The sequence below is a fragment of the Pseudomonas sp. PL-6 genome, from assembly GCF_054110165.1.
The window spans coordinates 2,854,948-2,946,184 of the sequence record NZ_CM134189.1; the positions used below are offsets into that span (position 1 = coordinate 2,854,948).

Here is a 91,237-nt window from a genome sequence, read left to right on the forward strand (position 1 = left end):
GTTTATAGAGCTGCCACACCGGGTCGCTGACCGGCTTATCGTGGGTGTCGATCAGGTAGCTGCCGTAATCGCTGTGGCCCGCCAGGTGCAGCTGACGGATGCGCTGCTTGGGCAGGCTGCTGATAAAGGTCCAGGCGTCGAACCCGTGGTTGCGTGCGCTGACATAGACATTGTTGACGTCCAGCAGCAGCTCACAGCCGCTGAGCTCGCACAGGGCGCTGAGAAACTGCCACTCGCTGAACTGGTCATCGGCGCAGCGCAGGTAACTAGAGACGTTTTCCAGCACCAGCGGCCGCTCGATCACGTCCTGCACCTGGCGCACCCGTGCCGCTACATGCTGCAGGCTCTCCTCGGTGTAGGGCAGCGGCAGCAGGTCATGCAGCTGGTGGGCATTGCCCCGGCTCCAACACAGGTGATCGGAGATCCACGCCGGCCGCACCCGCGCGGCAAGGTGCTTGAGCTGGCGCAGGTAGTCGCGGTCGAGTTCATGCGGGCCGCCAATCGACAGCGACACGCCGTGCATCACCAGCGGGTACTGCTCGCCGATGGCATCGAGAAAGTAGAGAGCCTTGCCACCCGCTACCAGGTAGTTTTCCGAGACGATCTCGAACCAGTCGATGGCCGGCTGTTGCTCAAGAATGGCTTGGTAATAGGTACTGCGCAGGCCCAAGCCAAAACCCAGATTGCCGCGTTGAGCATTCATCGCTGACTCCTTGCCTGGTGATGCGGGGCCACCGCACAGCGGTCGCCCCAGCTCACTTACTCGCCGACAGTACCGCCTGCCGCATCGCACTCGGCCTTGGTCATGACCTTGAAGCCGTGGCCCTTGCAAGCGCCCTGGCCTTTACAGCTATTTTCGGCGGTCTTGCAGTCGTTCTGGCCTTTGCAGGATGTGACGCCGTAGCAATGCACCTTGGCCTCTTCAGCCGCCGCAACAGTGCCGGACATGCCTGCAAACATGGCCGCAGCAGCGAAAGCGATAGCAGCACCAGTAGCTGCGGTGGATTTCATGGTCATGTGCGTATCCTCGGGTGATCTGGGTTAGCCGGGCAAAGGTGTTTTGCGTGCCGGCATTCAACTAGATCGACGAGACGAGCTGGCGTTACAGCGAAGTTGAAAAATCACAGCTCTGAATCGCTCCGTCCACCGTCAGTGATTTGAAACGCCATGATCTGATCATGAAAACCACTCGCGGCTGTGAATCGCCCCGGTTTTCCTAGACACTCTCCAAGCTCTGGAAATAGCGCTTTTCAAACTCCACTGGCAATAGCTGCATAGCGCTGCTGTGCCGGCGTTTGGGGTTATAAAACATCACGATGTAATCGAACACATCACTGCGGGCTTCTTCGCGGGTGCCGTAGGTTTTCCGTCGGATGCGTTCCCGCTTCAGCAACTGGAAAAAGCTTTCCGCGACCGAGTTGTCGTGGCAGTTACCGCGTCGACTCATGCTGCCGATCAGGTTGCTGGCCTTGAGGAAGCTCTGCCAGTCCGAGCGGCTGAACTGGCTGCCCCGGTCGGAGTGGATCATCACCTCCTGCCTGGGCTTGCGCCGCCAGACCGCTACCAGCAAGGCATCGATGGCCAGGTCGCTGCACATCCGTGGCTTCATCGACCAGCCGATCACCTGGCGCGAAAACAGATCCAGCACCACCGCCAAGTACAACCAGCCCTCATAGGTGCGGATGTAGGTGATATCGGTGACCCAGACCTTGTTCGGCTCGCTGACGAGGGTCTGGCAGAGACGCCGTACCAGGTACTCCACCGACAGCTTGCTGATGACGGCGTACTTCAGCCGGACTCCTTGGCAAAGTACGCGGCGGCCTTTTTTTGAATGTCTCGCTCTTCGGTCACCTGCTTGAGTTCCGCGCGCAAGCGACGCAGCTCGGCCTGCTGATCATCTACCTGCTGCCGCTGTGCCTGGGGTTGCTGTAACGCTTTACCCAGGCGTACAGGCTGCGCGCGGACACGCCTAGACGCTCCGCCACATCGGCAACGCGCAAACCGAGCTCGGTGACTTGCTTGACCGCTTCGATCTTGAATTTTTCGAGGTAACGCTGGCTGCTCATGGCACCTCCTGATGGGCCTCAGTATGAGGCTTGGAGGTGTCTACGAAACTAGGGGCGATTCAGTCTGCCCCTCCTAGCTGGTGGTACAAGAAGTTTTCCAGATGGTAAATTTTACCGCCTGCTTTAGAAAAAGCCCTGCCCCCCCCCTGAAAATTCATCGAGAACGCGACACGCGAAATGCCTCTAGAATCAGCCTCAAAGCCAGAAAAAACGCGCCCTGTGCTGTCCCGTCGCTTCAGCGTCGCGCCGATGATGGACTGGACCGATCGCCATTGCCGCTTCTTTCTGCGCCAGCTGTCGCGTCACGCCCTGCTGTATACCGAGATGGTCACCAGCGGCGCGCTGATCCATGGCGATCGCGAGCGCTTCCTGCGTTACAGCGAGTGCGAGCATCCGCTGGCGTTGCAGCTGGGCGGCAGCAACCCGCAGGACCTCGCCGCCTGCGCCAAGATGGCCGAGCAGCATGGTTACGACGAGGTCAACCTCAACGTCGGCTGCCCCAGCGACCGGGTGCAGAACAATATGATCGGCGCCTGCCTGATGGGCCACCCGGCGCTGGTGGCCGACTGCGTCAAGGCCATGCAGGACGCGGTGAGCATCCCGGTGACGGTCAAGCACCGCATCGGCATCAACGGCCGCGACAGCTATGCCGAGCTGTGCGATTTCGTCGGCCAGGTGCGTGATGCCGGCTGTCGCAGCTTCACCGTGCACGCGCGCATCGCCATTCTCGAAGGCCTGTCGCCGAAGGAGAACCGCGAGGTGCCGCCGCTGCGCTACGAAGTCGCCGCCCAGCTCAAGCAGGATTTCCCCGACCTGGAGATCATCCTCAACGGTGGCATCAAGACCCTGGAAGAATGCGAGGCGCACCTGAGGACCTTCGACGGCGTGATGCTCGGCCGCGAGGCCTACCACAATCCCTTCCTGCTGGCGCAGGTGGACAGCCGCCTATTCGGCGCCGCGGACAGCGGCATCACCCGCATGGACGCCCTGCTCGCGCTGCGCCCCTATGTCGAGCAGCACCTGCGCGAAGGCGGCACCCTGCATCACATCACCCGCCATGTGCTCGGCCTGGCCCAGGGTTTCCCCGGCGCACGGCGTTTCCGCCAGTTGCTGTCGGTGGACATCCACAAGGTCAAGGACCCGCTGGCGCTGCTCGATCAGGCCGCCGAGCTGCTGCGCGGGCACTGAGCCAGCGGCAGCGGTTCGCCGGCTTTGCTCAGCTGGCGGTGCAACTCGCGGCTGGGGATACCCCGCTCGTCATCGGCGCCGTACAGCGCCTCGACCACCTTCAGCTGCGACATGCAGCAGCGCAGCCCGCACGCGCAAACATTGTCAGCGTGACAGCCCTCGCTGCCCGTTGAGCCGCCCAGGCACCTCGGGTAAGGTCGTGACATCCGCAACGACAAGGCTCCGTCATGACCTCCAAGCTGGAACAACTCAAGCAGTTCACCACCGTGGTTGCCGACACCGGCGACCTCGACGCCATCGCCCGCCTGCAACCGGTGGATGCCACCACCAACCCCTCGCTGCTGCTCAAGGCCGCCGCGCTGCCGCGTTACGCCGAGCTGCTGGGGCGCGCCGTGACAGCCGGCCGGGGCGACCTCGGCCTGGCCTGCGACCACTTCGCCGTGGCCGTCGGCCAGGAGATCCTCAAGGTGATTCCCGGGCGTATCTCCACCGAGGTGGATGCCCGCCTGTCCTTCGATACCAACGCCACCCTGCGCCGCGCCGAACGCCTGATCGGCCTCTACGAGCAGGCCGGTATCGGCCGTGAGCGGGTGCTGATCAAGATCGCCTCGACCTGGGAAGGCATCCGCGCCGCCGAGCAGCTGGAAAAAGCCGGCGTGCAGACCAACTTGACCCTGTTGTTCGCCTTCGCCCAGGCCCAGGCCTGCGCCGATGCCGGGGTGTTCCTCATCTCGCCCTTCGTCGGGCGCATCTACGACTGGTACAAGAAGGCCGAGGGCCGCGACTTCGTCGGCGCCGAGGACCCCGGCGTGCAGTCGGTGGCGCGCATCTACGACTACTACAAGGCTAACGGCTACCAGACCGTGGTGATGGGGGCGAGCTTCCGCAACCTGGGCCAGATCGAACAACTGGCCGGCTGCGACCGCCTGACCATCAGCCCGGAGCTGCTGCAGCAACTGGCCGACGACCAGGGCCAACTGAGCCGCCGACTGGCCCCCGGCGCCGCCGGCGAAACCCGCCGCAGCCTGGATGAAAGCGCCTTCCGCTGGGCGCTCAACGAAGACGCCATGGCCACCGAGAAACTCGCCGAAGGCATCCGCCTGTTCGCCCGCGATCAGGAAAAGCTCGAAGCGCTGCTCGCCGCCAGGGCCTGAAACGCAAAAAGGGGCGCCCGCACGCGGGCGCCCCTTTGCATTGTTCGCCTGTCAGTGCCGTTCGAGGGCGCTGACCAGATCGTGGAAGGCCTCTCGGTTGGAGTCGTTGAGCCCCATGAGGATGCGGTGGGCCTCCAGCACCTTGGCCTTGACCACCTCTTCGGACTGATCCTGCGACGGCAGATCGTCCAGCGCCTCCGGGCAGGGCACCGGCCGGTCGACGATATTGAACACCTGATCGAAGCCCATCGACTGCAGCAGGCGGGTGATGTCGTCGTGGGTGGTGACCACGGTGGGCAACAGACCGACCTTCTGCCGCGACAGGATCGACAGCTTGGCCAGCAGGCCGAGGGTGGTGCTGTCGATGCTGCGGGTTTCGGTCAGGTCGATGACGATGGCCGAGAAATTCAGCGCGGTGAAGATCTTTTCAATCGTGGCATCCAGCGCCGAACAGAGCGTCAGGCGCACTTCGCCGACGAATTTGAGGACGAAGGTCCCGTCCTGCTCGGCGAATTGGATACGACCGGGGCTTATCCCAGGATTCATGCAAGGTTCCTGCTTAACACCAGCAAGGCGATATCATCCGGCATCTCGCCCAGATTGGCCAGACCGAGAACTTGACGCAAACCGTCTAGACTGCCGCCAGCCTGGCTAACCAGTTGTGGCAGCGCCAATTCCTTGTCCTTCAGCGTCTCGCCCGGCAACAGGTCGAGAATGCCGTCCGACAACAGCGTCAGGCTGAACGACTCGGGCAGCGGCATGACGTGATCGGCGTATTCGGCCTCCTCGAACAGCCCCACCGGCAGCCCGCGGCCTTCCAGGTAACGGGCCTCGCCTTTCTCGAACAGCACCGGCAACGGCAGGTGGCCGCCGATGCTGTAGGTCAGTTGTCCGCTCTGCTCGTCGATCACCCCGCCGAGCATGGTCACGTGCTTGCCCAGCTTGCAATTGATCAGCCCGCGGTTGATGTGGCCGAGCACTTCCGAGGGTTTGAACTCCGGCAGCAGGCCGCCGCGGCGCGACTCGTAGAGCAGCCGGGTGGTCATGAACTTGAGCAGCACGGTGACGAAGGCCGAGGACGCGCCGTGGCCGGACACGTCGGCCAGGTAGAAGGCGATGCGTCGCTCGTCGACGCGGAAGTAGTCGACGAAGTCGCCGGACAGGTACAGCGAAGGGATGATCTGGTGGGCGAAGGTCAGGCTGTCGACCTGCCAGGGCGTCACCGGCAGCATGTTCATCTGCACCTGGCGCCCGGCGTTCTGGTCTTCCTGCAACAGGTGCAGGCTGGCCTGCAGCTCGCGGTTGGCGGTTTCCAGCTTCTCGCGGTAGCGCTGGTTCTCCAGACGCAGGCGCGAGCGATCGAGGGCGCGGCGCACCGAGTGCTCGAGCACCGCCAGGTCTTCCAGGGGCTTGATCAGGTAGTCGGCGGCGCCCAGGCGCAAGGCCTCCACCGCATCGTTCATGACGCCGGCGCCGGACACCACGATCACCGGCACCTCGACGCCGAGGGCGTTGATCCGGCGGATCAGTTCGAGGCCATCGACCTGCGGCATGCGCAGGTCGCAGATCATCAGGTCGGGCTTGGCCTGCTGGAACACTTCCAGCCCCTGCAGGCCGTTGCTGGCCTGCAGCACCTTGAAGCCGCTGTCCTCGAGGTAGGCCGCGAGGCTGGCACGCACGACTTCGTCGTCATCGATGATCAGCAGAGTGGCACTGGTTTTGTGCATGGGGTATCCAGGCAAACTGCGCCGGGGCAATTGGGTGACGGCCCGTGGCGCGGCGCCGCGTAGGTGGCGTCAGGGCGAATTCAAGGGGCAGACGGTACTCCCATCCGTCGACCGATTCAAGCCGGCGCCAGTCGTCGTTCGGCGACTTTACAGGGCAAATCGGCGAGGGTTATAAGAGCCGCAGGAGAACCTTATAACAAGAGGACAGCGTCCATGAGTCAGAGCGATCGAGCGTACAGCGAGAAACGTGACTACATCCGCATGCGACTGGAAGCGCCAGTAACCCTGCACCATGGCGGGCGGGAAATTTCCGCGCTGTGTCTGGATCTGTCCAGTACCGGCATGCAACTCGAGGCCGAAGTCGCGCTGAGCATGGGCGACCGGGTCAAGGTCCACATCCCCTCCGAGCACAGTGAGCTGGCCGGCCTCGACGCCCAGGCCGAGGTGGTGCGCATCGCCGACCTGGGCGACGGTCGCCAGTCGCTGGGCCTGGCCATCCTGTCGATGAGCTGACATCTGCACTTACGAAAAAGGCGGCCAAGGGCCGCCTTTTTCATGCCCGCCAAACTCAGAAGTCGTCTTCGACCTGGCCGTCCTGCACCTTGAACTCGCGGTTCTGCAGGTAGGCGTTGCGGATGAAGATGTACTTGTCGCCGCTGATCAGCTTCTCCGCCGACAGCAGGCTGGCGCGGGTGTCGACCACATCCACGGCGCGGGTGACGTTGCGCGTCGGCACATGGCCCATGTAGGGATAGGGCTCGAGGAAGCTGTCCGGCAGCTTGCCGGTGGCGTCGCGCACGCTGCTCGGGCCGAGGAACGGAATCACCAGGTAGGGGCCGCTGCCCAGGCCCCAGGCGCCGAGGGTCTGGCCGAAGTCCTCGTCGTTCTTCTGCAGGCCCATCGGCGTGGCCACATCGAAGAAGCCGAGCAGGCCGAAGGTGGTGTTGAAGATCAGGCGCCCGGTATCCACTCCGGCGTCGTGCATCTTGCCCTGCAGCAGGTTGTTGGCCAGGTTGCCGACATCGCCCAGGTTGCCGAAGACGTTGTGCACGCCGTCTTCCAGAAACTGCGGGGTGACTGCCTGATAACCCTGCGCCACGGGCTTCAGCGCGTAGGTGTCGAGGGTGTCGTTGAAGCGGAACATGGCGCGGTTGAAGCCTTCCCAGGGGTCGTCCTCCGAGGCGGCCTGCGCCATCGCAGGCAGCAGACTCAGACCGACGAGCGCCATCAGGCCGCCGAGGCGCACGATCCAGCGAGCACCGTTCACATGCATTGCAGTCTCTCCTTGAGAAAAGTAGTGTGGCGACCCGCCAGCGGCCACCGAGGCCGCGCAGTATATAGCCTGAGCCCCCTGATGGCAGCATAGCGGACAACCCCGATGATCGAGAAAATGCTTCTGCACACCGCCCATATCCCCGTGCGCTGGGGCGACATGGACAGCTACGGGCACGTCAACAACATCCTCTATATGCAGTACCTGGAAGAAGCGCGGATCGCCTGGTTCGAACGCGTCGGCGTGGCGATGAACGACGCCCCGCAGGGCCCGGTGGTGCTGCAGACCCAGCACACCTACCTGAAACCCGTGGTTCACCCCGCCACCGTGGTGGTGCAGCTGTATGCCGGCGCCCTGGGCCGCAGCAGCCTGGTGCTCGAACACCGCCTGTCGACCCTGGAAGATCCGCAGCGCTGCTATGGCGAGGGCTACTGCAAGCTGGTCTGGATCGAGCATGCCAGCGAACGCTCGGTGCCCCTGCCCGAGCACCTGCGCGCCCTGCTCGGCGGAGGCTGAGCGGCGTCATCGCCCGGTCATCCTGTGGTCATCTGCGCGCCCTAGAGTGGCCTAGACCATCGCAGGGATGACCCTATGCCTCACACCGCCCCCACCGCCCTTCTATTCGAGCTTTCCGGCTGCCTAGTCGACTTCGGCGCCCGCACCCTGCCGGTCGCCCTGCAGCGTCTGCATCCCGATACCGAACTCCCCGCTGGCGCTCACTGCCCCGAGCAGGCCCTGGCCGAACTGCTCGGTCGTCCGCCGCAGGCCCAGGAACGGCAGGCGCTGCAGCAGATGCTGGCGACCGTCGCCGACGAGCATGCCGAACTCACTCCCGGTGCCGCGCCGTTGCTGCAACAGCTGCAGGCTCAGGGCACGCCCTGGGCCTGGCTGGACAGCCTGCCCGCGGACGCCAGTGCGCGCCTGGCCGAGGCCCTGCCTGCGCCGCTGGCGGCCGGCGCCGGGCGCAACGCCCGGCCCTGGCCGGCGCCGGACGCCTGCTGGCAGGCACTCAGCCAGTTGCAGGTCGAACGCGTGGACGGCTGCATCCTGGTCAGCGGCAACCCGCTGCTGCTGCGCGCCGGGCTCAATGCCGGCTGCTGGACCATAGGCCTGGCCGCCTGCGGCCCGCTGTGCGGCCTGGCGCCGGCCGACTGGCAAGCCCTGAGCGGCAGCGAGCGCGAACGCCTGCGGGCGCAGGCCACGCTGCAGCTGTATCGCCTGGGCAGCCACTCGGTGATCGACCACCTCGGCGAAATCGGCCCGAGCCTGGCCGATATCGGCATGCGGCGCAGCAAGGGGGAAAAGCCCTGAGGCGGTTTGATCGAGATCAGGCAAAGCCGGCAGGCTTGGAGTACCCTTGAACACAGGTAGAAACCTTGGACCGCAGTTCGAGGTCAATGCCTATGTCTTCAGACAAGGGAGAACCCCATGCCAGCACGCGACCTGCAGCAGCAACTGGAAACCCTGCGCGATCAACTGGCCCAGGATCCGCCGCTCAGCGAGGAAGAACGGGCATCGCTCTACGTCCTGACCCAGGAGATCGAACTGCAACTGGCGCGCCAGGCGGCGGCCGCCCCCGACGCCACCCTGGTGGACGGCGTCAACCTCGCGGTGGAGCGCTTCGAAGCCAGCCACCCGACCCTCGCCGGCACCCTGCGCAACATCATGCAGAGCCTGGCCAACATGGGCATCTGAACCGGCCAGCGGGCTCGCTGCACGCCAGGAGCATCGCACAGACCGCAACCCGGATTGCATCCGGGCTACGACGCCGAATGCCGCTCGCCCGCTGCCGGGGCAGCGGCATTTTTCATCACTGGGTTTTACCGGACACCCAGGCCGCAGCATGCGCTGCAGCCGTTCCTGCCATCGACTACTGGCGCACCAGGCGGGCATTGTCCGCGGCGAGCGCCTCGGTACTGCGGTAGGGATTGATATCCAGCCCGCCGCGGCGCACGTAGCGCGCGTAGACCGTCAGCGCCTGCGGCTGCAGCAGGCGCTGCAGGTCGAGGAAGATGCGCTCGACGCACTGCTCATGGAAATCGGCATGCTGGCGAAAGCTCACCAGATAGGCCAGCAGGCTGGCGTGATCCAGCGCCGCGCCGCGGTACTGCACCACCAGGCTGCCCCAGTCCGGTTGGCCGGTGACCGGGCAGTTGGACTTCAGCAGGTGGCTATGCAGGCTCTCCTCCACCACGCGCTCCGGGTCGCAACGCAGCAGTTCGGGTTGCGGCTGGTCGTAGCGGCTGACGCTGATGTCCAGCTCGTCGATACAAACGCCGGGCAAGACCGCCACGCCCTCGCCGGCCACCTCGGCCAGGCTGCGCAGGCGCACCGCCACCGGCTTGCCGGCCACCGCCGAGAGGTCGCGCACCAGGGTCGCCTGCACCTCGTCCCAGGTCGCGTAGGACGTCTGGTTCAACGAGTTGAGGTAGAGCTTGAAGGATTTCGACTCGATGATGTGCGGCGAGTCGGCCGGGATGGCGAACTCGCCGATGGCCACCACTGGCTTGCCCGAGGGCAGCAACCAGGACAGCTCGTAGCAGTTCCAGTAGTCCACGCCCCGGTACGGCAAGTGCTCGCCATCCAGGCCCAGCTCGGCCCATTTCGCCGCGCGCGGGATGGGAAACAGCAGCGCAGGGCTGTACTCGGCGATGTACTGGCTGGACTTGCCCAGCGGGGAGTGTTCGGCGGGGTGCTGCATGGCGGGGGATCCGGGTCGGCAAAAACCCGGGGAGTTTAATCGCTTTGCCGCCAGCTTGTCGTTGCCGTGCGATGGCCGCCAGGGCTGCCGGCCCCGCATGAGCGCGCTGGAGATCACCCCGAGCCGGTCCAAGGGCCGCGCGCGCCCTGACATTCCCGGACGTTGCCGCTCGCCAGCCGGCCGTTCGGCGCAATTGCCCGACAGAGTGAACGCCCGTACACTGCGCGGCCTTTTTCCCTGACGGTCGTACCAATAATGCTCTTCGTTCTGCGCATGCTGCTGATGGGCGTGCATTTCATCCTCGCCGGGCTGGTCGGCCTGCTGATTGGCCTGTGCCGACCGTTCAACCCGGACAACAGCCGCCTCTGCGCCCGCCTCTATTCCCTGCCGGCCCTGTGCCTGCTGCGCCTTAAGCTTAAAACCGAGGTACGCCCGCTGCTGGAGCATCGGCGCGCCTGCGTGATCATCGCCAACCACCAGTCCAACTACGACCTCTACGTGCTCGGCCGCGTGGTGCCGCGGCGCACCGTGAGCATCGGCAAACAGAGCCTGAAGTGGCTGCCCTTCTTCGGTCAACTGTACTGGCTGGCCGGCAACGTGCTGATCGACCGCAGCAACCCGGCCGCCGCCAAGCGCGCCATGCTGACCACCACCGAAACCCTGCGTCAGCGCGACACCTCGATCTGGGTGTTCCCCGAAGGCACGCGCAACCTGGGGCGCGGCCTGCTGCCGTTCAAGAAAGGCGCATTCCAGATGGCCATCGCCGCCGGCGTGCCGATCATCCCGGTGTGCGTCAGCAACTATGCCAAGGCCATGCGCCTGAACCGCTGGGACAGCGGCCGCATCCTGATCCGTTCGCTGCCGGCGATCCCCACTGCCGGCCTCAGCCTGGACGACATGCCCGCCCTGATCGAACGCTGCGAGCAGGCGATGAGCGACTGCATCGCCGCCATGGATCGCGAGCTGGCGCAGGCCTGACGCGATAAAGCATCAGCCTGATCGATAGTTACTCTTAAGATCATCCATTATTCGTTCGAAATGACTTGAGCGACTCTGTGCCCACGCGATCCCATCGACGTGGAGCACAGAAATGTCCAACCTCGCTCAAGCCGCCCGCAACGGCGCCCTCGCCGCCATCGGCCTGTACCTGATCATCACCTCCATTGTGCTGGCGCTGAGCTACGCCAGCCTGCAGCAGAACGCCCCCAGCATCGACCAACCGGGGCCGCTGCACAGCCTGGCCAGCCGCTTGCCGCCGCTGCTCGGCGCCCTGTCGCGCAGCTGAAGCCGGAGCCCGTCACCATGAGAAGGCAACGCGGCCGCCTGCTACTGCTCGCCAGCCTGGCCCTGCTGACCACCCTGTTTGCCCTGCTCGGCATCGGCAAAGGTTCGGCCGGCGCCATCGCGCGTAATATCGAATGCAGCCACAAGCTGGCGCACCAACTCGATCTGGCCGAGAGCCTCAAGCTGCAGCCCGGGAATCCGCCGCCAGCGAGGAGCAGAAGGCTGTCGCCGCACTTCGTCCTGCAACATCCGCTACAAGCATGAAAAAGCCCGGCATGCCGGGCTTTTTCAGGTTGCTGGGGCGAGGACTCAGGCCTTGGCCTGCTTGCCCTGGGCGACGAAGCGCATCATCCACTCGGCCACCGTACTGCCCTGCTGGTGATGCTTCAGGCTCTCCACTCCCTGCTGGTAGACCTGCTCGCCGAGATGCTGTTGACGCAGGTCGAGCAGCGCCTTGGAGTAGTCGTGGACGAACTCGGGGTGGCCCTGGAAACACAGCACCTGATCCTCGATGTGGTAGGCGCCGATCGGGCAGAAGTCGCTGGTGGCCAGCAGCGTGGCCTTCTCCGGTAGGCGGGTGACCTGGTCCTGGTGGCTGATCAGCAGTTGCAGCTCGTCCAGCGCCGGGCTCATCCAGGCCGGCTGGTTCTCCAGACGGTAGCTGTGCACGCCGACGCCCCAGCCCTGCTCCGCACGCTCGGCCTTACCGCCGAGCAGCAGCGCCAGCAACTGATGACCGAAGCAGATACCGAGCAGCTTGTCGCCGCGCTGATAGCGCTCCAGCAGGTAGGTCTTGAGGGTCTGAATCCAGGGTTCGGCGCCGAAGGAGTCGGCCTTGCTGCCGGTCACCAGGTAGGCGTCGAACTGCTCGCTGTCCGGCGGGTAATGCCCCTCCACCACGTTATAGACACTGAACTCCGCCGCAACCGGCTGCTGGGCGAACAACTGCTCGAACATGCGGCCATAGCCCTGATACTGGTCGACCAGTTCGGGGCGGAGGATGTCAGTTTCCAGGATGCAAATACGCAGTGACATGAGGTTTCCTGAGGTGAACGCCGAGGGAGGGTGATTCGTGCGTTTTTCTTAACATATGAACCTGCCCAAGGAAATAGCGTTGCCGCTCAAGGGATGGGTTATCGCCGCCGCCCGCGACGACCGGAATCGCCGCGCCCATCGTCAAGAAAATTTGACGAACCGTTCAAGGCCCAGCCGGGAACGATACCGCCCGTCGCGCCGACTCAACGGCGCCGGGAAAGCGGCGGACGCAACCAGAATGGGCTTTCTGGTCAAAAAATGCTCAACCGATCACAGAGCCGGGGGCCAAAGTCGACGAACGGCTGCTCAAAAATTGAACTATGGCCCTTAACATTGCTCCTACAGTCGTGGGCCCCTCCCCCGGCTTGGGCATGCGGCCCACCCCCGAGCTCCACACTCCCCCCTGAATCTGGAAGATTCCTTGACCGCAAGAGATTGCGTCGGTGGTTGGTTATTGCCCAGACAAAGGAGAACTTCTGCAACTCATAATTAGCAGAACCGTGACAAGCAACATTTATTAATTGAATAAATTCGAGTCGGCGCCAACTTAGCAAGTTCAGGTGCACGTACATCTTTTACTTATTAATTGCAGAACACGAGGTACCCCATGGATCTTTACACCTTTCTGATTTCGGCACTACAGCAAAAGGAAACCATGGAGCTGATGCGTCTAGGGATAGTCTACGTTCACCTGATCGCCTGCTGCGTGGCAGTCGGCCTGGTGCTCACCAGCGACATCGCCATGGTCAAGCAACTGCTCAAGGGCGAAGGCGCCAAGCAGTGCAGCGAACACCTGGAACATCTGAAGAACGTGGTGGGCCTCTCGCTCCTCGTGCTCTGGATCAGCGGCCTCGCCATCATCGCTCTGGACTCCTCCAGCGCCGGCATGCAGTACTTCCTCAACCCCAAGCTGCAGGCCAAGATCAGCATTGTCGTGCTGCTGACCATCAACGGCGTGGTGCTGCACAGCCTGGTGCTGCCGGCCCTGCAGAAGACCGGCTCGCTGCTCAAGCTGCCGGTGAGCATGCGCAACCTGGCGATCTTCTCCGGCGCGCTGTCCGGTGTGTCCTGGTTCTACGCAGCCCTGCTCGGCGTTGGCCGCCCGCTGGCCTGGAAATACTCGCTGGTCGAGCTGATGGCCGCCTACCCGCTAATGATCGTCGGCGGCGCCCTGGCCATGCTGGCCCTGACCAAGTGGTCGATGAGCCGCAGCGATGAGCATCATCAGAACTGGATGCAGAGCAACTACGCCCTGGCCACCCGCTGACCGAAAAGGGCGAACAGGGATGTTCGCCTTCACTTATAAAGTTGCCACTCGCGGCAACTTTACTTTTATATATAGCCCGCGCCTTCGTATAACTTTCCCGCGCAACTTATAACCCCCACCTTCTTCGTCTGCGGCTCTTATCAGCGCGCTCGATAGTCACCATAAATGCCTTCGACTTCTGTCGTCCCCGCGCCTGTCGGATGATCGCGGCATCGGGCCCCTGCCCACTCGCCCAGAAGGACAATGCCATGAGCCGTTACGCCGCCCTCGCCAGTCTGTTCGCCGCCACCGCCTACCACGGCAGCAGCGCCCCACGCCCCGCTCCGGCGGACAAATCCAGCGTTAAGTGAGGCCGTCATCATGCACAGCCAGCTCAGCCTGGACGCCTACGGCGTCACCTATGCCCAATTCGACGGGCACCGCCTGCAGTTCGAAAGCGAAGCCGCCCTGCAACTGGAAGACGGCAGCATGCTGACCCTGCGCATGCCGACCCGCCACAGCGAAATACTGGCGATCCACGAAGCGGTCCGGAGTTGGCGCCAGGCCGCCTGATGCTGGCGGTCTGCTGCTGGCCGGCAACGCCCTGGCGGATCGTCCCGGCAGCGACTGGATCAGCATCGAAGATGCCCTGAGCAAGGCCCGCGCGGCCGGCTACACCGAGCTGCACAAGTTCGAGGCCGACGACGAGGGCTACTGGGAAGGCGAAGGCCTGAAGCAGGATGGCCAGCTCTACGAGTTCCGCATCGACGGCAAGAGCGGCCAGGTCACCCGCGACCAGCTGGAGAACTGATCCAGCCAATGAAAACGGCCCTTGCGGGCCGTTTTTTATCGGGCCTGCTCAGCCTCAGAAGCTCTCGCCCCTGGCGGCCTTCTCCAGCAACAGCGCCGGCGGCAGGAAGCGCTCGCCATACTGCTCGGCCAGGTACTGGGCGCGGGCGACGAAGTCCTTCACCCCGTACTGGTTGATGAACTGCAGCGCGCCGCCGGTCCAGGCGGCGAAGCCGATGCCGAAGATCGAACCGATATTGGCGTCGGCTACCGACTTCAGCACGCCCTCCTCCACGCAGCGTACGGTCTCGATGGCCTGGATGAACAGGATGCGGTCGCGCACGTCCTCCTGGGAGATCTGCGCATCAGCCTTCTCGAAGCGTGCCTTGAGCTGCGGCCACAGGTGCTTCTTGCCGCCTTCCGGGTAGTCGTAGAAGCCACCACCGGCCGCCTTGCCCGGGCGCTTGTACTCCTTGAGCATCAGGTCGATCACGGCGAACGCCGGGTGCTCGGGAATGCTCTTGCCCTCGGCGGCCAGATCCGCCACGGTCTGCTGGCGGATATGGTCCATCAGGCTCATCGACACTTCGTCGCTGATCGCCAGCGGGCCCACCGGCATGCCAGCTTTGCGCGCCTCGGCCTCGATCATCGCAGCGTTCACGCCCTCGCCGAGCATGGCGATGCCCTCGTTGGTGAAGGTGCCGAACACCCGCGAGGTGAAGAAGCCACGGCTGTCCTCGACCACGATCGGGGTCTTCTTGATCTGCAGCACGTAGTCGAAGCCACGGGCCAGGGTCTCGTCGCTGGTCCTGGCGCCCTTGATGATCTCCACCAGCGGCATCTTGTCGACCGGGCTGAAGAAGTGCAGGCCGATAAATTTGTCCGGACGCTGAACTGCAGTCGCCAGGCCGGTGATCGGCAGGGTCGAGGTGTTGGAGGCGATCACCGCATCGGCTAGCGCGGCGGCCTCGGCGGCAGCAGTCACCTTGGCCTTGAGCTCACGGTCCTCGAACACCGCCTCGATGATCAGGTCGCAGCCGGCGAAGTCGGCCTCGCTGACGGTCGGCGTGATGCGGGCGAGGAAGGCATCGCGCTTCTCCGCCGTCATCTGGCCGCGACTGACCTTCTTGTCGAGCAGCTTGGCCGAGTAGGCCTTGCCCTTCTCCGCCGCCTCGATGGACAGGTCTTTCAGCACCACCTCGATGCCGGCGGCCGCCGACACATAGGCGATGCCCGCGCCCATCATGCCGGCGCCGAGTACGCCGACCTTCTTCGTCACGTAGGGCGGGAAGCCCTGCGGGCGCGAGCTGCCGGCGTTGATCTCGTTGAGCTGGAACCAGAAGGTGCCGATCATGTTCTTCGCCACCTGGCCGCAGGTCAGCTCGGTGAAGTAGCGCGCCTCGATGATCTGCGCGGTGTCGAAGTCGACCTGGGCGCCCTCCACGGCGGCGCACATGATCTTCTCCGGCGCCGGGAAGCAGCCCTTGGTCTTGTCGCGCAGCACGCTCGGCGCGATGGCCAGCATCTGCGCGACGTTCGGCGAGCTCGGCGTGCCGCCAGGAATCTTGTAGCCCTGCACGTCCCAGGGCTGCTTGGCGCTCGGATTTGCGGCAATCCAGGCGCGGGCCTTGGCCAGCATCTCCTCCGGGGTGGCGGCGATGTCGTGGATCAGGCCGGCCTTGAGCGCGGCGTCCGGGCGTACCTTCTTGCCTTCGGCCAGGTACGGCAGCGCCTTCTCCAGGCCGAGCAGGCGCACCATGCGCACCACGCCGCCACCGCCCGGCAGCAGGCCGAGGGTCACTTCCGGCAGGCCCAGCTGCACGCTGGCGTTGTCCAGGGCGATGCGGTGGTGGCAGGCCAGGCAGATTTCCCAGCCGCCGCCCAGGGCGGCGCCGTTGATCGCGGCCACCACCGGCTTGCCCAGGGTCTCCAGGCGGCGCAGCTGGCCCTTGATGCCCAGGACCATGTCGTAGAACGGCTTGGCGTCGGCCTTGGTGACCTTGATCAGCTCGCCCAAGTCGCCGCCGGCGAAGAAGGTCTTCTTCGCCGAGGTGATGATCACCCCGGCGATGGCGTCCTTCTCGGCCTCCAGGCGCGCGACGGTCTGGCCCATGGCCTCGCGGTACACCGCGTTCATGGTGTTGGCGCTCTGGCCGGGCATGTCGATGGTCAGGACGACGATATTGTCCTGACCCTTTTCGTAACGGATGGCGTCAGTCATTTTTCTTATCTCCGCCTCAAACTCGTTCGATGATGGTGGCGATACCCATGCCGCCGCCCACGCAGAGGGTGGCCAGGCCGTAGCGCAGCTCGCGCTTCTCCAGCTCGTCGAGCAGGGTGCCGAGGATGGCGCAGCCGGTGGCGCCCAGCGGGTGGCCCATGGCGATGGAGCCGCCGTTGACGTTGACCTTGCTCTCCGGCACGCCCATGTCCTTCATGAACTTCATCACCACCGAGGCGAAGGCCTCGTTGACCTCGAACAGGTCGATGTCGTCGATGGCCAGCCCGGCCTTGGCCAGGGCCTTGCGCGTGGCCGGGGCCGGGCCGGTGAGCATGATGGTCGGGTCGGTGCTGGTCACCGCGGTGGCAACGATGCGCGCACGGGGCTTGAGGCCCAGCTCCTTGCCCTTGGCCGCGGAGCCGATCAGCATCAGCGCCGCGCCATCGACGATGCCGGAGCTGTTGCCCGGCGTGTGCACGTGCTCGATGCGCTCGACATGGCTGTAGACGCGCAACGCGGTGGCGTCGAAGCCCATCTGGCCCATCATCTCGAAGCTCGGCTTGAGTTTGCCCAGGCCTTCGAGGGTGGAATCGCCGCGGATAAATTCGTCGTGGTCGAGCAGCACGATGCCGTTCTGGTCGGTGACCGGGATCAGCGACTTGGCGAACGAGCCATCGGTACTGGCGCGCGCGGCCTTGTGCTGCGAGCGCAGGGCGAAGGCGTCGACATCGGCGCGACTGAAGCCTTCCAGGGTGGCGATCAGGTCGGCGCCGATACCCTGCGGCACGAAATTGGTGTGGATATTGGTTTCCGGGTCCATCACCCAGGCACCGCCGTCCGAGCCCATGGGAATGCGCGACATGGACTCCACGCCGCCGACCACCACCAGGTCCTCGAAGCCCGAGCGCACCTTCATCGCGCCCAGGTTCACCGCCTCCAGGCCCGAGGCGCAGAAGCGGTTGAGCTGCACGCCGGCGACGCTGACGTCCCAGTCGGCGACCATCGCCGCGGTCTTGGCGATGTCGGCGCCCTGGTCGCCCACCGGGGTCACGCAACCAAGGACGATGTCGTCGACCTGGCTGGTGTCCAGCTCGTTGCGCGCTTGCAGGGCGCCCAGCAGGCCGGCGATAAGGTTGACGGGCTTGACGCTGTACAGCGCGCCGTCCTTCTTGCCCTTGCCGCGGGGCGTGCGCACCGCGTCGAAAATATATGCTTCGGTCATGGCGTCCTCAAGGGTCGTGCGGCGCTCGGCAGCGCCTGTTCTTATTGAGCCTCCCTACCATAGCGCCAGGCGCCAAGCGCTCAATGACCGAAGCGCTCAGGCCCATTGACCGCTGAGCTCAGACGAACGGTCGTTTAGTCCGAGCACGCCGGCGAAGCCCAGGCGAGGCGTCTGCCTCCGGGCTCGCTGGTGGATGGCCAGAGGCCATGCATAGCCCGAAATTCCTAGCAGCTCGCTGCTAGCAACCAAGTTATCTAAAGGATCTGTGACGCCAGCCCTAGAGTTACTCCTGCACCCGTCGCGAAACGGGCGCAGGGAACCGCCGCCGGGTCATGCCGGGGCGGTGAGTCAGACCACGCTAAGGCGTGACGCTGCAGCCCGCAGTGCGCTATCGCGGGCATCCGACGCCACACCAATAACAACAAAAGGCATGCGGCCATGTTCAAACAGCCGAAATACCGCCAAGCCGGCGTAATTCTTTTCGCCACGGCGGTCGTCCTGATCCTTCCCAACCTGACCCGTCTGGTCAGCTGAACTCGTCAACCACCCCGCACGCGCGCTGTCGCCGTGGCGCGCTCAGCGCAGTGCGGGCATCCACCACGCCAACAGCAGCGGAATCAGCGCGAACGCCAGCAGGGTCGAGCACAGCACCAGGCTGGCCACCTGCTCGGGCGAGCGTCCGGCGCGCACGGCGAACAGGTAGTTGAACACCGCCACCGGCATCGACGACTGCAGCACCAACACCGCATGCACCAGCGGCGGCAGCGCCAGCAGCCAGCCGATGGCCCAGGCCAGCGCGGCGCCGCAGAGGATGCGCAGCAGCCCCAGCAGCAGGCCGCTGCCGATATGCTGCACGCGGATGCTGGCCAGCGACACGCCGAGGGTGATCAGCATCAGCGGGATGGTCATGCCGCCGAGCAGGTCGACGGTATTGGCCAGCCAGCGCGGCAATTGCAGGTCGAGCAGCAACACCGGCAGCACCAGCGCCAGGCTGATCATGATCGGGTTGACCAGCAGGCCCTTGAGCGAGCGCTCGGCGCCGGACAGCAGCATGCCCAGGCTGAAATGCCCCACCGAGAGCACCAGGAAGAACGCAACCGCCAGCGCCAGGCCCGGCTCGCCGAAGGCGAACAGCGCCATCGGCAGGCCCATGTTGCCGGAGTTGGGGAACAGGTAGGCCGGCACCAGCACCTTCCAGTCGATGGCGAACAGGCGGCTCAGCAGCAGGCCGATCAGGCCCATGCCCAGAGTCACCAGCACGCAGGCCTGGGCCATCTCGGCGAAGGCGGCGCTGTCCAGCTCGGCGCGGCTGAGGGTCGACAGCACCAGACAGGGCGTGCCGATATTGAGCACCATGCGCGCGACGAAATCGGTCGGGTAGGCATGCCCCTTGCGCGCCCAGCCATAACCGATGCCAGCGGCGATCAGCACCGGGGCCAGAACAGCGAACAACTCGGCCAGCATGGGGCTCTCCCGCCAATCAAAAGGACGCATGCTAGACCGCCGAGGCGGCGCGGGCAATTGTGCTAGGGTGGCATCGACACGACGCCTCAACCCATGACGGAGCCCCAGGTTTGAACGCACTCGCGCCCCTGCTCGCCCTCTTTCTGCTCGGCACCGCCCAGGCTGCCGAACTGCATATCCAGCTCGGCAGCGGCGAGCGCACCTGGCAAACCGCCGAACTGCTCGCTCACCCGCAGGCGCAGAGCGTGGAGATCGCCGAGGACGTCAGCTACAAACGCGGCATGCGCTACCGCGCCGTGCCGCTGAGCGCACTGCTCGATGGCATCGCGCCGGGCGACCACCTGCAGGCCGTGGCCCTGGACGGTTTCGCCGCCGAGCTGCCGGCCGCCAGCCTGCTCGCCAGCCAGGGCGCCAAAGCCTGGTTGGCGGTGGAAGACCCGGCCCAGCCGTGGCCGGCGCTGGGCCAAGGCAAACCCAGCGCCGGCCCCTTCTACCTGGTCTGGACCGACCCGGCCGCCAGCCAGATCGGCCCGGAGCAATGGCCGTTCCAGGTATCGCGCATCCGCCAACTGGCGCCGGTGGCGCAACGCTTCCCCGCCCTGCTGCCGACCGCCGACGCCAGCGCCGAGGTGCAGGCCGGCTTCGCCCAGTTCCAGAAACACTGCCTGGCCTGCCACCGCCTCAACGGCGCCGGCGACTCCGCCTTCGGCCCCGACCTGAATATCCCGCACAACCCCACCGAATACCTCGGCGAGGCGTTCCTGCGCCTGTACATCCGCGACCCGCAGAGCCTGCGCAAGTGGCCGCAGGGAAGGATGCCGGGGTTCAGCGAAGCGGTGCTGAGCGAGCGGGAGCTGAGCGAGTTGCTTGGCTATCTGCAGCACATGGCCAAGCACAGGCGCTGAACCCTCGCCGGCGGGCCGAATCAGACCGCGCTCCCCGACCGCTGCAGGAGCGGCTTCAGCCGCGAGCATCGCGGGCAACTACGCGCCTAGCCTGCGACTCCGCGTGGGCGCAGCCCTGGCCACCAGGCTGCGCCGCTTATCGCTAGGCACCGCTGGCGCTGGGCTCGGGCTGCGCGACGGGCTGCGCCACGCCCTTGCCCGAGAGCAAAAAGTGCGACAGCGCCGGGATCAGAATCAACGCCCCCAGCATGTTCCACAGGAACATGAAGGCCAGCAGGATGCCCATGTCGGCCTGGAACTTGATCGGCGACCAGGCCCAGGTAATCACCCCGGCAGCCAGGGTGATGCCGACCAGCCCCACCACCCGGCCGGTGAAGGCCACGGCGTTCTGGTAGGCATCGGCCAGCGACATGCCCTGGCGCTGGTAATGCAGCTGCACGCTGAGCAGGTACAGCGCGTAGTCCACGCCGATGCCCACGCCGAGGGCGATCACCGGCAGGGTCGCCACTTTCACGCCTATGCCCATGGCCACCATCAGCGCCTCGCAGAGGATCGAGGTGAGCATCAGCGGCAGCAGCGCCACCAGGGTCGCGCGCCAGCTGCGGAAGGTGAACAGGCAGAACAGCGCCACCGCCAGGTAGACGTACAGCAGCATGGTGCGGTTGGCCTCGCGCACCACGATGTTGGTCGCCGCCTCGATGCCGGCGCTGCCCGCGGCGAGCAGGAACTGGCGCTCGGGCGTGCTGTTGTCGCGGGCGAACTGGTCGGCGATGGCCACCACCTCGTCCAGGGTCTCGGCCTTGTGGTCCTTGAGGAAGGCGATCACCGGCATCAGCGAGCAGTCGGTGTTGAACAGCTCCGGGGCATTGACCGAGGCCTGCTGCGCCGCGTAGTTGAGCATGTCCTGGTTGCGCTGGATGCTGGCCAGCTTGGGGTTGCCCTCGAAGCTGCCGGCGGTGATCTGGCGCACCGCATTGACCAGCGACACCGTGGTCTGCACCGACGGGTGCTGCTGCAGCTCCCAGGCCAGGCGGTCGGCCAGGACCAGGGTCTGGTAGTTCAGGCAGCCTTCCGGCGCGGTCTTGATCATCACCGCGAACAGGTCGCTGGACAGCGCGTAGTGGCTGGTGATGTAGGCGTTGTCGCGGTTGTAGCGCGAGTCCTGGTGCAGCTCCGGGGCACCGCTGTCGAGATCGCCGATCTTCAGCTGCAGGCTGACCATAAAGCCGCCGATACCCAGCAGGGCCGCCGCCAGCACCGCACCGGTGGCCCACTTGCGGGTGGTGAAACGGTCGAGCAGGTCCCACAGGCGGCCGAAGCCGCGGTGCTGGGAGGCGCGGGTATCGATGCGCAGGGCCCGCGCGGCGGCCTTCTCGCCGACGCCGACGTAGGACAGCGCCACCGGCATCAGCAGCAGCGCGCTGAAGATCAGCACGGCCACGCCGATGCTGGCGGTGATCGCCAGGTCCTGGATCACCGGGATGTCGATCAGCATCAGCACGGCGAAGCCCACCGCATCGGAGAGCAGCGCGGCGACCCCGGCGACGAACAGGCGGCGGAAGGTGTAGCGCGCCGCCACCAGCTTGTGGGTGCCGCGGGCGATGTCCTGCATGATGCCGTTCATTTTCTGCGAGGCATGCGACACGCCGATGGCGAACACCAGGAAGGGCACCAGCACGGTGTAGGGGTCGATGGCATAGCCCAGCCAGGCGATGATGCCCAGCAGCCAGACCACCGCCACCAGTGAGGACAGGATCACCAGCAGGGTGCTGCGGATGCAGCGGGTGTAGAGCAGGATGATGAGCAGCGAGCTGACCACCGCCAGGGCGAAGAACAGCATCACCTGGATCAGGCCGTCGATCAGATCGCCCACCAGCTTGGCGAAGCCGATCACGCGGACCTTGTACTTGCCGCTGCCCTCCTCGCCGGCCTGGCGCGCGGCACTGTCGCCGGCGAACTCGATCTGGTCGCGCAGTTGCTCCTCGAGCACCTTGGAGAACTGGTGGTAGTCGATGCCCTGGCCGGTGGCGGTGTCGCGGTCGAGCAGCGGCACCACGATCATGCTCGACTTGAAGTCGTTGGCCACCAGGCTGCCGACTATGCCGGCACGCACGATGTTCTGCCGCAGCTGCTCGATGTCCTCGGGCTTGCCGGCGTAGTTGTCGGGCATCACCGGGCCGCCCTGGAAGCCTTCCTCGGTGACCTCGGTCCAGCGCACCGCCGGGCTCCACAGCGATTTCATCCAGGCGCGGTCGACGCCCGGGGTGAGGAACAGCTTGTCGCCGACCTGCTTGAGCGTCTCCAGGTATTCGGGGTCGAAGATGTCGCCTTCGCTGCTCTCCACCACTACCCGCACCGAGTTGCCCAGGCCGCGCAGCGAGGCGCGGTTCTCCAGGAAGTTCTGGATGTAGGGCTGGCTCTGCGGAATCATCTTCTCGAAGCTGGGGCGCAGCTCCAGGCGGGTCACCGCCATGTAGCCCAGCACCAGGGTGACCAGCGCCATGAGCAGGATGAACGGCACGCGATGGTTGAACACCATGCGTTCCAGCAGGTTGCCAGTGTTCGTGTCGAAATCGCGAACATCGCGGATCACCGGCATGGTGTCTTGCTTGATATTGCCCATGACAGGGTACTCGCTCGGATTGGGGGTTATTCGCCGGACAGGCTGCGCACGCCGCGGCTGCCCACCAGGACCAGATCGTCGGCGGCGGACAGCGTGGCGCCGGCCACCGGCGACTGGCTCTGCTGCGGGATCAGGCGCAGCGTGCTGCCCTCCTCGGCCTGCAGGCGATGCCCGGCCTGGGTGAACAGCTGGTAGCGCCCGGCGCGGTCGCGGGCGGCGGCGGTGATGCTGACTTGCAGGCCGCTGTCGAGCTCGCGCCAGTTCTGGCCGCCGTCGCGGCTGCGGAACACGTGGCCACGCAGGCCGTAGACCAGCACCTCGCCGGGCTTGCCGATGACGCCGAAGTAGGTGCCCGCGTAGGGGCTGTCCAGGGCGACGAAACGCTGGCCGGCGGCGTCCCAGCGGCGCAGCAGGCCCTGCTCGCCGACCAGGTACAGCGCATCGCCGGTGTAACCCAGGGCGGTCAGATGCAGGCCCATGGGGTTGTCGCTGCGATCCTGCAGCGGCAGCCAGGTCTGGCCGCCGTCGCGGGTGGCGAGAATCAGGTTGAACACGCCCACGGCGAAACCGTTGCGGGCGTCGGCGAACCAGAGGTCGAGAAAGGGCTTGTCGGCCCCCTGCTCGATCAGACGCTCGCCTTCGGCCGCCAGTGCAGCCCACTCTTCGTTCTCGGGCTCGGCGGCGGCCAGGGTGCTGTAGTGGTCGTGCACCAGGGCACCGATCTGCCGGCCATCGAGCTGCTTGCGCCAGGTCAGGCCGCCGTCGGCGCTGTGCAGGATCACGCCGTCGTTGCCCGCCGCCCAGCCCAGGCTCGGGCTGGCGAAATGCACGGCATTGAGATCGACGCTGACCGGCACCTGGGCCTGCTGCCAGTGCTGGCCGTCGTCGTCGGAATAGAGAATGTGGCCACGCTGGCCGACCGTCACCAGTCGGTCGCCGGCGCGGGCGACGTCCAGCAGCGGGCTGTGCACGGCCAGCGCACTGGGCTTGGCCGGCAGGTCCAGCACGTCGACGTAGTCGCTGGCCCAGGCACTGCTCTGCAGCGCCAGCCAGGCGCCCAGCGCCAGCTGCAGGTAGCGTCGGATTGCACGCATAGCGCGTTCCTCGTGAGAAAGAAGGCCCCGCCTGGCTGCACCGCAGCGGCTAGCAGGGCCGGAAAAACCAGCCCGCAGTCGTCGCCGACCGCGGGCGCTCAGCGCCGGCCGGGCCCTGCCCGGCCGGCGACCCTCAGCGGATACCGGCGCCGGCCAGCGCCTCGGGCGACCACTGGGCCTTGGACAGGGGCTCGATGTACTTAATGCCGCCGTACGGGCCGACCACGCCGTTGACGTTGTAGCTACCGCCGATCAGGTCGTAGATGACGTGGGGCGCGGTGTTGGGCGTAGCGACGTCGTAGCTCTGGGTCAGGAAGCTGAAGGAGCCGCGGTACAGCTGGCCACCGGCGTCGTACTGATCGGAGGCCAGGGCGTTCCAGCTGTCCTCGTCGAGGTAGAAGCGGCGCTTGGCATAGATGTGGCGGGCGCCGGCCTTCAGCGTGCCCTCGACCACCCACACGCGGTGCTTCTCCCAGCGCACGAACTCCGGCGCCAGGTGATTGGGCGTGGTCAGCTGCTTGGGGTCCTTGATATAGGTGAGCTTGTAGGTGTTGTAGGGCACGAACATTTCCTGCTTGCCGACCAGCTTCCAGTCGTAGCGATCCAGCGCGCCGTTGAACACATAGATGTCGTCGTAGGTGCCGGAGCCGGCGGTACCCGGGTTCGGCGTGTCGTAGGCCAGGTTCGGCGCCAGCTTGACCCGACGCACGCCGGGCAGGTACTGCCAGGCGCGGCGCGGTTGCTCCAGCGGATTGGCGGCGTCCTTGAGCATCAGCGATTCGCCGGCGCGGCGGGCCGGGCCGCTGTAGTACAGCTTGGTCTGGAAGTAGGTGTCCCTGGCGTCGATCACCTTGTTCGTGTCTTCGTAGATGGGGAAGGCGTTGAACGCGGTGCCGGTGGTGGCCAGGGTAGCGACGCCGGCGGCATCGACGTTCCAGGAGTCGTACTTGGTGGTGTAACCGGCGCCCTGGAAGCGCAGCAGGTGGTTCCACATGGCCTCGGCGCCGGACCGCGGAATCGGGAAGGGAATGCCCGGCAGCACGTTCTCGATGGCGTTGCCGCCTTCCAGCGACTTGGCCCCGGTGGCGTTCTTCAGCGTGTTGTCCAGCAGCGCCTGGGGCATGGTCGCGGTACGGTGGCTGGGGTAGACCTCGGCGCGGAAGCTCGGGTAGCGCTTGGCCAGTTCGTAGGTCACGGCGGTCAGCTGGTCCTTGTACTGATCGGCGTTCTTGCCGTCGATCACCAGCAGCGGCTGCTCGCCGGCGAAGGGATCGGGGCGCACGGTGTCGCCGTTCTTGAAGCCTGCCGGGGCGGTGTTCAGGCCGCCCTCGAAAGCCGGGATGGAGCCGTCGGCATTGCCGGCCTTTTCGGCACCGACCAGGGTCAGGGTCTGGCCGAGCTTGGCGGCCTCGTCAGCGGATACCGCGGCCTGGGCCTGCGCAACGACCAGTGCCAGAGAGGCAGCCAGTAGGGTTTTCACGAATGTCATTGGGTGTACTCCTGCTCGTAAGCTGGGCAATTCATAGATCAGAAGGTGGTCTTGAAAGTCAGATAGAGCGCACCCCGGTCTTCGCCGGTGGCCCCACCGCCGGAGAAGGAGGCATAGCCGCCGGCGTAGCAGGTGTAACGCTCGGTACCGTCCAGGGCGTTGGGGGTCGCGCCATCGGTCGCGCCGTTCTCGCACTTGGCCGAATCGCCGAAGGAGTCGACGTACTTGAGGTCGACGTAGTACTGGTTGTAGATGGCCGCGCTCACGCCCACCGCGTAGTTGCCGGTGTCCTCGGCGCCGCCGGCGACCACCGGCGAGACGCCGTCGAGACCGACGTTGATCGACATCGGCGCGGACAGATCCACGCCCGGGAACACCTGGTACCAGGTCGGCGTGAAGTTGACCGCCAGGCCCCAGTTGTCGCGGGTCGGCTTGTCGATGCCGCGGTAGGTGTCCTTGCCCTTGTACAGCGCCTCGTTCTTGCTATCGAGGCTCAGCAGGTTGCTGTAGTACAGCTCGCCCAGCAGCGTCGCGGCGTCGAACAGCGGCGTCTCGGCGATGGCCAGCAGACCGTTGAGGGTCCAGTGCAGGGTGTCGCCGGTGGCGGCCATGCTGTCGCCCTCGCCCGGCAGGTCGGTGACCACGCCGGAACCGGCGCTGCGCGGCGGCAGCGCCCCCAGGCCGGCGGCCAGCCCGGCCGGGCCGGTGGCGCTGACGATGGCCGGGATGCTGGACAGCGGCATGTTCTTGCGGATGTTCAGGTCGCTGCCGACGCTGACCCCGGCGAACTCCTTGGACAGGCTCAGGCCGTAGATGTCGATGTCGTCGCCGTAGGACAGGTTGTAGCTGGTGCCGGCCAGGGAATCGACCAGGCGGCAGACGCCGGTGGCCGGTACGCTGACCACGCCGCCCGGCGCCACCACGCAGCTGCCCTGGGTCAGCGACAGCGAGCGCGCATCCAGCACCGCCTGCGGCAGGATGTCGGAGGTCCGGCGGTAGTAGAAGCCCAGGGTGCCGTCCAGCCACTCCGGCGCCCACTTGGCCATCAGCCCCCAGTCGCCGCTGTCGTTCGGCGTGTTGTCGTCGCCGCGGCGCACGTTGGTCAGCGCATCCTGACCGAGGAAGCCCGGCGGCGTCGCGGTGTGGCCGAGCAGGAAGGACTGCGCGCCCTCGCCGAGCAGGTCGGAGGTGCCGTAGTAGGTGCCGGCCTCGGGTAGGCGGGCGGCGTCCCAGTCGAAGAAATACTGGGCGCCGAAGGTCCACTCGGAGTTCAGGGTGAAGCTGGTGGAGAGCTGGTTGCGCGGCATGAACAGCTCCTTGGCCTCGGTGCCCGGCGAGGCGGCCAGCTTGGCCAGGTCCAGGCCGGACTGGCCGTAGCTCAGCGAGTGCACCGGGTTGAGAATGGTCTCGCCCCAGAACACGTTGTGCTGGCCGGCCTTGACGCTCAGCAGCGACTCCTCGCCGACCTCGGTGCTGTAGAACACGAAGGCGTCGAGGATCTCGCCGGACGGGCCGCTGTAGTAGCGCTTGGCGTAGCGGCTCAGGTGCGGATTGCCGTTGCCCAGGCCGTCGGCGCTGGCAAAGGGGCCGACCAGCGGGTGCTGGGTGGTCATGCCGCTGGCCGCGTCGTTGCCGTTGACGAAGGGGTTGGAGTTGGAGCCGGTGTTGTCGTAGGCCTTGTCGTACCAGCTGGCGGCGCTGACCCGGAAGCCCATGCGGTTCTGGTAGACCACGTCGAGCTCGGTGAGCAGGTCGACGCGGTTGGTGATGTTGGTGCCGGCCTTGCGGAAGTTGTAGTCGCCGTCGTTGTTGTTCGGCGTGGCCAGCATGCGCTTATCGGCGCTCTCGGTGCGTACGCCGTAGTTGTACTTGACCGTGTTGTCGAAGCGTACGGCCCAGTCTTCGCTGCCCAGGTCGACTTCGACGGCATGGGCGGCCGGCATGGAGGCGGCGAGGATCGCCGTGGCCAGCAAGCTGCGCCGCAAGGGCCTAGTAGTGTGGTTCTTATTGTTGTACATGCGTTGTCTCCGCTTGTTGTGTTTGTGGCTCTAACAACGGCTCACATCCGGTCTAGCAAGGCTGCGAGTTCTCATGCTGCGGCTCAGCTAGCGGCTGGCCGCAGCCTTGGGCGACGCGGCTCCGGGGAGCCGCGCGCCTCAACAATCCAGTTCGCGAATGAAGGCCTCGGCCCGCGCCCACTCGCCGTAGCCCGAAGCCGGGTTGAGGTGGCCGACCGCACCGAGATTGACCAGTTGGCTGCCCCAGGCCTCGGCCAGGTGGCAGGCGGCTTCCAGGCTGGCCAGGTAGTCGTTGCTGCTCGCGGCGACGATGCTGGGAAAGGGCAGGCGGCCGTCCGGCAGCGGATCCCAGCCATGGGCGCGCAGGCTGTCCGGCGTCGGATAGCCCTGCGGCCAGCTGGCCTGCAGGTCCGGCGGGGTGGCCAGCAGGGCGCCCTGGATCGGGCGGCTGTAGCGGGCCGCCCAGTGCGCCACCATCAGCACGCCGGCGCTGTGGGCGACCAGGATCACCGGGCCCTCGATCTGCTCCAGCTCGCGCTGGATGGCCTCGACCCGGGCGGCACAGCTGAGCTTGTCAGCCTGCAACGGGGCAACCGAACGCACCTTGCTCAGCTTGGCTTCCAGCAGGGTCTGCCAGTGTTGCGGCACGTGTTCGCGCAGACCGGGAACGATCAGCACCGTGGCATGGGTTTGCAGCTTGTCCACATCGACACCTTTGCAGTTGGCTCCGGCTTTACGGGTAGCCGGATGGTCGTTGCAGACAACAGTAAAGAGCCCCCACCTACCCCGCTTCACATTTGGCGTCAGCCATTTCTCATTTGATGACAGGGGCGAAATGCCCCTTCGAACGCCACCGCACAGCCCCCCGAAAAGCCCCTCCCCGGCGGCCGTTCCGGGCCGGCAACGGCGCCGCGCATCTGGGCCGGACGCGCGCCAGCCTCACGAAGGGCTTTCAGATTGCCGGGCGGGGTCATGCCGGCGGCGGCCGCTCAGGTATCGAAACGCGCGACCAGGGCATGCAGGGCGTGCGCGGTGGCCTCCAGCTCGCCGCCCAGGTGCGCGGAGCGCGCGGTGACCTCGGCATTCTGCTCGGCGGCCGTGGAGATGTTGCCGATCTGCCGGGAAACGTCCTCGGCCACCAGATTCTGCTGCTCGGCGGCGGCGGCCATCTGCTCGGCCATCTGGTGGATGCGCTCGACGGCGGTGGTGATGGCGTCCAGCGCCTGTTCGGTTTCGCTCACCCAGGCCACCCCGGCCCGCGCTTCCTCGCTGCCCTGGCGGGCGATCTGCACCGCCTGGGCCGCCACCTGCTGCAGGCTGGCGATGATGCCCTGGATCGCCTCGGTGGACTCCTGGGTCTTCGACGCCAGTGCCCGCACCTCGTCGGCCACCACGGCAAAGCCGCGGCCCTGCTCGCCGGCGCGGGCCGCCTCAATGGCCGCGTTGAGGGCCAGCAGATTGGTCTGCTCGGCGATGCTGCGAATCATGTTGGCCGCCTGCTGGATCGACTGCGCCTCGCCGGCCAACCCGGCCACCGAGGCACTGATGCCGTCCACCGTATGCGCCAGCTTCTCGACCACCGCGCGACTCTGCCGGGCCTGGCTGCTGCCGCCTTGCGACAGCCGATTGACCTGGCGCGCCTCGACGGCGGTTTGCTGCACGTGCACGGCGACCTGGTTGATCGAGGCGGCCATCTGCTGCATGGCGGTGGCGGCCATGTCGGCCTCGACCCGCTGCGCCTGCAACGCCCGCTCGGCCTGCTGCACCAGCTGGCCGTTCTGCGAAGCCTGGCGGGCGGTGCGCGTGGCTTGGTCGCCGAGCAGGCCGAGCGCGGTACGGATGCGCGCGCCCTCGCTGATCAGCGCCAGCTGCAGCCGCGACACCGCGCCGGTGTCGTCGGTGTAGGTGCGCGCCACCAGCTCATTGTCGAAGGCCTTGGGCGCCGCCAGGGCGACCCGGCGCAGGGCGCGCTTGACGAAGCGCAGGGTGGCCAGGGTCTGCGCCAGCGACAGCAGAATCACCAGCGCCATGCCCAGGCCGGCCTGACCAAGGGCGAACAGCCAGGGCCCCAGTCCCGCGCCGAGCAGTGGCAGCAGCATGAAGCGCGCCGCCACGCCGAGGCGCTCGCCCAGCGAGACCGCCGCGCGGCCCTGGTTCAGGCGTGCATACAGCGCGCTGGCGCGGCGCACCTGGTCGGCGTCCGGCTTGACCCGCACCGACTCGTAGCCCACCACCCGGCCCTGCTCGAGGACCGGCGTGACATAGGTGTTGACCCAGTAGTGGTCGCCGTTGCTGCAGCGGTTCTTGACGATGCCCATCCAGCTCTTGCCGGCCTTGAGGTACTCCCACATCTGCGCGAAGACCTGCGCCGGCATCTCCGGATGGCGCACCAGATTGTGCGGGCTGCCGATCAGTTGCTCGCGGCTGAAGCCACTGACGGCGACGAACTCGTCGTTGCAGGAGGTGAGCAGCCCCCTGAGGTCGGTGGTGGAAATCAGACGTTGGTCGGCCGGATAGGTACATTCGCGGCCACTGAGCGGCATGTTGACTCGCATGGTTGCTCCTACGCGTGGTTGTGCCGCACCGGCTGTGCGGACAGCTGCACTGCGCCGCGGCCAGCGCGGGCCAGAGCGACAGGAGCAGTGCCGCAAGCGCCAGTCTCGGGGCGGCGGTGCCGGGCGCGAATGCCCGGCAGACCGGCCAGGATAGTAGGAGCTCGCCCCCACACCGGCTTCGCTTTGGCTGCCAGGCACTTTTCATTTCATGACTAACGTTTTATAAGCTAGAGGCATGTCCAAGCCCTGCGGCCAGCCCGAGCCGCCCCGAGAGCGAGCCCCTGCATGACCGCCCAAGCCCGTGCCGCCGTGTTGACCAACTACCTGGAAGTGGCGCGCCAGTACGGCCTCAATACCCGCGTGCTGATGGCCCAGGCGGGCCTGACGCAGGCCATGCTCAACGACCCCGACCAGCGCATACCGGTCGAGGCGGCCATCCGCCTGATGGAAGATTCCGCCCGCGAAAGCGGCTGCGAAACCCTCGGCCTGCGCATGGCCGAGCTGCGTCAGCTCTCCGACTTCGGCGAGGTCAGCCTGCTGCTCAGCCACCAGCACAGCCTGCGCGATGCGCTGCAGGTGATCGTGCAGTACCGCCACCTGATGAACGACTCGCTGGCGATCTATATCGAGGAAGCCGGCAAGACGGTGCTGATTCGTGAGGAAGTGGTCAGCGAATACCCCAGCCACAGTCGCCAGGCCATCGAACTGGCCATCGGCGTGATGTACCGCTTCTGCGCCGCCCTGCTCGGCGCGCACTGGCACCCGATCAGCGTCAACTTCAGCCACGAGGCCCCGGCGGATCTCTCCGTGCACCGGCGCATGTTCGCCTGCCCCCTGGAGTTCGGCAGCGAATTCAACGGCATCGTCTGCCCCTCGACCAACCTGGATACCGCCAACCCGCTGGCCAATGCCGCCATGGCCCGCCACGCCCAGCGCTACCTGGACTCGCTGCAGGGCTCCAGCGAACACTCGCTGACCCTGGACGTGCGCAAGGCCATCTACCTGTTGCTGCCCATGGGCCGCGCCACCATCGAACAGATCGCCCAGGCCCAGGGCATGAACGTGCGCACCCTGCAGCGGCGCCTGGAGGAGGACGGCGGCACCACCTTCAGCGAGCTGATCAACAGCGTGCGCCGCGAACTGGTGATCCGCTATATGGAAAACCCCGGCTATTCGCTGGCGCGCATCGCCGACATGCTCGGCTACTCGCTGCCCAGCTCCTTCACCCGCTGGTTCATCTCGCAGTTCGGCATGCCGCCGGCGACCTGGCGCGAGCAGCACCAGGTCGGCTCGCGCAAAGGCGGCTGAAGCCCCTAAGAGCCTGTTCAAAGGCTGCTGCGCCGCGGCAACGCGCCGCGCCCTGCCAGCAGGCGGTCACGCCAGCGGGTCGGCAACCAGGCGGCCAGGTGCCACATCGGATGCAGGGGATAGCGCGGCTTCGGCCTGCTCGCGCGGATCGCCCGCAGCACCGCCAGGCTGACGCGCTCCACCGCGGCGCCCTGTCGTGCGCTGCGTTCCACCCGCTCCAGCAGCGCCTGCACTGCAGCCTGATAATCCGTGCCGGCGTAGCGCGGATCGGCCTTGACCTTGCCCCAGATCGCGGTACGGATCGGCCCCGGCTCGATCAGCACCACCTCGATGCCGTAGATGCCCAGCTCCACCCGCAAGGCGTCGCTGACCGCCTCCAGCGCATGCTTGCTCGCCGCGTAGCAGCCGGCCAGCGGCGTGGTCAGGCGCCCGGACACCGAGCCGATATTGATCAGCCGACCACGGCCGGCGCGACCGGGGCCGGCGCCGAGCAGGGGCGCGAAGGCCTGGGTCACGCCGATCAGGCCAAACAGGTTGACCTCGAACATGGCCCGCATCTCTGCCAGCGGCTGCAACAACAGCGGGCCGGTGGGCGAGGCGATACCGGCGTTGTTGATCAGCGCCGCCAGCCCCTGCCCGCCGACCCAGGCCTCGACCTGGCGCACCGCGTCCGGCAGCGCCGCCTGATCGGTGACGTCCAGCAGCAGCGGATGGAAGGCCTCGCCCAGCTGCTCGCGCAGCCGTGCGGCCTCGTCCTGACGACGCAGCGTGCCTATGACCCGGTAACCCTGATCGAGCAACAGACGGGCACAAGCCAGGCCGATGCCGGAGGAAACGCCGGTGATGAGAACGAAGGGCTGCATGCCGTTGACTCCTTGCAGTGGGGGGTGGGAAATATCGGTTCAGGGCCTCTGCTAACGCAGGCTCGCGGCCAGCTCGTCGAGATCGAGCACGGCGCGGCTGAGGTAGAACTCCGCCCCGCCCTGCCCGCCTGTCTCCGACGCCTGCAGCAACGGGCGGACGAACTGGTAGCTGCTGCGGATCTTGGCCAGCGCCGCGGCATGCTCGGGCAAAAGCAGGCGCAGCTGCGCGAAACGCGCTTCGAGCACCTGGTCGAGCGCCTGCGGCGACACCTGCGGGAAAGTTACGGGCATGCCCGACGGCCAGGGGTAATGACGTATCTGGTAATCCAGCAGCAGGCTGGCCAGATCCAGGCTCTGCTGCCCCAGCAACTGCACCGGCGTCGGCGTCTCGACAGCGACCGAGGCCGGCGCGACGACCCCGGCGGCCGCCTGTTGCAGCGCGCGCTGCTGGTTAAGCAGCTGGGCCAGCAACTGCGGATAGGCCTGACGCTGCCGGCGCGGCAAGGCGTCGAGCGTGGCGAAGCTGCGTTGCATGGCCGCCAGCGGCGCGGCCAGTGCGGGCGGCTGGCCCAGCTGCAGAACCTGGATCTGCAGGCTGTGCAGGTGGTGGTAGACGGCCGTCAGGCTGCGGGGATCCGGCGCCCGCTCGGCCGGATTGAAGTACAGCAGGGCGCTGGCGCAGAGCAGTTGGCCGCGCGCGCTCAGCTCGTTCAACGGCTGGGGCTGGCCGGCGGCCAACAGCGGGGCACACAACAAGGGCAGCAGGAAAAGCCGGATGACTCTGCGCATGGTCCTAACCTCGTTCTAATTGTTATCGGGCTAAGCGGTTCTGCACCTGCCAGCGACAGGCGCGTCCGCGGCGGCAGGCGCAGCCGCCGCGGAGGTGGAATAAAAAAGCGGACGACTGCTACCCCAGCCGCCGCGAAGCATCCAGGGCGGTGCCCCCCGGATTGACCAGCTCTTTGGTGCCCGGTGCGCTGAACAGCGCAGCCCGGCGATGGTGGACGCACTTGCCTTGCCAAACGGCAAGCAAGCGCCGCCACACAGGATTAAAAGGCGGCGAGCTGCGTGCGCAGTCGCCGCAAACGCTCCGGAGCGTCACGCCGAAGCGGGTCACGCCCTGACCTGAAAGCACAGGGCGTGGCGGTTACTGGCGCCGGATCGCGCAGCCGGTGGCCGCCTGCAGCTGGTCGAAGTCCACCCCGGGGGCCATCTCCACCAGCTCGAGGCCTGCAGCGGTCACATCCAGCACGGCCAGGTCGGTGATGATCCGGTCGACCACGCCGACGCCGGTCAGCGGCAGGTCGCAGCGTTCGAGGATCTTGTGCGCGCCACCCTTGGCGCAGTGCTCCATGATCACCACCACGCGCTTGACGCCAGCCACCAGGTCCATGGCGCCGCCCATGCCCTTGACCATCTTGCCGGGGATCATCCAGTTGGCCAGGTCGCCGTTCTCGGCCACCTGCATGGCGCCGAGCAGGGCCAGGTTGATGTGACCGCCACGGATCATGGCGAAGCTCTCGGCGCTGTCGAAGAAGCTGCTGCCGGGCAGCGTGGTGATGGTCTGCTTGCCGGCGTTGATCAGGTCGGCGTCGATCTCCTCCTCACCGGGGAAGGGGCCGATGCCGAGCAGGCCGTTCTCGCTCTGCAGCCAGACCTCCATGCCGTCGGGGATGTAGTTGGCCACCAGGGTCGGCAGGCCGATGCCGAGGTTGACGTAGAAGCCGTCCTGCAGCTCGGCGGCGGCGCGTTGCGCCATTTCTTCGCGGGTCCAGGCCATGATCAGTTCCCCCCTGCCGTTGTAGAAAGCGTGCGGACTTCGATGCGTTTTTCCGGGTTGGGGTTGAGCACCAGGCGCTGCACGAAGATGCCCGGCAGGTGGATCTCGTCGGGGCTCAGCTCGCCGACCTCGACTATCTCCTCCACCTCGGCCACGCACACCCGGCCGGCCTTGGCGCACAGCGGATTGAAGTTGCGCGCGGTCTTGTTGAACATCAGGTTGCCGGCCCTGTCGGCCACCGCGCCCTTGATCAGCGCCACGTCGGCGGTCAGGGAGCGCTCCATCACGTACCAGTCGCCATCGAACTGACGGGTTTCCTTGCCCTCGGCGATCAGCGTGCCGTAGCCGGTGCGGGTGAAGAAGGCCGGGATGCCGGCGCCGCCGGCGCGCAGCTTCTCGGCCAGGCTGCCCTGGGGGGTGAATTCCAGCTCCAGCTCACCGGCCAGGTACTGGCGCTCGAACTCCTTGTTGCCGCCGACGTAGGAGGAAATCATCTTCTTGATCTGGCGGCTGTAGAGCAGCGGGCCGAGGCCGAAGTCGTCGACCCCGCAGTTGTTGCTGATGATGGTGAAGCCGGTCTTGCCGGTCTCGCCCAGCGCCGCGATCAGCGCCTCGGGAATGCCACACAGGCCGAAGCCGCCGGAGGCGATGGTGATGCCGTCGTGGACGATATCGGCCAGCGCGGCATGGGCATCGGGATAAATCTTGTTCATGGATGACCTCGGGATTGATCTGAACCTAGCGCTCCAGCACATAGGTGCCGGGCGCGGCGCACAGCGCCGGGTATTTCTTCGAGCCGAGCGTTTTCGGCGCGCTGCGGCTGGCGCCGGAGCGCTGGCCTATCCACTGCCGCCAGTGCGGCCACCAGCTGCCTTCCTGGCGCTCGCCGGCGGCCTCGAGCCAGTCCTCGGCCTCAGGCTGGGCCGCCGGAGCGGCATGGAAATAGGCCTTGGGATTGCCCGGCGGGTTGACCAGGCTCTGCAGGTGGCCGGCGTTGGACAGGACGAAGGTGCTGCCTTCGCCGAACAGCCGCGCGGTGCCGTAGCAGCCCTGCCAGGGGGTGATGTGGTCGGTGGTGCCGCCGACCACATAGGCGCCGACACGGACCTGGGTCAGGTCGATCGGCAGGCCGGCGATGCGCAGCCGGTTCGGGTTGCTGAAGGGGTTCTGCTCGATCAGGTCCAGGTAGTCGGCGTGCAGCTGCGCCGGCAGGCGCGTGGTGTCGCTGTTCCAGGCCAGGATGTCGAAGGCCGGCGGCTTGTTGCCGAGCAGGTAGTTGTTGACCCAGTAGTTCCAGATCAGGTCGTTGGGCCGCAGCCAGGCGAACATGCGCGCCATTTCCTGGCCGCTGAGCACGCCCTTGCGCCGCGAGCCCGCCTTGGCCGCGGCCAGCGCGGCCGGGGTGGCGATCAGGCCGATGCCGGTGTCGTCCATTACCGCAGGCATGTCCAGCACGCATACCGCCCAGTTGGTGTTGGCCACCTTGGCGCCCTCGCCGCGCGCCGCCAGCCAGCCCAGGTAGGCGGCCAGGGTGATGCCGCCGGAGCAGGAGCCCCACATGTTGACGTCCGCACTGCCGGTGATCTGCCGCGCCACGTCCACCGCCTGGTCCAGGCACTGCACGTAGTCGGACAGGCCCCAGTCGCGCTGCTTGGCCGTGGGGTTGCGCCAGCTGATGACGAACAGCTGCACGCCGCTGTCCTGGATCCACTTGATCAGGCTTTTTTCCGGCGACAGGTCGACGGCGTAGTACTTGTTGATCTGCGGCGGCGACATCACCAGCGGGCGACTGAACACGCTCGGCGTGGTGGGGGCGAACTGCAGCAGCTCGAACATCTTGTTGCGAAACACCACCTCGCCCTTGGCCGTGGCGAGGTTCTCGCCCAGCTTGAACGGCGTGCTGTCGACCTGCGACGGCAGGCCGCGGTTGTGCAACAGGTCGCGGGCCAGCTGGCGGCCGCCCTGCAGCAGGCTGGCGCCGCCGGTGTCGACCACCTTGCGCAGCGCCGCGGGGTTGGTCAGCAGCAGGTTGCTCGGCGCCAGGGCATCGACCAGCAGGGAGGCGACGAAGCGTGCGCGGCCCTTGTCGGCGCCCTGCAGGTCCGAGGATTCGATAAAGCCGTTGAGTTCGCGCTCGCCGGCCAGGTAGCTCTGTACCAAGGCGCGCAGGAAGGGGTTGCTGTGCCAGGCCGGATCGGCGAAGCGCTTGTCCTTGGGCGCCGGTGCCAGCGCGGACGCGCCGCTGGCGATGCGGTACAGCTCGCGCAGGTAGTTGCCGCCGTGCATGCCGGCCTTGAACGGGGTGCGCGCCACCGCCTTGAGCAGCGAGCCGGCGGCGCCGAGCACATCGCGCGGGCGCACGCCGATCAGCGGGGTCACCGCCAGGGTGTGCTTCTCCGCGGCCTCGGCCAGTTCGGCGGCCGTCTCCAGCACTATCGACTTGGCAGTCGGCTTGGCGACCTTGCGCACCACCTTCTTGGCGGTCGGCTTGCTGGCGCTCGGCGCCTTGCTCCGGCTGCTGCGCGGCTTGCGCAGGGCTGCGCCGGCCGGCACGGCGGACTGCTCCGTCGCGGGGGATTCGGGGTTTTGCTTCATGACAAGTCTCGGCTAGGCAGGCTCGGAAGGCGCATCACCAGCCCCAGTGCAACAGCACCAGGACCAGCGCGGCGAGGAAGGCGGTTTCGCCGATCATCAGCAGGATCGGCTTGATCCCGACGGTGGCCAGCTCCTTGAGCTGGGTCTTCATGCCCAGGGCGGCGATGGACACCACCAGGCACCAGCGCGACAGCTCGTTGATACCGCCCTGCACCAGGCTCGGCACCCAGCCGGTGCTGTTGATACAGGCCAGGATCAGGAAGCCGACGGCGAACCAGGGCAGCAGCGGCGGGCGCTGGCCGCCGGTCTCGGCGCCCTGCATGCGGGTGATCATGGCGGCCACCACGATGACCGGCAGCAGCATGGCCACGCGCATCAGCTTGACCACGGTGGCGGTGTCGCCGGTTTCCGCCGACATGCTGTAGCCGGCGCCGACCACCTGGGCCACGTCGTGGATGGTGGCGCCGAGGAACACCCCGGCGAGCTCCGGCGACAGCGCAAACCAGTTGGCGATCATCGGGTAGAGGATCATCGCCAGGGTCGAAAGCGCCGACACGCCGATCACGGTGAACAGGGTGGCGCGTTCCTTCTGCGGGTGGTTGGGCAGAGCGGCGGCCAGCGCCAGCGCCGCCGAGGCGCCGCAGATGGCGGTGGCGCCACCGGTGAGCATGCCGAACAGGCGCTGGAAACCCAGCGCCTTGGCCGCCAGCACCGACAGCGAGATGGTCAGCACCACCAGCACCACCACCAGCGCCAGCGGCTTCCAGCCGAGGCCGGCGATCTGCTCCAGGGTGATGCGCATGCCCAACAGGCACACGCCCAGGCGCAGCACGGTGCGCGCGGTGAACTCGATGCCGGCCTTGCACTTGCCCTCGCTGGCGAGGAAGTTCAGCGACAGCCCCAGCAGCAGGGCGAACAGCATCACCGGCGCGCCGTAGTGCTCGGAGAGGAAGGTGGCGGCAGCGGCGGCCACCAGGCTGACGCTGATGCCCGGCGCCAGTTCGCGCACGCGGTCGTTGAACTGGACCAGAGTAATGGCGGTCATGGGGCCGACTCCTGCGGCGGAACAAGGATGTGCAACTGCTCGCCCTCCACCTCTACCGGGTAGGTGGGCACTTTCAGCTGGGTGGAATTGAGCAGGTAGCCGCTGGCCAGGTCGAAGCGCAGACCATGGGCGCCGCACTGGATCACTCGGCCCTGCAGCTTGCCGCCGCACAGCGACGAGCCCTGGTGCGGGCAGCTGTCGCCGATGGCGTAGAACTGCCCCTCGACGTTGAACAGCGCCAGGCTGTAGCCCTCGCCTTCGAGCAGCAGGCGCGCCCCGGGGGCGGCCACCTGCGCCAGGGCGACGCTGATACGCCGGCTCATGCCCGGCGCTCCTCGGGCTCGTCAAGGGCCCGGCGCATAGCCAGCAGCAAGGCGTTGGCCGATTGCGCCCCGGATACTTCCAGGCGCTTGTTGAAGACGAAATGGGGTACGCCCTGGGCCGCGCTCGCCCCGGGCGCGAAGTACGGCTGGCCGTTGCCGCGCAGTACCGGCGCCAGCTGGGCGGTGTCGAAACCGCAGGCCTGGGCAATGGCCAGCAGGGTGGCGCCATCGCCGAGGTTCTCGCCATGCTGGAAATAGGCGGCAAACAGGCGCTCCAGCAGGGCATCGCGCTGGGCCGGCTGGCCGAGGGCGGCGGTGCAGGCCAGCAGACGATGGGCGTCGGCGGTATTGGGCATCTGCGCGATGCGGCTCAGGTCGAGATCCAGCCCGGCGACGCTGGCGGCGCGCTGCACCTGGGCCTGGCGCAGGCTCACCGCCTCGGCACTGCCCAGGCGTTCCAGGTAGAAGGCGGCAAAGGGCACGCCCTCGGCCGGCAGATGCGGCAACAGTTGCACGCCATGCCACTGCTGCTCCACCCGCACACCGGGCCGCTCGTGCTGCAGCTGCAGCAGGGCCCTTTCCAGCTGACGCTTGCCGATCAGGCACCAGGGGCAGATAAAGTCGAAGAACACCTCGACCTGCAATACGGCGCTCATGCCTGGGCCTCCAGCGCCGCCTCGACGGCCTTCTCCTCGACGCCCTCGCCTTTCAGTCGCGCCATGTCGGCCAGGTAGCTGCGCCCCGCCAGGAGGAACACCGCGGCGGCGGCGATGCTCACCAGCGGCACCAGCTGGAAGGCATTGTCCAGGCCGATCAGATCGGAGACCTTGCCGGTCAGCAGCGGGCCGGTGGCCAGGCCGAGCAGGTTGTTGGCCAGGGTCAGGGTGGCGAACGCGGTGCCGTGCACCTTGTGGTGGGTCAGGTTGGCGACCATGGCGCCGGCCGGGCCCGAGGTGCCGGCGGCGATCACCATGCCCAGGCCAATCAGCGCCAGCTGGGCGGTGCCGAACGGCAGGGCGAAGGCCAGCGACAACAGCAGGCAGCTGCCCAGGCAGTAGGCCATGCACAGGCTGATCTTGCGTTCGGGGCCGTGGCGGCTCATGCGGTCGCTGAGCATGCCGCAGAGAATCATGCCGACGCCGCTGCACAGCACGATGATGGCGGCCACGGCGCCGGCCTTGTCGGTGCTCATGCCGTAGAAGCGGTTGAGGTAGCTGGGCATCCACACGATCACGGTGCCGCCGACGAACAGCTGCAGGCCGCTGGCGACATAGGCGCAGAGTACCGAACGGCTGGAATACAGGGTGCGCAGCGGCCGGCCGACCTTCAGCGCCGCCGCGCCGGCCGCCTTGGCCACACGCTGCGGGGCGATGCGCGACTCGCGCACCACGATCGGATAGAGCAGCGCCAGCGCCAGGCCGAAGAACGCCATGCCGGCGAACGCCCAGCGCCAGCCGAAGTGCTGCGCCATCACGCCGCCCAGGGCCATGCCCAGCACCGAGCCGAACATGCCGCCGGAGATGAAGGCGCCGGACAGGGTGGCGCGCATCTCGCGCGGGAATACCGAAACCACCACGGCGATGCCGACGCTGCCGTAGGCGGCCTCGCCGACGCCGACCAGAAAGCGGGCCCAGAACATCTGCTCGTAGTTCTGCGCCAGTGCGCAGCCCAGGGTCGCCAGGCTCCACACCACCGCCATCAGGGTCAGGCTCTTGATCCGCCCGAAGCGGTCGGCGAGCAACGACAGCGGGAAGGTCAGCAGACCGACCATCAGCGCGACTATGCCGCTGAGCAGGCCCAGCTGGGTGTCGCTCAGCGCCCACTCGGCCTTGAGGCTGGGGAACACGGCGTTGAGCACCTGCCGCGACATGTAGTCGGATATCAGCAGGCCGAAGGTCAGGGCGAAGACGATCCAGGCATAGCGGCGCGCTATCCCCTGGGAACTATCCTCGATGTCGTCGCCGATATGATGCGCAGCCATGCTGCCTCCTCGAACTGTCGTTATTGTTTTAGGGTGAAAGCCTCTGGGAAAAAGCTCCTCACCCGCCTCTTGTGGGGGCGGAGGGCCGGCGTCGCATCCGCCAACGTGGCGACGGGCGCGACTACCAACCGGGCAAGAGCTTTATCGCAAAAGCCTCGGGATCAGCCGAACACGCCAGCCAGCCGGCTGGCGTGTTCGCTACGGGTGCTGCCGGCGAGCCGGCATCGCCCTCCCCCCCTGGACCTGACCAAAACAGGGGGACTGACTCGCTCGATCAACCGCGTTGCGGCACGCCCTTCTGGCCCGCCTTGCGGTTCGGCGCCATGCCGTTGGCCAGCAGGGTTTGCTCGACGCTGTCGTACTGCACGCCGATGCGGTAGATCTCGCGCGCTTCCTTGCCGCTGGCGATCTCGCGGCCCAGCTCGTGGGCCACGCGCACGGTCTGCTGGATCTGCTGCACCGAGGTGAAGCGCTTGCCATGCTGGTCGACTATGGTGTCCTCGATGCCGCAACGCGGGTGCAGGCCCATGGCCAGGGCCATGGCGTTGAACGGCAGGACGTTCTTCAGCAGCGACTCGGCGGTGAGGGTGCAGCCGTCCGGCGCGCGGTGGATGAAGTTGAAGAAGTTGAACGGGTTGGGGCCGTCGAAGCCGCCGCCGATGCCGATCCAGGTGAGGTTCAGCGGGCCCATGTACAGGCCCTTGCGCACCATGCGCTCGAGGGTTTCCAGGGCGTGGATGCCGGTCAGCTGGAAGTGCGGCTGGATGCCGTTGGCGGTCAGGCGCTTGAGGTGCTCGGCGACCCAGGCCGGGCCGGCCGGCACGGTCATCTCGCTGTAGGCGGCCTGGAACGCCGGGTTGGCCAGGGAGGTGCCTTCCAGGTACTCCGGATAGAGCAGCTCCATGATGTTCATCTGGGTGGTGTTGATCGCCACGGTGACCTGATCGGGCTTGGGCGTCAGTTCGGCGAGCATGTGGCGGGTGTCGTCGGACAGCCACTTGGCCGCCTCGCCCTCGCCTTCCGGGGCGAAGGAGATCGAGCCGCCGACCTGGATGATCATGTCCGGCACGGCCTCGCGCACCCCCTTGATCAGCTCGTTGAACTTGGACAGGCGCTTGGAGCCGCTGCCGTCCAGCTCGCGCACGTGCAGGTGGAGCACGGTGGCGCCGGCCTCATAGCAATCGACCGCCTTCTGGATCTGCTCGTCCATGGTCACCGGGATGTCTTCCGGGAAGTCCGCCGGCATCCACTCGGGGCCGTAGGGGGCGACGGTGATCACCACCTTTTCCATGTTTTCCGGGTGCAGCGAATCGTCGAAGAATTGCATGGGATCCTCGCTTGGTCTTGTCAAAGTAGCCCGCTCCGCAACGGTAGGAACGGAACGGGCGAAAGGGTTAGTAGGTCTTGTCGCCGATGATCCCGGCTCGCTCCATCTTGCGATGGCAGGGCGGGTAGTCCATGACCGCGTAATGCTGGGTACTGCGGTTGTCCCAGATCGCCACGCTGTTGGGTTGCCAGCGCCAGCGCACCTGGTACTCGGGGATGTACGCCTGGCTGATCAGGTAGCGCAGCAGGTCGCTGGCGCCGGGGTTGGCGTCCTGGCCGAAACGCACCCGATCCGGGGTGTGGTAGTTGCTGAAGTGGGTGGTGAAGGCGTTGACGAACAGCACCTTCTCGCCGGTTTCCGGATGGGTGCGCACCACCGGGTGCTCGGCATCCGGGTACTGCGCCTTGAGCGCCAGGCGCTTGTCGATCGGCATCGCCGCGCCGAAGCTGGCCTCGATGCTGTGGCGCGCGCGCAGGCCCTCGAGCCTGGCTTTGACGTCGTCCGGCAGATTGGCGTAGGCCACCACCATATTGGCCCACATGGTGTCGCCGCCCACCGGCGGGCACTCGATGCAGCGCAGCACGCAACCCAGCGGCGGCGCCTCGCGCCAGGTGGCGTCGGTGTGCCAGGCGTTCTCGTAGCGATCCATCGGCTGGTCCGGGCGCTTGTAGATCTGCACCAGGCCCGGGTGCTCCGGGTCGCTGCCGGCCACCGGGTGGTCTTCCAGCTCGCCGAAACGGCGGGCGAAGGCCACGTGCTCGGCGCGGCTGAAAGCCTGCTTGCGCAGGAACAGCACGCGATGCCTGAGCAACTGCTGGCGGATCTCGGCGAACAGCCCGTCGTCGTGGATGGCGTCGGCCAGATTCACGCCGATCAGCTCGGCGCCGATGTTGTAGGTCAGTTGTTCGACTTGCATGGCGGGCCTCCTCAGATGACGAAGATCGACGAGCCGGTGGTCTTGCGCGACTCCAGGTCGCGGTGCGCCTGCACCGCGTCCTGCAGCGCGTAGTGCTGGTTGATCTCGATCTTGATCCGGCCGCTGCCGACATGGTCGAACAGCTCGCCGGCCAGCGCCGCCTTCTCCGCCGGGTCGGCGATGTAGTCGGCCAGGGCCGGGCGGGTCATGTACAGCGAGCCTTTCATCGCCAGCAGCTGCGGGTTGAAGCCTTCGATCGGCCCGGAGGCGGTGCCGACGCAGACCAGCAGGCCGCGGCGCTTGAGCGAGTCCAGCGAGCCCATGAAGGTGTTCTTGCCGACGCTGTCGAACACCACGTTGACGCCGACGCCGTCGGTCAGCTCGCGCACGCGGCTGGCGACGTCTTCATGGCTGTAGTTGATGGTGTGGTCGCAGCCGTGGGCGCGGGCCACTTCGGCCTTGGCCTCGCTGGACACCGTGCCGATCACGGTCAGGCCGAGCAGCTTGGCCCACTGCGAGACGATCAGGCCGACGCCGCCGGCGGCGGCGTGCAGCAGGATGCTGTCGCCGGCCTTGAAGTCATGGATGCGGCGCATCAGGTAGGCCGAGGTCAGGCCACGCATGGTCATGGCCGCGGCGGTCTCGAAGGCGATGGTGTCGGGCAGCTTGATCAGTGGCGCAGCCGGGATCAGGCGCTCGGTGGAGTAGGCGCCGAGGGTGTTGAGAAAGCCGGTGTAGGTGACGCGATCGCCGACCGCCACGTTGCTCACGCCCTCGCCCACCGCCTGCACCACGCCGGCCGCCTCCACGCCCATGCCGTTGGGCAGCGGGATCGGGTAGGTGCCGTTGCGGAAGTAGGTGTCGGCGTAGTTCAGGCCAACGGCCACATGGCGCAGGCGAACCTCGCCTGGGCCGGGTTCGCCGACTTCGACGTCCTCATAACGAAGGACTTCGGGAGCACCGGTTTCGTAGAAGCGTACGGCTTTGGCCATGCCTGATTTCTCCAATCATCGATCTTGACGAACAGCGTCGATTTGCGTTGATTGGACTTTAGGGCGAGGGCCTGGCGGGTGCTTCTCATCGGACGACAGGCGCTTTTCATTTAATGACAAGGCAGTCGGGACGAAGCGCCAGTTCGCCCGGCTTGCAGCCGCCCCTCAGGGCAGCGCGGCCTGCACCGTCTGGTCGACTTCGTGCCAGCTGCTATCGGGATCGAAGCGGCTCATGGCCAGGGCCTGGTTGCCGCCGTCGGGGCCCAGATCCTTTTCGAACACCCGCCCCTCGTGGCTGATCATGAAGCTCATCACGCCGCTGTCGCCATAGGCGCTGGGCCAGGCGATCAGGGCAAAGCCGCGGCTCATGTTGTCGCCCAGCAGGTAGTCGTAGGCGCCGCCCGGTGCCGAAGGCCCCTGGGCGGAGAGGATGCGGTAGCGATAGCCCTGCCAGTCGCCGTCCGGCAGTTCGTCGCCGAACAGCGGGCCCAGCGGGCTTTCCTCGAGGCCGGGCTGCTCGACCCAGTACAGGCCGTCGTGCTGGCCATCGCGGCTGACGAACTGCTGTGCGTACTCCAGTACGCCGTCGCCGTCGCGGTCGACCTCGGCGTAGTCCATCTGCGCGTCGTGGTAGGCGCGCACCGCCTGCAGGGTGGCCAGCTCGTTGCGGCCGATGCGACGCACGCGGATGGTCTCGCCGCCGGCCTGGGTATCGAAGCGCCATCCCGAGGCGTCGCGCATCAGTGGCAAGGGAAACTCCCAGGCCTCCTGGCCCACGACCAACACGGCCTGGTCGGGGGCCGTCGAACGAATCTCGTGATGTTCCCGGTACAGGGCGAGGAAGGCGTCGACATCCTCGCGCTCGATGCCTTCGAGCGGAATGTAGCTGCGCCACTGCTCGCCGAGCAGGGCCGCCATGCGTGCGGGGTCGGCACGCTGGCTGCCCAGGGCGAGGATCAGGGCGTCCACCGCAGCATCGGGGCTGGGAAAGCTCTGCTGCGCCGGCAAGCCCTGCAACGGCAGCGCCAGCAGCACCAGCAGGAAGACGCGAAGAACGGCGTTGGTCATGGCTGGACTCCCTGTCAGCGCCGCCGGGCGCCGCCGCGGGACGCGGAAATGGCGGGACGACTGACGGCGTGCCCGGCGGCGCGCGCCGCCTGCGGACGACTGGCGGCGGTGCGGCTGAGCTGGCCGCGTTCGCTGTAGCTGCGCGCCTGGCTGGGCGAGCGGGCGCCGGCGAAGGCATTGTTGCGGGCGCCCTGGCCCGCGGAATACTGCTGGCGGGCCTGCTGCCGGGTCTGCGCATTGCTGCGCAGCTGATCGTTCTGACGCACAGGCTGATTACGCAGGTCGCGGTCGGCCGTCTGCGCCCGCTCGCGGGCCTGGCGGTTGCTGCTGGCCGGGCTGTCGAAACCGCGTTGTTCCAGGCTCTGCCGGGCGCGCTCGCGCTCTGCACTGCGCGCCGGGTCGCGGCCGCGCAGCTCCTGGCGCTGCTCGCTGCCGCTCAGGCGCTGGCCGTACTGCTCGCGGCTGGCGCGGTCGCGGTAGGGCACGCCGTCACGGTTGAGCGCGTTGTGCTGCCAGGTGTTGTCGCCGGCATTGATCTGGCGGTTGCGGTTGATGTTGTTGTAGCGGTTCACGTCGATGTCGATATCGCCGTGTCGCCAGTCGCAGTCGCCCCACAGCGAGTCGATGATCGCCACCCCGGCGGCGAAGGCCAACCCGGTGGCCAGCGCGCTGCCGAAGTAGTAGCCCGGCGGTGGCGGGTAGTACGCCGGCGGATAGCTGGGATAGGGCCAGGTGCCGTAGACCACGCTGGGGTTGTAGCTCGGCACGTAAACCACCTGCGGGTCGGCCGACTCGATGATGATGGTCTGCTGGCTGCTGACCGGTTGCGCGGTCGAGCCGCTCGCGCTGGGCTGCACGCTGACCTGCTGCTGCTCGTTGCTCTGCAGGTTGCCGGCGGCCTGGGCCTGGCGGCGCAGGCGCTGCACCGAGTCCATCACCGCATCGGGCTGGGCCAGGAAGGCATCGCCGACGCGCTGCACCCAGGCCGGGTTCTGGCCGAGGGTGACCAGCACCGCCGGGAAGGCGACCAGCGACTGCACGCTGGGGTCCCAGGGCTGCTCGGCGACCTGGCGCACGGCATCGTCGCCGCTGGCGTTCGGGTTGGCCTTGGACCAGGCCACCGCATCGGCGACGTCGCCGGGATAGGTGGCCGCCATCAGCACCTGGGCCAGCAGGGCGTCGGGATAGAGCGCCAGCGGCGCCAGCATCTGGTCGAGTTCCTCGGTGCCGAACACCTGCTCCGCGGTCGCCGCCGCCGGCTCCTCGGCCGCCAGTAGCGGCGGCCCGGCGAGGCCACCGAGGGCCAGCAGGAGAGGCAGTATCTGCAACATGGCGCATCCCCTTGCACGCAGGCGCGTGCGCTGGCGACGGAGTTCAGCAAGCATAGGCCGGCGCTGGGCATTTGCCATGGCGTGGCGTCCATCCGCCGCGCCTGTTGCGTCGCGGCATGGACAACCGCCGCATCGCCGCCTCAGAAACGCTCCTCGACCATGCGGAAGGGGTAATGCGCCCCCTTGTAGCGGCCGATCCTGCCGCGCTTGGGCAGTTCGATCTTCTGCTCCCGGGTGATGTCCTCGTAGGGCACCTGCTTGAGCAGATGGCTGATGATGTTCAGCCGCACCCGCCGCTTGTCCTCGGAACGGGCCATGTACCAGGGGGCCCAGGAGGTGTCCGAGGCGGCGAACATCTCGTCGCGGGCGCGGGTGTAGTCGTCCCAGCGGCTGAAGGACTTGAGATCCATGGGCGACAGCTTCCAGATCTTGCGCCCATCGTTGATGCGCTCCTTCAGGCGTCGCTGCTGCTCCTCGGCACTCACCTCCAGCCAGTACTTGATCAGGATGATGCCGGACTCGACCATCATCTTCTCGAACAAGGGCACCACGGTGAGGAACTTGTGCGCCTGCTCCTCGCTGCAGAAGCCCATCACCCGCTCGACGCCGGCGCGGTTGTACCAGCTGCGATCGAAGATCACCACCTCGCCCGCGGCGGGCAGGTGTTGCAGGTAGCGCTGGGCATACATCTGGCTCTTTTCCCGCTCGGTCGGAGCCGGCAAGGCCACCACGCGAAACACCCTTGGGCTGACCCGCTCGGTGATGGCCTTGATGGTGCCGCCCTTGCCGGCGCCGTCGCGCCCCTCGAAGACGATGCAGACCTTCAGACCCTTGGCGACCACCCACTGCTGCAACTTGACCAGCTCCACGTGCAGGGCCTTGAGCTCTTGCTCGTAGTCCTTGCGACGCAGCGGTTCGGTGGCAGAGGTTTGCTCCTTGTCCTTGTCCTTCTTCTTGCCCATGGTTCGAGACCTCGTCGGTGCGTTGGGGGATGCGGCACTGAACGACCGATGCCACCCGTGATGGGTGGCACCCTGGTGTGCAGGCTTGCGCGGCGCGCGACGCCATGGCGGCTGCCGCCCTGCGCCCCTGAACGCTGCCTACCAGCATCAGGCTAGCAGCCTTGCTGCCGCTTGCACGGCCGCCACCCAGGCGCGCCCGGCGCCGCTCAGGCCCCCGCCAGTTCCTGTTCGCGGATCAGCTTCTTGTTGATCTTGCCGACGCTGGTCTTGGGGATGTCGGCGACGAAACGGATCTGCCGCGGGATCGCCCACTTGTTGATCTGCCCGCTGTCGACGAACTGCTGCAGGTGCACTTCGATTGCCGCCTGGTCGAGGCTCGCGCCCGCCGCACAGACCACCAGGGCCAGCGGCCGCTCGCCCCACTGCGCATCGGGGATGCCGACCACGGCCACCGAGGCCACCGCCGCGTGCTGGCTGATCAGGTTCTCCAGGTCCAGCGAGCTGATCCACTCGCCACCGGTCTTGATCACGTCCTTGATGCGGTCCTTGATCTCCACCACGCCGCGGGCGTCGATCGAAGCCATGTCGCCGGTGTGCAGCCAGCCGCCCTGCCACAGCTCGGCGCCCTTCTGTGGCTCGTGCAGGTAGCCTTGGGTCAGCCAGGGCGCGCGCACCACGATCTCGCCCAGGGCCACTCCATCATGGGCCACGTCCTGGCCGTTGGCGTCGACGATGCGCAGGTCGACCAGGGGGATCGGCACGCCGGTCTTGATCCGCTCGGGAATCTGTTCGTCCATCGGCAGGGCCAGGTCTTCGGCGCGCAGGTGGGTCAGGGTCAGCAGCGGGCAGGTCTCGGACATGCCGTAGCCGCAGTGCACGCGCATGCCCCGCTCGCTGGCCTGGCGGGCCAGGCCGAGGGTCAGGGCGCTGCCGCCGAGCAGCATCTTCCAGCCGGTAAAATCGGTGCGCCTGCCCTCCTCGCACTCCAGCATCATCTGCAGGATGGTCGGCACGCAATGGGAGAAGCTCACCCCCTCCTCGCGGAACAGGCGCACCAGGCTGTTGGGCTCGTAGCGGCCCGGATACACCTGCTTGAGCCCCATGGCCGTGGCCACGTAGGGCACGCCCCAGGCATGCACGTGGAACATCGGGGTGATCGGCATGTACACGTCACCCGAGCGCAGCAGCGGCTGGCCGTCCCAGCCGGCGAAGGTGCCCAGCTCGTTCATGGTATGCAGCACCAGCTGGCGGTGGCTGAAGTACACGCCCTTGGGGTTGCCGGTGGTGCCGGTGGTGTAGAACAGGGTGGCCACCGAGCGCTCGTCGAAATCGGGGAAGTCGAAGTGGCTGGCGGCGCCGGCCAGCAGGGTCTCGTATTCGCCCAGCGACGGCAGCCGGGTCGGCTTGGCGCTGCTGTCGGTCAGCTGCACGTAGCCCCTGACGGTTTTCAGCTCGCCATTGACCTGCTCCATCAGCGGCAGGAAATCGTCATGCACCAGGACGATATCGTCCTCGGCGTGGTTCATGGTGTAGGCGACCTGCTCCGGCGACAGGCGGATATTCACCGTATGCAGCACGGCGCCGAGCATCGGCACGGCGAAGAAGCATTCCAGCGCGCGGTGGCTGTCCCAGTCCAGCAGGGCCACGGTGTCGCCAGCCCTGACCCCGGCGGCGGTCAGGGCGTTGGCCAGGCGCTGGATGCGCTCGTTTAGGGTGCGATAGCTGTAGCGCAGCTTGTCGGCGTAGACGATCTCCTGGTCCGGCTGGTAGCGCACCCCGGACAGCAGCAGGCGCTTGATCAGCAAGGGGTAGTCGTAGGCGCCCTCTGCCGGGGCAATTCTTTTTGTCGTCGCCATGTTTGTTTTCCCAACGTGACCGTTCTGAAAGTTTGCATCGCTGCAGGCAGGGGTGCGCCTCATGGGCTCTCGCGCACGCGGCGGCGCCCCCTCTCGGGCCTACAGTAGAGAGCCCCGCCCGCTACCGCTTCGCCTACCGCGTCATGCGCTTTACATTTGCTGACAGCCTTGCCCGCCAGCGGACATGCGCAGTTCGTAGGGTGGATGACGCTCTTTTCATTCACCACAACGATGCGAACACGCCCTGGTGGATGGATGAAGCGCCATCCACCCTACCAACGTCCCGCGTAGGGTGCGCCGCGCGCACCAGGGGTCCAAACGAAAAGCCCCGGCACTGGGGCCGGGGCTTGCGGGTGTTGCTCGAGCGTAGAACCTGTGCACGATCTCGCGAGCTAGAGCACTACAAGGCAAAAACAGGCGAGGAACGGTCGGAGTCGCGGGCGACTGTACTTTTGTACATGAGCATTCCGAGCCTGTTTTTAACGCAGTAGGGCCGACGCGCAGCAGATCGTGGATAGGTTCTTAGAACTGCGCGGCGTCGAGCAGGTACAACGACTCGCTACCGGCCTTGACCGAGGCGGTGAGCGAGTGGATGCGCGGCAGCAGGCGGGCGAAGTAGAAGCGTGCGGTGCCCAGCTTGCTGGCGTAGAACGCGTCCTGCGCCTCCTTGCCCAGCGCAGCGCGGGCCATCAGCGCCCACATATAGGCGTAGGCGGTGTAGCCGAACACCTGCAGGTACTCCACCGACGCAGCGCCGATCTCGTTGGGGTTGCCCTTGGCGCGGTCCAGCACCCAGGCGGTCAGCTCATCCAGGTTCTGCACGGCAGCCGCCAGCGGCTGGGTGAACTCGTCGAGATTGGCATCGGCCGAAGCGATGAAGGCCTTGATCTCGTCGGCCAGGTGCTTGTAGTAGCTGCCGCCGCTGCCGACTATCTTGCGCCCCATCAGGTCCAGCGACTGGATGCCGTTGGTGCCTTCGTAGATCTGGGTGATGCGGCAGTCGCGCACCAGCTGCTCCTGGCCCCACTCGCGGATAAAGCCGTGGCCGCCGAAGATCTGCTGGCCGTGCACGGTGGTTTCCAGCGCCATGTCGGTGAGGAAGGCCTTGGCCACCGGGGTCAACAGCGCCACCAGTTCCTCGGCGCGCTTGGCGGTGTCCTTGTCCTCGCTGTACTTGGCGGTATCCAGCTGCATGGCGACGTAGCTGGAGAAGGCGCGACCGCCCTCGTTCAGCGCCTTCATGGTCAGCAGCATGCGGCGCACGTCCGGATGCACGATGATCGGATCAGCAGCTTTGTCCTTGGCCACCGGGCCGGTCGGCGCGCGGCTCTGGATGCGCTCGCGGGCGTATTCCACGGCGCTCTGGTAGCTGCGCTCGCCCAGGGCCAGGCCCTGGATGCCAACGCCCAGGCGCTCGTAGTTCATCATGGTGAACATGGCCGCCAGGCCCTTGTTCACTTCGCCGACCAGGTAGCCGGTGGCGCCGTCGAAGTTCATCACGCAGGTAGCCGAGGCCTTGATGCCCATCTTGTGTTCGATGGAGCCGCAGGAAACGGCGTTCTTCTCGCCCAGCGAGCCATCGGCACCCACCATCACCTTGGGCACCAGGAACAGCGAGATGCCTTTCGGGCCAGCCGGGGCGTCCGGCAGCTTGGCCAGCACCAGGTGGATGATGTTCTCGGTCAGGTCGTGTTCGCCGCCGGTGATAAAGATCTTGGTGCCGGAAATCTTGTAGCTGCCGTCGGCCTGGGGTTCGGCCTTGGTGCGGATGATGCCGAGGTCGGTGCCGGCGTGCGGCTCGGTCAGGCACATGGAACCGGCCCAGACGCCGGCGTACATGTTCGGCAGGTACTGCGCCTTGAGCGCTTCGCTGGCGTGGTTGAGGATCGACAGGCAGGCGCCGGCGGTGAGCATCGGGTACAGGCCGAAGGACAGGTTGGCCGAGTTGACCATTTCCTCGACCTGGGCGCCGATCACCTTGGGCATGCCCATGCCGCCGAACTCCGGCGAACCGCCGACACCGACCCAGCCACCCTCGGCGTAGGTCTGGTAGGCCTCGGGGAAACCGGCCGGGGTCTTCACCGCGCCGTTGTCCCAGGAGCAGCCCTCTTCATCACCGCTGCGGTTCAGCGGGGCGATGCTGCCGGCGGTGACCTTGCCGGCTTCTTCGAGGATGGCGCTGGCGGTCTCGGCATCGACCACCTCGGCCAGGGCCGGCAGCTCGGCCCAGAGCTTGGAAACCTCGAAGACTTCATTGAGCACGAAGCGCATGTCGCGCAGGGGGGCTTGGTAATCGGCCATATTGCAATCTCTCGGATGATGCGGGCATGCACGATGCCGTGATGGATGAAGTGCCGGCCGGATCAGCCAGCGCCAAGCGCCGGCCAGGCCAGCGGCAGTGAGCGCTCGCGCGGCGCGGGCTCGAGCAGGCTGTCCAGGGCCGCCAGTAGCAGTGCGCCGACAGCGTCCTGGCGCTGCTGCGCGGTCAGGTCCGGGCACGCCGGCGGCAGGTTGTTGAGCCAGGTGACCAGCGCCTGCACGCCGAACCTGAGCCGGGCCGGCGCCCCGCCCGCTCCGGCCTCCAGCAGCAAGTGCGCCAGGCGCTCTTCGTAGGCTTCGCGCAGCACCTGGATACGCCGGCGATGGGCCGGCGTCAGGCAGCGCAACTCCTGCTCGGCCAGCTGAAACTGGGCCTGGCGTCGTTCGTGCAAGGCGATATGGCGTTGCAGCAGCTGCTCCAGGCGCTCCCGGGCACTGCCCCTGGCAACACGACGCGGCGCGGCCAGCAGTTCCTCGTAGAGCTCCTCGATGAGCTCGAACAGCAGCTGTTCCTTGCTCTCGAAATGGTGATAGAGCGAGCCCGCGGCCATCCCCAGGTGCAAGGCCAGCTCGCGCATGCCGACCTGGGCGAAGCCGCGCTCGGCGAACAGCGCCAGCGCCTTGCCACGCAGGGTCTCGAGCCTGGTTTCAGCGCACGCACCGGCCATGGCGGCTCACACACGCTCGAAGATCGCGGCGATACCCTGACCGCCACCGATGCACATGGTCGCCAGCGCATAGCGGCCGCCGACCCGATGCAGCTCGTGGATGGCCTTGGTGACGATGATCGCGCCGGTCGCACCGATCGGATGGCCAAGGGAAATGCCCGAGCCATTGGGGTTGACCCGCGCCGGGTCGAAGTCCAGCTCACGGGCCACGGCACAGGCCTGGGCGGCGAACGCCTCGTTGGACTCGATCACATCCAGGTCGGCCACCGTCAGGCCGGCGCGCCGCAGCGCCAGGCGCGTTGCCGGAATCGGCCCGAGCCCCATCAGCTCGGGCTCGACGCCGGCGTGGGCATAGCTGACCAGGCGCGCCAGCGGGCGCAGATTGTCGCTCTTCACCGCCGCGCCGCTGGCCAGCAGCAGCGCGGCGGCGCCGTCGTTGAGGCCCGAAGCGTTGCCGGCGGTCACCGTGCCGCCCTGCTTGAAGGCGGTCTTCATCGCCGCCAGCTGCTCCAGGGAGACATCGCCGCGCACATGCTCGTCGACCTCGAACAGCTGCACGCCTTTGCGGCTCTTCAGCTCCACCGGCACGATCTGGCTGGCGAAGCGCCCTTCGGCGATGGCGCGGGCGGCGCGGCGCTGGCTCTCCAGGGCCAGCTCATCCTGCGCCTCGCGGCTGATGCCATGGCGCTCGGCCACGTTCTCGGCGGTGATGCCCATATGGATGCGCTGGAAGGGGTCGTGCAGCACGCCGAGCATATAGTCCTGCGCCTGCATGTCGCCCAGGCGCGCGCCCCAGCGCGCGGCGGACATCAGGTAGGGCCCGCGGCTCATCGACTCGGCGCCGCCGGCGATGGCCACCTCGGTGTCCCCCAGCAGCAGGCTCTGCGCCGCCGAAATCACCGCCTGCAGGCCGGAACCGCAGAGGCGGTTGACGTTGAAGGCCGGGGTTTCCTTGGGCAGGCCGGCATTCAGCGCCGCCACTCGGGCCAGGTAGGCATCGCCCGGTTCGCTGGCAATCACATTGCCCAGCACCACATGCCCGACCCGCTCCGGTGCGCAGCCGGCGCGCTGCAGGGCCGCGCCGACGGCCGTGGTGGCCAGTTGCGACAGCGCGACATCCTTGAGCGAGCCGCCGAAGGAGCCGATGGCGGTTCGTGCAGCGCTGACGATAAAGACTTCAGGGGTAGACATGGCGGGCTCCGTTGCAAGGGGTATCGGTTGCAGCGGCGTCCACCCGAGGGTGACGCCGCCGCATGCGCCCAATCTAGGGGCAACGCCGCGAGGCGTCTTTTCATTTGATGACAATCTGCAGTCATTTCATGACAAATCCGCAAGACTGTCGACACTCTCATGCAATGCAATTGACCAGACCCATTTGAATGGGTAGTTTTCGTGCATATTAATAAATATTGTCGACACTAAGTCATCACCCAGCAAAGCGATCGCCGCCTGCGAGGAAAGGTGGCGGACCGCGCCGCATCGGCTACCACGTCTTCGAGCACAAGCTCGACGCGCTGTTCGCCACAAAGAAATGACGCTCATAACACCGCTGCGATCGGGCAAGCCCCGCCAGCACCCGGCTACCCAGTCCAGGCCCTGTCAGATCGGCCTTCTGTCCCGAGGAATCACACCGTGCTTGAAACCTACCGCCACCATGTCGCCGAACGTGCCGAGCAGGGCCTGCCGCCCCTGGCGCTGAATGCCGAACAGACCGCCGCCCTGGTCGAACTGCTGAAGAACCCGCCGGCCGGCGAAGCCGCCTTCCTGCTCGATCTGATCAGCCACCGCGTCCCCGCCGGCGTGGACGAAGCCGCCTACGTCAAGGCCGGCTTCCTCTCTGCCGTGGCCAAGGGCGAAGCCGCCTCGCCGCTGCTCAGCAAGCAGCGCGCCGTCGAACTGCTGGGCACCATGCAGGGCGGCTACAACATCGCCACCCTGGTCGAACTGCTCGATAGCGCCGAGCTGGCCAGCGTTGCCGCCGCACAGCTCAAGCACACCCTGCTGATGTTCGACGCCTTCCACGACGTCGCCGAGCGCGCCAAGGCCGGCAATGCCGCGGCCAAGGCCGTGCTGCAGTCCTGGGCCGATGGCGAATGGTTCACCGCCCGCCCGGCGCTGGCCGAGAAGATCACCCTGAGCGTGTTCAAGGTGCCCGGCGAAACCAACACCGACGACCTGTCGCCGGCTCCGGACGCCTGGTCGCGCCCCGACATCCCGCTGCACGCCCTGGCCATGCTGAAGATGACTCGCGACGGCATCGTGCCGCAGCAGCCCGGCGCGGTCGGCCCGCTGGCACAGATCGAGGCGGTCAAGGCCAAGGGTTACCCGGTGGCCTATGTCGGCGACGTGGTCGGCACCGGCTCCTCGCGCAAATCCGCCACCAACTCGGTGCAGTGGTTCTTCGGCGACGACATTCCCCATATTCCGAACAAGCGCGCCGGCGGCTTCTGCTTTGGCAACAAGATCGCCCCGATCTTCTACAACACCATGGAAGACGCCGGCGCCCTGCCAATCGAATTCGACGTGGCCGCCCTCGATATGGGCGATGTGATCGACCTCTACCCCTATGCCGGCAAGGTCTGCAAACAGGGCACTGAAGAAGTGCTGGCCCGCTTCGAACTGAAGACTCCCGTGCTGCTCGACGAAGTGCGCGCCGGCGGCCGTATCCCGCTGATCATCGGCCGCGGCCTGACCGAGAAAGCGCGCGCCGAGCTGGGTCTGGCCCCCTCCGACCTGTTCAACAAGCCGCAAGCGCCGGCCGACAGCGGCAAGGGCTTCACCCTGGCGCAGAAGATGGTCGGCCGCGCCTGCGGTCTGCCGGAAGGTAAAGGCGTGCGTCCGGGGACCTACTGCGAACCGAAGATGACCACCGTCGGCTCCCAGGACACCACCGGCCCGATGACCCGCGACGAGCTGAAAGACCTGGCGTGCCTGGGCTTCTCCGCCGACCTGGTGATGCAGTCCTTCTGCCACACCGCGGCCTATCCGAAACCGATCGACGTCACCACCCACCACAGCCTGCCGGACTTTATGCGCAATCGCGGCGGCGTCTCGCTCAAGGTGGGCGACGGCATCATCCACAGCTGGCTGAACCGCATGCTGCTGCCGGACACCGTCGGCACCGGTGGCGACTCGCACACCCGCTTCCCGATCGGCATCAGCTTCCCGGCCGGCTCCGGCCTGGTGGCCTTCGCCGCCGCCACCGGCGTCATGCCGCTGGACATGCCGGAATCCGTGCTGGTGCGCTTCAAGGGCAAGATGCAACCGGGTATCACCCTGCGTGACCTGGTCCATGCCATCCCCTACTACGCCATCCAGAAAGGCCTGCTGACCGTCGAGAAGAAGGGCAAGAAGAACATCTTCTCCGGCCGCATCCTCGAGATCGAAGGCCTGGACAACCTGACCGTCGAGCAGGCCTTCGAGCTGTCCGACGCCTCCGCCGAACGTTCGGCTGCCGGTTGCACCATCAAACTGCCGGAAGCGGCCATCGCCGAATACCTGCAGTCCAACATCACCCTGCTGCGCTGGATGATCAGCGAAGGCTACGGTGATGCCCGTACCCTGGAGCGTCGTGCCCAGGCGATGGAAGCCTGGCTGGCCAACCCGGTACTGATGGAAGCCGACAAGGACGCCGAGTACGCCGAAGTCATCGAAATCGACCTGGCCGAACTCAACGAGCCGGTGCTGTGCGCCCCGAACGACCCGGACGACGCCCGTCTGCTGTCCACCGTGGCCGGCGACAAGATCGACGAAGTGTTCATCGGTTCGTGCATGACCAACATCGGTCACTTCCGCGCCGCCGGCAAACTGCTGGACAAGGTCAAGGGCGGCATTCCGACCCGTCTGTGGCTGGCCCCGCCGACCAAGATGGACGCCCACCAGCTGACCGAGGAAGGCTACTACGGCATCTACGGCAAGGCCGGTGCACGCATGGAAATGCCGGGCTGCTCGCTGTGCATGGGCAACCAGGCGCGCGTGCAGACCGGCTCCACCGTGGTCTCCACCTCCACCCGCAACTTCCCCAATCGCCTGGGCGACGCCACCAACGTCTACCTGGCCTCCGCCGAACTGGCCGCGGTTGCCTCGATCATCGGCAAGCTGCCGACCGTCGAGGAGTACATGGTCTATGCGAAGGATATCGATAGCATGGCTGGCGACATCTACCGCTACCTGAGCTTCGACCAGATCGCCGACTTCCGCGAAGCGGCGGCCAACGCCAAGATCCCGCTCGTGCCGGCCTGATCCCAGCGCTGTAGAACAAGCCCCGCCCCGTGCGGGGCTTGTTTATTGGGTGGCATATCGCGCGCCATACGGCGCGCCGCCAACCACTGAGCCTGCAACCCAGCGCGGCAAGACCTCTCCTGGATTTCACTGCTCATGGCCGGCGTACCCGAGGGGCCCACCGACGGCCGGCGGCTTGACCGGGTGCCGGGCAAACCGAATACTGTACATATAAACAGTATTCGGACGATTTCAACGCCATGCCTTCCGTGGTCGCCCTCGAGCACCTCTTCGACAGCCGCCGCCTCTGGCGCGCCCAGGACGTTGCCCGCGCGCCCAGCGGCCAAACGACCGGCCATGCCGCGCTGGACGCCCTGCTGCCCGGCGGCGGCTGGCCCGAGGCGGCGCTGAGCGAGCTGCTGGTGGCCGCCCCCGGTATCGGCGAACTGCGCCTGCTGTGGCCGACCCTGGCGCGTCTGACCCAGGCCGGCGAGCGCGTAGTGCTGGTCGCCCCGCCCCATCTGCCCTACCCCCAGGCCTGGCTGGCGGCGCAGGTCGATCTGCGCCAGCTGAGCATCGTCCATGCCCAGGGGCGCGACGCGCTGTGGGCGGCCGAGCAATGCCTGCGCTCGGGCAGTTGCGGCGCGGTGCTGTGCTGGCCGCAGCAGGCCGAGGATCGCGCCCTGCGCCGCCTGCAGGTGGCGGCCGAGACCGGGCAGACCCTGGCCTTCGCCTACCGCCCGCTGGGCGAGGCAATCAACCCCTCGCCGGCGGCCCTGCGCCTGGCCATCGAGGCCCGGCCGGCGCAGCTGCGCGTACTCAAGTGCCGCGGCGGCCTGGCGCCGGCGCAGCCGCTGCCGGCCACGGCCTGGTCCTGAGATGAACCCGCTCTGGGCCTGCATCCTGCTGCCGCAGCTGGCGCTCGATGGCGTCATGCGCCAGCGTGCCGAACCGACCGAGCCGCTGGTGCTGCTCGGCGGCCCGCCACAGCGGCGCGTGCTGCAGGCGGTCAACCCGGCGGCGCGCGCGCTGGGCCTCAAGCCCGGGCAGTTGCTCAGCGCAGCGCAGGCGCTGACCCGCGGCTTCGCCAGCGCCGACTATGACCTTGCCGCCATCGAACGCTGGCAGCAGTTTCTCGCCGCCTGGGCCTATGGTTTCAGCGCCCAGGTCAGCCTGCACTACCCGCGCTGCCTGTTGCTGGAAGTGGGTTCCAGCCTCGGCCTGTTCGGCCCCTGGCCGCGCTTCGAGGCACGCCTGCGCCGGGAGCTGGGCGAGCTGGGTTTCCAGCAGCGCATCACCCTGGCGCCCAACCCGGTCGCCGCACGCATGCTGGCCAACGTCCACGACGGCCTGGCAATCGGCGACGCGGCCGAGCTGCGCGCCGCGCTCGAGCGCCTGCCAGTCGAGCGTATCGGCCTGTCCCGCGAGACCGCCTCCGCCCTCGCCCGCATGGGCCTGCGCAGCCTGCAGCAGTTACTCGCCCTGCCGCGTGACGGCCTGGCGCGGCGCTTTCCGGCCGAGCTGCTGCGCCACCTCGACAGCCTGCTCGGCGAACGGGCGCTGGCCCTGGAGTTCTACCGCCCGCCGGATCGCTTCGATGCGCGCATCGAGCTCAACTTCGAGGTCGAGTCGCACCAGGCGCTGCTGTTTCCGCTGCGCCGCCTGACCGCCGATCTGGCCGCCTACCTGGCCGGACGCGACAGCGGCGTGCAGCGCTTCACCCTGCATCTAGAGCACCGCAATCGCCCGGCCAGTCAGCTGGTGGTGGGCCTGCTCAGCGCCGAGCGCGATCCGGCCATGCTGCTGGAGCTGACCCGCGGCCGCCTGGAGCAGCTGCAACTGCCGGCGCCGGTACTGGCGCTGCGCCTGGAGGCCCGCGAGTTGCCCGCCTTCGCCCCGCAGCACCGCCAGCTGTTCGACGAGCGACCGCAGCAGTCGCTGCCCTGGGAGCAACTGCGCGAACGCCTGCGCGCCCGCCTCGGCGACGAGGCGGTGCAGGGCCTCGGCGCCCGCGCCGATCACCGCCCGGAGCTGAGCTGGCAGGCCGAGAGCGACCGGCATACGCCATCGCTGCCCAGCGTCGGGCCGCGTCCCGCCTGGCTGCTGGGCGAACCTCAGCCGCTGGCCGAGGCCGGCCTGCTGATCCTCGCCGGGCCCGAGCGCATCGAATCCGGCTGGTGGGACGGCGGCGACCTGCGCCGCGACTATTACCTGGTGCAAACCCGCAGCGGCCAGCGCGCCTGGGCCTTTCGCCCGGTCGGCGCCGCAGGGCCGCTGCAGCTGCACGGCTGGTTCGCATGACGCCCGACTACGCCGAGCTGCACTGCCTGTCCAATTTCAGCTTTCAACGTGGAGCCTCCAGCGCCCGCGAGCTGTTCGAGCGCGCCGCGCGCCTCGGCTACCGGGCCCTGGCGATCACCGACGAATGCACGCTCGCCGGCATCGTGCGCGCCTGGCAGGCGGCCAAGGAGACCGGCCTGGCGCTGATCGTCGGCAGCGAGATGCCCATCGAAGGCGGCCCCAAGCTGGTGCTGCTGGCCGAGGACCTGACCGGCTACCAGACGCTGTGCCGGTTGATCACAGCCGCCCGGCGCCGCGCCGAGAAGGGTCGCTACCGCCTGCTGCGCGAGGACTTCGACGCGCCGCTGGCCGGCCTGCTGGCGATCTGGCTGGCCGAACCGCAGATCAGTGATCACGAGGGCATCTGGTTGCGCCAGCGTTTTGCCGACCGCCTGTGGCTGGGCATCGAACTGCACCGCGGCGCCGACGATGCCGCTCGCCTGCGCCAGTTGCAGGCCCTGGCCGCGCGCCTGCAGATTCCCGCCCTGGCCTGCGGCGACGTGCATATGCACGCCCGCGGCCGCCGCGCCCTGCAGGACTGCATGACCGCCATCCGCCAGCATCTGCCGGTGGCCGAAGCCGGCGCCTGGCTGTTTCCCAACGGCGAACGCCACCTGCGCCGCCGCGAGGAGCTGGCCGAGCTGTATCCGCAGGAATTGCTCGACGAGACGCTACGGGTGGCCGAGCGCTGCCGCTTCGAGCTCGGCGAGCTGCAGTATCAGTACCCCCACGAGCTGGTGCCGGCCGGCCACAATGCCACCTCCTGGCTGCGTCATCGGGTCGAAGAAGGCCTGCACTGGCGCTGGCCGGATGGCGCCAGCGCCAAGGTGCGGGCGCAGGTCGAGCACGAGCTGCAGCTGATCACTGAGCTGAAATACGAGAGCTACTTTCTCACCGTGCACGACATCGTCAGCTGGGCCCGCGAGCAGCACATCCTCTGCCAAGGCCGCGGCTCGGCGGCCAACTCCACGGTGTGCTTCGTCCTCGGCATCACCGAACTGAACCCGGACAACTCGGGCAGCCGGCTGCTGTTCGAACGCTTTCTCTCGCGCGAGCGCAACGAGCCGCCGGATATCGACGTCGACTTCGAGCACGAGCGCCGCGAGGAGGTCATCCAGTACGTGTTTCGCCGCTATGGCCGCCAGCGCGCGGCGCTGACCGCGGTGGCCAGCACCTACCACGGCGCCGGCGCGCTGCGTGACGTGGCCAAGGCGCTCGGCCTGCCGCCCGACCAGGTCGGCGCCCTGGCCGACTGCTGCGGACGCTGGAGCGACCGCATGCCGGACGCCGAACGCCTGCGCGAGGCCGGCTTCGACCCGGACAGCCCGTCACTGCACCGCATCCTGACCCTGGCCGGCGAGCTGATCGGCTTTCCCCGTCACCTGTCGCAGCACCCGGGCGGCTTCGTCATCTCCGAACACCCGCTGCAGACCCTGGTGCCGGTGGAGAACGCCAGCATGGCCGAGCGCACCGTGATCCAGTGGGACAAGGACGACCTCGACCTGGTCGGCCTGCTCAAGGTCGATATCCTCGCCCTCGGCATGCTCAGCGCACTGCGTCGCTGCTTCGCCCTGATCGAGCGCTACCGCGGCACGCGCTGGACCCTGGCTGGCCTGCCGCAGGAAGATGCGGCGACCTACGCCATGATCAGCCGCGCCGACACCGTCGGCGTGTTCCAGATCGAGTCGCGCGCGCAGATGGCCATGCTGCCGCGCCTGCGCCCGCAGAAGTTCTACGACCTGGTGATCCAGGTCGCCATCGTCCGTCCCGGGCCGATCCAGGGCGACATGGTCCATCCCTACCTGCGCCGGCGCAACGGCGAGGAGGCGGTGGAATACCCTTCAGACGAATTACGACCGGTGTTCGAACGCACCCTCGGCGTGCCGCTGTTTCAGGAACAGGTGATGGAACTGGCCATGGTCGCCGCCGACTACAGCCCCGGCGAGGCCGACGAGCTGCGCCGCTCGATGGCCGCCTGGAAGCGCCACGGCGGGCTGGAGCCGCATCGCCAGCGGCTGACCTCGCGCATGCTGGAAAAAGGCTACACGGCGGAATTCACCGCGCGCATCTTCCGCCAGATCGAGGGCTTCGGCAGCTACGGCTTCCCCGAATCCCACGCCGCCAGCTTCGCCCTGCTCACCTACGCCAGCTGCTGGCTGAAATGTCACGAGCCGGCCGCCTACGCCTGCGCCCTGGTCAACAGCTGGCCGATGGGCTTCTACAGCCCCGACCAGGTGCTACAGGACGCCCGCCGCCACGGCATCGAAGTGCGCCCGGCGGACGTACGCCACAGCGCCTGGGACTGCAGCCTGGAGCCAAGCGGCGGCGAGCAGCCGGCAATCCGCCTGGGGCTGCGCCTGCTGCGCGGCTTTCGCGAGGAGGATGCCCTGCGCATCGAGGTGGCGCGGCAGGCGGCGCCCTTCACTGATGTGGACGACCTGTGCCGCCGCGCCACGCTGGATGCCCGCGCGCGCGAATGCCTGGCGGACGCCGGCGCCCTGCGTGGTCTGGCCGGCAACCGTTACCGCGCCCGCTGGGCGGTGGCCGGAGTGGAACCGCAGCTGCCGCTGTTCGCCGGCCATTCCAGCCGTGAAGAACCCGTGGCGCTGCCACGGCCCACGGTCGGCGAAGACCTGCTGACGGATTACGCCACCTTCGGCACCACCCTCGGCCCGCACCCGCTGGCGCTGCTGCGCGAACGACTGAGGGCCAAACGCTGCCGCAGCTCGCACGAACTGGGCGCGGTCGAGCACGGCCGCCCGGTCAGCGTCGCCGGCCTGGTGATCGGCCGCCAGCGCCCGCAGACCGCCAGCGGGGTGATCTTCGTCACCCTGGAAGACGAGTTCGGCATGATCAACGTGGTGGTCTGGCATGACCTGGCCGAGCGCCAGCGCCGGGTGCTGCTGCAGGCGCGGTTGCTGCGCATCGACGGCCACCTGGAAAGCGCCGACGGCGTGCGCCACGTCATCGCCGGGCGCCTGACCGACCTGAGCCCGCTGCTGACCGGGCTCGACGTGAAGAGTCGGGATTTCCACTAGGGTGTCGACAGCCGGGAGAAAGCCAATCCCGACCTGACGCCCGAGAACGCGCACTGCCGACAAAGCCCGCCCGACAAGATGACGCCGCGCATCGCCAAGCTAAGCAAGCTGACTTCGGCATCGCCATCCGCCGAACGCCCTTTCGTCTTCCCGTGGCGCAAGCGCGGGCTGTGGATCATGCCGCCAAGTGGTACCATTGCGCGCTTCACGCCGCGCTGGCTGCCCAGGGCATCCCCAAGCGCCGGCGATACGACGCCCGACAGACCACGCCAACACATGCCTGACGACAGGCCGGCCCCCATGGCTTCAGCGCAAGCCGGCCCGGGGCACCGCGTGTGGATGTTCCTCGACCTATACCCAGCGGCTGAACTCGGCCTTCAACAGGAACGAGTTCGCCCAGCTGCCTGCCACAAGCGACGTGGCGGGCGCGGGTGCAGGAACCGGGAAAGGCGATTAACCACCGCAGCCCCGCAGGACAAGCAATTGATCTCCACCGCTAATATCACCATGCANGCACCGGGCGCGGCAGGTCGAGCTGCCAGCTGAGCACCTGCTGGCGCTCACTGTCGTGGGGGGTCAGGCGCAGGTACTGGATGCTCGCGCGTACCTGGTCGTCGTAGCGGTAGGTAGTGTCGTGGCTGATCGAGAGTCTCATGCGACCTCCAGGTAGGACGTGTGAATGGTGTTGCCCAACTGGCGTACCAGCAGGATGAAGTCGGTGAGCCAGGCATGCAGGCCTTCGTCGAGCACTTCGTCGATGCCGGTGTAGCGCAGCCGCGCATCCAGCTCGGCGGCCAGGCGCTGCGCCGAGCGGCCGTTGTCGCCGGGCAGGCCGGCGAGCATCAGGTTGAGTTCCTCCATGCAGGCGCGCAGCGAACGCGGCACCTCGTGGCGCAGCAGCAGTAGTTCGGCGACCTTGCGCGTGCGCGGCGAACCACGGTAGATCTCGGCGAAGGCCTCGGACGAGGACAGCGCGCGCAGCAGCGCATTCCACTGGTAGTAGCTGCGCGCGGTGCGTTCTTCCAGCTCGTCGATCTCCTCGCCGAGCATCTCGTAGCGCGCATCGAGCAGGCGCAGGGTGTTGTCGGCGCGCTCGATGAAGGTGCCCAGGCGAATGAAGCGATAGGCCTCGCCGCGCATGATGGTGCCGAAGGTGGCGCCGCGGAACAGGTGCGAGCGCTCCTTGACCCACTCGCAGAAGCGGCTGATGCCGTAGCGGCCCAGGCCCTGCTCGGCGATGCCGCGCATTTCCAGCCAGGTGGCGTTGATGTTCTCCCACATGTCCGCGGTGATCCGCCCGCGCACCGCGTGAGCGTTGGCGCGCGCGGCCTGCAGGCAGCAGTAGATGCTCGCCGGGTTGCTCGCGTCGAGGGCGAAGAAGTGCAGCATGCGCTCGGCATGCAGCGGGCCGTGACACTCCAGGTAGGCGTCCAGGGTGCCGGTGATCAGCAGCGGCATGGCCAGTTCATCCAGACCGTCGCCGCGGCCGTCCTGCGGCATCAACGACAGCGAGTAGCTGACGTCGAGCATGCGTGCGAGGTTCTCGGCGCGCTCCAGGTAGCGCGACATCCAGTACAGATCGGAGGCAGTTCTCGACAGCATGATCAGTCCTCCACCACCCAGGTGTCCTTGGTCCCGCCGCCCTGCGACGAATTGACCACCAGCGAGCCTTCGCGCAGCGCCACGCGAGTCAGGCCACCGGGCACCAGGCGGGTTTCTCGACCGGACAGGACGAACGGGCGCAGGTCGATATGGCGCGGGGCGATGCCGCGCTCGACGAAGGTCGGGCAGGTCGACAGGCTCAGCGTCGGCTGGGCGATATAGGCCTCGGGCTTGGCCATCAGCCGGGCGCGGAAGGCCTCGATCTCGGCCTTGCTCGCCGCCGGCCCGACCAGCATGCCGTAGCCGCCGGAACCCTGGGTTTCCTTGACCACCAGCTCGGGCAAGTGGGCCAGCACGTGGGACAGTTCCTCCGGCTTGCGGCACTGCCAGGTCGGCACGTTGTTCAGGATCGGTTCCTCGTCCAGGTAGAAGCGGATCATGTCGCCAACGTAGGGGTAGACCGACTTGTCGTCGGCCACCCCGGTGCCGATGGCGTTGGCCAGTACCACGTTGCGCGAGCGGTAGGCGGCCAGCAGGCCGGGCACGCCGAGCATGGAATCGGGGTTGAAGGTCAGCGGATCGAGGAAGGCGTCGTCGAGGCGACGGTAGATCACATCGACCTGGCGCGCGCCGGCGGTGGTGCGCATGTACACCTTGTCGTCGCGGACGAACAGGTCGGCGCCCTCCACCAGCTCCACCCCCATCTCGCGGGCGAGGAAGGCGTGCTCGAAATAGGCGCTGTTGAAGCGCCCCGGGGTCAGCACCACCACCGTGGGGTTGTCCAGCGCACTGGAGCTCTTCAGGGTGTCGAGCAACAGATTCGGGTAGTGATCCACCGGCGCCACGCGCTGAGCGGCGAACAGCTCGGGGAACAGGCGCATCATCATCTTGCGGTCTTCAAGCATGTAGCTGACGCCGCTGGGGGTACGCAGGTTGTCCTCCAGCACGTAGTAGCTGCCGTCGCCGTCGCGCACCAGATCCACGCCGGCGATATGCGCATAGATGTCGCGGTGCAGGTCGAGGCCCTGCATGGCCATCTGGTAACCCTCGTTGGCCAGCACCTGCTCGGCGGGAATGATGCCGGCCTTGATGATGCGCTGGTCGTGGTAGAGGTCGGCGAGGAACAGGTTGAGCGCCTGCACACGCTGGATGCAGCCGCGCTCGACCATGCGCCATTCGCTCATCGGTATGCTGCGCGGGACGATGTCGAAGGGGATCAGGCGCTCGGTGCCCTGATCGTCGCCATAGAGGGTGAAGGTGATGCCAGCACGGTGGAACAGCAGGTCGGCTTCGCGTCGGCGCTGGGCCAGCAGATCGTCCGGCGTTTCTGCCAGCCAGCGGGCAAATTCGCGGTAGTGCGGGCGGACAGCGCCGCTCGCGTCGTACATCTCGTCATAAAAGGTGCGGACCATGCCGTACTCCTTGTCACCCGGACTTGCAGGGAGCTTTGCAAGGCCCGAGCCAGCACGGTAATTCCTTTTATTTCAATGACTTGATAAAAACCCCCGAGACCGACGCACCAACGCGGTGCAGCGATGTGACCCGCGAGTCGCGCGCCGCCCCGTTAGGTGGCAGGGCCAGCGCCACAGCCACCTGACGAAACGTCGGCAAGAAAGTCCGCCACCGCCTGCGCCGCGTCGGCCAGGTGCTGCTCATGGCTGCAGCCCGAGCTTTTCAGCGGTTTGAGGTCGTGGTCGGCCGCCGTCAGCCAGTGCAGGCGGATCGCCGGTGCCAGCGCGTAACCGGCCACCGCCTCGCGGTTGCCTAGGGCGTCGCGCTCGCCCTGCACGATCAGCGTCGGCGTGCGCAGCTCGGCCAGGTGCGCGACCCGCGTTTTTTCCGGCTTGCCGGCAGCGTAGAAGGGATAGCCGAGGCAGACCAGGGCGGCGGCGCCCAGTTCGTCGGCGAGCAGGCTGGCCATGCGCCCGCCCATCGACTTGCCGCCGATGGCCAGCGGCCCTGCGACCTGTTGGCGCACCCGGGCATGCACCTCACGCCATTGCTGCAGCAGTTGCGCCTGTGGATTGGGGGGGCGTTTCCTGCCGTCCAGGCGCCTGGCAGCCATGTAGGCGAACTCGAAGCGCAGTACCGCAACCCCACGCGCCGTCAGGCCTTGGGCCATACGCTGCATGAATTCGCTGTCCATCGGCGCCCCGGCGCCGTGGGCGAGGATCAGCGTCGCGCGCGCCTCGCCCGCGGGCCTGTCCCACAGCCAGGGCTGCCCCTGTGCACATTGACCGGCGTCAATAAACCCGGATGGCCCTTTGCTCATGCTTGCCTCGCGTCGATATCCGTGGTGGCCGTGGCCTGCTCATGCCCATGGACATCCCGGTTATCGGCCGCTCTGCCATAACCGTGGATGGAAACCCAGACATGAACACAACAACCCGTTCCGCCTACAACTACAGGGTGGTTCGCCAGTTCGCCATTATGACGGTGGTTTGGGGCATCGTCGGCATGGGACTCGGCGTTTTCATCGCCGCCCAGCTGGCCTGGCCCGACCTCAACTTCAACCTGCCGTGGACCAGCTTCGGTCGCCTGCGGCCGCTGCACACCAATGCGGTGATCTTCGCCTTCGGCGGCTGCGCACTGTTCGCCACCAGCTACTACGCGGTGCAGCGCACCAGCCAGGCGGCGCTGTTCGCACCGAAGCTGGCCGCCTTCACTTTCTGGGGCTGGCAACTGGTGATCGTGCTGGCGGCCATCAGCCTGCCGCTGGGCTGGACCAGCTCCAAGGAATACGCCGAGCTGGAATGGCCGATCGACCTCCTCATCACGGTGGTCTGGGTCGCCTACGCCATCGTCTTCTTCGGCACCATCGTCAAGCGCAAGGTCAGCCACATCTACGTGGGCAACTGGTTCTTCGGCGGCTTCATCCTCACCGTCGCCATTTTGCACATCGTCAACAACCTGGAGATTCCGGTCAGCCTGACCAAGTCCTACTCGCTGTACGCCGGCGCCACCGACGCGATGATCCAGTGGTGGTACGGGCACAACGCCGTGGGCTTCTTCCTCACCGCCGGCTTCCTGGGGATGATGTACTACTTCGTGCCCAAGCAGGCCGAGCGCCCGGTCTACTCCTATCGCCTGTCCATCGTCCACTTCTGGGCGCTGATCGCGGTGTACATCTGGGCCGGCCCGCACCACCTGCACTACACCGCGCTGCCGGACTGGGCCCAGTCGCTTGGCATGGTGATGTCGCTGATCCTCCTGGCGCCGAGCTGGGGCGGCATGATCAACGGCATGATGACCCTCTCCGGGGCCTGGCATAAGCTGCGCACCGACCCGATCCTGCGCTTTTTGGTCGTTTCCCTGGCGTTCTACGGCATGTCGACCTTCGAAGGCCCGATGATGGCGATCAAGACCGTCAACGCCCTGTCGCACTACACCGACTGGACCATCGGCCACGTCCACGCCGGCGCGCTCGGCTGGGTCGCCATGGTGTCGATCGGCTCGCTCTATCACCTGATTCCCAAGGTGTTCGGCCGCGAGCAGATGCACAGCGTCGGCCTGATCAACGCCCACTTCTGGCTGGCCACCATCGGCACCGTGCTGTACATCGCCTCGATGTGGGTCAACGGCATCACCCAGGGCCTGATGTGGCGCGCGGTGAACGAGGACGGCACCCTCACCTACTCCTTCGTCGAGGCGCTGGAAGCCAGCCATCCCGGCTTCGTGGTGCGGGTGATCGGCGGTGCGATCTTCTTCGCCGGCATGCTGCTGATGGCCTGGAACACCTGGTTGACCGTGCGTGCGGCGAAACCGGCCGAAGTGGAAGCCGCCGCGCAGTTCTCGGTTGAAGGAGCGCACTGATGAAACACGAGACTCTCGAAAAGAACATCGGCCTGATGGCACTGATGATGATCCTCGCCGTCAGCATCGGCGGCCTGACCCAGATCGTCCCGCTGTTCTTCCAGGACGTCACCAACGAGCCGGTCGAGGGCCTCAAGCCCTACACCGCGCTGCAGCTGGAAGGTCGCGATATCTACATCAAGGAAGGCTGCGTCGGCTGCCATTCGCAGATGATCCGTCCGTTCCGCGCCGAGACCGAGCGCTACGGCCACTACTCGGTGGCCGGCGAAAGCGTCTGGGATCATCCCTTCCTGTGGGGTTCCAAGCGTACCGGCCCGGACCTGGCACGGGTCGGCGGCCGCTACTCGGACGAGTGGCACCGCGCCCACCTGTACAACCCGCGCAACGTCGTGCCCGAGTCGAAGATGCCGTCCTACCCCTGGCTGGTGGAGAACAAGCTCGACGGCAAGGACACCGCCAAGAAGATGGGCGCCCTGCGCATGCTCGGCGTGCCCTACAGCGACGCGGACATCGCCGGCGCTGGCGACGCGGTGAAGGGCAAGAGCGAGATGGACGCGCTGGTCGCGTACCTGCAGGTGCTCGGCACCGCCGTGAAGAACAAGAGGTGAGCACCATGTTCGAGCTTATCGATGTCGGCACCCTGCGCGGTCTGGGGACCGCCCTGGTGCTGATCGCCTTCTCCGCCGTGACCCTCTGGGCCTATAGCGGCGAACGCCGCGACGCCTTTGACGAAGCGGCCAACCTGCCCTTCGCCGACGATCAGAAGCCCGCCGTTTCGAGGACTGACGCATGACCCCCTTCTGGAGCTGGTACATCACCCTGCTGACCATCGGCACCCTGGTCGCCCTGTTCTGGCTGATCTTCGCCACGCGCAAGAGCGAGGTGCACAAGAACCCCACCGAGCAGACCATGGGCCATGCCTTCGACGGCATCGAGGAATACGACAACCCGCTGCCCAAGTGGTGGTTCATGCTGTTTATCGGCACCCTGATCTTTTCCGTCGGCTATCTGGCCCTATACCCCGGCCTGGGCAACTACAAGGGCTGGCTGCCGGGCTACCAGGATGGCTGGACCCAGGTCGCCCAGTGGCAGCGCGAGATGGATCGCGCCGACGAGGAGTACGGGCCGATCTTCGCCAAGTTCGCCGCCATGCCCATCGAGGAGGTGGCCAAGGACGAGCAGGCGCTGAAGATGGGCGGCCGCCTGTTCGCCTCCAACTGCTCGGTCTGTCACGGTTCCGACGCCAAGGGCAGCTATGGCTTCCCCAACCTGGCCGACACCAGCTGGCGCTGGGGCGGTGCGGCGGAGAACATCAAGACCAGCATCCTCAAGGGCCGCATCGGCATGATGCCGGCGCAAGGTCCGGCCATCGGCGAGGACGGCGTACGCAACGCGGCCGCCTACGTGCTCACCCAACTGGCCGGGCGCGAACTGCCGGAAGGTAGCGAAGCCGATATCGAGGCTGGTCGGGCGATCTTCTCCACCACCTGCGCCGCCTGCCATACCCCGGCCGGTACCGGCATGGCGCTGATGGGCGCACCGAACCTGACCCAGCCCAGCGCCTTTATCTACGGCAGCAGCTTCGCCCAGCTGCAGCAGACCATCCGCTACGGCCGCAACGGCAACATGCCAGCCCAGGAGGACTTCCTCGGCAACGACAAGGCCCACCTGCTGGCCGCCTACGTACTCAAGCTGAGCCTGGACGACAGCGAGTAACCCCACCCGCCGGCGACCGCCCTCGATCGCCGGCCCTTCCTTTATATGTATGCGACCCAGTGTCGCACCCGCCGACCAGTAGCCCTGCAATTTTCTTGACCTGGGCTAAGCTGCCTTTTCAGTCGTCATCTGCCACAACTCCAAGGCGATCCCTTCTCAGCATCGCGCAATTCGCTTGCGCACGGCCTGCCAACACCTCTGTCGAGGGCGCCGTCCAAGGCACGCGAAAGGCTCTGAAACCCTAATCGTGTCGGTATGTTGCGTTGCAATGGCTACCTGCTTTCTCCATACTTGCCGCCGATTTTTGCCCCATAAAACTCCATTAACCGTGGAACCCCTAGCATGAGCACAGCAATCAGTCAGACTGCTTATAACTATAAGGTGGTCCGCCAGTTCGCCATTATGACGGTGATCTGGGGGGTCATTGGGATGGGTCTAGGCGTGTTCATCGCCGCACAACTCGTGTGGCCGGAACTCAACCTGAACCTTCCGTGGACCAGCTTCGGCCGCCTGCGCCCGCTGCACACCAACGCGGTAATCTTCGCCTTCGGCGGGTGTGCGTTGATGGCAACGTCCTTCTATGTCGTGCAACGCACCAGCCAAGCGCGTCTGATCTCCGACGGTCTGGCCGCCTTCGTCTTCTGGGGCTGGCAAGCAGTGATTGTCCTGGCAGTCATCACCCTGCCGCTGGGCCTTACCAGCACCAAGGAATACGCCGAGCTGGAGTGGCCGATCGACATCCTTCTGGGCATTGTCTGGGTTGCTTATGCTGTGGTGTTCTTCGGTACCATCGTCAAGCGCAAGACCAAGCACATCTATGTGGGCAACTGGTTCTTCGGCGGCTTCATCCTGGTCACCGCCATGCTGCACATCGTCAACAGCATGGCCATGCCGGTCAGCCTGTTCAAGTCGTACTCGATGTACGCCGGCGCCACCGACGCGATGATCCAGTGGTGGTACGGCCACAACGCCGTGGGCTTCTTCCTGACCACCGGCTTCCTGGGGATGATGTACTACTTCGTACCCAAGCAGGCCGAGCGTCCGATCTACTCCTACCGCCTGTCCATCGTGCACTTCTGGGCGCTGATCACCCTGTACATCTGGGCCGGCCCGCACCACCTGCACTACACCGCCCTGCCCGACTGGGCGCAGTCCCTGGGCATGGCCATGTCGGTCATTCTGCTGGCTCCGAGCTGGGGCGGCATGATCAACGGCATGATGAGCCTGTCCGGCGCCTGGCATAAGCTGCGCACCGACCCGATCCTGCGCTTCCTCGTCGTCTCCCTGGCCTTCTATGGCATGAGCACCTTCGAGGGCCCGATGATGGCCATCAAGACCGTCAACGCCCTGTCGCACTACACCGACTGGACCATCGGCCACGTCCACGCCGGCGCGCTCGGCTGGGTGGCGATGATCTCCATCGGCTCGCTGTACCACCTGATTCCCAAGGTGTTCGGCCGCCAGCAGATGCACAGCGTCGGCCTGATCAACACCCACTTCTGGCTGGCCACCATCGGCACCGTGCTGTACATCGCCTCGATGTGGGTCAACGGTATCACCCAGGGCCTGATGTGGCGCGCAGTCAACGAAGACGGCACCCTGACCTACTCCTTCGTCGAAGCGCTGGAAGCCAGCCACCCGGGTTACGTGGTGCGCATGATCGGCGGCGCCTTCTTCGTCACCGGCATGCTGCTGATGGCCTACAACACCTACCGCACCGTGCGTGCCGCCAAGCCGGCTGAATACGAAGCGGCTGCGCAGATTCCCGCCGGAGTAGCTCACTGATGAAACACGAAATCATCGAGAAGAATATCGGCCTGATGGCGCTGCTGATGGTGATCGCCGTCAGCATCGGCGGCCTGACTCAGATCGTCCCGCTGTTTTTCCAGGACGTCACCAATGAGCCGGTGGAAGGCCTCAAGCCTTACACCGCACTGCAACTGGAAGGTCGTGACCTCTACATCCGTGAAGGCTGCGTCGGCTGCCACTCGCAGATGATCCGTCCGTTCCGCGCCGAGACCGAGCGCTACGGCCACTACTCGGTGGCCGGCGAAAGCGTCTGGGACCACCCCTTCCTGTGGGGCTCCAAGCGGACCGGCCCGGACCTGGCACGAGTCGGCGGCCGCTACTCGGACGAGTGGCACCGCGCCCACCTGTACAACCCGCGCAACGTCGTGCCCGAGTCGAAGATGCCCGCCTACCCCTGGCTGGTGGAGCACAAGCTCGACGGCCGCGATACCGCGAAGAAGATGGAAGTCATGCGCGGCTTCGGCATCCCCTACACCGACGAAGACATCGCCGGCGCCAAGGATGCAGTGAAAGGCAAGACCGAAATGGACGCGCTGGTCGCGTACCTGCAGGTCCTCGGCACTTCCATCAAGAACAAACGGTAAGACGTTATGGATATCGGGACTATTCGCGGCATCGGCACGGCGGTGGTATTCATCGCCTTTATCGGCGTGGTGCTCTGGGCCTACAGCAGCAAGCGCAAGTCCGGCTTCGACGAGGCCGCCAACCTGCCCTTCGCCGACGAAGAGCCCGATTCCAAGCGCGACCAAGACTCTTCCAGGAGCAATAACCAATGACCACGTTCTGGAGTTGGTACGTAACCATTCTGTCTCTGGGCACCATCTTCGCCCTGACCTGGCTGATCTTCGGCACCCGCAAGGGCCAGCGCCAGGAGACCACCGAGGAAACCGTCGGGCATGAATTCGACGGCATCGCCGAATTCGACAACCCGCTGCCGAAGTGGTGGTTCCTGCTGTTCGTCGCCACCATCGTCTTCGCCCTGGGCTACCTGGCCCTGTATCCGGGCCTGGGCAACTGGAAAGGCCTGCTGCCGGGCTACGATTACGTCGACAACGACAAGCAGACCCCCTTCGCCGCCGGCGTGCAAATCGCCGACGGCTCCATGCGTCACGCCGGCTGGACCGGTGTGCACCAGTGGGAGAAGGAAATGGCCCGTGCCGACGAGCAATATGGCCCACTGTTCGCCAAGTACGCGGCCATGCCCATCGAGGAAGTGGCCAAGGACGAGCAGGCGCTGAAGATGGGCGGTCGCCTGTTCGCTTCCAACTGCTCGGTGTGCCATGGCTCCGACGCCAAGGGCAGCTACGGCTTCCCCAACCTGACCGACAGCGAATGGCGCTGGGGTGGCGAGGCGGAAACCATCAAGACCACCATCCTGAAAGGTCGTCAGGGCGCCATGCCGGCCCAGGGCCCGGCCATTGGCGAAGACGGCGTACGCAACGTCGCCGCCTATGTGCTGACCGAGCTGGCTGGTCGTGAGCTGCCGGAAGGCGTGGAAGCCGATATCGAAGCAGGCCAGAAGGTCTTCGCCGGTACCTGCTTCGCCTGCCACGGCGCCGACGGCAAGGGCACCCCGGCCATGGGCGCACCGAACCTGACCAACCCGGCTGCCTTCATCTACGGCAGCAGCTACGCGCAACTGCAACAGAGCATCCGCTACGGTCGTCACGGCAACATGCCGGCCCAGGAAGAATTCCTCGGCAACGACAAGGTGCATCTGCTGGCCGCTTACGTGTACAGCCTGTCGCACAAGGCACAAGAGCAGTAATCGCAGAACGACTCTTTTGACAAGGGTCAATGAACGCCCGGGACGCGACCGCTGGTCGCACCCGGGCGTTGTCTTTCGGGCGTACCATGTAGCTACCGTGAATTGACCCTGACCGGCACGTATCGGCCCGGGCTGCCAACCAACCGCTTTGGTATGCATTGATGAGCGAACAGATCCCCGTCCAGGACGTCACCCCTCCTTCCGCAAAAGCCGCCACCGTCGATCTCTACGCCAACCGCGAGAAGATCTATACCCGCGCGTTCACCGGCCTGTTCCGCAACCTGCGCCGCGTCGGCGGAGCCTTTCTCTTCCTGCTGTTCTTCGGCACCGTGTGGCTGAACTGGGAAGGCCGCCAGGCCGTCTGGTGGAACCTGCCCGAGCGCAAATTCCACATCTTCGGCGCCACCTACTGGCCGCAGGACTTCATGCTGCTGTCGTGGCTCTTGATCATCTGCGCCTTCGGCCTGTTCTTCATCACCGTGTTCGCCGGCCGCGTCTGGTGCGGCTACACCTGTCCGCAGAGCGTGTTCACCTGGGTGTTCATGTGGGCCGAGAAGGTCACCGAGGGCGACCGCAACCAGCGCATGAAGCTGGACAAACAACCGATGAGCGGCAACAAGCTGGCGCGCAAGGTGGCCAAGCACGGCATCTGGGTAGGCGTGTCGCTGCTCACTGCGATCACCTTCGTCGGCTACTTCACGCCCATCCGCGAGCTGATCCCTGAACTGCTGACTCTCGAGGCCAGCGGCTGGGCGCTGTTCTGGGTGGGCTTCTTCACCCTCGCCACCTACGGTAACGCCGGCTACCTGCGCGAACAGGTGTGCATCTACATGTGCCCCTATGCGCGCTTCCAGAGCGTGATGTTCGACCAGGACACCCTGATCGTCTCCTACGACCCGCGCCGCGGCGAGTCGCGCGGCCCGCGCAAGAAGGACGCCGACTACAAGGCCCAGGGCCTGGGTGACTGCATCGACTGCAAGATGTGCGTACACGTCTGCCCCACCGGCATCGACATCCGCGACGGCCTGCAGATCGAGTGCATCGGCTGCGCCGCCTGCATCGACGCCTGCGACAGCATCATGGAGAAGATGAACTACCCCAAGGGGCTGATCAGCTACACAACCGAACACAATCTTTCCGGGCACAAGACCCACCTGCTGCGCCCGCGCCTGATAGGCTATGCCGTCGCGCTGGTAGCCATGATCGGCCTGTTCGCCTGGGCCGTGGCCAACCGCCCGCTGGTGGAGCTGGACGTGATCAAGGACCGCGTGCTGTTCCGCGAAAACGAGCGCGGCCATATCGAGAACGTCTACACCCTGAAGATCATGAACAAGGCGCAGCGCGACATGACCTATCTGGTCGAGGTCGAAGGCCTCGACGGGCTGGTCTACGAGGGCAAGCGCGAGGTCCGGGCCCTGGCCGGCGAGGTGTATGCCTTCCCTGTGGAGCTGTCCATCGCCCCGGAGAAACTGCCCTCCAGCGCCAACGAAATCGTCTTCCGCGTGCGCGCGCTGGACGCCCCCAGTATCGAGAACGACGCCGACAGCCGCTTCATCGGCCCGAGCGTCCGCTGACAACGGAAAGAGCATGTCCGAACACACCCCATCGCCAGTCAAGCCCTGGTACAAGCAGTTCTGGCCCTGGTTCATCATCGCCCTGCTGGGCTACTCGGTGGTGCAGGGCCTGGCCCTGCTGACCCTGGCCTCGCGCAACCCGCCAGGACTGATCTCCGACGACTACTACGACGTCGGCAAGGGCATCAACCAGTCGCTGGAGCGCGAGAAGCTGGCTGAGCGCCTGCAGCTGCACGGCGAGCTGGTGCTCGACGACAGCACCGGCACCGCGACCCTGAGCCTGCAAGGCAACAGCAAGCCGCAGCAGATCGTCCTCAACCTGATCTCGCCGACCCAGCCGGAGCGCGATCGCCGCGTCATCCTGCAACCGACCGCCGATGGCCAGTACCGTGGGCAGATGGTCGACCAGGTCAGCGGCCGCCGCTTCGTCGAACTACTCGGCCAGGAAGGCAGCCAGAGTTGGCGCCTGTTCGAGGAAGAGAACATCGCCGATGGCCAGCCCATCTTGATCGGTGACAACCCGTCCTACTGACCCTGCCGATGCCCGCCCCTACCCCCTGCTTCCACTGCGGCCTGCCGGTGCCTGCCGGCAGCCGCTTCCACGCCGTGGTGCTCGGCCAGAACCGCGAGCTGTGCTGCCCCGGCTGCCAGGCGGTGGCCGAGGCCATAGTCGCCGGCGGCCTGGAGCACTACTACAAGCACCGCAGCGAGAACGCCGCCAATCCGCAGGCGCTGCCCCAGGCCCTGCCGGACGAGCTGGCGCTGTACGACCGCAGCGAGGTGCAGCAGCCCTTCGTCCAGCAGGACGGCGAGCTGAGCGAGACCCAGCTGCTGATCGAAGGCATCAGCTGCGCCGCCTGCGGCTGGCTGATCGAGAAACACCTGCGCGGCCTGCCCGGGGTCGCCGAGGCGCACCTGAACCTGTCCAACCACCGCCTGCAAGTGCGCTGGAGCGACAGCCAGCTGCCGCTCAGCCAACTGCTCGCCGAGTTGCGCCGCATCGGCTATGCCGGCCACCCCTGGCAGGCCGACCAGGCCGCCGCACGCCTGGCCGCGGAGAACCGCCGCAGCATGCGCGAGCTGGGCGTGGCCGGGCTGCTGTGGATGCAGGTGATGATGGCGACCATGGCCACCTGGCCGGAATTCAACGTCGACCTGTCGCCAGAGCTGGACAAGATCCTGCGCTGGACCAGCCTGTTCCTCACCACCCCCATCGTCTTCTACTGCTGCGGCCAGTTCTTCCGCGGCGCCCTGCGCGACCTGCGCACCCGCCACCTGACCATGGACGTCTCGGTGTCGCTGGCCATCGGCGGCGCCTACGTCGCCGGCATCTGGTCCACCGTCACCGGCCAGGGCGAGCTGTACTTCGATGCGGTGGGCATGTTCGCCCTGTTCCTGCTGGCCGGCCGCTATCTGGAGCGGCGCGCCCGCGAACGCACGGCGGCGGCCACCGCGCAGCTGGTCAAGCTGCTGCCGGCCTCCTGCCTGCGCCTGGACCAAGGCGGCCAGAGCCAGCGCGTGCTGCTCAGCGAACTGCAGAGCGGCGAGCGCGTGCTGGTGCAGCCCGGTGCGCTGATTCCCGCCGACGGCCGCGTGCTGGCCGGCCAGTCCAGCGTCGACGAGTCGCTGCTGACCGGCGAATACCTGCCGCAGCCGCGCAGCGTCGGCGACAGCGTCACCGCCGGCACGCTCAACGTCGAAGGGCCGCTGACCGTCGAGGTGCAGGCCCTGGGCGACGCCACCCGCCTGTCGGCCATCGTCCGCCTGCTGGAGCGGGCGCAGAGCGAGAAGCCGCGCCTGGCGGAGATCGCCGACCGGGTGGCGCAGTGGTTCCTGCTGTTTATCCTGATCGCCGCGGCGCTGGTCGGCCTGGCCTGGTGGCAGATCGATGCCGAGCGCGCCTTCTGGGTGGTGCTCTCGCTGCTGGTGGCCACCTGCCCCTGCGCACTGGCGCTGGCCACCCCCACCGCCTTGACCACCGCCACCGGCAGCCTGCACAAACTGGGCATGCTGCTGACCCGCGGCCATGTGCTCGAAGGGCTCAACCAGATCGACACCCTGGTGCTGGACAAGACCGGCACCCTGACCGAGGGCCGTCTGACGCTCAGGGCCATCCAGCCGCTGCGCGAGCTGGACCAGGACGCCTGCCTGGCGCTGGCCGCGGCCCTGGAGAACCGCTCCGAACACCCCATCGCCCGCGCGTTCGGCCAGGCGCCGCGCGCCGCCGAGTCGGTCGACAGCCATCCCGGCCAGGGCCTGCAGGGCCGCGTCGACGGCCGTCTGCTGCGCATCGGCGAGGCCAGCTTCGTCTGCGCCCTGAGCGGCCAGGCCGTGCCGTCGATTGCCGGCGAGCACGGCCAATGGCTGCTGCTGGGCGATGAACAAGGGCCGCTGGCCTGGTTCGTGCTCGACGACCGCCTGCGCGAGGATGCGCCCGAGCTGATCGCCGCCGCCCGCGCCCGTGGCTGGCAGATCCACCTGCTGTCCGGCGACAGCTCGCCGATGGTTGGCGAGGTGGCTCGCCAGCTGGGCATCGAGGATGCCCGCGGCGGCCTGACCCCGGACGCCAAGCTGGCGGTGCTCAAGCAGCTGCACGGCGCCGGCCGCCGCGTACTGATGCTCGGCGACGGGGTCAACGACGTGCCGGTGCTGGCCGCCGCCGACATCAGCGTGGCCATGGGCTCGGCCTCGGACCTGGCCAAGACCAGCGCCGACGCGGTGCTGCTGTCCAACCGCCTGGGCAGCCTGGTGCAGGGCCTGACCCTGGCCAAGCGCACGCGGCGCATCATCGTCGAGAACCTGACCTGGGCCACCCTGTACAATGGCCTGGTGCTGCCCTTCGCCGCCCTCGGCTGGATCACGCCGATCTGGGCCGCGGTGGGCATGTCGCTCAGCTCGCTGCTGGTGGTGCTCAATGCGCTGCGCCTGAGCCGCACCCCGAACACCTAGGCGTGCGCGCTGCTCGCGAAGAAGCGGTTCGCGAGTCCCGTAGGGTGGATCACGCTTCACCGATCCACCAAACAATCCGCCACGATGGCTGCAAAACATAACAGCATCAGCTCCGGAGAAGCCATGTCCGCCCTCTATATCCTGATCCCCGTGGCCATCGCCCTGGTCGGTTTCGCCATCTGGCTGTTCTTCTGGGCGGTGGACAGCGGCCAGTACGACGACCTCGACGGCCCGGCGCACAGCATCCTGTTCGACGACGAAGACCCGCTGCACAAGGCCGGCGTCGAGCAGGCCGAAAGCCAGAGCAAGCAGGACAAGCCCGATGCTTGAGCTGGCGCCGCTGCTGGTGTCGGCGCTGATTCTCGGCCTGCTCGGCGGCGGTCACTGCCTGGGCATGTGCGGCGGCCTGATGGGCGCGCTGACCCTGGCCATTCCGGCCGAGCAGCGCGGCCGCCGCCTGCGCCTGCTGCTGGCCTACAACCTCGGTCGCATCCTCAGTTACGCTGCCGCCGGCCTGCTCCTCGGTCTGGCCGGCTGGGCCATTGCCGGCAGCGCCGGCGAAGTGGTGATGCGCACCCTGGCGGCCTTGCTGCTGATCGCCATGGGCCTGTACCTGGCCGGCTGGTGGAGCGGCCTGACCCGTATCGAGGCGCTCGGCCGCGGCCTGTGGCGCCACATTCAACCGCTGACCCGGCGCTTTATGCCGGTCACCAGCCTGCCGCGCGCCCTGGTGCTGGGCGGGCTGTGGGGCTGGCTGCCCTGCGGGCTGGTCTACAGTACCCTGCTGTGGGCCTCCAGCCAGGGCAGCGCGGTCGACGGTGCCGTGCTGATGCTGGCTTTCGGCCTGGGCACCTGGCCGGTGCTGCTGGCCACTGGCCTCGCCGCCGAACGCGTCACCGCCCTGCTGCGCCAGCGCGGCGTGCGCATGGCCGGCGGCCTGCTGGTGATGCTGTTCGGCCTCTGGACCCTGCCCGGCCCGCACCAGCACTGGCTGATGGGGCACTGACGACAGCGCCCTCACACGCCCTTGATTCAGGTCAAGGCCCCCGTCCATCCGCCTCCCTAGACTGGCCCCACTGCCTTTCCAGGATTTTCCCCCATGCTCGACGCCATCCAGTGGGACGCCGACCTGATCCGCCGCTACGATCTGGCCGGCCCGCGCTACACCTCCTACCCGACCGCCGTGCAGTTCCACGACGACATCGGCCCGTTCGACCTGCTGCACGCCCTACGCGACAGTCGCAGGGACAAGCGCCCGCTGTCGCTGTACCTGCACATCCCGTTCTGCGCGCACATCTGCTACTACTGCGCCTGCAACAAGGTGATCACCAAGGACCGTGGCCGCGCCCTGCCCTATCTGGAGAAGCTCGAACGCGAGATCGAGATCCTCGGCCGCTACCTGGACAAGGGCCAGGTGATCGAGCAGCTGCACTTCGGCGGCGGCACCCCGACTTTCCTCAATCACGACGAACTGCGCCGGCTGATGCAGCACCTGCGCCAGCACTTCCACCTGCTGGACGACGACTCCGGCGACTACAGCATCGAGATCGACCCACGCGAGGCCGACTGGTCGACCATGGGCCTGCTGCGCGAGCTGGGCTTCAACCGCGTCAGCCTCGGCGTGCAGGACCTCGACCCCGAGGTGCAGCGCGCGGTCAACCGCCTGCAGACCCTGGAGGAGACCCGCGCCATAGTCGAGGCGGCGCGCACCCTGCAGTTCCGTTCGCTGAACATCGACCTGATCTACGGCCTGCCCAAGCAGACCCCCGAGCGCTTCGCCCGCAGCGTCGCCGAGGTAATCGCCCTGCAGCCGGATCGCCTGTCGCTGTTCAACTACGCCCATCTACCCGAGCGCTTCATGCCGCAGCGGCGCATCAGCGCCGACGACCTGCCCAGCCCGGCGCAGAAACTGGAGATGCTGCAGGCCAGCATCGAGCAGCTGACCCGCGCCGGCTACCGCTACATCGGCATGGACCACTTCGCCCTGCCCGACGACGAGCTGGCCGTGGCCCAGGAGGAAGGCACCCTGCAGCGCAACTTCCAGGGCTACACCACCCACGGTCATTGCGACCTGATCGGTCTGGGGGTGTCGGCCATCAGCCAGATCGGCGACCTCTACAGCCAGAACGACAGCGACATCGCCAGCTACCAGCAAAGCCTCGGCAACGGCCAACTGGCCACCCGCCGCGGCCTGCACTGCAACGCCGACGACCGCGTGCGCCGCGCGGTGATCCAGCAGCTGATCTGTCATTTCCAGCTGGATTTCGCCGCCATCGAGCAGGCCCACGGCCTGGTCTTTCGCGACTACTTCGCCGCACTCTGGCCCGAGCTGCAGCAGCTGGCCCGCGACGGCCTGATCCGACTCGACGCCGAACGCCTCGAAGTGTTGCCCGCCGGCCGCCTGCTGGTACGTTCGCTGTGCATGCTGTTCGACCGTTACCTCAACGACCAGGTGCGCCAGCGCTTTTCACGGGTGATCTGACCGGTTAGCAGCCGGCTTGCCGGCGATCAGGGCTAGGCCATCGCCAGGCTGGCGGCCGTCATCATCTGCTCGTCGCTGAGGCCGTTGTCGCGCATCAGCTTGATCAGATTGGCATTGGCCGAGGCCAGGGCGCTGTTGAGCGACGCCAGCTCGGTCTGCAGCCCTTCAAGCTGCTGGCGCTTGGCTTCCGCATCGAGGCTCTGATCGCTCATGAGCGCCTCGATCTGCGCCTGCTTCTCGGCGATCTGCGCCTTCAGCTCGCGGATCATCTTCAGCAGCTGCTTGATGCTGTCGGGCAGCCCGCTGTCGTCGATGTCCTGGTTCTTGCCGGCCTTGGCCGACAGGCTCCTGCCCAGCTCGGAGAGGCTGATGCGCAGGCCCTCGCGCCCCCCCTCGGGACTGCGCTCGCCTGCGCTATTTTGTCGCTGCACGCCGCGGACCAGATTGGCCAGCGGAGCGCCGGATTCGATGCGCATCGCGCTGCTCCCTGCGTTGAACTAAGGTTCCACTGTCTGGGTCGGCCGCCTGGCGACGAACTTGAGCGGATGGTCAGACCTTGCTACGACTGGCCGGCATCCGCCCCCTGCTGTACCCTTACGAACATTGCGTGTTTACCCAGGAAGCCCAACGATGTCCGAGAGCATCAAGCTGCGTGCGCAGCATCAAGCCCATTGCAAGGATTGCAGCCTGGCCAGCCTGTGCCTGCCGATCTCGCTGAACCTGGAAGACATGGACGCGCTGGACGAGATCGTCAAGCGCGGCCGCCCGCTGAAGAAGGGCGAATTCCTGTTCCGCCAGGGCGATGCCTTCGGCTCGGTGTTCGCCGTGCGCTCCGGCGCACTGAAGACCTTCAGCCTGAGCGACGCCGGCGAGGAGCAGATCACCGGTTTCCACCTGCCCAGCGAACTGGTCGGCCTATCCGGCGTCGACGGCGAGCGCTACCCGGTCTCGGCCCAGGCGCTGGAGACCACCTCGGTGTGCGAGATCCCCTTCGAGCGCCTCGACGACCTGGCCCTGCAGCTGCCGCAGCTGCGCCGCCAGCTGATGCGCGTCATGAGCCGGGAGATCCGCGACGATCAGCAGATGATGCTGTTGCTGTCGAAGAAGACCGCCGACGAACGCATCGCCACCTTCCTGGTCAACCTCTCCGCGCGTTTCCGTGCCCGCGGCTTCTCCGCCAACCAGTTCCGCCTGGCCATGTCGCGCAACGAAATTGGTAACTATTTGGGCCTTGCGGTGGAGACGGTGTCTCGCGTATTTACCCGCTTCCAACAGAACAAGCTGCTCGAAGCCGAAGGCAAGGAAGTGCATATTCTCGACCCCATCGAGCTGTGCGCCCTGGCCGGCGGCAACCTCGACGTCTGAGCTCGCCCGCGAGTCGTGGGCGCAGCGCCTTTCAGGAACCCGCGATGATTTTCGACGAATTCAGCATCAAGACCCTGATCCGCCCGGTGCCGGACTTTCCCAAGCCGGGGGTGATCTTCCGCGACATCACCCCGCTGTTCCAGTCGCCGCGCGCCCTGCGCATGGTCGCCGACAGTTTCATCCAGCGTTACGTGGAGGCCGAGTTCAGCCATATCGGCGCCATGGACGCGCGCGGCTTCCTGATCGGCTCGATCATCGCCTACGAACTGAACAAGCCGCTGGTGCTGTTCCGCAAGCAGGGCAAGCTGCCGGCCGACGTGCTCAGCGAGGGCTACCAGACCGAATACGGCGAAGCCTTCCTCGAGGTGCATGCCGACAGCCTCTGCGAGGGCGACTCGGTGCTGATCTTCGATGACCTGATCGCCACCGGCGGCACCCTGCTGGCCGCCGCCAAGCTGGTGCGACGCATGGGCGCCAGCATCCATGAAGCCGCGGCGATCATCGACCTGCCGGAACTGGGCGGCTCGCAGAAGCTGCAGGACATCGGCATCCCCACCTTCTGCCTGACCGCCTTCGCCCTCGACGATCGTTGAGCAGCTGCCGCGTAGCCCGGATGCCATCCGGGACAGGCGTGCGCCCCATCCCGGACGGCATCCGGGCCACCGATATCCACTGAAGTAATCATGAACGAACTCGAACTGAAGCAATCCCCCGCCGACTGGCGCCAGCGCCTGGGCCAGCTGATGGACGGCCTGGCCGTGCAGCGCCTGGTCACCCTGCTGATCGTGATCAACGCCGCCATTCTCGGCCTGCAGACCTCGCCGGCGATCATGGCCGACTGGGGCCGGCCGCTGCTGACCCTGGACGCCATCATCCTCGCCTGCTTCGTCATCGAGCTGGCGCTGCGCTTCGCCGCCCGCGGCCCCGGCCTGCTGCGCGATCCCTGGGCGGTGTTCGACTGCCTGGTGGTGGGCATCGCCCTGGTACCGGCCAGCGGCCCCTTCGCCGTGCTGCGCGCCCTGCGCGTGTTGCGCGTGCTGCGCCTGATCTCGATCAACCCGAGCATGCGCAAGGTGGTGCAGGCGCTGCTCGCCTCGCTGCCGGGCATGGGCAGCATCGTCATGCTGATGGGGCTGATCTTCTACGTCGCCGCGGTAATGGCCACCCAGCTGTTCGGCCAGAGCTTCCCCGAGTGGTTCGGTAACATCGGCGCCAGCCTCTACACCCTGTTCCAGGTGATGACCCTGGAGAGCTGGTCGATGGGCATCGTGCGTCCGGTGATGGAGGCCTATCCGCTGGCCTGGCTGTTCTTCGTGCCCTACATCCTCATCGCCACCTTCATGATGCTCAACCTGTTCATCGCGGTGATCGTCAACGCCATGCAGAGCACCCACAAGCCCAGCGCCGAGGAACAGGCCGCGGAGGCCCGCGAGCAGGCCATTCTCGACGAGCTCAGGGCGCTGCGCAGCGAAATCGCCGAGCTGCGCCGCCACAGCCGCTAACCCGCGCTCACCTCGACCAGGGCGGGTTGCCCCGCCCTGGCCCCTTCAGTCCCTCGCGCTTGTCCGACACGACCCGCCTTAAGTTGGCGGCGTCCGGCGCGCCTGCGCCCGATAGTTACATCGTTCAATGACACGATTGCTCGTGTCGCCCAGAGCCGCACAACAACCGGGAGCACCGGCTCCCTAGAAGAGGACTCGAACGATGAGCGCCAGCGCCACCCTGCCCCAGCCGAAATCCAGCTTCCCGGTTCGCCGCATGGACTTCAGCTTCTCCGAGACGCCCAAGTACTGGTTCTACGACGATGCCTTCATGAGCCAGTTCATGAACAACCTGTCGTCGCTGTTCCCCTACGGCGAGAAGTTCTTCGTCGACAGCGTGCGGGCGGTGCGCGACCAGGTCGACGAACCGCAGCTGAAGAAGGACATCAGCGCCTTCATCGGCCAGGAGGCCATGCACTCCAAGGAGCACGCGGCCTACAACGACTACGCCAATGAGCACGATATCGACCTGGAGCGCCTGGAGCTGCGCATCAAGGTGCTGCTGGAGTGGGTCACCAAGGTCAGCACCAAGAAGCAGCGCCTGGCCGCCACCTGCGCCCTGGAGCACTTCACCGCGACCATGGCCGAGCAGTTGCTCAAGCGCGAAGACCTCACCACCCAGATGAACGACCCCAAGCTGTACCAGCTGTGGATGTGGCACGCCATCGAGGAGAACGAGCACAAGGCGGTCTGCTACGACGTGTACCAGAAGGTCTACGGCGGCTATTTCACCCGCACCCTGGTGATGATGCTGACCACCCTGATCTTCCTCGGCGTGATCGGCTGGTTCCAGGTGCACCTGCTGCGCAAGGACGGCCAGCTGTTCAATTGGCGCAGCTGGGGTTTCGGCCTGAAGACGCTGTTCGGCCCGCGCAACGGCTTCTTCACCAAGCTGATCGGCCCCTACCTGGACTACTACCGCCCCGGCTTCCACCCCAAGGATCACGACACCGCGCAACTGGAAAGCCGCTGGCGCCAGCGCCTCGGCTTCGCCAACTGATGTCCCCTCGGGCGGCCCTGGCCGCCCTTTTTCATTCGCCTGTGCGCCCCGGAGCAGGCACTGTGGGAGCGGCTTGAGCCGAGAAATTCGCGAATAAATCCGCTCCTGGCCAAGCGCCTCGGACGACCCTCAGCCCAGACGCAGCTGCCCCAGGCTCTGCAGCACGCTGGCGCCGGTGAACAGCATGACGATCTGCTCCTCGGCCAGCGCGCGGATCGCCTCACGCCGCTGCGGCTGGCCGATATAGTCCAGCGACTGCTCGAACAGGCTGCGGCTGATCAGCCCTGAAACCTGGCGCACCGCTGCCGCGCTGACGATACCCGGCAGCAGCTTGAACTCGAGGATGTCCTCGGCCATGTCGTCGGCGAAATCGTCCATCACCTGGCGCAGTGCCTCGCGCAGCACTGGCGAGGCGCCGTGCAGTTCGCGCACGCCGATGATGAAGGCCTCGGGGTGCTCGGCGACGAAGTCGAAGAACAGCTGCACCGTCTCGTGACAGACGCGCCGACCGCGGCCGAGGTCGATACCCAGCAGCTTGGGCAGCACCGGCCCCTCGTCCTTGACCGCGCGCTGCGCGGCCTCGCGGCGCAGGTCGCGCAATGGCTGGCGCAGCAGCTGGGTAATCTCGCCGATCACGCTCAGGCCGAGATCGTCGACGTCGCGAAAATGCCGATAGAAGGTGTTGGGGTTGAGCCCGGCCTCGCGCGCCAGCTCGCGCAGGCCCAGGCTGCTGAGGCTGCGGCTGGTTGAGGTGAGACGTAACGCCGCCTCCATCAGCAGGCGCTTGCCGGGGGCTTCGCCGACCTTGTCGCGTAGCTGCGTTTCGTCGCTGTGCATCCTCCCCCCTACCGAAAGTTGGCTTGTTGGTCCGCTGGCGCGCCGCGAGTATACATCTGTCTACCCAGGTATACAGCTGTAGACCTCAACAAGAACGACAAGCAGGAGTTCGCCCATGAATGCGCCCGTGTCACCCCCTACCGCTGCCCGCCAGTGCAAGATCGCCATCCTCGGCAGCGGCTTCTCCGGCCTCGGCATGGCGATACGCCTCAAGCAACAGGGCGAGCAGGATTTCCTCCTGTTCGAGAAAGAGGCGGGCGTCGGCGGCACCTGGCGGGTCAACAACTACCCGGGCTGCGGCTGCGACGTGCAATCGCACCTGTACTCCTTCTCCTTCGAGCCCAATCCGAACTGGACGCGGATGTTCGCCAAGCAGCCGGAGATCAAGCAATACCTGGAAGGCTGCTGGGAGAAGTACCGCCTGCAGGACAAGACCCTGCTCGGCACCGAGGTGGTGCAGATCCGCTGGGACGAGCAGGCCGAGCTGTGGCACCTGCAGGACCGCGCCGGCAACCGTTACAGCGCGCAGTTCGTGGTCTCCGGCATGGGTGCGCTGTCGACGCCGTCGATTCCCAAGCTCAAGGGCCTGGAGCACTTCACCGGCGAGGTCTTTCACTCGCAGCAGTGGAACCACGACTACGACCTCACCGGCAAACGCGTGGCGGTGATCGGCACCGGCGCCTCGGCCATCCAGTTCGTGCCGCAGATCCAGAAGCAGGTCGAGCGCCTCGACCTCTATCAGCGCACCGCGCCCTGGATCATGCCCAAGCCCGACCGCGCCATTCGCGACGGCGAGCGCGCCCGCTTCCGGCGTTTCCCGCTGGCGCAGAAGCTCTGGCGCGGCGCCCTTTACGGCATCCTCGAAAGCCGGGTGATCGCCTTCGCCTTCGCCCCGCGCCTGCTGCGCCTGGCCCAGGGCATCGCCAAGCTGTACATCAACAGGCAGATCAAGGACCCGGTGCTGCGCGCCAAGGTCACCCCGGACTACACCATGGGCTGCAAGCGCGTGCTGATCTCCAACGACTACTACCCGGCGCTGGTGCAGCCGAACGTCGCGGTGATCACCGACGGCATCGCCGAAATCCTGCCGCACGGCGTGCGCACCGCCGATGGCCAGGAACGTGAGGTCGACGCCATCATCTTCGGCACCGGCTTCACCCCCAGCGACCCGCTGCCGCGCGGCACGGTGTTCGGCCGCGGCGGCGTCGACCTGCTCGACACCTGGCCGATGGGCCCGGAAGCCTACAAGGGCACCATGACCGCCGGTTTCCCCAACCTGTTCTTCCTCATGGGGCCGAACACCGGGCTGGGCCACAACTCCATGGTCTATATGATCGAGTCGCAGATCGCCTACGTGCTCGGTGCCCTCAAGCAGGTCGAGGACGGCCGCCTGCAGAGCCTGGAACCCAAGCGCGAGGCGCAGGACGCCTTCAACCGGAAGATCCAGGGCACCCTCGGCGGCACGGTGTGGAACGCCGGCGGCTGCATGAGCTGGTACCTGCACCCGGTCAGCGGGCGCAACTGCACGGTATGGCCAGGTTTCACCTGGCGCTTTCGCATGCTGACGCGCCACTTCGACTCGGCGGCCTACCACTTCAGCCGCAAGGACGCCGTGCACCCGGCGCAGAGCAACGCCCTCATCCTCGACGTGCAGGAGGCCAGCGCATGAAATCCTTCGAAAACAAAGTAGCCGCCATCACCGGCGCCGGCTCCGGCATCGGCCGCGCCCTCGCCTACCACCTGGCCCGCCAGGGCTGCCACCTGGCGCTGTCCGACGTCAATCTCGAGGGCCTCACGGAAACCGCGGAACAGGCGCGCAAGCTTGGCGTCACCGTCAGCCAGCAGCGGGTCGACGTTGCCGACCGCGCCGCCATGCAGGCCTGGGCCGAGCAGGTGGTGGCCGAGTTCGGCCGGGTCAATGCCATCTTCAACAACGCCGGCGTGGCGCAGGGCGGCACCGTGGAAGGCAACGATTACGCCGACTACGAGTGGATCATGAACATCAACTTCTGGGGCGTGGTCAACGGCACCAAGGCCTTCCTGCCCCACCTCAAGGCGAGCGGCGCCGGCCATGTGGTCAACGTCTCCAGCGTGTTCGGCCTGTTCTCCCAGCCCGGCATGAGCGCCTACAACGCCAGCAAGTTCGCCGTGCGCGGCTTCACCGAATCCCTGCGCCAGGAGCTGGACATGGACGCTTGCGGCGTGTCCGCCAGCTGCGTGCACCCCGGCGGCATTCGCACCAATATCGCCAAGACCGCGCGGATGAACGACAGCCTGGCCAAGGTCACAGGGCAAGCCGCCGAGCAGGCACGCCAGCAGTTCAACGATCAGTTGCTGCGCACCACGCCGGAACAGGCGGCCAAGGTCATAGTGGGCGGCGTGCTGGCCAACAAGCGGCGCATCCTGATCGGCGCCGACGCTCATGTGCTGGACTGGATGCAGCGCAGCATGCCGGCGCTGTACCAGCGCCTGGTGACCGTCTCGATGCGCCTGGCCGCGCGCTTCGCCCCCAAGCCCAAGGGGGCAGCCAAGGTGCGCGAGGCGACCGAGTAAAAAGCGCCACCGCGGGGCCGGCCCATGCCGGCCCCGTGCGTTTTGTCGGGTAACGCCCGGCGCTGCGCCATCTGGGCTATGGTGGGGAAACCGACGCAACACTCATCCACGCGGCGCCGATTACGGCCCCCGGCTGGAACCCTCGGGCCAGCGTCGACGCCCGGGGCGGCGCCTCGCCATGAGGATAAGCCCATGAGCACCATGACCTGCACCCACCGCGACCACATCATTCGCGCCACGGTGATGGAACACCCAGGCCTGCCCACGCCCTGGGCCGGCGGCTGCCAGATCACCGACCCCGACGGCCACACCAGCAAGCGCCAGACCCTGCCGGTGGACTATGCCTTCATGGACGACCTGAATAAGGCGCAGCGCGCCTCCATCGCCCACGGCAAATGGCTGGTGGACCAGAAGCTCGACCACGGCCGCAGCTGGCATTGACCCTGGGTGCACCGCAGCCCGTAGCCCGGATGAAATCCGCGGCAGAGCGCAAGGCTTTCCCCGGTGGCATCCGGGCTATGCATCCCGCCGCAGCGGATCGAGCAGCGGCTTGAGGCCGTTGTGGTCGATCTCCTGCATCAGCGCCAGCAGCTGGCCCAGTTCGCCCTTGGGAAAGCCGGCGCGGGCGAACCAGTTGAGGTAGTGCCCGGGCAGGTCGGCGATCAGCCGATCCTTGTACTTGCCGTAGGGCATGCGGCGGGTCACCAGGAGTTTCAGCGCTTCGGGGTTCATCGGGGTCTCGCACAATGATCGGCGGTAACGCCGGCCATTGTGCCAGAGCCTCAGCGCGCGAGCGCCTCGCGCACGAAATCCAGGCGATCCTGGCCGAAGAACATCTCGCCGCCGACGAAGCAGGTCGGCGCGCCGAACACGCCGCGCTTGACCGCCTCCTCGGTGGTCGCCTTGAGCGCGTCCTTCACCTCTTGTTCGGCGATCTGCGCCTGCAGCGCCTCGGCGTCGAAGCCGGCCGCGGTCAGTACTTCGGCCACCTTCGCCGGCTCGCCGAGATTCAGGCCATCCACCCAGATCGCCTGGAACAGCGCCTGCAGGCCCGCAGCCAAGCGCTCGGGCTGATACAGCTGGATGGCGACGACCAGGCGCATCAGGCTCAGCGTATTGAGCGGGAAATGCGGGTTGAAGCGCATCGCCACGCCGTAGCGCTCGGCGAAGCGCGCCAGGTCGCGCAGCATGTAGCGGCCTTTGGCCGGGATCAGCGCCGGCGAGGCGTTGCCGGTGGCCTGGAACACGCCGCCCAGCAGCATCGGCCGGTAGACCAGCGCGGCGCCGCTGTCGCGGCAGATGGCGGGCAGTTGGGTATGGGCCAGGTAGGAGGCCGGGCTGCCCAGGTCGAAGAAGAATTCCACGCTCTTGCTCATGGCGGTCACTCGCTTGTGGTTATGGGGCAATTACCAGCGCTCGATCCAGGGCCGCAGGTCCAGCTCGAAGGTCCAGGCGTCGCGCGGCTGGCTGTGCAGGTACCAGTAGCTGTCGGCGATATGCTCGGGATCGAGGATGCCGTCCTGGTCCTTCTTGGCATAGAGCTCGGGGAAGCTGTCGCGGATAAAGGCGGTGTCGATCGCGCCGTCCACCACCACATGGGCGACATGCACGTTCAGCGGCCCCAGCTCGCGCGCCATGCTCTGCGCCAGGGCGCGGATGCCGTGCTTGGCGCCGGCGAAGGCGGCGAACCCGGCGGCGCCGCGCAGACCGGCGGTGGCGCCGGTGAACAGGATGGTGCCGCGGCCGCGGGCGACCATGCGCTTGGCCACCGCCTGGCTGGTGAGGAACCCGGCGAAGCAGGCCATTTCCCAGATCTTGAAGTACTTGCGCGCGGTCTCCTCGAGGATGCTGCAGGGCACGTTGGCGCCGATGTTGAAGACCATCGCCTCGATCGGGCCGATCTCCCGTTCGATGTGCTCGACCAGTTCGGCCACCTGCTCTTCCTGGCGCGCATCGGAGGCGAAACCATGGGCCTGGCCGCCCTCGGCGCGAATCTGCTCGAGCAGCGGCTGCAACTTGTCCAGGCTGCGCCGGGTGACGCAGGCGACATAGCCTTCACGGGCGAAACGCCGGGCGATGGCGCCGCCGGTGGCATCGCCGGCGCCGATAACCAGTGCGACTTTCTTGTTGTGTACGTCACTCATGGCCTACCTCGATAACTAAACGGTCGTTAGGTGAACGGACGTTATGCTAGGCTTCGCGCCAGGTCAAGCGACATTCCTCCGGAGCTCCCATGCGCTACTCCGCCGAACACAAGGCCGAAACCCGCGAGAAACTGCTCGCCAGCAGCGGCGCCATCGCCAAGCAGGGCGGCTTCGCCACCACCGGCGTGGACGCCCTGATGAAGGCCATCGGCCTCAGCGGCGCGGCCTTCTACAGCCATTTCGACTCCAAGGACGCGCTGTTCGCCGCGCTGCTCGAACGCGAGCTGAGCAACAGCCTGGCCCGCCTCGGCGCCGGCGATGGCGGGCGCGACAAACTCAAGCGCTGCCTGGCCGCCTACCTCAGCCTGGCCCACGTCGAACAGCCGCAGCAGGGCTGCGCCCTGCCCGCCCTCGGCGCCGAGATCGCCCGCGCCGACCTGGCCGTACGCCAACGCGTCGAAGACTGGATAGTGCAACTGCAGCAAGCCTGGGCCGAGATCTTGGACGACCCGCAACTGGCCTGGGCCATCCTCGCCCAATGCCTCGGCGCCGTACTGCTGGCGCGCATGCTGGCAGGCGGCGAAGCCCGCCAGCAGGTGCTGGACGCCAGCCTGAATCTGCTGCAAGGCACACTGGAGCCTGTCGGCTGAGGGCGGATACCGCTAGGCTAGAGGCTATTTCCCCGCGGCAGGATCCCCCCATGTCCCATACCCCTTCCCCCCTGGTCGGCGACAGCCCGTTGCACGCCATCGAAGTGCGCCTGCTCGGCTGCCTGATCGAAAAGCAGCTGACCACCCCGGAAAGCTACCCGCTGACCCTCAATGCCCTGCAACTGGCCTGCAACCAGAAGACCAGCCGCGAGCCGCTGATGAACCTGGAAACCGGCGAAGTCGGCCGTTACCTGCGCAGCCTGGAGGGCCGCGAGCTGGTGCGCCTGGTCATGGGCAGCCGCGCCGATCGCTGGGAGCAGCGCTGCGACAAGCAGCTGGAGCTGGTCAAGCCGCAGACCGTGCTGCTCGGCCTGCTGCTGCTGCGCGGCCCGCAGACCCTGAGCGAACTGCTGACGCGCAGCAACCGCATGCACGACTTCGACGACGTCGCCGAAGTCCAGCACCAGCTGGAGCGCCTGATCGGCCGCGGCCTGGTGGTGCTGCTGCCGCGCCAGAGCGGCCAGCGCGAGGATCGCTATATGCACCTGCTGGGCGAGCCGGCCGACCTGGAAAGCCTGCTGGCCAGCCGCCCCAGTTCGCGTAGCGAGACCTCGGCACCTAACGACGAACGCCTGGTCGAACTGGAAGCGCGCATCGCCGCCCTCGAAGAACGTCTGGCGCGCCTCGAAGGCGCGCAATAATCCCCATGGAAAAGGAGCCCACAGCGTTGACTCTCAAAACCCGTTTCAGCCTGATTCTCGCCACCGCCCTGCTCGCCGCCGGCTGCAGCACCACCGACAAACCGCCGGCCAAGCCCGCCGATCCCAGCCAGGGCTGCACCTCCTCGGCGGTGGAACATCTGCAGGGCCAGGTGGCCACCCCCGAACTGCTCGAACAGGCCCGCCAGCAGGCCGGCGCCAGCACCGCTCGCGTGCTCACCCCCGGCAGCGTGGTGACCCTGGAATACAACGGCCAGCGCCTCAATCTCAACGTCGACGACCAGCGCGTCATCACCCGCGTATCCTGCGGCTAGCCTGGTCGAGGTGCGGGTGACGCCCGCACCTTCCTCTGGCGCAAAGATCATTGGCGCGCTAGCTTTAAGCACACTTCCCCCTCACAGGCCACCGCCATGACCACCCAAGTGCAGCCCTGCGCCGAGCTGCTGCTGGACAACCAGCTGTGCTTCGCCCTCTATTCCACCTCGCTGCTGATGACCAAGACCTACAAGCCGCTGCTGCAGGCACTGGGACTGACCTACCCGCAATACCTGGCCATGCTGGTGCTGTGGGAGAACGACGGCATCACCGTCGGCGAGATCAGCGCACGCATGCTCACCGACCCCGGCTCGCTCACCCCCCTGCTCAAGCGCCTGGAAAGCGAGGGTCTGCTGCAGCGGGTACGCAGCAGCCAGGACGAACGCGTGGTGCAGCTCTACCTCACCGACCGGGGCCGCGCCCTGCACGAGCAGGCCAAGGCGCTGCCGGCCTGCATCCTCAAGGCCTCCGGCCTGAGCCTGGAGAAGCTCGCCTCGCTCAAAGCGGATCTGGTGGAACTGCGCAGTCACCTGCAGCAATCGCTCTAAACCAGGCGCTCATGCCGCCCATCGCACCCGGTAGCGATTGAGCGGCCGCCACCTCAAGGTCCATCCGAGGTCCGCACGCCACCCCGCCCGAGCACTTCCATCGGCTCTATCCCCCGTCACGCCTGCTTATGCTCTGAAGTTCCAGGGTTATAGCGAAATACTAAAAAAAATTATATTGCGCGCAAAATATATGCGGACTACAGTTCGCTCCATGGAAATGACTTGTGCACAAAACATTAGCGCGAAACATTCCACGGAGACTTCGCAGTCGTCTCCACCCGCTACCCACCGAAGTCCTGGAGAAACCGATGAAAACCCTGATCGCACTGACCGCCACGCTGATTCTTTCCGCCCCGGTTCTGGCCGACAATGGTCAAGCCAGCCAGAACGGCAAGGGCCTGTACCCCGAATGGCTGGTCAGCCACGAAGGCTGATCGACGAATACCTACGCACCCCAATCGCATCTCAAGAGGAATACCGCCATGACCATCGAAAACATTCTCTACCGTGCTACCGCTGAAGCCTTCGGCGGCCGTGAAGGCCGCGCCGTCTCCTCCGACGGCGTACTGGACATCGCCCTGACCACGCCGAAGGAACTCGGTGGCGCAGGCGGCAACGGCACCAACCCGGAACAACTGTTCGCCGCCGGCTACTCGGCCTGCTTCCTCGGCGCCCTGAAGTTCGTCGCCGCCCGCGACAAGCTGAGCATCCCGGCCGACACCTTTATCGAAGGCACCGTGGGCATCGGCCCGATCCCCACCGGCTTCGGCATCGAGGTGGAGCTGCGCATCAGCCTGCCGGGCCTGGACCGCGAAGCGGCGCAAACCCTGGTGGACCGCGCGCACATCGTCTGCCCCTACTCCAA

The 91,237-nt window shown here is 66.8% G+C and carries 89 protein-coding genes and 2 pseudogenes; 45 read left to right on the forward strand and 46 right to left on the reverse strand.

Annotated elements, in window-relative coordinates; translation table 11 throughout:
• The 3 genes and pseudogenes from bufB to ACW9UL_RS12010 form a co-directional block, all read right to left on the reverse strand.
• The coding region (gene bufB / locus ACW9UL_RS12000; protein WP_457787131.1) for an MNIO family bufferin maturase at positions 1 to 703 on the reverse strand (703 nt) is incomplete at its 3' end.
• Positions 704 to 759: 56 nt separating this feature from the next.
• A complete protein-coding gene (gene bufA2 / locus ACW9UL_RS12005; protein WP_457787132.1) occupies positions 760 to 1,017 on the reverse strand; it encodes a BufA2 family periplasmic bufferin-type metallophore in 258 nt (85 codons plus the stop codon).
• A 199-nt stretch (positions 1,018 to 1,216) separates the two neighbouring features.
• Positions 1,217 to 2,066 (reverse strand): annotated as a pseudogene (locus tag ACW9UL_RS12010) (IS3 family transposase).
• A gap of 177 nt (positions 2,067 to 2,243) precedes the next feature.
• On the opposite strand from ACW9UL_RS12010, the gene dusA reads away from it, so the two are divergent.
• The gene (dusA, locus tag ACW9UL_RS12015) at positions 2,244 to 3,254 is read left to right on the forward strand and encodes a tRNA dihydrouridine(20/20a) synthase DusA (protein WP_457787133.1); all 1,011 of its coding nucleotides are present in this window, start codon (positions 2,244 to 2,246) and stop codon (positions 3,252 to 3,254) included.
• On the opposite strand, the gene ACW9UL_RS12020 is transcribed toward dusA, so the two are convergent.
• The gene (locus tag ACW9UL_RS12020) at positions 3,224 to 3,367 is read right to left on the reverse strand and encodes a hypothetical protein (protein WP_457787134.1); all 144 of its coding nucleotides are present in this window, start codon (positions 3,365 to 3,367) and stop codon (positions 3,224 to 3,226) included. The two genes, dusA and ACW9UL_RS12020, sit on opposite strands and share 31 nt — an antisense overlap.
• A 114-nt stretch (positions 3,368 to 3,481) precedes the next feature.
• Here ACW9UL_RS12020 and tal point away from each other — a divergent pair, with 114 nt between their 5' ends.
• Positions 3,482 to 4,408 (forward strand): transaldolase, encoded by a 927-nt coding sequence (tal, locus tag ACW9UL_RS12025; RefSeq protein ID WP_457787135.1) that lies wholly within the window; start codon positions 3,482 to 3,484, stop codon positions 4,406 to 4,408.
• A gap of 51 nt (positions 4,409 to 4,459) precedes the next feature.
• Here the strand turns inward: tal and rssC are convergent, their stop codons facing one another.
• Together rssC and rssB are read right to left on the reverse strand one after the other, a co-directional pair.
• Positions 4,460 to 4,942 (reverse strand): anti-sigma factor antagonist RssC, encoded by a 483-nt coding sequence (rssC, locus tag ACW9UL_RS12030; protein WP_031302906.1) that lies wholly within the window; start codon positions 4,940 to 4,942, stop codon positions 4,460 to 4,462.
• Positions 4,943 to 4,950: 8 nt separating this feature from the next.
• Positions 4,951 to 6,135 (reverse strand): two-component system response regulator RssB, encoded by a 1,185-nt coding sequence (gene rssB, locus ACW9UL_RS12035; protein ID WP_021443175.1) that lies wholly within the window; start codon positions 6,133 to 6,135, stop codon positions 4,951 to 4,953.
• Positions 6,136 to 6,348: 213 nt separating this feature from the next.
• On the opposite strand from rssB, the gene ACW9UL_RS12040 reads away from it, so the two are divergent.
• Positions 6,349 to 6,648 carry a PilZ domain-containing protein gene (locus ACW9UL_RS12040; RefSeq protein ID WP_031302907.1) on the forward strand — a complete coding sequence of 100 codons (300 nt, stop codon included), beginning with the start codon at positions 6,349 to 6,351 and terminating at the stop codon, positions 6,646 to 6,648.
• A 55-nt stretch (positions 6,649 to 6,703) separates the two neighbouring features.
• Here ACW9UL_RS12040 and ACW9UL_RS12045 read toward each other — a convergent pair whose 3' ends face one another.
• Positions 6,704 to 7,408, reverse strand: a complete 705-nt coding sequence (locus ACW9UL_RS12045; protein ID WP_021443177.1) for an MlaA family lipoprotein — start codon at positions 7,406 to 7,408, stop codon at positions 6,704 to 6,706.
• A gap of 105 nt (positions 7,409 to 7,513) precedes the next feature.
• Here ACW9UL_RS12045 and ACW9UL_RS12050 point away from each other — a divergent pair, with 105 nt between their 5' ends.
• The 3 genes from ACW9UL_RS12050 (at position 7,514) to ACW9UL_RS12060 (ending at position 9,103) form a co-directional block, all read left to right on the forward strand.
• The gene (locus ACW9UL_RS12050; protein WP_021443178.1) at positions 7,514 to 7,924 is read left to right on the forward strand and encodes an acyl-CoA thioesterase; all 411 of its coding nucleotides are present in this window, start codon (positions 7,514 to 7,516) and stop codon (positions 7,922 to 7,924) included.
• Between the two features lie 75 nt (positions 7,925 to 7,999).
• The gene (gene pcrP, locus ACW9UL_RS12055; protein WP_457787136.1) at positions 8,000 to 8,719 is read left to right on the forward strand and encodes an HAD superfamily inactivated hydrolase PcrP; all 720 of its coding nucleotides are present in this window, start codon (positions 8,000 to 8,002) and stop codon (positions 8,717 to 8,719) included.
• Positions 8,720 to 8,836: 117 nt separating this feature from the next.
• The gene (locus ACW9UL_RS12060; RefSeq protein ID WP_021441956.1) at positions 8,837 to 9,103 is read left to right on the forward strand and encodes a DUF4404 family protein; all 267 of its coding nucleotides are present in this window, start codon (positions 8,837 to 8,839) and stop codon (positions 9,101 to 9,103) included.
• A gap of 175 nt (positions 9,104 to 9,278) precedes the next feature.
• Here ACW9UL_RS12060 and queF read toward each other — a convergent pair whose 3' ends face one another.
• Positions 9,279 to 10,109: an NADPH-dependent 7-cyano-7-deazaguanine reductase QueF gene (gene queF / locus ACW9UL_RS12065; RefSeq protein WP_457787137.1), complete on the reverse strand. Its 831-nt coding sequence runs from the start codon at positions 10,107 to 10,109 to the stop codon at positions 9,279 to 9,281.
• Between the two features lie 255 nt (positions 10,110 to 10,364).
• Here queF and ACW9UL_RS12070 point away from each other — a divergent pair, with 255 nt between their 5' ends.
• The 3 genes from ACW9UL_RS12070 (at position 10,365) to ACW9UL_RS12080 (ending at position 11,657) form a co-directional block, all read left to right on the forward strand.
• The gene (locus tag ACW9UL_RS12070) at positions 10,365 to 11,087 is read left to right on the forward strand and encodes a 1-acylglycerol-3-phosphate O-acyltransferase (protein ID WP_457787138.1); all 723 of its coding nucleotides are present in this window, start codon (positions 10,365 to 10,367) and stop codon (positions 11,085 to 11,087) included.
• Between the two features lie 112 nt (positions 11,088 to 11,199).
• A complete protein-coding gene (locus tag ACW9UL_RS12075; RefSeq protein ID WP_021441959.1) occupies positions 11,200 to 11,394 on the forward strand; it encodes a hypothetical protein in 195 nt (64 codons plus the stop codon).
• 17 nt (positions 11,395 to 11,411) lie between these two features.
• On the forward strand, positions 11,412 to 11,657 hold the full coding sequence (locus ACW9UL_RS12080) for a hypothetical protein (RefSeq protein WP_457787139.1): 246 nt from the start codon (positions 11,412 to 11,414) through the stop codon (positions 11,655 to 11,657).
• A 45-nt stretch (positions 11,658 to 11,702) separates the two neighbouring features.
• On the opposite strand, the gene ACW9UL_RS12085 is transcribed toward ACW9UL_RS12080, so the two are convergent.
• Positions 11,703 to 12,428 (reverse strand): amidotransferase, encoded by a 726-nt coding sequence (locus tag ACW9UL_RS12085; protein ID WP_021441961.1) that lies wholly within the window; start codon positions 12,426 to 12,428, stop codon positions 11,703 to 11,705.
• Between the two features lie 607 nt (positions 12,429 to 13,035).
• On the opposite strand from ACW9UL_RS12085, the gene ACW9UL_RS12090 reads away from it, so the two are divergent.
• From ACW9UL_RS12090 to ACW9UL_RS12100, 3 genes are all read left to right on the forward strand, one after another.
• On the forward strand, positions 13,036 to 13,695 hold the full coding sequence (locus tag ACW9UL_RS12090; protein WP_457787140.1) for a hypothetical protein: 660 nt from the start codon (positions 13,036 to 13,038) through the stop codon (positions 13,693 to 13,695).
• A gap of 360 nt (positions 13,696 to 14,055) precedes the next feature.
• A complete protein-coding gene (gene ptrC, locus ACW9UL_RS12095; RefSeq protein ID WP_021441964.1) occupies positions 14,056 to 14,247 on the forward strand; it encodes a type III secretion system co-regulatory protein PtrC in 192 nt (63 codons plus the stop codon).
• 10 nt (positions 14,248 to 14,257) lie between these two features.
• Entirely contained in the window at positions 14,258 to 14,485 is a 228-nt protein-coding gene (locus tag ACW9UL_RS12100; RefSeq protein WP_457790949.1) for a PepSY domain-containing protein, read from the forward strand.
• A 54-nt stretch (positions 14,486 to 14,539) separates the two neighbouring features.
• Here ACW9UL_RS12100 and ACW9UL_RS12105 read toward each other — a convergent pair whose 3' ends face one another.
• The 3 genes from ACW9UL_RS12105 to ACW9UL_RS12115 form a co-directional block, all read right to left on the reverse strand.
• The gene (locus tag ACW9UL_RS12105; RefSeq protein WP_457787141.1) at positions 14,540 to 16,684 is read right to left on the reverse strand and encodes a 3-hydroxyacyl-CoA dehydrogenase NAD-binding domain-containing protein; all 2,145 of its coding nucleotides are present in this window, start codon (positions 16,682 to 16,684) and stop codon (positions 14,540 to 14,542) included.
• A gap of 16 nt (positions 16,685 to 16,700) precedes the next feature.
• On the reverse strand, positions 16,701 to 17,906 hold the full coding sequence (locus tag ACW9UL_RS12110; RefSeq protein ID WP_457787142.1) for an acetyl-CoA C-acetyltransferase: 1,206 nt from the start codon (positions 17,904 to 17,906) through the stop codon (positions 16,701 to 16,703).
• A gap of 576 nt (positions 17,907 to 18,482) precedes the next feature.
• Complete coding sequence (locus tag ACW9UL_RS12115; protein WP_021441968.1) at positions 18,483 to 19,370, reverse strand: AEC family transporter; 888 nt, start codon at positions 19,368 to 19,370, stop codon at positions 18,483 to 18,485.
• A gap of 110 nt (positions 19,371 to 19,480) precedes the next feature.
• Here ACW9UL_RS12115 and ACW9UL_RS12120 point away from each other — a divergent pair, with 110 nt between their 5' ends.
• A complete protein-coding gene (locus ACW9UL_RS12120; RefSeq protein ID WP_457787143.1) occupies positions 19,481 to 20,275 on the forward strand; it encodes a c-type cytochrome in 795 nt (264 codons plus the stop codon).
• 142 nt (positions 20,276 to 20,417) lie between these two features.
• On the opposite strand, the gene ACW9UL_RS12125 is transcribed toward ACW9UL_RS12120, so the two are convergent.
• The 6 genes from ACW9UL_RS12125 to ACW9UL_RS12150 all read right to left on the reverse strand — a co-directional run bounded on the left by ACW9UL_RS12125 (position 20,418) and on the right by ACW9UL_RS12150 (position 30,054).
• Positions 20,418 to 22,898 (reverse strand): efflux RND transporter permease subunit, encoded by a 2,481-nt coding sequence (locus ACW9UL_RS12125; RefSeq protein WP_457787144.1) that lies wholly within the window; start codon positions 22,896 to 22,898, stop codon positions 20,418 to 20,420.
• A 26-nt stretch (positions 22,899 to 22,924) separates the two neighbouring features.
• The gene (locus ACW9UL_RS12130) at positions 22,925 to 23,992 is read right to left on the reverse strand and encodes a WD40/YVTN/BNR-like repeat-containing protein (protein WP_457787145.1); all 1,068 of its coding nucleotides are present in this window, start codon (positions 23,990 to 23,992) and stop codon (positions 22,925 to 22,927) included.
• A 133-nt stretch (positions 23,993 to 24,125) separates the two neighbouring features.
• Positions 24,126 to 25,481 (reverse strand): DUF1329 domain-containing protein, encoded by a 1,356-nt coding sequence (locus ACW9UL_RS12135; protein WP_457787146.1) that lies wholly within the window; start codon positions 25,479 to 25,481, stop codon positions 24,126 to 24,128.
• Between the two features lie 38 nt (positions 25,482 to 25,519).
• A complete protein-coding gene (locus ACW9UL_RS12140) occupies positions 25,520 to 27,499 on the reverse strand; it encodes a DUF1302 domain-containing protein (protein WP_457787147.1) in 1,980 nt (659 codons plus the stop codon).
• A gap of 138 nt (positions 27,500 to 27,637) precedes the next feature.
• Positions 27,638 to 28,204, reverse strand: a complete 567-nt coding sequence (locus ACW9UL_RS12145; RefSeq protein WP_457787148.1) for an RBBP9/YdeN family alpha/beta hydrolase — start codon at positions 28,202 to 28,204, stop codon at positions 27,638 to 27,640.
• A gap of 284 nt (positions 28,205 to 28,488) precedes the next feature.
• A complete protein-coding gene (locus ACW9UL_RS12150) occupies positions 28,489 to 30,054 on the reverse strand; it encodes a methyl-accepting chemotaxis protein (RefSeq protein WP_397497175.1) in 1,566 nt (521 codons plus the stop codon).
• A 285-nt stretch (positions 30,055 to 30,339) separates the two neighbouring features.
• Here ACW9UL_RS12150 and ACW9UL_RS12155 point away from each other — a divergent pair, with 285 nt between their 5' ends.
• Complete coding sequence (locus tag ACW9UL_RS12155) at positions 30,340 to 31,362, forward strand: AraC family transcriptional regulator (RefSeq protein ID WP_021444723.1); 1,023 nt, start codon at positions 30,340 to 30,342, stop codon at positions 31,360 to 31,362.
• 17 nt (positions 31,363 to 31,379) lie between these two features.
• Here the strand turns inward: ACW9UL_RS12155 and ACW9UL_RS12160 are convergent, their stop codons facing one another.
• The 19 genes from ACW9UL_RS12160 to ACW9UL_RS12250 form a co-directional block, all read right to left on the reverse strand.
• On the reverse strand, positions 31,380 to 32,225 hold the full coding sequence (locus tag ACW9UL_RS12160; RefSeq protein ID WP_457787149.1) for an SDR family oxidoreductase: 846 nt from the start codon (positions 32,223 to 32,225) through the stop codon (positions 31,380 to 31,382).
• A gap of 51 nt (positions 32,226 to 32,276) precedes the next feature.
• On the reverse strand, positions 32,277 to 33,014 hold the full coding sequence (locus tag ACW9UL_RS12165) for a hypothetical protein (RefSeq protein ID WP_457787150.1): 738 nt from the start codon (positions 33,012 to 33,014) through the stop codon (positions 32,277 to 32,279).
• A gap of 358 nt (positions 33,015 to 33,372) precedes the next feature.
• Entirely contained in the window at positions 33,373 to 34,005 is a 633-nt protein-coding gene (locus ACW9UL_RS12170) for a CoA transferase subunit B (protein ID WP_021444449.1), read from the reverse strand.
• Between the two features lie 2 nt (positions 34,006 to 34,007).
• Positions 34,008 to 34,718, reverse strand: coding sequence for a CoA transferase subunit A (locus tag ACW9UL_RS12175; protein ID WP_457787151.1), 711 nt, complete (start codon positions 34,716 to 34,718; stop codon positions 34,008 to 34,010).
• A gap of 25 nt (positions 34,719 to 34,743) precedes the next feature.
• Positions 34,744 to 36,600: an alpha/beta fold hydrolase gene (locus ACW9UL_RS12180; RefSeq protein ID WP_457787152.1), complete on the reverse strand. Its 1,857-nt coding sequence runs from the start codon at positions 36,598 to 36,600 to the stop codon at positions 34,744 to 34,746.
• A gap of 34 nt (positions 36,601 to 36,634) precedes the next feature.
• Complete coding sequence (locus ACW9UL_RS12185) at positions 36,635 to 37,645, reverse strand: YeiH family protein (protein ID WP_021443148.1); 1,011 nt, start codon at positions 37,643 to 37,645, stop codon at positions 36,635 to 36,637.
• A complete protein-coding gene (locus ACW9UL_RS12190; RefSeq protein ID WP_021443147.1) occupies positions 37,642 to 37,968 on the reverse strand; it encodes a Rieske (2Fe-2S) protein in 327 nt (108 codons plus the stop codon). The genes ACW9UL_RS12185 and ACW9UL_RS12190 overlap by 4 nt, the downstream gene beginning before the upstream one ends.
• Positions 37,965 to 38,624, reverse strand: coding sequence for a DsbA family oxidoreductase (locus ACW9UL_RS12195; RefSeq protein ID WP_457787153.1), 660 nt, complete (start codon positions 38,622 to 38,624; stop codon positions 37,965 to 37,967). The genes ACW9UL_RS12190 and ACW9UL_RS12195 overlap by 4 nt, the downstream gene beginning before the upstream one ends.
• Positions 38,621 to 39,949, reverse strand: coding sequence for an MFS transporter (locus ACW9UL_RS12200; RefSeq protein WP_122109916.1), 1,329 nt, complete (start codon positions 39,947 to 39,949; stop codon positions 38,621 to 38,623). Before ACW9UL_RS12200 ends, ACW9UL_RS12195 begins: the two co-directional genes overlap by 4 nt.
• Before the next feature lie 274 nt (positions 39,950 to 40,223).
• Positions 40,224 to 41,276, reverse strand: a complete 1,053-nt coding sequence (locus ACW9UL_RS12205) for a beta-keto acid cleavage family enzyme (RefSeq protein WP_122109917.1) — start codon at positions 41,274 to 41,276, stop codon at positions 40,224 to 40,226.
• A 67-nt stretch (positions 41,277 to 41,343) separates the two neighbouring features.
• On the reverse strand, positions 41,344 to 42,192 hold the full coding sequence (locus ACW9UL_RS12210; RefSeq protein ID WP_021443143.1) for a TauD/TfdA dioxygenase family protein: 849 nt from the start codon (positions 42,190 to 42,192) through the stop codon (positions 41,344 to 41,346).
• Between the two features lie 11 nt (positions 42,193 to 42,203).
• Positions 42,204 to 43,184: a quinone oxidoreductase family protein gene (locus tag ACW9UL_RS12215; protein WP_021443142.1), complete on the reverse strand. Its 981-nt coding sequence runs from the start codon at positions 43,182 to 43,184 to the stop codon at positions 42,204 to 42,206.
• Positions 43,185 to 43,349: 165 nt separating this feature from the next.
• The gene (locus ACW9UL_RS12220) at positions 43,350 to 44,252 is read right to left on the reverse strand and encodes a DUF2950 domain-containing protein (RefSeq protein WP_457787154.1); all 903 of its coding nucleotides are present in this window, start codon (positions 44,250 to 44,252) and stop codon (positions 43,350 to 43,352) included.
• 14 nt (positions 44,253 to 44,266) lie between these two features.
• Positions 44,267 to 45,583, reverse strand: coding sequence for a DUF3300 domain-containing protein (locus ACW9UL_RS12225; RefSeq protein ID WP_457787155.1), 1,317 nt, complete (start codon positions 45,581 to 45,583; stop codon positions 44,267 to 44,269).
• Positions 45,584 to 45,723: 140 nt separating this feature from the next.
• A complete protein-coding gene (gene ppk2, locus ACW9UL_RS12230; protein WP_397497186.1) occupies positions 45,724 to 46,545 on the reverse strand; it encodes a polyphosphate kinase 2 in 822 nt (273 codons plus the stop codon).
• Between the two features lie 206 nt (positions 46,546 to 46,751).
• A complete protein-coding gene (locus tag ACW9UL_RS12235; RefSeq protein ID WP_457787156.1) occupies positions 46,752 to 48,401 on the reverse strand; it encodes a fatty acid--CoA ligase in 1,650 nt (549 codons plus the stop codon).
• A 522-nt stretch (positions 48,402 to 48,923) separates the two neighbouring features.
• A complete protein-coding gene (locus ACW9UL_RS12240) occupies positions 48,924 to 50,702 on the reverse strand; it encodes an acyl-CoA dehydrogenase C-terminal domain-containing protein (RefSeq protein ID WP_457787157.1) in 1,779 nt (592 codons plus the stop codon).
• Positions 50,703 to 50,764: 62 nt separating this feature from the next.
• On the reverse strand, positions 50,765 to 51,388 hold the full coding sequence (locus tag ACW9UL_RS12245; RefSeq protein ID WP_457787158.1) for a TetR/AcrR family transcriptional regulator: 624 nt from the start codon (positions 51,386 to 51,388) through the stop codon (positions 50,765 to 50,767).
• Positions 51,389 to 51,394: 6 nt separating this feature from the next.
• Positions 51,395 to 52,579, reverse strand: a complete 1,185-nt coding sequence (locus ACW9UL_RS12250) for an acetyl-CoA C-acyltransferase family protein (protein WP_122110282.1) — start codon at positions 52,577 to 52,579, stop codon at positions 51,395 to 51,397.
• Positions 52,580 to 53,020: 441 nt separating this feature from the next.
• Between ACW9UL_RS12250 and acnB the strand changes: the two genes are divergently transcribed.
• The 4 genes from acnB (at position 53,021) to ACW9UL_RS12270 (ending at position 60,987) form a co-directional block, all read left to right on the forward strand.
• Positions 53,021 to 55,630 (forward strand): bifunctional aconitate hydratase 2/2-methylisocitrate dehydratase, encoded by a 2,610-nt coding sequence (acnB, locus tag ACW9UL_RS12255; RefSeq protein ID WP_457787159.1) that lies wholly within the window; start codon positions 53,021 to 53,023, stop codon positions 55,628 to 55,630.
• A gap of 239 nt (positions 55,631 to 55,869) precedes the next feature.
• A complete protein-coding gene (imuA, locus tag ACW9UL_RS12260; protein ID WP_457787160.1) occupies positions 55,870 to 56,487 on the forward strand; it encodes a translesion DNA synthesis-associated protein ImuA in 618 nt (205 codons plus the stop codon).
• Between the two features lies 1 nt (position 56,488).
• Positions 56,489 to 57,910, forward strand: coding sequence for a Y-family DNA polymerase (locus ACW9UL_RS12265; protein WP_457787161.1), 1,422 nt, complete (start codon positions 56,489 to 56,491; stop codon positions 57,908 to 57,910).
• Positions 57,907 to 60,987 (forward strand): error-prone DNA polymerase, encoded by a 3,081-nt coding sequence (locus tag ACW9UL_RS12270; RefSeq protein WP_457787162.1) that lies wholly within the window; start codon positions 57,907 to 57,909, stop codon positions 60,985 to 60,987. The genes ACW9UL_RS12265 and ACW9UL_RS12270 overlap by 4 nt, the downstream gene beginning before the upstream one ends.
• A gap of 517 nt (positions 60,988 to 61,504) precedes the next feature.
• Here ACW9UL_RS12270 and ACW9UL_RS12275 read toward each other — a convergent pair.
• From ACW9UL_RS12275 to ACW9UL_RS12290, 4 genes and pseudogenes are all read right to left on the reverse strand, one after another.
• Positions 61,505 to 61,642 (reverse strand): annotated as a pseudogene (locus tag ACW9UL_RS12275) (transglutaminase N-terminal domain-containing protein); the annotation flags it as partial.
• The gene (locus ACW9UL_RS12280; protein ID WP_397487746.1) at positions 61,639 to 62,589 is read right to left on the reverse strand and encodes an alpha-E domain-containing protein; all 951 of its coding nucleotides are present in this window, start codon (positions 62,587 to 62,589) and stop codon (positions 61,639 to 61,641) included. The pseudogene ACW9UL_RS12275 and the gene ACW9UL_RS12280, both read right to left, overlap by 4 nt.
• Positions 62,590 to 62,591: 2 nt before the next feature.
• Complete coding sequence (locus tag ACW9UL_RS12285) at positions 62,592 to 64,001, reverse strand: circularly permuted type 2 ATP-grasp protein (protein WP_457787163.1); 1,410 nt, start codon at positions 63,999 to 64,001, stop codon at positions 62,592 to 62,594.
• Between the two features lie 152 nt (positions 64,002 to 64,153).
• Entirely contained in the window at positions 64,154 to 64,861 is a 708-nt protein-coding gene (locus tag ACW9UL_RS12290) for an alpha/beta family hydrolase (protein ID WP_457787164.1), read from the reverse strand.
• A gap of 101 nt (positions 64,862 to 64,962) precedes the next feature.
• Between ACW9UL_RS12290 and ccoN (ACW9UL_RS12295) the strand changes: the two genes are divergently transcribed.
• The 14 genes from ccoN (ACW9UL_RS12295) to hemN all read left to right on the forward strand — a co-directional run bounded on the left by ccoN (ACW9UL_RS12295) (position 64,963) and on the right by hemN (position 78,700).
• Complete coding sequence (ccoN, locus tag ACW9UL_RS12295; protein ID WP_457787165.1) at positions 64,963 to 66,402, forward strand: cytochrome-c oxidase, cbb3-type subunit I; 1,440 nt, start codon at positions 64,963 to 64,965, stop codon at positions 66,400 to 66,402.
• Positions 66,402 to 67,010 carry a cytochrome-c oxidase, cbb3-type subunit II gene (gene ccoO / locus ACW9UL_RS12300; RefSeq protein WP_397487750.1) on the forward strand — a complete coding sequence of 203 codons (609 nt, stop codon included), beginning with the start codon at positions 66,402 to 66,404 and terminating at the stop codon, positions 67,008 to 67,010. The genes ccoN (ACW9UL_RS12295) and ccoO (ACW9UL_RS12300) overlap by 1 nt, the downstream gene beginning before the upstream one ends.
• A 5-nt stretch (positions 67,011 to 67,015) precedes the next feature.
• Positions 67,016 to 67,195: a cbb3-type cytochrome oxidase subunit 3 gene (locus ACW9UL_RS12305; protein ID WP_397487751.1), complete on the forward strand. Its 180-nt coding sequence runs from the start codon at positions 67,016 to 67,018 to the stop codon at positions 67,193 to 67,195.
• Positions 67,192 to 68,118, forward strand: coding sequence for a cytochrome-c oxidase, cbb3-type subunit III (ccoP, locus tag ACW9UL_RS12310; protein WP_457787166.1), 927 nt, complete (start codon positions 67,192 to 67,194; stop codon positions 68,116 to 68,118). Before ACW9UL_RS12305 ends, ccoP (ACW9UL_RS12310) begins: the two co-directional genes overlap by 4 nt.
• A gap of 342 nt (positions 68,119 to 68,460) precedes the next feature.
• Entirely contained in the window at positions 68,461 to 69,903 is a 1,443-nt protein-coding gene (gene ccoN / locus ACW9UL_RS12315) for a cytochrome-c oxidase, cbb3-type subunit I (RefSeq protein WP_457787167.1), read from the forward strand.
• Positions 69,903 to 70,511 (forward strand): cytochrome-c oxidase, cbb3-type subunit II, encoded by a 609-nt coding sequence (gene ccoO / locus ACW9UL_RS12320; protein WP_397487754.1) that lies wholly within the window; start codon positions 69,903 to 69,905, stop codon positions 70,509 to 70,511. Before ccoN (ACW9UL_RS12315) ends, ccoO (ACW9UL_RS12320) begins: the two co-directional genes overlap by 1 nt.
• Positions 70,512 to 70,517: 6 nt before the next feature.
• Positions 70,518 to 70,703: a cbb3-type cytochrome oxidase subunit 3 gene (locus ACW9UL_RS12325; RefSeq protein ID WP_397487755.1), complete on the forward strand. Its 186-nt coding sequence runs from the start codon at positions 70,518 to 70,520 to the stop codon at positions 70,701 to 70,703.
• The gene (gene ccoP / locus ACW9UL_RS12330) at positions 70,700 to 71,695 is read left to right on the forward strand and encodes a cytochrome-c oxidase, cbb3-type subunit III (protein ID WP_457787168.1); all 996 of its coding nucleotides are present in this window, start codon (positions 70,700 to 70,702) and stop codon (positions 71,693 to 71,695) included. The genes ACW9UL_RS12325 and ccoP (ACW9UL_RS12330) overlap by 4 nt, the downstream gene beginning before the upstream one ends.
• A 161-nt stretch (positions 71,696 to 71,856) precedes the next feature.
• Positions 71,857 to 73,269: a cytochrome c oxidase accessory protein CcoG gene (ccoG, locus tag ACW9UL_RS12335; protein WP_445580078.1), complete on the forward strand. Its 1,413-nt coding sequence runs from the start codon at positions 71,857 to 71,859 to the stop codon at positions 73,267 to 73,269.
• A gap of 13 nt (positions 73,270 to 73,282) precedes the next feature.
• Positions 73,283 to 73,801, forward strand: coding sequence for a FixH family protein (locus tag ACW9UL_RS12340; RefSeq protein ID WP_457787169.1), 519 nt, complete (start codon positions 73,283 to 73,285; stop codon positions 73,799 to 73,801).
• Positions 73,802 to 73,809: 8 nt separating this feature from the next.
• Positions 73,810 to 76,218: a heavy metal translocating P-type ATPase gene (locus ACW9UL_RS12345; RefSeq protein ID WP_457787170.1), complete on the forward strand. Its 2,409-nt coding sequence runs from the start codon at positions 73,810 to 73,812 to the stop codon at positions 76,216 to 76,218.
• Positions 76,219 to 76,341: 123 nt separating this feature from the next.
• Positions 76,342 to 76,548: a cbb3-type cytochrome oxidase assembly protein CcoS gene (gene ccoS / locus ACW9UL_RS12350; protein ID WP_457787171.1), complete on the forward strand. Its 207-nt coding sequence runs from the start codon at positions 76,342 to 76,344 to the stop codon at positions 76,546 to 76,548.
• Positions 76,541 to 77,224 (forward strand): sulfite exporter TauE/SafE family protein, encoded by a 684-nt coding sequence (locus tag ACW9UL_RS12355; RefSeq protein WP_457787172.1) that lies wholly within the window; start codon positions 76,541 to 76,543, stop codon positions 77,222 to 77,224. Before ccoS ends, ACW9UL_RS12355 begins: the two co-directional genes overlap by 8 nt.
• Positions 77,225 to 77,317: 93 nt before the next feature.
• The gene (gene hemN, locus ACW9UL_RS12360) at positions 77,318 to 78,700 is read left to right on the forward strand and encodes an oxygen-independent coproporphyrinogen III oxidase (RefSeq protein ID WP_457787173.1); all 1,383 of its coding nucleotides are present in this window, start codon (positions 77,318 to 77,320) and stop codon (positions 78,698 to 78,700) included.
• Between the two features lie 32 nt (positions 78,701 to 78,732).
• Here hemN and ACW9UL_RS12365 read toward each other — a convergent pair whose 3' ends face one another.
• Positions 78,733 to 79,176 (reverse strand): hypothetical protein, encoded by a 444-nt coding sequence (locus ACW9UL_RS12365; protein ID WP_457787174.1) that lies wholly within the window; start codon positions 79,174 to 79,176, stop codon positions 78,733 to 78,735.
• Between the two features lie 154 nt (positions 79,177 to 79,330).
• Here ACW9UL_RS12365 and fnr point away from each other — a divergent pair, with 154 nt between their 5' ends.
• The 4 genes from fnr to ACW9UL_RS12385 all read left to right on the forward strand — a co-directional run bounded on the left by fnr (position 79,331) and on the right by ACW9UL_RS12385 (position 82,606).
• Positions 79,331 to 80,065: a fumarate/nitrate reduction transcriptional regulator Fnr gene (fnr, locus tag ACW9UL_RS12370; protein WP_021442868.1), complete on the forward strand. Its 735-nt coding sequence runs from the start codon at positions 79,331 to 79,333 to the stop codon at positions 80,063 to 80,065.
• 44 nt (positions 80,066 to 80,109) lie between these two features.
• Positions 80,110 to 80,658 carry an adenine phosphoribosyltransferase gene (locus ACW9UL_RS12375; protein ID WP_021442869.1) on the forward strand — a complete coding sequence of 183 codons (549 nt, stop codon included), beginning with the start codon at positions 80,110 to 80,112 and terminating at the stop codon, positions 80,656 to 80,658.
• Positions 80,659 to 80,748: 90 nt separating this feature from the next.
• On the forward strand, positions 80,749 to 81,567 hold the full coding sequence (locus tag ACW9UL_RS12380; RefSeq protein WP_457787175.1) for an ion transporter: 819 nt from the start codon (positions 80,749 to 80,751) through the stop codon (positions 81,565 to 81,567).
• A 202-nt stretch (positions 81,568 to 81,769) separates the two neighbouring features.
• A complete protein-coding gene (locus tag ACW9UL_RS12385; RefSeq protein ID WP_457787176.1) occupies positions 81,770 to 82,606 on the forward strand; it encodes a metal-dependent hydrolase in 837 nt (278 codons plus the stop codon).
• Positions 82,607 to 82,735: 129 nt separating this feature from the next.
• On the opposite strand, the gene ACW9UL_RS12390 is transcribed toward ACW9UL_RS12385, so the two are convergent.
• Positions 82,736 to 83,443: a TetR family transcriptional regulator gene (locus ACW9UL_RS12390; RefSeq protein ID WP_457787177.1), complete on the reverse strand. Its 708-nt coding sequence runs from the start codon at positions 83,441 to 83,443 to the stop codon at positions 82,736 to 82,738.
• A 115-nt stretch (positions 83,444 to 83,558) separates the two neighbouring features.
• On the opposite strand from ACW9UL_RS12390, the gene ACW9UL_RS12395 reads away from it, so the two are divergent.
• From ACW9UL_RS12395 to ACW9UL_RS12405, 3 genes are all read left to right on the forward strand, one after another.
• A complete protein-coding gene (locus tag ACW9UL_RS12395; RefSeq protein WP_457787178.1) occupies positions 83,559 to 85,112 on the forward strand; it encodes a flavin-containing monooxygenase in 1,554 nt (517 codons plus the stop codon).
• The gene (locus ACW9UL_RS12400) at positions 85,109 to 85,996 is read left to right on the forward strand and encodes an SDR family NAD(P)-dependent oxidoreductase (protein WP_457787179.1); all 888 of its coding nucleotides are present in this window, start codon (positions 85,109 to 85,111) and stop codon (positions 85,994 to 85,996) included. The genes ACW9UL_RS12395 and ACW9UL_RS12400 overlap by 4 nt, the downstream gene beginning before the upstream one ends.
• A gap of 192 nt (positions 85,997 to 86,188) precedes the next feature.
• Positions 86,189 to 86,437, forward strand: coding sequence for a hypothetical protein (locus tag ACW9UL_RS12405; RefSeq protein ID WP_021442875.1), 249 nt, complete (start codon positions 86,189 to 86,191; stop codon positions 86,435 to 86,437).
• A 75-nt stretch (positions 86,438 to 86,512) separates the two neighbouring features.
• On the opposite strand, the gene ACW9UL_RS12410 is transcribed toward ACW9UL_RS12405, so the two are convergent.
• The 3 genes from ACW9UL_RS12410 to ACW9UL_RS12420 are packed head-to-tail and all read right to left on the reverse strand — an operon-like array spanning position 86,513 to position 88,140.
• Complete coding sequence (locus ACW9UL_RS12410; protein WP_021442876.1) at positions 86,513 to 86,728, reverse strand: DUF3820 family protein; 216 nt, start codon at positions 86,726 to 86,728, stop codon at positions 86,513 to 86,515.
• Between the two features lie 50 nt (positions 86,729 to 86,778).
• Positions 86,779 to 87,372, reverse strand: a complete 594-nt coding sequence (locus ACW9UL_RS12415; RefSeq protein WP_457787180.1) for a 2-hydroxychromene-2-carboxylate isomerase — start codon at positions 87,370 to 87,372, stop codon at positions 86,779 to 86,781.
• A gap of 30 nt (positions 87,373 to 87,402) precedes the next feature.
• On the reverse strand, positions 87,403 to 88,140 hold the full coding sequence (locus tag ACW9UL_RS12420) for an SDR family oxidoreductase (protein WP_122107689.1): 738 nt from the start codon (positions 88,138 to 88,140) through the stop codon (positions 87,403 to 87,405).
• 89 nt (positions 88,141 to 88,229) lie between these two features.
• On the opposite strand from ACW9UL_RS12420, the gene ACW9UL_RS12425 reads away from it, so the two are divergent.
• The 6 genes from ACW9UL_RS12425 to ACW9UL_RS12450 all read left to right on the forward strand — a co-directional run.
• Positions 88,230 to 88,790, forward strand: a complete 561-nt coding sequence (locus tag ACW9UL_RS12425; protein ID WP_021445626.1) for a TetR/AcrR family transcriptional regulator — start codon at positions 88,230 to 88,232, stop codon at positions 88,788 to 88,790.
• Between the two features lie 50 nt (positions 88,791 to 88,840).
• The gene (locus tag ACW9UL_RS12430) at positions 88,841 to 89,491 is read left to right on the forward strand and encodes a YceH family protein (RefSeq protein WP_021445627.1); all 651 of its coding nucleotides are present in this window, start codon (positions 88,841 to 88,843) and stop codon (positions 89,489 to 89,491) included.
• A 26-nt stretch (positions 89,492 to 89,517) separates the two neighbouring features.
• On the forward strand, positions 89,518 to 89,823 hold the full coding sequence (locus ACW9UL_RS12435; RefSeq protein WP_397497313.1) for an I78 family peptidase inhibitor: 306 nt from the start codon (positions 89,518 to 89,520) through the stop codon (positions 89,821 to 89,823).
• A gap of 96 nt (positions 89,824 to 89,919) precedes the next feature.
• Complete coding sequence (locus ACW9UL_RS12440; protein ID WP_021445629.1) at positions 89,920 to 90,372, forward strand: MarR family winged helix-turn-helix transcriptional regulator; 453 nt, start codon at positions 89,920 to 89,922, stop codon at positions 90,370 to 90,372.
• A 308-nt stretch (positions 90,373 to 90,680) separates the two neighbouring features.
• The gene (locus ACW9UL_RS12445; protein WP_021445630.1) at positions 90,681 to 90,806 is read left to right on the forward strand and encodes a hypothetical protein; all 126 of its coding nucleotides are present in this window, start codon (positions 90,681 to 90,683) and stop codon (positions 90,804 to 90,806) included.
• A gap of 48 nt (positions 90,807 to 90,854) precedes the next feature.
• Positions 90,855 to 91,237 (forward strand): organic hydroperoxide resistance protein (locus tag ACW9UL_RS12450; protein WP_457787181.1); only part of this gene is annotated, 383 nt, incomplete at its 3' end.

Bases quoted from the DNA above. Each gene is read 5' to 3' on its own strand.
- ACW9UL_RS12115 (WP_021441968.1), bottom strand. From the start codon at position 19,370: ATGCTGGCCGAGTTGTTCGCTGTTCTGGCCCCGGTGCTGATCGCCGCT.
- ACW9UL_RS12375 (WP_021442869.1), top strand. From the start codon at position 80,110: ATGATTTTCGACGAATTCAGCATCAAGACCCTGATCCGCCCGGTGCCG.
- ACW9UL_RS12240 (WP_457787157.1), bottom strand. From the start codon at position 50,702: ATGGCCGATTACCAAGCCCCCCTGCGCGACATGCGCTTCGTGCTCAAT.
- ACW9UL_RS12410 (WP_021442876.1), bottom strand. From the start codon at position 86,728: ATGAACCCCGAAGCGCTGAAACTCCTGGTGACCCGCCGCATGCCCTAC.
- ACW9UL_RS12395 (WP_457787178.1), top strand. From the start codon at position 83,559: ATGAATGCGCCCGTGTCACCCCCTACCGCTGCCCGCCAGTGCAAGATC.
- ccoO (WP_397487754.1), top strand. From the start codon at position 69,903: ATGAAACACGAAATCATCGAGAAGAATATCGGCCTGATGGCGCTGCTG.
- ACW9UL_RS12385 (WP_457787176.1), top strand. From the start codon at position 81,770: ATGAGCGCCAGCGCCACCCTGCCCCAGCCGAAATCCAGCTTCCCGGTT.
- bufA2 (WP_457787132.1), bottom strand. From the start codon at position 1,017: ATGACCATGAAATCCACCGCAGCTACTGGTGCTGCTATCGCTTTCGCT.
- ACW9UL_RS12365 (WP_457787174.1), bottom strand. From the start codon at position 79,176: ATGCGCATCGAATCCGGCGCTCCGCTGGCCAATCTGGTCCGCGGCGTG.
- ACW9UL_RS12150 (WP_397497175.1), bottom strand. From the start codon at position 30,054: ATGCGAGTCAACATGCCGCTCAGTGGCCGCGAATGTACCTATCCGGCC.
- pcrP (WP_457787136.1), top strand. From the start codon at position 8,000: ATGCCTCACACCGCCCCCACCGCCCTTCTATTCGAGCTTTCCGGCTGC.
- ACW9UL_RS12130 (WP_457787145.1), bottom strand. From the start codon at position 23,992: ATGCGTGCAATCCGACGCTACCTGCAGCTGGCGCTGGGCGCCTGGCTG.
- ccoS (WP_457787171.1), top strand. From the start codon at position 76,342: ATGTCCGCCCTCTATATCCTGATCCCCGTGGCCATCGCCCTGGTCGGT.
- ccoN (WP_457787167.1), top strand. From the start codon at position 68,461: ATGAGCACAGCAATCAGTCAGACTGCTTATAACTATAAGGTGGTCCGC.
- dusA (WP_457787133.1), top strand. From the start codon at position 2,244: ATGCCTCTAGAATCAGCCTCAAAGCCAGAAAAAACGCGCCCTGTGCTG.
- imuA (WP_457787160.1), top strand. From the start codon at position 55,870: ATGCCTTCCGTGGTCGCCCTCGAGCACCTCTTCGACAGCCGCCGCCTC.
- ACW9UL_RS12175 (WP_457787151.1), bottom strand. From the start codon at position 34,718: ATGAACAAGATTTATCCCGATGCCCATGCCGCGCTGGCCGATATCGTC.
- ACW9UL_RS12285 (WP_457787163.1), bottom strand. From the start codon at position 64,001: ATGGTCCGCACCTTTTATGACGAGATGTACGACGCGAGCGGCGCTGTC.
- ACW9UL_RS12220 (WP_457787154.1), bottom strand. From the start codon at position 44,252: ATGACCAACGCCGTTCTTCGCGTCTTCCTGCTGGTGCTGCTGGCGCTG.
- ACW9UL_RS12155 (WP_021444723.1), top strand. From the start codon at position 30,340: ATGACCGCCCAAGCCCGTGCCGCCGTGTTGACCAACTACCTGGAAGTG.
- ACW9UL_RS12405 (WP_021442875.1), top strand. From the start codon at position 86,189: ATGAGCACCATGACCTGCACCCACCGCGACCACATCATTCGCGCCACG.
- ACW9UL_RS12425 (WP_021445626.1), top strand. From the start codon at position 88,230: ATGCGCTACTCCGCCGAACACAAGGCCGAAACCCGCGAGAAACTGCTC.
- ACW9UL_RS12440 (WP_021445629.1), top strand. From the start codon at position 89,920: ATGACCACCCAAGTGCAGCCCTGCGCCGAGCTGCTGCTGGACAACCAG.
- ACW9UL_RS12280 (WP_397487746.1), bottom strand. From the start codon at position 62,589: ATGCTGTCGAGAACTGCCTCCGATCTGTACTGGATGTCGCGCTACCTG.
- ACW9UL_RS12305 (WP_397487751.1), top strand. From the start codon at position 67,016: ATGTTCGAGCTTATCGATGTCGGCACCCTGCGCGGTCTGGGGACCGCC.
- ACW9UL_RS12325 (WP_397487755.1), top strand. From the start codon at position 70,518: ATGGATATCGGGACTATTCGCGGCATCGGCACGGCGGTGGTATTCATC.
- ACW9UL_RS12195 (WP_457787153.1), bottom strand. From the start codon at position 38,624: ATGAGCGCCGTATTGCAGGTCGAGGTGTTCTTCGACTTTATCTGCCCC.
- ACW9UL_RS12020 (WP_457787134.1), bottom strand. From the start codon at position 3,367: ATGTCGCAGCTGAAGGTGGTCGAGGCGCTGTACGGCGCCGATGACGAG.
- fnr (WP_021442868.1), top strand. From the start codon at position 79,331: ATGTCCGAGAGCATCAAGCTGCGTGCGCAGCATCAAGCCCATTGCAAG.
- ACW9UL_RS12345 (WP_457787170.1), top strand. From the start codon at position 73,810: ATGCCCGCCCCTACCCCCTGCTTCCACTGCGGCCTGCCGGTGCCTGCC.
- ACW9UL_RS12170 (WP_021444449.1), bottom strand. From the start codon at position 34,005: ATGGCCTGGACCCGCGAAGAAATGGCGCAACGCGCCGCCGCCGAGCTG.
- ACW9UL_RS12225 (WP_457787155.1), bottom strand. From the start codon at position 45,583: ATGTTGCAGATACTGCCTCTCCTGCTGGCCCTCGGTGGCCTCGCCGGG.
- ACW9UL_RS12105 (WP_457787141.1), bottom strand. From the start codon at position 16,684: ATGACTGACGCCATCCGTTACGAAAAGGGTCAGGACAATATCGTCGTC.
- ccoO (WP_397487750.1), top strand. From the start codon at position 66,402: ATGAAACACGAGACTCTCGAAAAGAACATCGGCCTGATGGCACTGATG.
- ACW9UL_RS12390 (WP_457787177.1), bottom strand. From the start codon at position 83,443: ATGCACAGCGACGAAACGCAGCTACGCGACAAGGTCGGCGAAGCCCCC.
- ACW9UL_RS12380 (WP_457787175.1), top strand. From the start codon at position 80,749: ATGAACGAACTCGAACTGAAGCAATCCCCCGCCGACTGGCGCCAGCGC.
- ACW9UL_RS12060 (WP_021441956.1), top strand. From the start codon at position 8,837: ATGCCAGCACGCGACCTGCAGCAGCAACTGGAAACCCTGCGCGATCAA.
- ACW9UL_RS12265 (WP_457787161.1), top strand. From the start codon at position 56,489: ATGAACCCGCTCTGGGCCTGCATCCTGCTGCCGCAGCTGGCGCTCGAT.
- ACW9UL_RS12140 (WP_457787147.1), bottom strand. From the start codon at position 27,499: ATGTACAACAATAAGAACCACACTACTAGGCCCTTGCGGCGCAGCTTG.
- ACW9UL_RS12445 (WP_021445630.1), top strand. From the start codon at position 90,681: ATGAAAACCCTGATCGCACTGACCGCCACGCTGATTCTTTCCGCCCCG.
- ACW9UL_RS12200 (WP_122109916.1), bottom strand. From the start codon at position 39,949: ATGGCTGCGCATCATATCGGCGACGACATCGAGGATAGTTCCCAGGGG.
- ACW9UL_RS12185 (WP_021443148.1), bottom strand. From the start codon at position 37,645: ATGACCGCCATTACTCTGGTCCAGTTCAACGACCGCGTGCGCGAACTG.
- queF (WP_457787137.1), bottom strand. From the start codon at position 10,109: ATGCAGCACCCCGCCGAACACTCCCCGCTGGGCAAGTCCAGCCAGTAC.
- ACW9UL_RS12045 (WP_021443177.1), bottom strand. From the start codon at position 7,408: ATGCATGTGAACGGTGCTCGCTGGATCGTGCGCCTCGGCGGCCTGATG.
- ACW9UL_RS12340 (WP_457787169.1), top strand. From the start codon at position 73,283: ATGTCCGAACACACCCCATCGCCAGTCAAGCCCTGGTACAAGCAGTTC.
- ACW9UL_RS12135 (WP_457787146.1), bottom strand. From the start codon at position 25,481: ATGACATTCGTGAAAACCCTACTGGCTGCCTCTCTGGCACTGGTCGTT.
- ACW9UL_RS12050 (WP_021443178.1), top strand. From the start codon at position 7,514: ATGATCGAGAAAATGCTTCTGCACACCGCCCATATCCCCGTGCGCTGG.
- ACW9UL_RS12080 (WP_457787139.1), top strand. From the start codon at position 11,412: ATGAGAAGGCAACGCGGCCGCCTGCTACTGCTCGCCAGCCTGGCCCTG.
- ACW9UL_RS12085 (WP_021441961.1), bottom strand. From the start codon at position 12,428: ATGTCACTGCGTATTTGCATCCTGGAAACTGACATCCTCCGCCCCGAA.
- ACW9UL_RS12430 (WP_021445627.1), top strand. From the start codon at position 88,841: ATGTCCCATACCCCTTCCCCCCTGGTCGGCGACAGCCCGTTGCACGCC.
- ACW9UL_RS12400 (WP_457787179.1), top strand. From the start codon at position 85,109: ATGAAATCCTTCGAAAACAAAGTAGCCGCCATCACCGGCGCCGGCTCC.
- ptrC (WP_021441964.1), top strand. From the start codon at position 14,056: ATGCACAGCCAGCTCAGCCTGGACGCCTACGGCGTCACCTATGCCCAA.
- ACW9UL_RS12210 (WP_021443143.1), bottom strand. From the start codon at position 42,192: ATGCAAGTCGAACAACTGACCTACAACATCGGCGCCGAGCTGATCGGC.
- ACW9UL_RS12245 (WP_457787158.1), bottom strand. From the start codon at position 51,388: ATGGCCGGTGCGTGCGCTGAAACCAGGCTCGAGACCCTGCGTGGCAAG.
- ACW9UL_RS12205 (WP_122109917.1), bottom strand. From the start codon at position 41,276: ATGCAATTCTTCGACGATTCGCTGCACCCGGAAAACATGGAAAAGGTG.
- rssB (WP_021443175.1), bottom strand. From the start codon at position 6,135: ATGCACAAAACCAGTGCCACTCTGCTGATCATCGATGACGACGAAGTC.
- ACW9UL_RS12270 (WP_457787162.1), top strand. From the start codon at position 57,907: ATGACGCCCGACTACGCCGAGCTGCACTGCCTGTCCAATTTCAGCTTT.
- ACW9UL_RS12290 (WP_457787164.1), bottom strand. From the start codon at position 64,861: ATGAGCAAAGGGCCATCCGGGTTTATTGACGCCGGTCAATGTGCACAG.
- ACW9UL_RS12165 (WP_457787150.1), bottom strand. From the start codon at position 33,014: ATGCGCAGAGTCATCCGGCTTTTCCTGCTGCCCTTGTTGTGTGCCCCG.
- ACW9UL_RS12355 (WP_457787172.1), top strand. From the start codon at position 76,541: ATGCTTGAGCTGGCGCCGCTGCTGGTGTCGGCGCTGATTCTCGGCCTG.
- ACW9UL_RS12415 (WP_457787180.1), bottom strand. From the start codon at position 87,372: ATGAGCAAGAGCGTGGAATTCTTCTTCGACCTGGGCAGCCCGGCCTCC.
- ccoG (WP_445580078.1), top strand. From the start codon at position 71,857: ATGAGCGAACAGATCCCCGTCCAGGACGTCACCCCTCCTTCCGCAAAA.
- ccoN (WP_457787165.1), top strand. From the start codon at position 64,963: ATGAACACAACAACCCGTTCCGCCTACAACTACAGGGTGGTTCGCCAG.
- ACW9UL_RS12110 (WP_457787142.1), bottom strand. From the start codon at position 17,906: ATGACCGAAGCATATATTTTCGACGCGGTGCGCACGCCCCGCGGCAAG.
- ACW9UL_RS12160 (WP_457787149.1), bottom strand. From the start codon at position 32,225: ATGCAGCCCTTCGTTCTCATCACCGGCGTTTCCTCCGGCATCGGCCTG.
- hemN (WP_457787173.1), top strand. From the start codon at position 77,318: ATGCTCGACGCCATCCAGTGGGACGCCGACCTGATCCGCCGCTACGAT.
- ACW9UL_RS12235 (WP_457787156.1), bottom strand. From the start codon at position 48,401: ATGGCGACGACAAAAAGAATTGCCCCGGCAGAGGGCGCCTACGACTAC.
- ACW9UL_RS12090 (WP_457787140.1), top strand. From the start codon at position 13,036: ATGGATCTTTACACCTTTCTGATTTCGGCACTACAGCAAAAGGAAACC.
- ACW9UL_RS12125 (WP_457787144.1), bottom strand. From the start codon at position 22,898: ATGGGCAATATCAAGCAAGACACCATGCCGGTGATCCGCGATGTTCGC.
- ACW9UL_RS12070 (WP_457787138.1), top strand. From the start codon at position 10,365: ATGCTCTTCGTTCTGCGCATGCTGCTGATGGGCGTGCATTTCATCCTC.
- ppk2 (WP_397497186.1), bottom strand. From the start codon at position 46,545: ATGGGCAAGAAGAAGGACAAGGACAAGGAGCAAACCTCTGCCACCGAA.
- ccoP (WP_457787166.1), top strand. From the start codon at position 67,192: ATGACCCCCTTCTGGAGCTGGTACATCACCCTGCTGACCATCGGCACC.
- ACW9UL_RS12075 (WP_021441959.1), top strand. From the start codon at position 11,200: ATGTCCAACCTCGCTCAAGCCGCCCGCAACGGCGCCCTCGCCGCCATC.
- ACW9UL_RS12180 (WP_457787152.1), bottom strand. From the start codon at position 36,600: ATGAAGCAAAACCCCGAATCCCCCGCGACGGAGCAGTCCGCCGTGCCG.
- ACW9UL_RS12420 (WP_122107689.1), bottom strand. From the start codon at position 88,140: ATGAGTGACGTACACAACAAGAAAGTCGCACTGGTTATCGGCGCCGGC.
- ACW9UL_RS12215 (WP_021443142.1), bottom strand. From the start codon at position 43,184: ATGGCCAAAGCCGTACGCTTCTACGAAACCGGTGCTCCCGAAGTCCTT.
- ACW9UL_RS12040 (WP_031302907.1), top strand. From the start codon at position 6,349: ATGAGTCAGAGCGATCGAGCGTACAGCGAGAAACGTGACTACATCCGC.
- ACW9UL_RS12250 (WP_122110282.1), bottom strand. From the start codon at position 52,579: ATGTCTACCCCTGAAGTCTTTATCGTCAGCGCTGCACGAACCGCCATC.
- tal (WP_457787135.1), top strand. From the start codon at position 3,482: ATGACCTCCAAGCTGGAACAACTCAAGCAGTTCACCACCGTGGTTGCC.
- ccoP (WP_457787168.1), top strand. From the start codon at position 70,700: ATGACCACGTTCTGGAGTTGGTACGTAACCATTCTGTCTCTGGGCACC.
- ACW9UL_RS12190 (WP_021443147.1), bottom strand. From the start codon at position 37,968: ATGAGCCGGCGTATCAGCGTCGCCCTGGCGCAGGTGGCCGCCCCCGGG.